Origin of the sequence: Psychrobacter sp. JCM 18903, from assembly GCF_000586475.1 — a bacterium.
In the GTDB taxonomy this organism is placed as follows: Bacteria; Pseudomonadota; Gammaproteobacteria; order Pseudomonadales; family Moraxellaceae; genus Psychrobacter.
The window spans coordinates 57672-152087 of the sequence record NZ_BAWJ01000009.1 but is presented as its reverse complement, the minus strand read 5'-3'; the positions used below and the strand labels follow the sequence as shown (position 1 = coordinate 152087).

Below are 94416 nucleotides of genomic sequence, written 5' to 3'. Positions count from 1 at the left end.
TGAATCTTTATCAATCAAAGATCGGTGAATAGCTGTTTGACGGCTCATGATGCATACAGAACCATCAAACCGTTGACGCTATGGCTTATCTACTAAAACTGTTTGATCACTTTACGACTGTATATATGTGCTCAGATCATGCATTTCAATGCTGCACACATAGGTTTAAGCATTATACGTATTTTTTAATCTAGTCAACATTACAATATATTATACATCGTCGCTGTTGCACTACTTTATCTTAGTGTAAATCATTAATAATATTGGAGCCTGCCGAACCTAGATACTTTTATCTTAGATACTTTTATCTTAGATACTTTTATCTTAGATGCTTTTATCTTAAATAATTTCATCTTAGATACTTTTATATAATTACTCATGTATTGATAACTTAATAAATTGACAGCACTAAAAGGCAACACCTCAGTGTCACCCTTAAATATTATTTGCTACACTGTAATTTATAATTTTCAATATTTTGTAATTTCGATATCGACACAAACTGTTTAAAGATGGCAAAGCAAACACAAGAGGTTTAAACAATAAATGGAGCTCATATTGAGAATTGAACTCAAGACCTCTCCCTTACCAAGGGAGTGCTCTACCGCTGAGCTATATGAGCATGTTTTTAATAACCACAAAAAACAACTTATGGATTTACTAAAAAAAATATCACGATACAGCAATACTAAAACTGACTGTCGTGATGATTTATTGATAATCTTTGCGATGTTGTATATATGGAGCGGGTGGCGGGAATCGAACCCGCGTCATTAGCTTGGAAGGCTAAGGTGTTACCATTATACCACACCCGCAATTACTCTTATTCAGGAAGACTCTAATCGAGAGTCATGAAGTATAAAGAGTATGCTTGGCGCTATGACAAACTTAAAAAAGTATGGTGGTGGGAGAAGGATTCGAACCTTCGAAGCTTTCGCGACAGATTTACAGTCTGTTGGGTTTGACCGCTCCCCAATCCCACCTTAGGTTGCTTTAAACAAAAATGACTTTAGTTTAAGACAGATTCATAAAAAGCTACTTTAAGAGAGATGGTGCCGACTGCCGGGATCGAACTGGCGACCTACTGATTACAAGTCAGTTGCTCTACCAACTGAGCTAAGTCGGCTTGTTCTCTTAAAGTGGTGGCTATTCTATCAAATTTTTTGAAAGACGCAAGCCCTTTTTTGCCTTTTTTATGATTATTTTAATAAAAACATATAAATAGTTGATTATGTTACTATTTTTTCAAATAAAAATAAGCTGTTTTTTGACGCTGACGGCATACTGTGTTTTTATGACTGGAGTACCTAGCGAATCCGTAAACCATTACACGCCATTTTTACCGCTTTGACCAACGCCAATGCTTTTTTGTTGGTCTCTTCCCACTCTGCTTCTGGAATAGAATCAGCAACAACCCCAGCACCCGCTTGGATATGTATCTTGCCGCGGCGCATCACGGCAGTACGAATAGCAATGGCGGTATCCATGTTGCCATGCCAGCCAGATAACCCACTGCGCCACCAAAGACGGTTCGACGGACTGGCTCTATCTCGTCAATGATTTGCATGGCGCGTATTTTGGGCGCACCTGATAGCGTACCAGCGGGGAACGTCGCACAAAAAACATCCAACGCATCCTTATTGGGCAATATCGTCCCTTCAACATTAGAAGCAATGTGCATCACTTGCGAATAACGCTCGACAAACATCTTTTCGGTGACTTTGACACTGCCATATTCACAAACGCGGCCAATATCATTACGACCCAAATCGATAAGCATCAAGTGCTCGGCGATCTCTTTTTTATCACTCAGCAGCTCTTTTTCAAGCGCTAAATCTTCCGCTTCATTTTTTCCGCGTCTACGAGTACCCGCCAATGGTCGTACCGTCACTTTGCCATTTTCGATACGTGATAATATCTCAGGGGATGCTCCAATAATGTCGAAACGCTTGTGATCATCAAGGGTGTAACCATGTACCAAGAATAAATACGGCGATGGGTTTAAAAACCGTAGGGCACGATAGACTGCTAATGAATCGCCAGTATAATCCGCCGTCAAACGCTGCGCAGGAACGACTTGCATGACATCACCTGCTAGAATGTAATCCTTTATTTTATTGACATCATGACAATATTTCTGTGCGCCTGTTTGTGAGGTAAATGTCGGCGTCGGCATTACGGGTGCGCTCAGATTTGGCATTTCTGCCAGTTTTTCCTCAATTTTTTCTAGCTCGCGGATGGCATTGCTATAGCCATCTTCAGTGTGACAATCAGCATAAACGATGATAGATAACGTATTTTCTAAACTGTCAAAAACAATCACGCTCATTGACAGCATCAGCCACATATCCGGCATTGTCATCGGATTGGGGGCATCTGATAAACCCACGCTTGGCTCGATAACCCTCACCATGTCATAGCCAAAGTAACCTACTAAGCCGCCGCTAAAGCTCGGTAGCGTTGCAATATCCTCGACTGTTGGCATCTTATATTGCGCCATTAGCTGACGGATATAGTCAAACGGGTCAGCGACTGCATCGACATCGGTATGGTCATTTTTTTTGACGGTCATATTACCATCGGCATACTGCAAAATGAGATCACTACCTAAACCAATCATCGAATATCGTGCCCAACGCTCCCCCGCCTACGACAGACTCAAATAAATATGCAGAGCCGTTTAAATCACGTACTTTAGAAAATACAGATACTGGTGTCTGTGCGTCCATTAGACGTTTTTTTATCAGTGGAGCATGACTAAAGCCACGGTCTTTAAAAGCTTGATATTCTTCAAAGTTCATCATAATAATGCTCTCTTAACAAAATATTGGCAAAAGATAAAACAGCAGACTGTTAAATAAAATATAGCGTCAACACTCTATTGAATGTTGACGCTATCAAAGTGACATATTCGTGAGGGTTGCTAGACTATTAGCCGATAGTAGCTAACAATTGGCTAATAATTATACCAAAGCTCGATTGGATTAGAGCATCTCAAACGCACTGGTCAGTACTTGGTTACGCACCGCCCATGTTAAATAACCACAATGCTAGCGCAATAATGATAATGGCAATAAACACCCAAATAAACCAACCACCGCTTGGTTTTTTCTCTGCCTGTCCTGCATTGGCTGAATTACTGATAGCCTGATCCATCGCATTATTACCTTCTGTCCCAAGATCACGAGATTGACCTAGATTGGCAGTGCCAGAAAACTGTGCGGTTGCCGCCTGCTTGGCTCGCAGAATGTCGGGATCTGCTTCTTCTTGTAGAGCAGTTTTAGTTGTTTTGTCATGCTCTGATTCAACTGCTGGCTTTTCATGTACAGCTGACTGCTCTACTAATGACGTATCATGAGCAGGTGCTGTCGGTGCCGCCTCTGTCGCTGTAACGGCTTCTGGCTGACTTACAGCAGGTTGTGCATCTGCTACAGTTGCAGCAGCGACTGGTGCCGCTTCAGTTGTGTTAGACACGGTATTATCTATAGCCGTTAAGACTTCATTGATGCCCGTTTGTTTCACAATCGCTCCTGAATCGCCTCCTGTAAGACTGGTTCAACTGTTTCCTTAACACTGGTCTCAGCTACCCCTACTGAGTCTGCTACTCTATCCGAGGCGGTATCAACAGGTACTGTCTTCATATCAGCTGTCACAGGCAGAATAGCTTCGATGCCCGTTTGCTTAACAATCGGCTCTTTTGCTACTGATTCATGAACAACAGGTTCACTCACCGTCGAGTCTTCGACAGCCTGCATTTCGGCAGTCGTTTCAGCAACCACTGTCTCAGTCTCAGCCACTGAATCCTCTACTGCTACGGGCGCTAATACATCAGTATCTGTAGTAGCAAGTGGCGCGTTTACCTGAAAGCTGAAACTGGCAAATCCAATGGTATCATCTACTTGTAAAAGGCTCGATGTATTACCTTCGATACGCTGCTCGTTGATAAATGTACCGTTCGATGAGTCTAAATCTTTGACATACAATCGACCATCTAAGATGCTTAACACCGCATGATTACGCGATACTTGCTTGCTACCAAGTACCACGTCATTGTCGCTGCCACGACCAACAGACAGGCTGTCATTAACCGTTAACGTGAGGTCACCAAGCGCTTCTGTTAAGGCATTAAGTTGCCAAGTCTCTGTGTCGACTGTCGCCTTCATACTATCTGTATTGTTCGTCATGCGGTAACTCCTTATTCTTTTATTAAATTTCAAATGGTTTTAGATAAATCATTGCCAATTTTTTAAGAGATTTTACGATTTTTTTAATATAAACCGTAATAAGTTATGCAATGACCATCCGAACTATTTAGGTATAAAGTGCGGCTTTATGACACCGTCGAGCTTACTGTACGGGATACTAAGTACTGGCATACCATAAGCATATGGGCCGATAGAATAATGCTGATAACGGATATCGATGCCTTTGTCCGTCAGTGTCACATTGTCACTTAAGGTAAATGGCCAGTTTTTCTCATAACTGCTGGCATCGTCGTCAACCGTTTTGACCCACGTTTTATAAGCATCATAAGCAAGCGCTTTAAAACGTGATTCCTTGCCTGATTGAAGCATATCCTCAAGCTTGATTTGTTTTTTGGTGCCAAGGTCAAATATTAAGTATTCGCTATAAGGCATGCCATGAGCGCCACCAGTAAAGACATAAGTATTGATTTCAAACAGTTCAAAATCACTGACATGACCTAAATACTCAGGCGTTACCATTAGGCTATAAGCCCATGAACTGCCCTCTGGCATATCTATAAACTGTGAGCTGGCAAAGTCATCAATGGCGGCTTTCACCATTGTCTGATTGACCTTCGTTTTGATAGGCGCAGATTCAGTCGGTTTACTATTGACGACTAAATTATTAATACGCGCATTGGCGATATCATTGATCCAACCGTGATTGGTCTTCAGATATTTGATGTCAATTTCTGGACAATTATCGCGCTCAACACACTGTGCTTGCACTTTTTTAGGCAGCTCATATTCTAGATAATCCGTGCTACTGATGAGATTACCTGCATTGGCAGGCATCGCGATGCTACCTAGCAGTAAACTGCCGGCAAGCAGTCTCAGCAGACGACTACGACTTGCTGTCATCGATAAATGCGGATTCATTGTTGACTGATTGATATCAATTTGATTCGCAGCGTTCATATATCCTCTTTTATAAACATAAGATGTTACTTGATATTCTACCGTAACAATGACGATGTATTGTAGGAACACTGTTTGTGTTTTTAGGGTTGTGCTGTCTCCTGCTAACGAATAGCTACCTACCCTCTCTCGTTTCATGCCTAAATCTAAGCTAATAAAAAAGACACGGCTGGCGTGTCTTAAAAGATAAACTAACTCGTGAAATGAGGGATTTTAATGCTCACGAGTATTACTAAAAGTGACTTCTGGATAGCGATCTTGCATCAGCTGCAAGTTGACCCGTGATGGGGCAAGATACGTTAAATAACCACCGCCATCTAGCGACAACTGGTCATGAGCTTTGCGTTTGAATTTCGCCAATGCCACTTCATCATCACAATGAATCCAGCGTACGGTGGCAATCGATACCGGCTCAAAGATACACTGTACTTTGTACTCTTCTTTGAGACGATGCGCGACCACTTCAAACTGTAGTACACCAACCGCACCCAAGATTAAATCGTTGTTAATCTGCGGCATAAAGACCTGTGTCGCGCCCTCTTCGCTTAGCTGCTGTAGCCCTTTTTGCAAGGCTTTTGATTTGAGCGGATCTTTTAGAATGACACGGCGGAACAATTCAGGCGCAAAATGTGGAATACCCGTAAAGTTCAGCTCTTCGCCTTCCGTAAAACTGTCACCGATAGAGATGGTGCCGTGATTATGCAAACCGATGATATCACCCGGATACGCTTCTTCTAACGCTTCGCGGTCCCCTGCCAAAAAGGTCAGCGCATCAGCAATGCGTACGTCTTTACCCAAACGTACATGCTTTAGCTTCATGCCTTTTTCATACTTGCCTGAACACACGCGTAAAAATGCAATGCGATCACGATGGCGTGGGTCCATATTGGCCTGAATCTTAAAGACAAAACCACTAAAATCCGTCTCTGTTGCCGCTACTTCACGCTCATTGGTCGGATGCGACTTGGGTGGCGGTGCATATTTGATCAAGGTATCAAGTACCATGTTTACGCCAAAGTTGCCCAATGCCGTACCGAACAATACTGGCGTCATCTCACCCGCTAAGAACGCCTCAACGCTAAATTCTTCTAACGCCATTTGTACCAGCTCAAGTGACTCTTCGAAAGCATCAAACATCAATTGACCCAAACGCTCACGGATATCTGGATAATCATAGCCCGCGCGGGTCTCAGAGACTGTCATCTTGCCGCCATTACCTTTTTCATAAAGGTAGGTCTTGTTTTCAGTCAGATGGTAGACACCAACGAAATCTTGTCCCATACCGATAGGCCAAGTCACTGGAATACATTTAATTTTTAACACTGCCTCAATCTCGCTAAGCAGCTCAAGCGGCTCACGAATTTGACGATCCAGCTTGTTGACAAATGAGATGATTGGCGTGTCGCGCATGCGGCAGACTTCCATCAGCTTGATGGTTCGCTCTTCGACCCCTTTAGCCCCATCGACCATCATCAGCGCGCTATCCACAGCGGTCAAGGTGCGATAGGTATCTTCACTAAAATCGGCGTGACCCGGTGTATCCAATAGATTGACCACATGGTCTTGATAAGGAAACTGCATGACAGAAGTGGTGATCGAGATACCACGCTCTTGCTCCATACTCATCCAATCTGATGTCGCATGTCGATCGGTCTTACGGCCTTTGACCTCGCCTACTACCTGAATTGCCTGACCCCATAACAGTAACTTTTCAGTCATGGTGGTCTTACCTGCATCGGGATGCGAGATAATGGCAAAAGTACGGCGTTTAGCCACTTCTTTGTTTAATTTCTTTGGATCTACGCTCATAATTTTTGGCTTCAACCTTAACTTCAAAAAGGCTGTCTTTTAGACAGTAATCTAACTAAATAGAATAAATAATGAGCGTATTGTAGCGGATTTAGCGTCAAGGTGCAGAATTAGCGCATAAAAAAACACTCCCTAGATAGTCAAATAGAGAGTGTTGGTCCGTTTTTTTAACATGATGCGTTTTTAAGATTAATAGTAGCGTTTGATTTGTGCGGCCAAGAAATCTCCTGCGACTTCATTGACTATCGTACAATCCACCACACCGCGAATACTGTTGGTATTCGGATTTACCACAACTTTGGCAACATAATTTGCTTCATAAATAGCATTTTTATCATTCGTGCCATCGTTATATTCGACACCATTGTACTGATAAGCAGGCTGATTTCGGTATTCAAAGAACGTCACTTGTGCCGCTTTTTGCTTATTGCCGATGCCTACACCAAACTCAGAGGTTCTGTAGCCTCTATCATCGCTAAAACGGTTTTCAGCTGCATCAATCCACTTATCGAGCGATGTATATCCCGTCTTGTTTTTGTCGTTAAAGGCTAAAAACGAGCGTTCGCTCTCGACTACTGGAATATAGCAAACAGAGCCTATCGGAAACTCTGCATTGGCTGGAATCTTAGGATAATTATTTAAGTCCGTGAGAATACCGCGACTGTTATTTATATTAGTACCCGCACTATAACTGTTTGCCTGCAAGCCTGATAGATTAAGCGTCTTATAATTGGTTTCATAGTCTAGCTTGTTATTACTGTTTTTTTCATAAATAGGACGTTTGACTGTGCGGCCATCAACCTCAATGTTTTTGTTTTCCAGTCGCCCTTCAAAGTTGTCTGCCAATACCGTTCTGTCCAAAGTATTCAAACCTTGATTACTATAATTATTAACGATATTTTTTATTTTGATTTCACGCTCACCAGTACGGTAGGTCTCATCGATGCGTGCAATGGCACTATCTTTCGCTTGCTTATCATAGCTATTGTCAAAGCTGGTCAGCGTAATCTTATTACTACCCGAACCATAAATACCATCATCCTCCCCACCGCAGCCAGCAAGGGTAAATGTTAGCAAAGAAAGTGCAATAGGTAACACCATTGATTTATTCATCGAATAAGACCTTTATTGGTTAGATTTTTTATCATCTATTTTGATAACTTTATTTTTTACAGCTATATTCCTATATTACATTAATACTTCTGTTACTTATAGCGATTAAGCTTTTCCTGCGATAGTTAAATGCAGCTAAAGATTCTATTAACAGTTCACTTACAAATCCACAGTATATACTTACGACTGACCTATATTGCTCATGCACTGGTTTGTTATGCTGAATCCCCTATCAAAATTTATTGCTAAAACATAAAAACTCACAACAAAGGATATGTTATGAAAACACTATATTCCACCAAAGCAACAGTTACTGGCGGCCGTACAGGTAATGCCAGTCTGCAAGACAGTGATTTGACGATTAATATGGTCGCACCCGGCTCTGATAAAGACGGTAATAATCCAGAGCAGTTATTTGCGATGGGCTATGCAGCTTGCTTTGATGGGGCACTTGCTGCGGTCAAAGGGGCAGAAAAAGCAAAGTTTGACTCTACCACTGAAGTATCCGTAGATTTAATGAAAGGTGAAGGCTTAAATTTTCAATTAGCCGTGAAAATTCATGTTACTGCTGAAAACACAGAGCTATCAGCGGATGAGTTCCAAAAGTTGGTCGAAAAAGCCAATAAAGTTTGCCCATATTCTAAAGCGACTCACGGTAATATCGATAGTGAAGTGACTTCAGAAGTAAAATAAAATTGTCAGAATAAATATATTGGTAAAGATAGAAGGACTCAGACTATTCTGGGTTCTTTTTTTATGAGCGTCTGTCAGCAGTATAAATATCATAACTATCGAGAAGTTCGGCAAGGTCTGATTTTATCGTTATAATGGAAGCATCGTTTTATCTGATATTTACTCTATCTGATACCTAATAATAAGTGACCTTTATGACTGACCATATGACCGAATCCTCCGCAGACAATAACCACAACTCGCATCAAGCGCTTGACCCTAAAGCCTTACCAAATTTTGATACCATGCCCAACGTAGCGACTATGGACACCAGTCACGTGGACAAAAATCAGCCACCTTTTATTTTGGTTGATGGCTCTTATTACCTGTTTCGCACTTATCACGCCTTGCCAAAAACCATGCAAAACTCGCAGGGGCTAATAACGAATGCCATCCGTGGCACGCTCAATGCGCTACTAAACTGATGCGTCGATATCATCCCACCCATATGGCGGTCTGTTTTGATACCAAGTCACCTACTTTTCGCCATCATATGTCTGCTGATTACAAGGCGGCTCGTCCGCCCATCGACATAGAGCTGGTGGAGCAAATTCCTTATATCCATCGTTTGGTGACCGCCTTAGGCATTCCACTGTTACGCATCGAAGGTGCAGAAGCGGATGACATTATCGGCACACTGGCGCACCGTGCGGTCGAGCAAGGTCATCATGTGGTTATCTCAACCGGCGATAAAGACATGATGCAACTGGTCAATGACTGCGTAATATTGGAAGACAGCTTCACGGGTAAAGTAACGGACACCCAAGCGGTCATCGAAAAATTCGGTATTAATCCAAACCAAATGATTGATTTTTTGACCTTGATGGGTGACGCCTCTGACGGTATTAAAGGCGTGCCGGGTATCGGTAAAAAGACGGCGAAAGACTTACTCGTTGAGTACGGTGATATCGACAATATGTTAAAGCACATCGGTTTTATTAAAGGACGCGGCGCTAAAGCTTGATTGAGCATGCAAAGGAAATTCCATTCAATGCCAAACTGGCCACTATCGTCACAGACTTAGATATCGGTCAAGACTGGAATGATTTGAAAATCGATACCAATCCTTGTGCTCATATAGATGAACTGCGCGAGCTATATAGCGAGCTTGAGTTTAGAAATGAGCTTGCTTCTCTTGACCACCCAAACCATCCAGCCAATGCTAATGGGAACGGCGTACAAAGTGTTGCAATTAGCCAAGCAGATGCTGAATCACAAGCGCAAATCGCTAAGTCGCTACAATCAAGCAGTATTGAGAATGTCCAAAACGGCAAACAGCATGATAGAGCGTGGCACACTGTGCTCGACGAACCAGCTTTTGAGAGTCTGGTTCAACTACTCGAGTCTGCACCGCACTTTGTCATTGATACCGAAACCACTAGCGTCCATTGGCGTCAAGCACAAATCGTCGGTTTGTCTTTTGCGGTACAAGCGCATGAAGCCTATTACATACCACTGACACATGCACTAGAGGGTGACGAGCTGATAGCTAAACAGCTCGACCGCGATAGCGTTTTAACACGTCTAAAACCTATTTTAGAAAACCCAAATATCGGTAAAATCGGTCAGCATTTAAAGTACGACGCCCATATTCTCAGCCATTATGATATCGATTTATTGGGTAATATTCATGCTCGTCCCAATAATTGGGCGATGGATACCATGCTTGCCAGCTATGTAATTAATGCCGCCATCACTCGTCATGGCATGGATGATTTGGCACGCCATTATCTACAAACCCAAACCATCAACTATGAAGATGTCGCTGGTAAAGGCGCTAAGCAAGTTACCTTTGATCAAGTCGCCATCGATATTGCTAGCGACTATGCTTGTGAAGATGCTGACATTACTTATCAGCTATTTGAGGTGTTCAGCGTTGAGCTGGCGAACGATGCCAATAATGCCAAATTACTACACGAGCTAGAAATACCAACCGCCGAAATACTTTGTCAAATGGAAGCAAGCGGCATTCTTATTAAGCGCCCATTTTTAAATGAGCTATCGAAACGCTTCGATGAAGAAATTATCGCGCTAGAAAAACGCGCTTATGAAGTGGCAGGAGAAGAGTTTAACCTCGGCTCACCGAAGCAGCTTGGTGAGATGCTATTTGAAAAACTCGGCGTTCCGGGTGGCAAAAAGACCAAATCAGGTCAATACTCTACTGGTGAAGCCGTACTGTCAAAAATCGATCATCCATTGGTCGATATTACCTTAGAATATCGTGGTCTATCTAAGCTCAAAAGCACTTATACCGATGCGCTTGATAGTGTCGCAGATAGCGAAACTGATCGCGTACATACCAGCTATCATCAAGCATTGACCAGTACTGGGCGTTTGTCTTCGACTGATCCCAATTTACAAAATATTCCGATTCGTACCGCGACTGGTCGCTTGATTCGTCAGGCCTTTATCGCCCCAGAAGGTCGCGTTATTTTGGCGGCGGATTATTCACAAATTGAATTGCGTCTCATGGCACATTTCTCAGGCGATAAAAACTTAACTGACGCCTTTAATGAAGGGTTAGATATTCACGCTGCGACTGCTGCTGAAGTACTTGGCAAGGATGTTTCCGACGTAACCTCGACCGAGCGCCGTAATGCCAAAGCCATTAATTTTGGTCTACTGTACGGCATGAGCGCCTTTGGACTTGCCAAGCAACTACAAATGAGCCGCAATGAGGCACAAGATTATATTGATATGTATTTTGATCGCTACCCGGGTGTCAAAAACTATATGATCAATACCCGTGCCAATGCTCACGAGCAAGGCTATGTCGAGACGATATTAGGTCGTAAGCTCTACACGCCTGATATCACTCACAGCAACCGCATGGTCAAACAAGGCGCTGAACGTGCTGCGATTAACGCACCACTACAAGGCTCAGCGGCTGATTTAATTAAGTTAGCTATGATTGCCGTCGATAAAGTACTGCCAAAAGCGCAAGCCAAAATGCTGCTACAAGTCCATGACGAACTGGTGTTTGAAGTGGATGCCGATAAAGTCGATGAAATTAGCCAACTCGTTACTGATGCCATGCAAGATGTACTGACAATCACTGCTGTAGAAAAGGCTGGAATGTAGAGTTTTCTGTGCCATTATTGGTTGAGACGGGTGCTGGCGAGAATTGGGATGAAGCGCATTAAGCGTTTTTGTATAATAAAACAGCTCAAGACCTAACGTTTTTATTTTATAGGATATGGCTGTTCTTTAGATTGCCCATATCATACCCAATCGATAGTATCTAATTCGTAGGAGCTGACGTTGATGACTAAGGATTCCGTTATCAAAAAATTATTGACCACACTCATCCTAGCTTTTAGCTTGTCTTTAAGTAATTACGCAATAGCATGCGGATTATTGCCAGGATATAAGTTGTCGGAAGGTGTAAGTTGGGGTGAGCTATGTGACTTTAATGAAGGTTTAGCAAGTGCTCAGAAAGATGGGAAATATGGTTTTATTGATAAACAAGCCAATATCATCGTTCCATTCAGTTATAACTTTACTGCTGAGTTTTCTGAAGGACTCGCCATCGTTAAAAAAATGAACATCATGGATACATCAACAAAAAAAACCAAGTCATTATTCCGATAATATATGATGATGTCAGACCTTTTTCTGAAGGTAAGGCGGCTGTTGAGTACGAGGGTAAATGGGGTGTTATTAATGATACTGGCGAACTTACTATTCCATATCAGTTTGACGAAATCAGGTATTTCTCAGAAGGACTAGCACCTGTAAGAAAGGATGAATTGTGGGGTTATATTGATAGCAGTGGAAAGACTGTTGTACCCTTAAACTATCTGAATGCTGATTCGTTTCATAATGGCTTGGCAGTCGTGGCAAAAGAGAATGGTTATGGCATGATAAATAAAGATAATAAAATAATCGTCCTACGGAGTATGACATGCCTATTTTCATTGATAATTATTACATAGATACTTTTAAGTTTTTGAAAGGCAATAATTTTTATTATTTTGATTCAAATGGTGATCACTTAGCTGTTAGCAGCTATCTTGACACGATGCCTGAAGTGATACTCGATAGACAAAGATAAATACAGTAACCGCTAAAGATAATAAGTACTTTTCATCTTAACTTTTATCATCTGGCAAGTTAAACGTCTGTGTCTGCTCGTTGAACTCTACAATAAAGCTATCTGTGCCTTTATCCAGACTAGAGGGTATTGGCTCGTAGTTGTTATCATAAAGACCGTGTTCGTAATCGACAGTGACTTTTAAGGGATAAAAGCCTTGAGTCATAACCCCACCTGTATTGATACTAACATCACTTTCAGCTTCACCATATGACGGTTTACTCATAAGCTCATACGAATAATCTAAATCCAATCTTGCCACTTCTTCGACTTTACCACTTGTCATAGCAGCGTACATACTCCAAGAACAATTGGTTTGACCACCTGCACCGGAGCCACAAAACTTACCTACCCAACCGTACCTATCAGCACCCACTTCTCTTAAATTAAAACCTATCAGCTGACTTCGACCTGCTCCACCATTTCTTATGTAAGGCTCGCTTGCAGAGACGACCCAAGAGTTGCCTAATTTATAAAGTATGAATAAACCGCCAAATCCTGGTGTCACTCGTGCACCATCTTCCACCGTATCACCAGAAACCAATACATATAAAGTATCTACTCCCTCGATGTTTTTAAATTCATAATGCTTAGGAGCAAGGCAATAGATTTCTGAGCCGTCATCATACAAGGTACAACCACGCAACTTATCATAGCTTGAACTGTAATAAACACTCATAATTTTTTCAACAGCTTGCCTGACATCAAGAGATATTTCAGCATGTGCTGAAGGCAAGACCATCAGAAACAAGCTTACAATGATTAAAACTTTCATATAATAGCGCCTCTATATGTATGTGCTTAACGACCTATGGCATAATACTTTTGTTTGTCCTTTTTAGCTACCCAAAGTAATTGAAGCTCTCCATGATTAAACCAGCAAATCTCAACACCATTACCCTTTACACACTTGCCAGCTTAAGTTTATGCACGCAAGCATGGGCGGATACTACGTCCACCACAGAGCCGAAAGTCGAACCGCTAAAATCTGACACGGCTTCGTTATCTCATGATACTAACTCTAATCGAGATGAAAACCTCAATCAATTTGGCTATCGACCTCAACCTACCGAAACATCTGCCGAGCAGTCTGCTCGATCAGTACAAGGAGCACAAAATTGGACGGACGAACGCCGCGAAGATGTCCAAGAGCAGCTGCATGAATGGGCACACAAAATGGACGGTTGGTTCGGCGAGCCGGATCCCAAAAAACCCGCCAAAGCCAGTTTACGAGTTGTACTAGATACCCGCTGGGTCAACGACCCACAATCAGGCAGTGACGTGAGCGTTGAACCTAGGATTCGCGGCCGCTTACGATTGCCAGTATTAGAAAAAAGATTAAGTCTGATTATCGGTGATGAGGATTTGGATGAAGATACTTTCTTAAAACAGAATGTGACGGGCGATACTTACCAAGCAAGTACCAGCAACCAAGACGGACTCGTCAACAGAAGAAAAACGCGAGAAGACAATGGTTCTATCGCCCTTCGTTGGTCACGTTTTAGTCATGAGGTTGAGCAGCAGTTAGGGGTCAAAACAGATATCGATGTCGGGGTTCGCTCGCTCGATGACTTATACGTAAAAGTAAGCGTCGATAAAGACTGGTATGACAGTAAAAAATGGACTGTCACTAGTGATAGTTACTATCGTTATGGACTCGATAGTGAGCACTATGCAAAAGGCGGGATAAATCTGCAATATGGGACAAATGCTGACCAGTTCATCAATAATCGCACCGCCATCCGTTATCGCAATCAAGACAATGAAGAAAGCACAGACTGGAGCAACGATCTCAGACAAGTACACTACTTGGGCAATGAAAAACAGTTGGCTTATGGTGTCTCTACTGGCGGTTACTTTGACCATGCTAAATCAACATTAAACAGCTATGGCCCTGCTATGAGCTACCGCCAACCTGTCTGGCGAGAGTGGCTTTATGTACAAACAGAGCTAAATTATTATAATGATAAAACAGCAAATAAGGACCACTATCCGTCGGCATTATTGCGGATAGAAGCGTTATTTTAACCCTGCCATCTATTGAATTGGTTATATCATCATGGGTATACATAGCCGATAGCAATGTGCACAACAAAGAGCATTTGTTTGCTTGTATTAACAATGACATATGACTCATTAGTTATATTAAATAACGTTATAGCAATGACATTGGCGTTATAATAGCAGTCTATTACGTTACCTTTAATTAAATAAGTTTCGGTCTAAAGTGAGCCTTTGTGCTCACTTTTTTTATTTTAAAAAATCAGGAGATTTTTATTTTGAGTTCAGATGGCATCATCGAAATTCCTGGCATTATTATTTTATTCGCCTGTCTGCTACGTTGCGTGCAGTATTTACTACAGAGATCTGCCACAAATACGTTTAAACAGATTCGAGCTTTTTGGTTGGCAGCGGTGCTGGTATTCTTTGCTGTGATACGCCGAGAGTTAAATTATCTACCAGACTTATTGGTTTCCACTGACTTTGTGTTGCTCAGCCATTCTTATGACTGGTGGGAAGACCTCGTCCTGACCATCGTTTATGTGCTGATCGTTGGTTTATTGGCTTATTCATGGCGTTATCTTTGGGCAATATTAAAAAAAGTACCCGTTTCTTTGTATTTTAGCGTCGCCGCCTTGGCATTATTAGAATATATGGCGAAAACGCCATTATGATTCCCGAAGCTTTTGGCGTCATCACAGAAGAGCTGTCAGAGACTGCTATTTATGGCATTGCTTGATTTATTTGTGGCGCTTAAACTTAGACGAGTACGACTGTCAAGCAGAAGGGACGAGCGAGCTGCATTGTCAAACGGCTTCACACTAACGCAGAGTGTCTCTGCTAACAGTGATAACTACTCGTTATATTAATCACCATGCGCTCTACATCAATAGTTATACTCTCTAGCAAAATACATTTAGACGAATTTGTTATACTACAGTCGGTTCAATTTAAAAATAGTACAAGGCAACCGAGTGTAGATGTATATTTAATACTTCAAGCGAGGCTAACGCAGTAATATTATTATAGTGGAATGGCTATAATAATAAGTCCGAGGGATAAGCATCATAATATACGACCTCGATTTACTCATGATTAATAACGATTAAGTCACTTATTATGAATATATTGATTACAGGCGCATCACGTGGTATCGGTTTGGCCACCGCCAAAAAGCTGGCGGAAAAAGGTCATCATATTGGGTTATTTGCGACCAATACTGCGACCCTTGAAAGCGCCATTAAAGACAAATCTTTTAAGAAAGCCGTCAAACAACAGCGTATTATTACAGGTCAGCTGGATGTCACCCAGCCTGACTCGTGGGACAATGCGATCAAGCAAATGATTGAACATTTCGGTGGTATTGATGCACTCATTAATAATGCTGGGGTGCTGGTCAGTGGCGCATTACCAACGACCGATCTAGATGAGCAATTGGCTTTAATTGACGTCAACTGTAAAGGTGTTTTGATTGGCTGTCATAAACTGGCGCCTTATCTGGCTGATAGCAAAGACGGCAAAATTATTAATGTGTCCTCTGCTTCTGCTATCTATGGTCAACCCGAAGTTGCGACTTATGCGCCAGTAAGTTTTTTGTGCGAGGTCTCACAGAAGGCCTTAATATTGAGTACGAAAAATTGGGTATCAAGGTGATCGATGTGATGCCGCTGTGGGTCAAATCTGACATGACTGCCGATATCGAAGTGACCAGTATGGATCGCTTGGGCATCCATCTAACGGTCAACGATGTCGCCAAAACATTGTGTAAATTGACGACCAGTCCCAATCGTAAGCTCAAAAGTACGCATTACTCTGTGGGCATGCCAGCAAAACTCTTTCAAGCAGTCTCGCAAGTCACGCCAGATTCTGTAATCCGCTGGGTCAATACCAAGGTTGGTGCTTAAAGGTTGGTGCTTAATAGCAACATCACCTATTCGTTATACTGTTTTTACCGATAACGCTTATTTAATATAAAGCCACATTTACGGCTGCTCAATATGAGTGGCCGTTTTGCTTGCCTCACGAATTTTTATGGCTTGCTCAACAGTTTTACCAGTAAAAATATTGTTTTTAATAATGGTATTTTTTATTGCCCCTGCCGCACTTTCTTCTCGAATCTCAGAACCAACGCTAATCGGTAAGTTCACATCAGCAGCGAATTGATTACCAGCTATTAGCGTGCCATCGTCCTCCACGATAATGCCCTGCTCGACTTGCTCAAATCGATTATCGATAATTTGATTGTCCTTAGCGCTGTCTAAATGATAGCTGGCAAATGGCGTTTGCTTCAGCAAATAAGCACCGCATTCAAAACCTTTGAGATTGCGCGACTGTCTTGACGCCACCCACACCCCGACTGGCTCGTCGTTAAAAGTATTGCCACGAATCATATTGTCACGGCTCGACTCGGTACGCTTAAAATGATTGCCCCGCGTACTGTCATCAGCATGCTCAAAGCAATTGCGATACAGCAAAATACTGCCTGCCCCATTATGGATAAATTGATTGTTTTCGATACGGTTATTGCTCGACGAATCCACGGCAATGGCCTCACGATTGGGCTTAAAGGTACGGAAGCCATTACCGACAAACACCGAATTTTTAATCACGTTATCGCGGCTACCAAATTCCAGATATAGCCCCACAGTGCCTGCATTTTGAATACGGACTTTATCAAAGCTCACGCCATGCACATGATCACCGACAAACATGCCACTATTGATACTGTTTTGACTACTCACATTAATCACACGAATATCGCTTGGTGCAAGCGCACGATTGGCAGCAGGGTCTATCAAGCCGCGCGCATAACGCTGGTTGGGCTGGCTATATTGGCGAATATGTAGCGCATGACCATAGCCATCCACATGACAATTGGCAACGGTAATATCTTCGATAGCGCTATCTGTTTTGGGCTTAATCATAATGGCGCTGGCCGTTGATGCATCATCAACGCGAGTACTGAGCAAAGCGCCCTGACAGTCAAAAGAGCTGTGTGAATCATTCAACTCAAAGCGTATCGACTTGGCTGTTAAATCACAGCTTGCACTGAGTACGCTGTGACCTTTTACCTTAACTATTTGCTTCGGTGTTAATTGTGCGCAGTCTATGGTTGTCGTGGCTTTTGGCAGCTTGGCATCGATAATTAACGGCTGTTTTAAATCAGCATTATCCAAGCTGCTATGGGCGCTGCTACCAGAAAAAGGTACACCTTCACAAGCCTTCAAACCTATTGTGGCACTGATTAAGGATATTGTGACGAACAACCTACTACTTGATACCATCATATATTTCCTATTTTTATGTCTATCTTGTACTTGTCTTACATTTTTTGAACATCCTGTGACACCTTGCTACTATTAGCAAGCGTCATAACACGTCACAATGTTTTTAATAAATAAAATCAGTCACATCCATTAATAATAACTATCGATAATAAGGAAGCCATAATGGACCATTCAAAAAGCCCATTACCAGAAGCAATGGATCACATTGAAGGTGATACGGACGTCAATAATAACAGCCAAGAAATTGATTTGGCTGACCCTATGTTGCATACCATTGATAATGATGATGTCATTGACAATAGCGCAGGATTCGACAACTCGCAAGCCGGAAGTGATGCAATTCAAGGGCTCACCCCTATCCATCATCAAAATATAGACGAATCGCGAATCGATGAAGTATTAGTGGACGATAATTTGGATGACAGCGATTATCCAGATATTGTCGATATCGCTGATAGAGACGCGGCGGAACGTAGTAATGATGACGATTTTTAACCACGCTCTTTCATGATAAAAAAGCTTTGGCACAATAAAAAAGCACGCCCGTTATATCGAGCGTGCTTTTTTTGTACTATAAAATATTGGTTACATTACTGACAACGGCTGGTCAGTCCAAACATCTCGGTAACTGGTGTAGTAGGTAATCATACCTATTGGAAGCAGTGCTAACATACCTAGCCCTAGTGTAAAAACTACCATCAATATCATTATTATAGGAGCAATTAACCAAAAAACGAAAAATGGTAAGATATTTTTTAAACACCCTTTAAAACTCATTTTCATTGCCTGAACAGCTCAATGTTGTGAAGCACAATTAAAGCAGGTGCAAACCAAATCGCCATCAATACAGGGAATAGCAGTAAAAAAACCAATAAAACCCCTATCACTGTTCCTATAACCGCAACATTACTTGACCCTTGAGCTAAAGACAAAGCCATACCACCGAATATAATCAGCATAGGTATCATTGCAACAATAACAGCCACTAAATACAATACGAATAAAATAACTAATGGCTTGAGATGCGTATAAAAGGCTGAAAAAAGATGGTCAAACCTCAGCTCGTTACCTACAGCTTGATCGGCACAACCTTTTATTATTCCACCAACAAACACAAAGGAAAGAAAAGGGAAAATGAAATTTATCACGGGTACGCTACTACCAATCATAGCAATGATTAAATAAACAACACCAATAGCTAACCATAATAAAAATTGATCTTTAAATATTGCAAATGCTTTGGTAATCCAACTTATACCCCACCCTGCTTGGCACATTCGAGGTTCTACCAATAACTGCGGTAATAGGCCGCCATACTCGTCAGTGGGCGGTAAGTTCGGTGGTTGACCGTTAGGTTTTTGTAGAGACACAGAAGGTTGTGAATAATTGGAGCTGCACATATTTATCCTCAAAAATAAAGTTAAGCAAACGTAAAATTAACAATGACAATAAAAGTTTATTTGGCATAGTTTTACATATCAGTCACCAAAAATCCCAACTTTATTCCATTTTAATAAAATTCACTAAAATCATTTAGTCAAAAAAATACCGAACATGATGTCCGGTATTTTTTATGATTTACAAATTCAATTAATCAAGCCCAACCATCTAGCGTTCCCGCCCAGCCTTTGACCAATGGCGCACTGAGCGCTTCGAGCAAATCAATGTGCGCCTCATCCAAGTTCAATGCGGGAATATAGTGATATTCTTGTCCACCCGCGTGAAGAAAGTTTTCACGATTTTCGATGGCAAGCTCCTCTAGCGTTTCCAGACAATCAGCAGAAAAAGCCGGACTAATGACTTGTACAGAGCGCACACCTGACTTGCCCCACTCTTCTAATACCACGTCGGTATAGGGCTTGACCCATTCTTGCTTGCCAAAGCGTGATTGAAACTGATAATCCATTCGTTATCCTTTAGACCAAGCGCGTGAGCCACTTGTGCAGCGGTACATTTACAACGCTTAGGATACGGATCACCTTTATCAGCATAAGGCTGCGGGATACCGTGGAAGCTAAACATCAGCTTGTCAGGCTTGCCATGCTCTGCTTGAAATCGGCGAATCGAATCAGCCAATGCTTGAATGTACAGCGGATGCGCAAAGTAATCTTTGACAATAGTATAGTTCGGCAAATTGCGCTGCTTGAGCGTCCACTTTGTCAATGCATCATAAACAGCACCACCAGAGGAAGCGGAATACTGTGGAAATAATGGCAAGATAACAAAGTGATCAACGCCTTCACCGCGCAAGGTATCCATCACATCAGGCAAACCAGGATTGCCATAGCTCATCGCCGGATGGACAGAAACCCGAAATGGCGCGGCACTATTTGCAAGCGTGGTTCCAATAGCTCCACTTGGCTCTTTAGTATCTTACGAATCGGTGAGTCGCCTTCCCAAATACTGGCATAGGCTTTTGCCACACGTTTAGGGCGGCTTGGCAATACAAACAAATTGAGAATAATCGCCCACAAGAATTTCGGAATCTCGATTACTCGTGGGTCAGACAAAAACTGTTTTAAGTAACGACGTACGGCAGGCGCTGTTGGCTCATCTGGCGTACCTAGGTTCACTAATAGGACGGCAATACGGGGAGCAGTTCAGGTTTCATAGCAGCACTATTTTATTATTAGGTTAATTAAAGAAGAATATGCGATAAAAGATTATTAAGTCATGATTGATTGAATGCTTTATTAGTGTAGCATTTTATCCATTAATAACGCATGGTAAAAGCACACTTATACAATTTGATACTTAGTTGCTATTTATTGCTAGTCATCAATCATCGACTCATTCCAACCCTTCTCTGCCTACTACCCATCGCCCCTAAAAACCATGCTTAAAAGACTATGCTCAAAAGACTTGCTCGACGGTTGTACTCCTACGCGCATCACCATACAATAGGCAAGCACATTGTAAGAAAAACATTTAGAAAACAGTGTCGGCAAAGCAGTATTGGCAACACTGCCTATCGACAGTTTGCCCTTTTTATTTTATTGATGATTGTTGTCTTGCGAGGTAGCTTTGAACGCACGCCCTAATAATACCAGTGACCAGTCCCCGACAGATACGCTTCATTCGGCGAGCCTAGTTAATCCCATGGACTCAGTCAGTTCAGTTGGAATTGTCACGCCTCAGATTTTTCATTTCGCTGAGCCGTTGACGTTAGAATGTAATCGTACTTTGCCATCGTTTGATTTAATCATCGAAACTTATGGCACGCTAAATAGCGACAAATCAAACGCGGTACTTATTTGCCATGCGCTATCAGGCAGTCATCACGCCGCCGGTTTCATAGCGATGATGATAAAAAGGCTGGCTGGTGGGACAATATGATTGGCCCTAATAAAGCGATCGACACCAATCGGTTTTATGTCGTATGTGTCAACAATATCGGCAGCTGTTTCGGCTCTACCGGTCCAACGACCATTAATCCTGACAGTATCGATTCAGACCAGAATAATGTAAACAAAAACAGTTTAGACAAAGACAGTTTAAACAAAAACAATCCAGCCAGTGAACCGCAAGTTTATGGCCCTGACTTTCCGCTCGTCACTATTAAGGACTGGGTAAAAACCCAAGCGATGCTGTCGGATCGTCTCGGTATTGACGTTTGGCATGCCATTGTTGGTGGCTCAATGGGTGGTATGCAGGCGCTGCAATGGTCAGTTGATTATCCAAATCGGTTAAAACGCTGCGTGGTCATTGCCAGCACGCCAAAGCTCTCAGCACAGAATATCGCCTTTAACGAAGTGGCGCGGCAGTCCATTTTATCCGACCCTGATTTTAAAGAGGGACGTTACTTACAAGCAGGCACCTACTCGTCGCGGGCTAATATTGGCTCGGATGGTTGGGCATATCACCTATTTGACCGATGATGCGATGAAGGCGAAATTTGGTCGTGATTTAAAGTCTGGCAAATTTATGTATGGCTACGATGTTGAGTTCCAAGTGGAGAGCTATTTACGCTATCAAGGCGAGCGCTTTAGCGAAAATTTCGATGCCAATACTTATTTGCTCATGACCAAAGCTTTAGATTATTTTGATCCAACACGTGATTATCCATCAGCCGTGGCAACAGATTCGACAGAATCCGCAGCGCAGCTTAAGGACTCGATTGCCACATCAGTGGAATCTAGTAAACAAAGCACGCAATCTGCGTTAGAAGATATGGTGGCAACGATAGATGAGAGTGAAGAGAATCGTCAGCTAGAGCTGTCTGCGCTCAAAGCCGCCTTTGCCCATACGCAATGCCAATACCTAGTGGTCTCATTTACCACGGATTGCGCTTTGCGCCGGAGCGCTCACAAGAGATTGTCGATGCGCTGATGGCGACTGGCAAACCAGTTAGCTACATCAATGTCGATGCGCCGCATGGTCATGATTCTTTCTTATTTGATATTCCCCGTTATATGGGTGCCGTCCGAGGATTTTTGACTGCGCCATTTATCACCGACAGCAAATCAAAACAGCCAGCACAAAGCACAAATCAAAGCAGCCAGCAAAAATCAGGAGCACGCTCATGAGAATGGATCATCAATTGGCTGAGCGCTGGATTGCGCCACACTCACATGTACTGGACTTGGGCTGCGGCAATGGTGAGCTACTCGCGCATTTACAACAAAATCGCGGCGTCACTGGCTACGGGCTTGAGATTGACGAAGAAAAAATCAATGATGGTATCGCTAAAGGCTTATCTATCATCGAGCAAGACCTGAATGATGGTCTGGCACGTTTCGCTGATAACAGTTTCGACACCGTCGTCATGGCACGGGCGCTGCAAGCGGTGAAATCGCCTGATGTGCTCTTACTTGATATGCTACGTGTTGCCCGCGAAGCCGTTATCACCTTCCCCAATTTGCCCATTGGCAAAACCGCATTCATTTAGGGCTTAAAGGGATGATGCCTGTATCAGAGGCATTGCCTTATGAATGGTATAACACCCCAAACATTCATCTGTGTACGTTTAAGGATTTTGAGCAGCTTTGTGCACAGCATGATATTCATATCGTCAACCGCTTTGCCGTCAGCGATTCTGAAAAAGGTCATACGCCACTTATGAAAGCATTGATACGCCAAGCACCCAACCTATTGGCAGACGTCGCTATCTATCGTGTCACCAAACAAAAACCTGAATAATAGATTTGTCTACTTGGGGCGTGCCTTCATTTTAAAAATATTGATGAAAATGAGATAAATTGCCGTCAAATAAGGAAAGTAGCGCAAATAATATCGAGATATTGCTAAGCTATTTGACGATGTCTGGCAAAATTTAGCCATTTTTAGCCATTTTTTAGCCATTTTTAGCCCATTTAGAGGATAATCGATTGAATTGAGGGCACGCCCTAACATTGATTGAAAGCGATAGCACGGCTCATAAATACAAATTTTAACCTTAATAGCTGGTTAATTTATTCTTACGCTTAAGTAACTCTATGATTTTATTGAGGACAATGAGGTATGAATACGCATTAAATCATGTAATTAGTATTTGAGTTTCGTAAGTTTGGGTGTTAAGCTAGCAAAATAGTGTCAATCGCACCCTGATTCTGACCGTTTATCGGTTCGATTAAAGGAATTTGCCACACTACATCGATTAATTATATTGCTAATGATTAGGTAAGTTGGTATCGCAAGATTTCACCTAATTGTTATCGCCGTCTAAATTCTTTTAGCGGTGCAACTTTTTTTTGCTTATTAACTGCCTAATTTTGGAGCTGCTATGAAATTATTAAAAGCTGCGTTGTTTACTGCCTTATTTTCTTGTGCAGGTCTAGCAAACGCTGAGTTAATATCAAACGTGCCACTTGATACGTCACGTTTTGAGCTAATGCCAGTTAGTGAACTGTCTAACCGCGCTGCCCAAGGTAACGATCACGCTCAGTTTTATTTAGCCAAGCGCTTACAGAAAGGCGAAGGCATTGCAAAGAATACCCAACAAGCTATTCAGTGGTATACCAAAGCGGCTCAGCAAGGCGTTGCCCCTGCTCAGTTGAATCTTGCCATCATGTACTTGCGCGGTGAAGGTGTGCAGCCTAATTTGCAACAAGCGAAAGTTTGGTTAGAAAAAGCGGCAATGCGCGGCGATAACCGTGCCAGCTATACGCTTGCATTGCTCGATGAAAAGCAAAAAAATCTCGTCGATGCTTATAAATGGTACGATTTGGCTGCCCGTGACGGTATGCTCGATGAAAAAGTACGTAACAAAGCGCGCGGTAAAATTGGCCAGTTGGCATTGAACTTATCAAGTTCAGACATCGCTAGCGCTCGTAGCAAAGCGGATACTTGGTTTCAGAGTAAGTAAACCTAGCAACATACAGTTTTATTTTAAAAATAAAAATCCAGCCTTTGAGCTGGATTTTTTGTTGTCTGTTTCGCTCACATTTTACTTTTTTTTATAGAGAATTACCCATACATTCTTTGACGGAGACTAATCATGAATTTAAAGGCTTATATTCTCAATGAGTAGATACTCGTATAGCCCCAAACCCAAAAAGTAAGATTAGCTTAGTCAAAATTGCTAAGCATAATATATGTAGTGTATGCTCAAGTTTCTCACATTACTCTAATTTTTGGAAATAGCATGAAAGCACTAGAGAGTAAAAAGATAATTTAATGCATTAGATATTATATAACCACTGTATAACCATGTATAATGTTTCAATGAGAAAATTTTATACTATTGCCGAAGCTTCCATTATTCTTGGAAAATGCAAACAAACTCTACGTAGATGGGATAATAAAGGTAAGTTAACTGCCTTTCGCGAACCCATAAGTAATTATCGAGTTTATAGAAAAAAGGATATCAACGCTATTTTACAGCCTACTTTGTTAACCGATCCAATAATTAACTTTGTCAAACCTCATAAAAAATATACTGTTCTTGAATTGTTTGCAGGTGCAGGTGGACTCGCCTTAGGACTTGAGCAGTCTGGCATTGAATGTGTAGCACTCAATGAAATAGATAAATGGGCTTGTCAAACGTTACGACACAACCGTCCTAACTGGAACGTACTAGAAGGTGATATTAAGTCGTTCGACTTTTCAGAATACAAAGGCCAAGTCGATATCGTGACAGGTGGTTTTCCTTGTCAGGCTTTTAGCTATGCAGGTAGAAAGCTTGGGCTTGAAGATACACGTGGTACATTATTTTATGATTTTGCACGAGCAGTTAATGAGGTTCGACCATTAATTTGTGTTGGGGAAAATGTCAGAGGTTTAATGTCGCATGAAAAGGGTAAAACTTTAGAAGGTATGATTTCCGTTCTTGATGAAATTGGATATCGAGTTGTTCCAGTGCAGGTATTAAAAGCTATTCACTATAATGTACCTCAAAAGCGAGAACGCTTATTTATTATTGGTATACGTAAAGACATTGATATAAATTATCAATACCCCAAACCATCAAATAGAGTTTATAATTTGAGAGATGCTCTAAAAAAAGGGATGCTATATCAAACAGACGTTCCGAAATCAGATGGTGCAAAATACCCCATACATAAAAAAGAAGTTCTTGACTTAGTACCACCTAAAGGCTATTGGCGGGATTTACCTCTCGATATTCAAAAGGAATATATGGGTAAAAGCTTTTATTTAGGTGGCGGTAAAACTGGAATGGCTAGACGGATAGGATGGGATGAGCCTAGCCTTACTCTGACTTGTAGCCCTGCTCAGAAACAAACTGAACGTTGTCATCCTGATGAAACTCGTCCGTTTACAGTGAGAGAGTACGCACGCATCCAAACCTTCCCCGATGATTGGAAATTTATTGGTTCAACCTCTCAACAATATAAACAAATTGGTAATGCCGTCCCTTGCAATCTAGGTAAGGAAGTCGGATACTCTTTAGTGAAATTTTTAAATGCTTATTATGAGAAATCAAACAGTGAGGATTCTTCAATTTCTTTTGCCAATGCTATATAGCCTTGTTTAAAGAAATCATGTGAGTACATATTAAGAATCATATTATCCAATTTCCCAACCAGCTTTTCGTAAAATCCAGAGTACCCTGTCAGTCTATGCCAAAACTCATTGCCAATAACAACAGGAAACTGCTTATCAATTTCCTTATAGTGTTGGCTTAATTGGCTTTCATCGCCGTATAAAACACCTAGTATCAAATCTGAGTTATTTAGATTTATGGCATTGGTTCTAGCTAGATTTGTTACTGTTGTAAATTTAGCTAGAAGTGGATTGACATCCTCTGAATTTATGGTGTTTGGTCCTGATTTTAATTGACACCATTTCTTCCGACCATCAACTTTATCTTCAAACTCAATATCCATGCCTTTTATTAATGAACCTTGGGCTAAATCCAATTCCACAAACATATTCTGAATACGAGTCCCGAAAGATGTGTTTATTGAAGTTCCTAAAACCCGTGGATAATATAAGGCTTTAGCTATACCAAGAGGTGTGAAATCATCTTCTAAAATCTTAGATAAGTACTTAACAAGAATTGGATTTATCTTATACGACTTTAGCTTTGAATGTGTTTTGATCACATTTATTCTATGATTGTCGAATATCTTTTCTTGAAAATATTTGGCTATTATATCCAATAGTTCTTGTTCACTTTTATTGTCCATAGTTTCCTACATGGTATTTCTAGTAAATTTGAAGCATCAATTATACACACACTTCAGTAGAGTACTAATTTATTAATACTTTACTGAAACTCAACAAACAACTTTCTTGATAATCTTTTTCTTTACTTAGGCGGATGTTGTCCTGCTTTGATAGGTCTAGAAAACAATGGCTATAAGTCTGCCAAGCCGTCTCTAGCTGAGTGCTATCAAGTTCGCGGACATACTTTTCGATGACGATAGATTGAAACAGAGACATACGAGCGCCTTAATAATGAAATAAATAGAACCAAACGATGAGCAAACGTCTACTATAGCAAGCTCTACTCATCGGATAAATGCCTAAAATTGATAATCACTCAGATAAGATTTCTTTAGTGAGTCGGCATTGCTTTAGCGATACCATTCGCTATTAAAGTATTCAAAACTTCCCTAAAATTTGCTACACTACGCCCGCATTAGCCAATTCCACAATCGTGCTAGTGTTATAGCATTACCAATTAATTTCAACCGTTAATTTTAAAAAGCACCTTAAACCCAATGCACTAGGTTTGCGACCTAGCCAGCAGGAGAAAAATATGAGTACCATTCAAGACCATAATACAGCTAGCAATATCCAAAACAGCACTGTCACCGACAACAAATCAGCCCCAGCCTACGATAGCGTCACCAATAACATCGTCGTTGCCGCTCTATATAAGTTCACGCGTTTTGCTGACTTTGAGCAATACCGCGAGCCAATTTTAAATAACATGCTCGATAATGATGTCAAAGGCACGTTATTGATTGCTAATGAAGGCATTAATGGTACGATTTCTGGCACACGCCAAGGTATTGATAACGTCCTTGAGTATCTGCGCAGTATCGAAGCGATTGGCAGCTTTACCTTTAAAGAATCTTATACCGATGCTCAGCCTTTTTATCGTACCAAAGTGAAGCTCAAAAAAGAAATCGTTACCATGGGCGTTGAAAATATCGACCCATTGCAATCAGTTGGACGCTATGTAAAACCAAGCGAATGGAATGCGTTAATCTCAGATCCTGACGTCATTCTTATCGACACCCGTAATGATTATGAAGTTAAAATCGGTACGTTCCAAAATGCCGTCAATCCAAATACCGAAACGTTCCGCGAGTTCCCAGAATACGTCGCAAAAGAGATGGATCCAGCCAAACATAAAAAAATCGCGATGTTCTGTACTGGTGGTATACGCTGTGAGAAGTCTACTGCTTATATGCGCGAGCAGGATTTGAAGAGGTGTATCATTTAGAGGGCGGCATCTTAAAATATCTAGAAGAAATTCCAGCCAGCGACTCTATGTGGCAAGGCGATTGCTTCGTTTTTGATAACCGCGTGTCGGTCAATCATAACTTAGAAAAAGGCAGCTATGAGCAATGCTTCGCCTGCCGTATGCCCATTACTGTCGATGACATGCAAAGCCTTGCTTACATCAAAGGCGAGTCTTGCCCGCATTGTATTGATAAAGCAACGGATGAGCAAAAAGCCAGATTTCGCGAACGTGAGCATCAAATGCAGCTGGCAAAGAAACGTGGCGAAGCGCATATTGGTAGTGATGTGATTGATGTGATTGAGAAACGCAAAGCCGCTAAAATCGAAGTACGTCGCCAAGCAGAGGAAGCCAATAAAGCTAACGCTGAATAAAGTTAAGATGGATAAAAGCAAAAAGGACGCCCCAATCAAACATTTGATTGGGGCGTCCTTTTTGCTTTATTAGTACTAACCTATGACTTATTGAGTACGTAATATGGCTTAGCTACCGCGGTAAGTGCTATAGCCGTATGGAGACAAAGTGATTGGCACATGGTAATGGTTATCGCCTTCGATATTGAAATTGACTTCAACATACGGATAGAAAGACTCTAGACCTTGATTTCGGAAATAAGGAGTCGTCTCAAAAATCAACTTATAAGTACCGTCATGCTCAACACCGTCTTGATTCGGTAAGAAGTTGCCGATACGACCATTATTATCAGTCTTTTGCGCATTAAGCAATTTCCAGCTACCAGTTTTCTCTTGCATCATCAGTTTTACATTGACGTTTGGTGCTGGTTTACCCGTGCTAATATCTAAAATATGACTAGATAATTGATATTTATCTTGATCACCAGCAGCATGGCTAGCCGTTGCAGTCATAGCTAATACGCTACCAAATGCAGCTGCCTTGAGTAAGTTGTTTTTCATGAATCATCCTATTCAGTCAATTGTATGTGTTAAATGAATTATCTTCTTCAGCAAGCTATTTACTATTTTTAAGTATGCCTGTCCGCAGAACATAACCGTGATTTACCTCGAAAACATAATTAATCATGTTGTTCATTAAAAATATATTCATCATTATAGGCTTAATGTACTGGTGTAGTTTAGATTGTTAATAAGACCCTATAATTAAGATAATGTTAACTTATATAAAAATGAGTATAGTGAATGTAAAACTTACATTCGCTATAATTTGTGTTACTCATAAATAGAAAGCATCAATGCCATGATTGAACGTCGCAATTGCTTGATTTAAGACAAAAAAATAGCAGACTATCTGAATGATGGTCTGCTATTTCTATGCTAAAAATTATTCCTACATGCAAATATTATTTAAAACAAAATACGCACGCGAATCGTCTCTTCTACGTCTTTTAACTGATCTAGCGCGGCAGTTGAATCATTATAATCAACATCCATGACCAAATAACCGACATCGCCTTCTGTCATTAGGCTCTGTGCTAAGATATTAATTCCTGCTTCTGCAAACAGACGGTTGATCTGAGACAGCACGCCTGGCACGTTTCTATGGATATGTAACAAACGATGCGAGTTTTCTTTGAATGGAATAGAAACTTCTGGGAAGTTCACGGCTGTCGCTGTGTCACCTTGGTCAGAGTATCTAACAAACTTATCAGCGACTTCAAGTCCGATATTGGCCTGTGCTTCTTGAGTTGAACCACCGATATGCGGCGTCAAGATGACGTTATCAAATTTACGCAGTGGTGATTCAAACTCTTCATCAGCTGATTTTGGCTCTTTCGGGAATACGTCGATCGCTGCGCCCAAGATTTTACCAGATTCAAGCACAGCGGCTAAATCATCAATCTCTACGCAAGTACCACGAGCGGCATTGATAAAGTAGCTGCCGTCTTTCATATGCGCGAACTGCTCAGCTTTCATCATGTAGCGGGTGCTTGGTACATCAGGCACATGCAATGTCACGATGTCAGCCGTTGATAGTAGCTCTTCTAAGCTACCTACTTGTACCGCATTACCTAGTGGCAATTTGGTCACAGCATCATGATAAATGACTTTCATACCAAAGCTTTCTGCCAAGACAGACAGTTGCGAACCGATAGAGCCATAACCGACGATACCGATAGTCTTACCACGTACTTCATGTGAATTGGTCGCAGACTTGCCCCAACCGCCACGATGTACGGTCGCGTTCTTTTCAGGAATGCCGCGATATAACATGATGGCTTCGGCCAATACCAATTCAGCTACCGAACGGGTATTTGAGTATGGCGCGTTAAAGACGGGGATACCCAAATCACGTGCAGCGTCTAAGTCTACTTGGTTGGTACCGATACAAAAGCAGCCAATACCGATGAGCTTGTGCGCGTGCTCAAGTACTTCACGTGTCAATTGCGTACGCGAACGGATACCGATAAAGTGAGCGTCTTTAATCTTTTCGATCAGCTCATCTTGATCTAATGCGTGACTGATATTCTCGATGTTATGATAACCAGCTCCTTCCAATACTTTTAAAGCATTGTCATGTAGACCTTCAAGCAATAAAAACCGGATTTTGTCTTTTTGTAGTGATAACGCCATATGAGAACTGTCCTATAATTGTCTTGTAAAATTATCTGAGGGATAATCTGTAGTCGAAGCCGTTTAAAGTAGGTACAAAGTAACCAAGCGCAAACCATACACTGAGTACATTAAATGAGGTTAACGTCGTAACCACTTACCAATGCTTTAACTATAGGGTGGGTGAAACGAAAACAGTCTGGATATCTTACACAAAATTGGGCGGCGATGTTAGCAGATTAGATGAATTATTGGTTATCAAGCCTGAAAACTTTTTATGCTATAGTAAATCACGCTGTTCGACGTTTATTAAACTATTTTTTACCATTTACCGCCATATAAGCACGCAACATGACATCTTTCTATCATTGCTTTACTGGCTCACTTATAATCATATAAATACGTACTATATAAACATACCTATGTGGCTATGTTTATATCCATTTAGCGATATAATAATCCCCTTTAGGCATAGCGCTTACGTTTATACCGAGATTTGACCATGACTTCTTTATCTAGCCAAAGCACCTCTGCAACCCATACAACAGCTGCTGTTCAAACTATTTTGAGCACTTTGATGGATGTTCATCAGTTTGACGCCATCCAAATCAAAACCGACCCTGAGAGCTTAGAGCATTGGGGCAAAGACTGGACTAAGCATTTTGCGCCTGCTGCTGCTGCCATCGTCTTTCCGAAGACTACTGAGCAAGTACAAGCGATTGTACTGCTTGCCAATGAGCACAATGTGGTACTAACGCCAAGTGGCGGTCGTACCGGTTTGTCAGCTGGTGCCGTCGCCGCCAATGGCGAGATTGTCGTCAGTATGGATAAAATGAACCGTATCGGACAGTTTTATCCAGCCGATCGAATAGTTGAAGTCGAAGCAGGCGTCATTACTCAGCAGTTGCAATCATTCGCAGAGTCTAAAGACTTGTACTACCCTGTCGACTTTGCCTCAGCTGGCTCAAGTCAAATCGGTGGCAATATTGGCACCAATGCAGGCGGTATCAAAGTCATACGCTATGGCATGACTCGTCAATGGATTATGGGGCTGACAGTGGTCACTGGTAAAGGCGATATCTTGCAGCTCAACCGCGGTATGGTCAAAAACGCCACTGGTTATGATTTGCGTCAATTGTTTATCGGTAGTGAAGGCACGCTTGGGCTTGTCACCCATGCGCAAATCAAGCTTGAGCGTCAGCCACAAGACTTAAATGTCATGGTACTGGGCATGGACAGCTTTAATGATGTCATGAATGTGTTGTCTGCCTTTCAAGCGAAGATTGATTTGACCGCGTTTGAGTTCTTTGATGATGTAGCGATTGATAAACTGATGGCACACGGTCAAGTACAAGAGCCATTTGAGTCGCGCACCAAGTTCTATACGCTATTAGAGTTCGAAGCGCCATACGAGCCTATCATGGATAAAGCCATGGCGATATTTGAGCATTGTATGGAACAAGGTTGGGTCGTCGATGGTGTCATGAGCCAAAGCTTGGCACAGGCTGAAGAGCTGTGGAAATTGCGCGAATACATCTCCGAGACCATTTCAGTATTTACCCCTTATAAGAACGATGTATCCGTACTGATAAGCTATGTCCCTGAGTTTATCACCGAGATTGATCACATCGTTAGCAGCAACTACCCTGACTTTGAAGTCTGCTGGTTCGGTCATATCGGTGATGGTAACTTGCATCTTAATATCTTAAAGCCTGAGAACATGAGCAAAGATGATTTCTTTGCCGAGTGTCAAATCGTCAACAAACACGTGTTTGAGACGGTGCAAAAATATGGCGGTTCAGTATCTGCCGAACATGGCGTCGGTATGACTAAAAAGCCTTATTTACAATATAGCCGCAGTGAGATTGAGATTGAGTACTTACGAGAGGTGAAAAAAGTCTTTGATCCGAATAATATTATGAACCGTGGCAAAATTTTTGATATGTAAGTGCTTATTTAATAATTAAAGTAATAAATAAGAGTACGAAAAAGACGCTAAACGTGATGGTTTAGCGTCTTTTTTTGGCTTATCAAAGCGATTATTTATAAAAATAACAACACTAGCGCTATCACTAATAACACACTTAAAAAACCTTGAACGATTAAAAATGCTTGGTGCGGGGCGGCGATATGACGAAACATATTGCCCAGTGCATTATAGGTAATACCAGCCGCTTTAATATGTGGCGGCGTATCAAAGGTTTTGATGATTTGTAAAAAATTCTCGGTACGATCAGGCGACCAATTATGCGGCGCAAATGGCAAATATGGCGATAACTGTGCGGCTTGCTTTTTGCTCGCTGGTGACCATAACCAACGCTCTAAAAATAATAAGCGCATACGCCAATCCGCAAAACGGCGATGTTCTATCGTCTGTAACAGCAATATTTCAGTATTCTTATGGCGCTTATCCGCAAATATGCGTTGCTTTAAGGCAAATACGTGCGCTTTCTCACCTTCGATGCATTGCAAAAAATGACCACTACCATAACATAGAGTACCTGTAATGCCATGCTGTTGATTATAGTTACGCGCATGACATTCTACTTCATCAAATATAGAGGCGCTTAAACGTGAGACAAGCGTCAAACTACTAACATACACCAATTGAACCAGCGCTGAGTCTTCTATCTCATCCCAGCTACTGACTCTATTGTTGTGACTTGAGGGCATAATAAAAAAATCCTAAAAAACCGATTAAATACGGCTAAACAAAACAAACACAACGACGCCCCAATGAAAAAAGACAGCGACTCACAAAAACGTAGCAAATAGTTACCACGTTAAACTGTCATTACTTGAGTAGCTTGTTATGATAACCAGCAAAACAAATAGACCAAAACGAAGCGCCCTAAGATATGCTATTTAAAAATAATGTTAAGCTAATAGAAGATCTATACTGACATCCTCAGGTTAGAAGCTGTACCAAACACTTGGCTTGTATTAACCCCAACGACTGTTTGTGAACATTATGAAAAATTTTATAGTTACTTCAATTCATAGCTAATTTAATTTACAGACACTTCAATTTAAATTTATAGCTACTTTAAAATGATATGAGGTTCAAAAAACACGTCAGTAACGCCAAAGCTGACAGAAGTCATAAGATAAATTATCTTCATAACTTATTGTAAATACAATGATAATTGATTGTAACGGTAATATTTTATGATTGGAATATTTTTATCACTTTTTTTTACACAAAAAAATTGCCAACTGAATTGTGGCAACGCATGCTATTTGATATCACTAAAATTGATATCACTAAAATTGATATCACTAAAATTAATAAAGATCCAAAACAGGAACATTATGAGCAAAATAGAAAAACTAGACGACTTTCATCTAACCATCGCTGAAATCAAGAAAAAAGACTATCCACAATTAAAAGCACTGATGGATCGTGTCTATGTCAACTTGGGCGGTGCATGGTCAAAGAACACTATTAATACCTTAATCGATGCCTTCCCTGAAGGTCAGATCGCTTTATTTGATCATGATCAATTGATTGGCATCGTGTTATCTATGCGTGTTGATTATGCCACGTTTTCTAACCCGCACACCTACGACGACTTGATTGGTCATAAAGAGATTATCAGAGACAACCCTGAAGGCGATGCTATTTACGGTTTAGATGCGCTGATCGACCCTGAATACCGTGGTTATCGCCTAGGACGTCGATTATACGATGCCCGTAAAGAGCTGTGTCGCCAGTTAAACTTCCGAGCTATTTTGGCTGGTGGTCGTATCCCGAACTATCATAACCATCAAGATCTCACACCTGGCGAATATATTGAAGCCGTCGCGGCTCGTGAAATTCATGATTCTGCATTGTCTTTCCAACTCTCAAATGGCTTTATCGTCAAGCGTATCTTAACGGCTTATTTGCCTGACGATAAACAATCTAAAGGTTTTGCTACTCTACTTGAGTGGGCAAATATTTATTATGAGCCACAAGATTATAAGCCAAACACTCGTAAGTCTGAGGTGCGTATTGGTGGCATCCAATGGCAAATGCGTGAAGTCGAGTCACCTGAAGAGCTGCTGCAGCAAGTCGAATTCTTTGTCGATATTATGGCTGATTACAACTCTGACTTTGCTTGTTTACCAGAGTTCTTTAACGCACCGCTGATGGGTCTGTGTGAATCGACGGATCAAAACGTCGCTATTCGATTTTTAGCCGGTTATACCGAATGGTTTAAAAATGAGATATCGCATTTAGCGGTCAGCTACAACGTCAACGTCATTACAGGCTCGATGCCGTACTTGGACGAGGACGATACGTTATATAATGTCAGCTACTTGTGCCGCCGCGATGGTACGGTCGAAGAGCAGCGCAAAATCCATATTACCCCGCATGAGCGTAGCGCTTGGGTCATCGAAGGCGGTGACGAGGTTAAGGTGTTTGATACCGATGCCGGTCGTATTGGTATTTTGGTCTGTTATGACGTTGAATTCCCTGAGCTTGCCCGCCTCATGGCACTTGATGACATGGACATCTTGTTCGTGCCTTTTTGGACAGACACGCAAAACGGCTATCTACGCGTGCGCCACTGCGCCCAAGCACGTGCAATTGAAAACGAATGCTATGTGATGATTTGTGGTTCGGTTGGTAACTTACCACAGGTTGAAAGTCTCGATATTCAATATGCGCAGTCCTCTATCTTCTCGCCATCAGATTTTGCTTTCCCGCATGATGCGATTATGGCAGAAACCACTGCCAACACTGAGATGGTATTCTTCTCAGATGTGAACTTAGACAAGCTTATTCATGTCCGTAACGAAGGCTCGGTACATAATCTGCTTGATCGCCGTGATGACTTGTATAGTTTGAAATGGAAAAGAAAATCTAAAGTATCAGCCAGTAAGCTAAGCGATGATGAGCGCCTCGAAAACTCTGGTAGTGTCCTGCTCGGTGATCCATTACAAAACCGTGCGCAAAAACCTTAATCAGTCATTTTAAAATACCAACACTGAACACGGTTTAATAAAGTTTATGAATAATACGGCTGACATTTCAGCCGTTTATTTTTATCTATCAACAACCACTTATCAAAGCCATTTATACAAAACCTATAGCAAAAAAGCAGCCATTATGACGACTGATACTGATACTGAAAAATCCATTAAAAAGCCAAAGAAAACACCCAAGCAAAAGGGGTTGTCTATCGCTAAAAATATCCTCATATATGGCTTGGTATTTGCTGTTATTTATACCGCTATTAATTGGTGGCGACAGCTATCATGCCAGCCAACCCGCAATTGCAACTGACCGATTATCAAGGGCAAGTCGTTGACTTAGCGGCGCTGAGCAATGAACAACCAACGCTGGTGTATTTTTGGGGCACGTGGTGTCCCATTTGTAGTATCACCTCGCCGACCATAGACAGACTTGCCGCCGCAAATGATTATCCGGTCGTTACGATTGCTATTAAATCAGGTACTGACCAAGAGCTGCACCGCTACCTTAATAAAAACAGCTATCGCTTTACGACGATAAATGATCAAGAAGGCAGCATCTTCGCTGATTGGCAAGGACAAGTGACACCTTCGTATGTCATATTAAAGAATGGCGAGATGACTCAAGGTTTGACGGGCATTCAACCCTTATGGTCGCTGAAATTGCGCTTATGGTTATCATCAGTTTTTTAACGCTTAGCCTGCTGTTTAGAGTCCAATTATTTAGAGCCCAATCGATAGACAATGGCACTTGCCATCCGTATGATTCAATAGGTGATGCATCACTCATATAAATGATTGGTTTTGGCTAAAATAAGGACAATACTGACCAGCTCTTTTTACCCTAGCCTTTTTGTCATATAATAGCTGGCAATCTCATTGCCTCTTTTTAGTTTATTGCTATCACGGTATTTTATTATCCATAAGCATATTTTATGTTGCATTCGTCTCGATAGCATTTATTATTGACGTAAGCATATTTATGACGTTGATGCACAGCGATATATTATAAGTGAGAAAGCGATCATCAACGGTTAAGCAGCCAGCTAAGCATTACCCTAAATGTCACATCTGACTTTACATCGATTTTTAATCCATTTTCTAAAAAGACACCTTCTATGACTGATAAAAGTACTGATACGCCAAGCCAAGATTATAAAGACACGCTAAACCTTGCCGATACGCCATTTGCGATGCGTGCCAACCTTGCCAAGCGTGAGCCAGATTGGCTTGCTGCTTGGGAAGCGGATGATGTGTACGGCAAAATTCGTCAGGCACGTGCTGGGGCGACCAAATACATTTTGCACGATGGCCCTCCTTACGCCAACGGTCAGATTCACTTGGGTCACGCGGTTAATAAAGTACTCAAAGACATTATCGTGAAGTCAAAAACGCTATCCGGCTTTGATGCGCCTTATGTCCCTGGTTGGGACTGTCATGGTCTGCCTATCGAGCAAAAGGTCGAAGCCAAAGTCGGCAAGGTTGGTCAAAAAGTCTCCGCCACTGAATTCCGTGGCCTGTGCCGCGAGTATGCGAGTACCCAGATTGAATTGCAAAAGGCGGATTTTAAACGTCTAGGCGTGTTTGGTGATTGGGACAATCCTTATCTAACGATGAACTTCCATCAAGAAGCCAACATCGTGCGCGCATTGGCCAAAATTTATGACAATGGTCATGTGACTCGCGGTATGAAGCCGGTCAACTGGTGCTTAGACTGTAGCTCTGCGCTGGCTGAGGCGGAAGTGGAATACCAAGATAAAGTGTCTGATGCTATCTATGTGAGCTTCGATGTTTTAGATACGGATAAGGTTGCCTCGTTGGCTGATGTAGCAGGCAATATCGCCGCTGTTATTTGGACGACGACCCCTTGGACGCTACCTGCTAACCAAGCCATCTCTGTACATCCTGAACACAACTATAGCGTGGTGGCGACTGAAAAAGGTAATTTGCTATTAGCCGCGGACTTGGTTGAAACAGCATTAACGGAACTCAAACTTAGCAATCAAGGCGTGCTAGCGACCGTATCTGGGCGCGAGCTTGAAGGCTTGCGTGCCCAGCATCCACTGATTGCAGACCGTCAAGTACCGCTTATCCTAGGAGATCACGTAACCACAGATAGTGGTACTGGCCTCGTCCATACAGCACCCGGTCACGGTCTTGACGATTATATCGTCGGTCTTAAATATAACTTACCCGTTGAAAACCCAGTCAGTGTACGGGCGTTTATCTGGACAGCGCAGCGGTATTTGCGGGCGAGCACATCTACAAAGCCAATCCAAAAATCATCGCCGCACTGCATGACAATGGACATCTAATCAGTCATACCAAGATTGAGCACAGCTATCCACATTGCTGGCGTCATAAGTCGCCGATTATTTTCCGCGCAACGCCGCAGTGGTTTATTAATATGGAAACCAAAGGTCTGCGTGAGCGTGCGCTTGCTGATATTCCAGCAGTAAGCTGGACACCAGCATGGGGACAAAACCGTATTGAAGCCATGATGACGGGTCGCCCAGACTGGTGTATCTCACGTCAGCGTACATGGGGCGTGCCGATTACTTTCTTTACCCATAAAGAAACAGGCGAGCTGCATCCAAACACGCTTGAGTTGATGGAAGTCGCTGCACAAAAAATCGATGCGGGCGGCGTAGAATCTTGGTTTGATGCCAGCTGTGAAGATTTCTTAGGGGCGGAAGCCGCGGACTATGACAAAGCAACCGACACCTTAGACGTTTGGTTTGACTCTGGCACGACGCATTTTGCCGTACTTGAACAACGCGATGAATTGACCAACCCAGCAGATATCTACCTAGAAGGCTCTGACCAACATCGTGTTGGTTCCAGACTTCATTATTGACTTCAGAAGCCATGTACGGCCGCCCACCATTTAAGCAAGTACTGACGCATGGTTTTGTGGTTGATGAAAACGGTCGCAAGATGAGTAAATCACTTGGCAATATCATCACGCCGCAGGAAGAGATCAACAAAACAGGCGCGGACATGCTGCGTTTGTGGATTGCATCAAGCGACTATCGTTATGAGATGAGCGCGGGTAAAGCATCATTTAAAGGGGCAATAGATCAATATCGCCGCATCCGTAATACCCTGCGTTTCTTACTTGCCAACACTGATGATTTTGATCCTGCGACCAACAGCGTCGATATCAATGAGCTGGTCAGCCTTGATAAATTCATCATTGAGCGCGCGCAAACCGTGCAAGCACAAATCATCAGTGCTTATGATGCCATGGATTTTCACCAAGTCACCCAGCACATCACTGCGTTCTGTTCGCAAGATTTGGGCAGTTTCTATTTAGATATTATCAAAGATCGTCAGTATACGACTCAGACTGATGGACAGCCGCGTCGCTCTGCGCAAACGGCGATTTACCATATCGTTCAGGCACTCATTCGCTGGATTACGCCGATTTTGTCATTCACGGCACAAGAAGCGTGGGAAGTATTGCATGGTGCTGACAGTTATGTGTTTACTGAAGAATGGTATAAATTTCCAGAATTTGAGCTAAGCGCGATCAGCAACGATGACTGGCAACGTATCATGTTGGCAAAGGATATGGTCAATAAACATATCGAGACCGCACGTGGTGAAAAAATCATCAACGCTAACTTGTCTGCCGATGTTAATCTGTATGCTGACGGTGCAATGCATGAAAGCTTGGCCAAGCTGGGTGAAGAGCTGCGCTTTGTACTAATCACTAGTAATGCAACTTTGAAACCAATGAGCGACGCTCCTGCCGATAAAACAAGCACAGATGAGCAAACTGACGGTAGCACGGATGAATCAGTAGACTTAGTGGTCAATGTGAGCGCCGCAGCTGGCACCAAGTGCGTACGCTGCTGGCATATCCGTGATGATATCGGTACCGATAGTGCACATCCAGAACTATGCGCGCGCTGCGTGACTAACGTCAGCGGTGATGGTGAGGTGCGCCACTATGCCTAACCATACGCCTAACTCAACAGAATCATCAGACAACAAGCCGCCATATGGTGAAGTCGATAAATCACCTGAGCCAGCTCATGCAACTACAGGCAGCTCAACGACACCGAAAAGTCGTCTGAATAAGACGCCAAAAATGATTGCGAATGGCCGTCGTGCGTTTACGTGGTATCTCCTATCGTTGGTCGTGCTAATTATCGATCAATGGACGAAGTGGCTGGCTGAAACTAAACTGACTTTTCATGAGCCAGTACCTGTGATTGAGCCTTTTCTGAATTGGACATTGGCATACAACTATGGCGCGGCATTTAGCTTTTTGGCAGATGCTGGTGGTTGGCAGAAGTGGTTTTTTTCGGGACTGGCATTGATAATGTCGCTATTTTTAATTGGCTACCTGATAAAAGCCCCGCGCCAAGCCAAGCTACTATCGACAGGTCTAGCGCTAGTGCTCGGCGGTGCGGTTGGCAATCTCATTGACCGCTTGCTACATGGTCACGTCATCGACTTCATCCATGTACACAACGCTGATGTCTGGCATTACCCTATCTTTAATATTGCGGATATGGGCATTAGTATCGGTGTAGCGTTGATTGTCATTGACATGCTATTTTTAGAAAAAAAGCGTGAAATGCCACGGTCGTAACCGTCTACAGCTAGAAATATTAATTCAATTTATAAATAAATAAAAAAGGTGGATTACTCAGTCGTAACCCACCTTTTTTATTCATCATTTTTTCTGATAAAGACTATTGGCATAGAGTATTGCGCCTATACGCCACTCTTAAAAGCTGAAAGTCATGATTGATTACCTCTTAGGAAATTTCTCACGCTTCGATAATTTTTTAAGATAATCTTGAACCTGCTCAGGCAACGCAACGCCCAGCATCTTCAACCATGAAAACAAATGCTGATAATAAATGTCTGCCAGCGTAAAGCTGTCCCCCGCTATATACTCCTGCTCATCTACCCAAGCATAAGCAATTGGTAGGGCTTTTTGGATACACTTCATGCAGTTGTTAGCGGTGCCCTCAGGCCAGTTTTCATAATTGTCTAATACCTTGATTTTGGTGAGTATCCATAGATAACTCTCAATCTCGATCATGCCAAATGAAATTACTTGGCGAAGTTTATAGTTTTTCTCAGCGAAGTTCTCATCTGCTGTGTTTGGTGTCAAAGGTTTGTCAGGGTGTAACTCATTGAGATATTCAATAATAGCCAACGACTCAGTAAAATGTTTGCCTTCATGTGTGATGGTAGGGATTTTACCAAAGGGGTTAACGGCTAAAAACTCAGGACTTCGCTGCTCCCCTTTTTTGCCATCTATTTCTTTGGTCTCATACTCTAAGCCCAGCTCCTGCAATGCCCAAATGACTGTTTCAGCGCGACTTGGATGGGTGTATTTGTATAAAGTAATCACTTGCGTTCGCCTTTTATTATTAATGAAATCCATTTAAGGTTTATCTTTCACAGTCGTGCTTGTTGCGTATAATTCATCATACTCGCACAAAATACCAATGCACGGCAACCAGCCACTCAAGATATAAAACTTTGATGTTTCATCAGCCGTTTATTTTAGACTTAAGCATTAAACATCAAAACTACACCGCTCACTATGATAAATAAACAAGTGCTTTTATACCAAAGAATCAAGTAATCCTTGCAAAAATTTCAAGCTTCCTCCTGTCAATATAAACAATAACCCCGCCATATTAATTACGACAGTTAAATAATACGCCACTCGAAATTCAGGCTTTTGCGACTTGTGGCGTAGATACGTCTGCGCAACCATCGCGCCCACCCAACCGCCCAGCGCACTTAGCAGATGCAAGGTTGATTCAGGTGTGCGCCAATCATTATTCTGAGCAGCGGCTTTGTCCTTGGCATACATCATATAAGTAATGAGACCCAATGCCACATACCAACCCACAACCAGCCAGCTGAGCTTGTTCATGGCAGCCAACAAGATTAATACGCCATAAAAGCCCACACCAAGGAACAAACGTTTTTTTTGTCCCGCTTCAAAGTCTGCTTGCATACTACGTTTGTGATTACGCTGACGGATTTTCTGATTTTTTTGCGCCATTTTTTGCTGCACAAAGCTCAGCTCTTGTACATCTTTTGCTTGCATACGCCCTTGGTTGTCTTGCCCAAACGTAAAAACAACGGGCTCACCGACCTCAGGGCGACGACGCGCTTTAAACTCATTGATATGAAAGAATATTGAATCACCATTCTGTGTTTCGATAAAACCAAAGCCTTTGTCGTCTTGCCACTTTTTAATGTGACCTTGTTGCTTATTTACCATAAAAACCCCTGCCTGCTCTTAGAATTGCCAAATATATTACACTATTTGCGTTACACTATTTACGCTTACATACTCTCCAAGATGGCTTATCATTTCTTATATTATTTGCCAAACCAATTCCTAATCCCGTAATAAATGGCTGTTGACTATGACCGACTCACAATTTATCAATCCCAATGAAGACACCCGTATCACTTTTGGCAGCCTTGTAAAGCTGCACTTTGAAGTATCACTAGAGAACGGTACGATGATTGATTCTACCTTTAGCCGTGATGCGCCTGTGACGCTCACCATTGGTGATGAAAGTTTGTTACCTGGCTTTGAGCAGGTATTAATGAACCTGCGTGCTGGTGATACGCGCTCTGCCCACCTTGAGCCGGAGCAGGCATTTGGCGATTGGAATCCTGACAACATCCAACATTTCAGCCGTACTCAGTTTGCGTTAATCGCTGATAATCCAGAAATCGGCATGATGGTAGAGTTCGAAGACAAAGGCAAAAACACGCTGCCGGGTACGATTAGTGCACTCGATGACGAGCAAGTCGAAGTGGATTTTAACCATCCCCTTGCCGGACAATCCCTGTTATTTAAAGTAAAAATCTTTAAGGTTACCCCGCCTGGTGTCACTGGTATAAAGCTCATGTAATCGCTTAAAAAACTGTCAGCTATAAAAATACATTTACAAAGGACATTCATATGCAATATCAAATGTTGCCACAACTCAATGAAAAAGTTTCTAAGATTTGTTTAGGCACGATGACATGGGGACAGCAAAATACCGAGACCCAAGCACATGAACAAATGGACATGGCGCTAAGCGAAGGGGTGAATTTTTGGGATACGGCGGAGATGTATCCATCGCCGCCGGATAAGGACAAGCAAGGCGATACTGAACGCTTTATGGGTACATGGTTTAATAAAACCAAACAGCGCGATAAAGTTATCCTTGCTAGCAAAATATCGCCGATGGATTTTTTGCGTGATGGGCAAACGCGTTTTAATGCCGAACATATTAGCAGCGCCATCGATGGCAATCTTCAGCGTTTGCAGACCGATTATATTGATATTTACCAGCTCCATTGGCCTGAACGCAAGCGAATTTTTTTAGTCAGCTTGGCTATACCGAAGAGATGGCAGCGCAACCATTAGATGATTTGACACCATTTCTAGAGACCATTCAAGCGTTAAATGATGAGATTAAAAAAGGGCGTATTCGCGCTTATGGACTATCGAACGACACCGCTTGGGGACTGATGCGCTACCTATGGGAGGCTGATAAAAATGGTTTGATCGCCCCTATCACGGTGCAAAATCCTTATAGTTTGCTAAATCGCTTATATGAAGTCGCTATGGCCGAGATTACGCACCGTGAGAATGTGGTCTACTGGCTTATTCACCGCTTGGCTTTGGTGTCTTATCTGGTAAATATCTCGATGGCAAACGTCCAGCGGGTGCGCGTCTGACGATGTATGATCGCTTTGCGCGCTATACCAATGAAGAAGCGCTATCAGCCACTGCTCAATACGCCAAAATAGCGGCAGATGCAGGTTTAGATATGGCACAGATGGCATTAGCTTTCGTTAACTCACGCTCATTTGTCACCAGTAACATTATTGGCGCTACTACGATCGAGCAGCTAAAATCCAACATCGATAGTATCCATTTAACCTTAAGCTCAGAAGTATTGGAAGCGATTGAAGCCGTGCATACACAGCATCCCAATCCATCACCCTAATTTTAGCTTGATGTGACACCATGGTCTGATGCAAACCAGACTTTGGCGCATTGAGGCTGTCGTATTTATAATCGACAAAAAAGGCACAAATCGCAGTTATGAACTGAGCGATTTGCGCCTTTTTTATTAGAGCGTGTTAAATATTCACAACTATTATGCTGTCACCGCTTAAACTTTAGCGACTTTCGTTAAGACTCGCGAATGTAATTCGGCCAGACCTTCTTGCATACGGGCTTGTAACAAGTCCGTCAATTCACTTTTGCTCAACTTTGGGATCTATTGGCTCAAGTGGCAATACGTAGGCGGTCACATCTTTCGTATCGAGTACCTTTTTTAGGCTCTCTTTCATCGTAAGCTTGCCATAGTAAGGCAACTCTTCACTTAACGTACCGTCTTTATTGACGTAAGCAATTACCAGCGGGCGTACGGGCACGTCAGCATCTATGGCAGCTTGTAGCAAAGTACCATGGATACGTTTGATTTTTTTGCCATCAGTGGTGGTCGCCTCAGGGAAGAATATGACCGAGAAACCTTTGGTCAAAAAACTGGCAATTTGGGCAGCGACCGACCCTGCATCACCGGAACCACGCTCAATAAATACCGTGCCTGCTGCATGAGCCAGCTTACCAAATACAGGCCATTCACCGATTTCGGCTTTGGATAAGAAAAAAGCAGGACTCAGTGTACCCACCACAGGGATATCCATCCATGACACATGATTGGATACCCATAATCCGTGGTGTTGCTCTACCCGCTCGACTGCCACAACCTTGACGCCAAAAGAGCCTGCCATTTTGCGGCAAAAGGCTTGAATATAGCGTGGCAATTTTTCGCGTGGTGGCTGCTTAAATGCGCCAATACGTTGGGCGGCGCGCAATCCACCAGCGATAGTGGTGGTCATGCCAGCAATTTGTTTGCCGCGCCCCAACTGTTGTCTGAGTGAGAAGCCTGACTTAGATTGGCTCATCTGTGTCCCTCGTGGTTAAAAACTTATGATTATATATCGTAAACAAGCGCCATGAGTATAACAAAATTTATTCAGTCAGTGACGATTTGTTCACTGAGTTGCTTTTTATTCAACCAGTTCTGCTGCGTTCACTGATTTGTCTATGGCTTTCATTTACGCTGTAACATAAAACCATCGTTAATTGTGCTATAACGCTTTAATATTAACTGATGAGACCACATATATATGGTCATATGAACGCTATATCGACGTTTACTGAATGGATAATAGCGATATATTTACTTTATTAAATAGGTGATACTCTTTGGATTATTTTGAAAGACACGAAGGTGGCGAGCGCGCCATTATAGTACATTTAGACATCCGTCAAATTCAAGATCCTGATGATTTAGGTGAATTTGAGCTGTTAGCAGACTCAGCAGGGGCTGATCGTTTGGCTTTAGTCACAGGCTCACGCCAAAGACCCGATGCCAGATACTTCGTTGGTAGCGGTAAAGCAGAAGAAATAGCAGAATTGGTACGCGAACATGATGCGGACATCGTCTTATTCAACCATAGCTTATCGCCATCACAAGAGCGTAATATTGAAGCCTTGGTTAAATGTCGCGTACTGGATCGTACGGGTTTGATATTGGATATTTTCGCGCAGCGTGCCCGTACTTATGAAGGTAAGCTACAAGTAGAGCTGGCGCAGCTCAACCATTTATCGACGCGTTTGGTACGAGGTTGGACGCATTTGGAGCGTCAAAAAGGCGGTATTGGTCTACGTGGTCCCGGCGAAACCCAGCTTGAAACCGATCGTCGATTGCTACAAGTGCGCGTGAATCAGCTTAAAAGCAGAATCGAGAAAGTCAGACAGACACGTGCGCAAGGTCGAGCCCGTCGCCAAAAATCAGATGTGCCGACGATTTCGCTTGTCGGTTATACCAACGCTGGTAAATCGACACTATTTAACCGCTTAGTCGACGAAAATATTTATGCAGCGGATAAATTATTTGCCACGCTAGATCCCACTTTACGCCGTTTAGACTGGCAGGGTGTTGGTCGTGTTGTTTTGGTCGATACGGTAGGTTTTGTCCGTCATCTGCCGCATGAGTTGGTCGAATCCTTTCATGCGACATTAGAAGAAACCTTGGAAGCAGATTTATTGCTACACGTCATCGATTCTTCTAGTGAAGATATGCATGAGCAAATTCAAGCGGTCAAAGACGTATTAGCGGAGATTGACAATGATGTACCAGTGCTCAATGTCTACAACAAAATTGATTTGACAGATGAGCCTGCACATATTGGTTATGCTAGCGAAGGACAACCCAATCGCGTCTATGTTTCTTCTAGAGAAAACCTAGGTATGGAAGCGTTGTCGTTAGCCGTCCAGCAGCTACTGACTGGCACACTCACCACCTTTGAGTTGACCTTACCTTATCATGCAGGTCAGTTAAAAAACGCCTTATATGAGCTGGGTGTTATTCAGGAAGAGAGCTACGATGACAGCGGGCATGAGTGTTTAACGATTCGCTTGCCAAGCGATACGCTAAGACAGCTACTAGGTCAGGCCAATTTAGAGCCTTTAGATGTATTGCCATTAGCACAAGCCACATTATTGATGCCAGTACTTGAAGACTTCGAAAAGCCTGACGAGGTTGAAGAGCCGACGATGACCGAGTCAGAAGAAAAAGCATTTGATGAGTTTGATGCGCTCAATTCTGAAGCCGCTAAGTCAGAGGAATTAGCAGTAGAAGCGGAAACTCCTGACTCAAAGATATAAATGACTGAATCTGTAAAATAGCTTTATAAAAGACAAAAGGATGATATCCATTGATATCATCCTTTTTTGGCACATAGCATTAAATTTTATAGGTTACCCGATCACGAAAACGCGCTACCATAGCCTATGTCTTTTAAAGTGAACACAAGGTAGCCTGGCGCAAATGATACATTCATTATAGTAAGCGAGCTTAACGCTGTTGCTATTTATAATCGCACTAACGATATGCTATAAGCTTTATTAGTTTGCCTACTCTCTATATAATCATCGGCTATAGGTTCAACCAACATTCATATCATTGATAGATAGAACACACTTATTAGAGTGCGGTTACCTATTTTGTTGCTCCTATCCTATCTATTTCTAAATCGGCCAGTATTTCTTATGAAATCTACTCATTCCGCCCATTTGCCGCTATGGCTTGCATTAATGCTGACACTCACGATGGTCATCGTGGTTCGTGAATCAGCCGTTATCATCTGTCAATTAGCAGGAATAGAAAAGGCTGCCAACATCGTTGGATTGGTCGCCATGTTCTTTATTTTGATGGCATGGCGATTACTTAAAGGGTTGCCCAGTTGGCTCACCCAAGCCAGTAATACTTTATTAGTGGATAGCGGTTTTGCTTTTTTGCCCGTGTCTGCAGGTGCAGGTTTACTGCTATTCGCTTTAGGTGATGAGCTTTGGGGCGTTATGCTGACGATGATTATTAGCACACTCATACCGCTTTGGGGACTTGCCATACTTGCCAACCGTTCGCTCAATCACGATGTTAGCATCGATAGCACCACCGTTGAAGAGCACAAAGGACAGCTATGAGCTGTATGAACAAGGAAATGCAATGACTTTTGATAACGTGTTTGTGGCAACCTTTGCGGCGATATTATTAACGCTAATCGCTCATGTGACTGCTCGTGTATTGGCACGTAAGCTCTCATGGCTGCCGATGGTGATTACGGCGTTGGCGCTTGTTCTCTTATTTTTGTTTATCCTACAATGGGATTACAACGATTATTACGATGTTGCCAAGCCTGTATTTGATCACTTATTGGGATATGTCACCGTACTGTTGGCAGTACCATTAGCAGCAATGAACTTTAAAGGTCTGCCAGTCAAAAAGCTTACTCTCATAGTTATCCTTGCAAGTGTGGTTGGTGCATTGCTACCGATGTCATTAGCTTATTTATTTTCATTAAGTCACGACACCATACTCGCTTTCGCAACGCGTTCAGTAACCACACCAATCGGTCTGAGTGTGGCAGATTTAATTAAAGCACCACTTGCCATGGCGAACTTAATTATTATTGTTTCAGGCTTATCGGTGGTACTTTGGCGCGCTTTTTATTTCGCAGTATCGATGATGACCGTGCCAAGGGCTTAGCACTTGGATTGGCAGCGCATGCTTTTGGTACCGTCGAAGCATGGCAAATTAGCCACACTGCTGGGCGTTATGCGGCATTTGGATTGGCAGTAAACGGGCTGGTCACCGCCGTTTGGGTGCCTATTTTTATCAGTGCACTTTCTATATAACCCTGTTCAAATCATTTCCCAGTGCTCCAAACAGCTTTTATTTCTCATGATTCATTCATTGCCACAGCCAGAATATTCACGTACCACATACGCCTAAAAATAATAAAGCCAATACTCAATCAACGTACTCAAAAACGGTAGTGTGTTGATTTTTTTACAAATTAAAAATGACTTTTATACTTTGTACTGATAATCGTATGCGTCGAAAAGTTATTATATGTTATAGTAAGCAACTATTATTTTTTGTATCCAATGCGAGTGGTTTCTAGTTAGACGTGGTTTTTGCTAGGGTGCTATATCGTTTACAGCGATAAAATCCTACCAGCACGATAACCGCTTAAATGCGCAGAACGACGCGCCTATAGGCAAAGCAATTTGCTATTACTCGATGAAAAGTGATAACCCTATGATAAATGTTACAACCTTAGTGACTCGCTGCTTGTCTCCTCTTCTATTAACTGTCATTACTAGCTCACTTGCCTTTTCTGTTACTGCTCACGCGGAGAGTATGTATATTAAAAAAAGTAACGACGGTCAGATACTACTTACCAATCGCAGTGAACCTAGTGGTAACTTTAATAAGTTTACTAAAACAGTCAAAGTTACCCATTATAAAAAATCCAAAATGTATGATGGCAGTGGCGATAGCTATGGTAGTAGCTCTGCCAGCAGTAGCGGAAGCCGCAACTCATACGACAGTTATATTCGCGCCTCAGCTCAGCGTCACGGCGTAGATCCTGGGCTCATAAAAGCAATGATGCATAGCGAATCCGCATTTAACCCGAATGCACGCTCACCTGTCGGTGCACAAGGTTTGATGCAGCTAATGCCTGCGACTGCGCGACGCTTCAAAGTTAGCAATCCTTGGAATCCTGCAGATAATATCGAAGGCTCTGCTAAATATATTGCATGGCTGATGAAGCGTTTTAATAACAACGTAGAATTTGCGGTTGCGGGCTACAATGCGGGTGAAGGTAACGTTGATAAATATAACGGCATCCCGCCTTTTAAGGAAACCCGTAACTATGTCAAAAATGTCATGAGCCGTTACCATAGCTTGTATAAAAACGACTCAGGGCTATCAGGCAGTACCATGAATGCTAGTAATCAAATCGCCAATCCAAGTCTCAGTAGCGGCTTACAAAACGTCAGCTATGGCACCAGCAGTAATAGCAATAGTGCCAGCTATGCCAACTCAGCGTATGACGCATTACGCTAGAATGAAAACTGCATGAACAGTAGAATCCAAACGTAAAAAAGCCCGTTAATATAATTAACGGGCTTTTTTTGTGCTAAGAGGCTTTATCTATTCATTCATAATCTATCTTGTCATATTTTTTGAGTTCGATACAAGATTAATAATAAAGCTGATCGGTGAGTACCAGACCAAAAAGCTTAGCACTCACCTTTCTTCTTAGCAAAATTTAAAAATTACTTGTTAGCCAGTGCTTGTGTTGCAGCAACTTCAGCAGCAAAGTCTTCTTGCTTTTTCTCGATGCCTTCACCAACTTCTAGACGTTTGAAAGCAAGTACTTTTACGCCTTCAGCTTTTAGTACATCACCAACTTCTTCTCGTTGTCCATAACGTATGGCTGACGTAATAAAGTCACTTCTTCTAGGTACTTACGTAGGCCACCTTCGATCATTTTTTCAACGATGTTATCAGGCTTGCCAGACTCACGAGCTTTTGCTTCGATGATGTCTTTTTCGCGTGCTAATAAATCAGCATCTACACTTTCGTCATCAACCGCAACTGGGTTAAACGCAGCGATATGCATGGCAAGGTTTTTGCCAGTCTCTGCATTGCCGCCTTCAAAAGATACCACAACCCCAATACGTAGACCATGACGGTATGAAGCAAGGTTGCTACCTTCCAATACTTCAACGCGGCGTACTTGGATGTTTTCGCCGATTTTTTGTACCAAAGATACACGAGCTTCTTCAATAGTCTGACCATTGCCATATGGCAATTCAGCGATAGCAGCTACGTCAGTCACATTGTTTTCTAATGCAATGTTCGCTACTGCTTCTGCAAATGCCGTAAAGTTTTCGTCTTTTGCAACGAAGTCAGTTTGGCAGTTTACTTCTAACAAGAATGCTTTGTTGTCGCCTTGAGCGATGATAATAGCGCCATCAGCTGCAATGTTACCCGCTTTTTTAGCTGCTTTGGCTTGACCAGATTTACGTAGGTTATCAATGGCAGTTTCTACATCGCCGTTTGACTCTTCTAACGCTTTTTTACATTCCATCATGCCAAGACCAGTACGGTCACGCAATTCTTTTACCATTTTGGCAGATACTTTTACTTCTGACATAAGAGTTACCTTTTATTATGTATGGGAGTGCTTAATTTCTATGAGATATATCTTTGCTATCTATTGGTACTATATCGCTCTTATAGTAATGAAAGCACTCATGGTTGATCGTGATAACAGACAACATTGTAATGACAGATATTGTGCATCACGAGTCTAACTATAAGCGATAATACTCGCTTATTAACGAGTGTTCCATCAACAATAAGGCATGACGAGTAAAACTACATCATGCCTATTGTGAGCTTATACGCTGTTAATAACTTTACATGGATGCAGATAGTGTGACTATCAAGCTATCCTTACAAAGTTAAACCTTTTGGGTCAGCCAATTATTCTGCTGGAGTCGCCGCTTCTTCTGCTTTGGCTTCAACTGGTGCTTCTTCAGTAGCAGGTGCTTCTTGCTCAGCTTTGCCGCCCGCTTGAGTCTGTGCGTATTCTTTACCAGCGATAATCGCATCAGCCATAGAAGTCACATACAAGGTCACAGCACGGATAGCATCATCGTTTGCTGGGATGATGTATCAACGTTATCTGGCTAGAGTTAGTATCAACGATACCGATAACTGGGATACCTAGATTTTTAGCTTCTTTGATAGCAATCGCTTCATGATCTACGTCTACAACGAAGATTGCATCAGGTAGGCCGCCCATATCTTTAATACCGCCTAGTGAACGCTCAAGTTTTTCCATATCGCGAGTACGCTCTAACGCTTCGCGCTTAGTAAGCTTGGCGAAAGTACCGTCTTCTGCTTGTTTTTCTAGCTCTTTTAGACGGTTGATTGACTGGCGAAGTGTTTTCCAGTTGGTCAACATACCACCTAACCAGCGATGGTCAACGTATGGCATGCCAGCGCGTGCTGCTTGCTCAGCGATGATACCGCTTGCTGCGCGTTTAGTACCTACGAACAATACTTTGTTTTTCTTAGCAGCTAAGCCGTTAACGTAAGTCAATGCTTCGTTAAACGCTTTTACTGTGTGCTCAAGGTTAATGATGTGAATCTTGTTACGGGCACCAAAGATGTATGGTCCCATTTTTGGATTCCAAAACGTGTTTGGTGACCAAAGTGAGCGCCGGCTTGTAGTAAGTCGCGCATTTCGATTTTGGTTGGATTCTTTGTAGACATGTGAAATTCCTATTGGTTGGGTTATGCCTCCACATCACAAAAACTGCCTATCTAGCGACACGCATCTGCTAACGGTTAATGCTTATTGTGGCAGCACTAACTTTTTTGCAAATTAATCAAGTCGCCAAACACCCAGCAATTTTTTGCCATGATGTGTGTGTCATTGGTTGATGGGTTGGTCTAAAAAATTGAGCTATCATTTGAACGTAAAAATACGATGTGATAAAAAATAGCTGGGCTGTATTTTATCACATAATGCTTAGCGACTGCTAGCGCTATTATGCTGTTTAAGTGGATGATAACGCATAAAAAAACGACGCATTAACGTCGTTCTTTATACTGAATAAATGAGCAGCTGTAGATTAAGCGATACAGATACCAATGACCGCTTTATACCCACGCCACGTAAATGGTGTGACGTAACTTTGACGATCTTTTGGCAAATAAGACACGCTTGGTGCGCTCTCAACAATATGCGGCGGCGAGATAATAAACTCTGAGCCAAACTCAGTACGAGCATTACCAGAGATAGTGTTGGCCATCTCACCGAGCAGATCCTTCATCATCGTGATCGATGAGTCAGGCTCGCCCATCACTTTTATGACTTCTCGTAACATCACGCTTGGTGCACTCACATACACACAGCCTTCAAGAGGCCCTGATATCTCGATAACGCCGCTATAATCATAACCAACAGCACTCTTGTTATGATTTAAATAAGGGGTATCAATGGATACTTCCGAGCCATCAATTTGTGCAAAAAATGCATTGATTGAGCTCAGAAACACACCCAATTTTTCTACTTTAACCATAATATATTAATATCCATCTTTATGACGCGGTGGCAGCAACGTTAATCCTGCAAACAGACCACAATCTCGCCTATCTGCGAGTTCCAAGTGATGGGAATGATAAAAGAACGCTCATCATTCGGCAACACAATACTTTGTGGAGAGCCTTTAAATACAAACGGCACAGAAATATGGAACTCTGAGCCAAACTCTTTACGCGCGTTACCAGCGATGGTATTGGCCACTTCACCAGCCAAATCGATATAATTCTCATCGCTTTTATCCGTTTCACCCATGCTATCCAGTATAGCGGACAATAACTGACGGGTTGCGGAAAAATACACCACGCCTTTTTGTCCACCCGATATACCGATCACACCTGTATAATCATGGACTTTTGGCTGTTTATTCTCTAACAGATATGGGGTGTCAGCGACAAGCTCCTCGCCCCCAAACTGATTAAAATAGTTACTAATAATACTTAAAAAAATCTGTAGCTTTTGTTCTTTCATAATGACATCTACTTAAGTCGTTGAATGGTTTAGTCTTGCATTAGCTCATACAAAGACTCTACAAGCTCATCTTCTGAAAAAGGCTTGCACAAAAATCCGCTGGCACCCAACGACAATGCTTCAATGCCAGTGGCTTTATCAGACAGTGCTGACACCACTAAAATTCGTACCTCAGGGTCAATCGCAATGATTTTCTCAATGCATTCAAGTCCGTCCATTTGTGGCATGGTCAAGTCCATAGTGATTACATCAGGACGATGGACATTGAACTTTTCAATGGCTTGGACGCCACTGGTTGCCGTCGCAACCAGCATAAACTGCCCTGAATCGTACGCGCGTTGAATACGATTTCTAATAATATTTGAATCATCAACAATCATTAACTTATGCATAACTGATCTATTACCTTTAATGAAGTGCTTGTCATCCTTGACAATATACCTGCTGTTTCTAATTAAGCTTTTGGTAAAGTAATAACAAACCGTGTCATCTGACCAAATTCGCTGTTTACGTTAAGCTTGCCATCATAATCTTTTACTTTTGCTTTAATGATATCGAGACCGACACCGCGTCCGCCATCTTCATCCGCATGTTCTTTGGTAGAGAAACCCGAAGAAAACAGTTGTTTGAGCAGCTCGCTTTGACTGAGCTGACTGGCTTCTTCTGTACTAAAACGACCGTCACTGCTTAACTTGGCACGAATGCTGTCATAATCAATACCTTGACCATCATCTTGCACCATCAGCATGAAATCTGAGCCGTTGTCTTTTAGTTCTAAATCAATCGTCCCAACCGCAGTCTTACCAATCGAATGACGAACACTTGGCGCTTCAATGCCATGAACCACGGCATTACGTAGTAGCTGAATGCTAATCTCTTTAATCGGCTTTACCAGATGCGCTGGTATGTCCGCTTGCATCAGTGTATTACTCTTTAGCTCTACTTGCTTACCTTGTCTTGCGGCAATATCTTTTGCAAATGCTTTATAAAAAGACAGATGATCATCAGTTGCGTCATTATCTAGGTCAATATCCTGACCAATATCAGTATTCATGCTACTGATTGAAGGATTTGATATCTGACTGTCAGTCGCCACCGTTTTTGACATACTGTTTTGAGCAATATTATCATCTAACCCATTTGCAGTTGGTGCAGTCGCTGGTGCTGAACGGTTAATACGCTCGCCCAAGGTTGCGATGGTATTTGATAGGCTTAATAAGTCATCCAAATGTACGGCCAATGGCAAGAAATCGTTACCAGATAATTGACCTTGGTTTTGCAATGCGTGCAGTTTGTCTTCCGCATCTGAGGCAATCTTGGTAAAACTATGCAGTTTTAGCGCAGAAGCTTCACCTTTTAAGCTATGCATTTCGCGGTAAATGGCTTTTAGTTTGCCTCAAGCTCGTATTGTGAGCTACCAGGATTTTTCAAGATATTGTTCATTTTCTCAATGTGCATCTGCGTATTATCAATAAACTCATTAATAATTTTAGGATTTACATTCAAGATAGTGGTGAGCATCTCAATCTGCATGTCGTTTTGCGAACGCTCTTTTTCTAGACGCTGCTCTAAATATACGGCATCTGATACATCGTTGACGTTGACCAAAATACGGGCAATGTCTTTGTTGTCATAAACACGTGAGAACTTGAAGTCTAAGAAGCGATTATTCTGTGCTTTATCACCAGCGTTGTTGTGTAGCATAACTTTGTGCAGTGGATTGAGAGAATCTACCAATTTTTCTTTAACGCGTGGATTGTAAAGCTGCTCAATAAATTGCTGTGTGGTTTTCAGATCTTTATCAGAAATACGCCCACGTAAAACGTTAGTAAAGTTCTCTCCTGACAATCTGTCCTCACCGATAATATCATTCAGTGCGCGAGAATGCTGCTGACCAATATTCAAGTCTTTATCAAGCAAGAATAGACCCGTATTTACCGTTTCCATAATCTCTTGCGTCTCGCGACGAGCAGCGAACGCTTCAGCATCGGTTTCACGTAAACGACGTACAAAGAAGAATACAAAGATTAGAAAGTAGGTAAAGATGGCGGCAACACCAAGTACCTGAATAAGACGAATGGTCGTCGCTTGGCGTTCGGCACTATTGAAAACATCTTTGGTCAAATTGTCTAACGAATCGTTAATCAATAGACTTGATGTCTTGGCTTGCTCAACGGCTTGGGTCAGATCATCTTCAGAGGAAACCATAATATTATCAGCATCTTTGAGATATGCTTGAATCTTAGGCTCTAACGCTTTCCACTGCTCATTAGCCGCGGTAATGTTTACTTGTGCGTTACTGTCAATCTTTGGCAGATCATAAGTTTTGCCATCAACGTCAGTGATCGTTGCACCTTGCTCAATAGCAGCAATAGAGCTGGTAATCAACGCCGTATTTTCCTCCAAACGCTCCAAAACGCGCTGAATATGTGGAGAGTTCGTATCTTCGCCATAGCTATTATCTAAGTCAAATAAATCTTTAATTACCGCCTGCGCGCTATTAGCGACTTGGTTGGTTTGGTCAATTAACGCAGTATTTCTTTCTAATAAGTTTGAGGTATAGAACGTAAAGGCTAACAAGGCACCGATGAGCGATAAAAATAGTGCAATTGAAATGATCAGACCTTGATAGCGCTTATTGTCAACATTGGGAGTGGTTGCCATCTTCAGAATTCCTTAGTTCAATTGCGTAGTATTAGTATCAGAATTGCTCTTATCAGCAGATGCAGGTACAGCCTCACCTAACCAGCGCTCTTCAATTTCCTTAAATGTCCCTTTTTCTTTCAATTTAGCAATACCCTCATTAACCGTATTAATCAACTGAGTATTTTCTTTTGCCATTAATACGACTTGTTGCGCTGAAGGTGCGTCTGCCGCTTCATAAGGTACAATCTTCACTTTATGTTCTGGATAACCTTTTATGATGTACTGCAGCACTGGCATGTCATATAAGAAAACATCAGTCTTACCTTGTACTAAGTCCTGATAAGCCAAAAATGCAGTAGATCTTGAAACCAACTCAACCGAGCTACCCATCTGTTTCAGAGTATCTTCTTCTTTAGAACCTGCCAACGTACCAGTTTTAGACCCTTTATATCGTTTAAGCCTTTGATATCAAACTTACCTTCCAAGTACATGATGGTAGCTGGGTTAAAAAAGTAAGGCGTTGATAGACCGTATCTTACTGCGCGATCATCTTTATAAGAGATACCAGAAATAGCTAAATCACGTTTTCCTGACTCCACACTATCGAACATATCTTGCCAAGTTTCTTTATAAAACTCGACCTTAAAGCCTTGCTCCTCGCCGATAGCTCTAATGGAATCAACGTCCGTGCCCTGCATATTGCCATAGTCATCTTGAAACGAGAAAGGTGGTAAATCACCCGTCATAGCGACCTTTAATGTTGGTGCCGTATCAGGCAAATTACTGACAAAATTATCTTTGTTTTCTGTTACTGGCGTACCAGTCGAATTGGCATTTTCTTGAGTGGAAGAGTTACCGCAGCCAAACAGGCCAACACTCAATACAATTGGTAACACTCGATATAACTGCATCATAATTTACCCTTAAAGCTTCACGTGGTTGTACATATTAATTAATGACAATCTAGCAAGGTTAGGTAATATCTTCACAATACTTACTTACAGAAAGTTACGTTTGATAATACTTGCCTAACTTTATGATTGCAATAATTATGTTTAGTTATTACGTACAATTTGTTATATATGGCAAATAAAGGATATTAAGGGCATACATAAGTCTATCTATATGACTGAAAACTTGTAATATGTCCTTGTTTTATGCGCAGTCTTATGCAAAAAATAAAATAAAAAGTACAAAAAAAGCATCCCTACATAATTAATGTAAGAATGCCTTTTAAGATTCTAGTGCAAAAAACTATAAAGCTTCTGGCTTACTCCGCATCGTCCAGATTTAAATTACGATCTATCTGCCAAATTAAAAAACAGCCAAGACTCATTAACGCGAACATCGCAATACCAATTTTGAGTACGGGATTAACTGGAAATAGGTTTAATAATAATCCACCAAAGATACCGACTGAAAACATGAGCGAGCCTTGTAGCGCACTTGCCATGCCCGCTCGGCGTTTTTGAAAGGCCAGCGCAATAGCAGAAGCATTTGGCTGAGTAAGACCTAAGCCTGCGATACAGAAGAAAATACAAGCCAGCACCAGTGGAAGCCAAGCATCAGTACCCAAAAATAGACCTATTACAAATAGCACGCCTGCAGAAATAACCTGCATCATCGCACCAAAGCGCAAAATACTCAAAATACGAAAGCGATTGGTGAGCCACTGATTCAGCTGAGTCAAACCCACAAAACCAGCAGCATTCATCCCAAATAACCAAGCAAAGTGGGTGGCGGATACCCCATAGGTATCCATAATCAGCTCAGAGGCTGAACTGATATAAACAAACATCGCCCCCATCAGCAGGCCGCCACCAATCGCTGGATAATTGAACGTCGGGTCTTTTAATAAGTCCCAGTACTGACTCAGTACTTCTCTTGCAGGACGTACATTACGATTTTCTTCCGTCAACGTTTCAAAGAAGAAAAACTTTGTGAGCAATAAATTCAACGTGCCAAAAGCAGCCAAAAACCAAAAAATAGAGTGCCAGCTAAAAAACTGTAGAAATAGCGCACCAAGCGATGGGGCTAATATCGGCGCTAAACCCATCACCAAAATCATAATAGAAAAGGCTTTTGCGGTTTGCTTAGCAGTCAATCGATCGCGAATCGCGGCACGAGTGACCACCGCGCCGACACAGGCACCAAGCGCTTGCATCGTCCGTCCAACAAACAATACATACTCGTTATTAGTAGTCGCACAAACAATGGAGGCGATGACATATAGTGTCATACCGATATATAAAGGCTTAACACGACCGACACGATCACTAAATGGACCATAAAATAGCTGGCCAAATACCAAGCCTAAAAAATAGGCAGGAACAGAATTGGCCATAAAGGCTGTAGATACGCCAAAGTCATCTGCCATAGATGGTAATGCAGGCAGATACATATCAATAGACAATGGCCCCACTGCACGATAAGTCCAAGCATCATAATCCATGCAACAGGCAAATCAGCAGAGCGTACGCGCTCAGAAGCAACGGGTCGATTGGGTAGAGAGGATTTTGGAGCAGACATATTCAGACCATTTTATATAGAGTGTATTGAATTTTTATAAAGGTTCAATACACTCTAGTGATTGTTATTGTATTATTCAGGCTTCCATTGTCTTTAATATTTAGTCTTTACTCAATACTGAAAACAAGGGTCATTGCTACCATTAGTGCACATTTGCATACAGCGGCGCAAGTGGATAGTGATATATCGTACTATCCCCTCACATTTCAATAGAGGTATGACGTGAATAAAACAAACAATCACAACTAAAAATAATCACAATAATTTGTCAAAATAGGTCTGAGCGTTAGCGTAGCGGCATAATTAGTAAAAGATATTTAGCGGAACTGGCGCTTGCCAAATGCCGTACTGGCTTGCTTGGCTTTTCTTAAAGCAAGCTTGCGATTACGACCGAGCATCATTTTAAGCTGCCATACTTTTTCTTTATATAAAGTAGTGGCTGGCTGCTGGAACATAGCATTGACCACACGCTTACTCGCCAACACCGCATCAGGAGAGCGCTCTGCAAATTCGGCAGCGAGCTTTTGCGCCTGCTCAAGTGGCGCTTCATTGCAATGGCTGACAAGACCCAATGCTTTGCCCTCACTGGCAGTTACGATACGCGCACTCATGGCAAGCTCTTTTAGCACATCTTCACGTACCACGCCAAACGCCGATTGCGTCAAACCCATGTCTGGTACAAGCCCCCACTTAGCTTCCATAATAGACAGTTTGCAATCTGGATGACTGATACGCACATCGCAAGCCAGCGCTAGCTGAAGACCTGCACCAATACAATAGCCTTCTAGTACGGCAATGACCGGTACAGGCACATCGCGCCATACCAGACAAACACGCTGGAACGAGCTCTGCCATGGCTTTACCAGCTCCCAAACGGCGAACGCTTGATTTTTTGGATGATTCAAATCACCTAAGTCTATGCCTGCACAAAACGTGCCTTCAGCACCGTTTAGAATCACCGCACGTATCGTTTTGTCTTTACCAATGCGTTCTGCGACGGCAATCAATTCTTTCACCACTTTAAAGCTCATGGCATTTTTTTTGTGTGGGCGATTCAAGGTTACCGTGAGTATATTGTCGGTCATACTAACTTGTAAGGTTTCATATTGGTAAGTGGCAATCGCGTTCATAACAATCCTTATTCATGAATAAAATAGAAATGGCATCTAAATATGATGCCGATACGTCTAAAGCTGATGACAACAATATTAACAGCCTTGTTACGACGCTACCTCATCAATAACTGACTGCAACGATTCGATTCATCGTTAATGTCATAAAACCATCATTTCTAAATCATTTTCCACGTCATATCATTTTCACTCAAACGATGATAATTGAGCTGAGGATAGGCTGATAAATCCAGCGCCTGCAAATTATTTAACGCTGTTATTAATGCGGCATAATATGGCTCAAGCATGGCAAACTGCGCAGGGGTGATGTGTTGGACATTCAACAAGCATTTATCTTCTAAGTCTTGACTGGCCTGACGTAATTGCGGCACACCAGTATAACGACTGCCGCCTAAGATGCGATGAGCAATTTGCGCTAGCATACTGCGATCACGGGCGTCCCACGCTTGCGTCAGCGCCTGCTTTTCATCATTAATAGTATCAAGCATCATAATGATAAGCTTGGCTGCCAAGTCGGGCTTATTCGCTGAGCGGGTCAACGCGTCTTGCCAATCTAAAATAGCAAAGCCATCACCTTCGTTAGCCCCCAAAGAGTGATGGCTTAAATGGTGGTGACTGCTGTCCCAACCCTTCGTTTCTTGCGCATATGTGTGGGAATCTGTAGGCATTGCCACTCCATCGCGAGCACTATTTATCGGTGTTTCCGATGGCTTTAATAGTGGCGACTGTCCTTGTTTATGTAAGCGCAAATTCTCATAGCGTGGCTGGGTGTCGCGCGGTGTTTCGCGTCTATAATCCTCGCGTGGTTGGCTGTCTCGCAAGTAATTATCACGAATTTTCTTCAATGATAAAGGACGCGTTATTTTTGGCTGATTGATTGTGTTAGAACCGCTATGACGGTTATTTTCATCCCCTTTCACCATAGGATAAGCAATGGTTGTAGAGTCTGATGGCCACGTTGAATACGTTTCAGTCTCCCTATTCTGTAAATCAGTAGAGTGTGAATTCTCTTTTGATAAATCGATGACCTGCACATCAGTATTGTGCACATCCGTACTGTGCAGATTGGTATCAGGCAACGCTGTTAACTGCGGCATTGTCGTTGTACGTCCAAGCCATTTTTGCAGCACTTGTAACAACTGAGGCTGGCTAATGGGCTTACCCACATAGTCATTAATGCCACTAGCGATCAGTTTGTCTCGCTCATCAGCCAAACCATGTGCAGTCAACGCAATGATTGGAATGCGGCTATCATCATTTTCAATATTGCGAATTTGTCTTGCGGCTTCATGCCCTGACATACGCGGCATTTGGATGTCCATGAATATTAGATCAATATGACCTTTATCCTGAGTAGCAACTTTATCGTCGGTATTCACCTCTTCATAAAGCGTACTATTTGATTTTTTATTCACCTCATCGCGCGTTTCAGCTTTAGAGATTTGCGTTTTATTCGACAGGCTTTGCTTATCATTTTTCGTAGTTTTGATGTTTTTGGTTTGTTGTTTACTGATAATTTCTATGGCGTCAAAACCACTACTCGCTGTGATGACTTGGATGCCAAGCTCACTAAGTAATGCATCGAGCACCAACAAATTGGGAAGATGATCGTCGACTGCCAGTACCGTTACCCCTGTCCAGCGCGGTTCTTGCACGCTTTTTTTGGTACTGCGATTTTGGGTGTCGAGCATGGCATAAAGCTGTCTTTTGTCTAAAGGCTCATACAAAATATTGGCATGATAACGATTTAATAATGCTTGATCGGCAGCAACTTGATAGCCAAATACCGCAAGCTTACCTTGGTAATGCAGACGAATTTGTTTGAGTAATGCCATCATATCGTCTTGGGTATCATCATCGACGATGACCCAATCCCAATAATTACCATGCTCTTTTAATGACTCAAGTACGCCTGGTAAGGAGTTGGCTTGGGTCAACTTAATCGGCAGATATTGCAAGCTGGCTTTGAGCACTTGGATAGAGGCGGTATGATTGATCCATACCAATACATTAAACTCATCGGTCTCACTCGCCAATGGAGCCAAGACTGGTAGCTCAATCGTCTGTCCTGTAGCCGCTTCCAATACATCGACATGTGCTGGCATCCGAAACCAAAACGTCGCGCCCTGATTGGCAATATTCTCTTGAGCATTATCATGAAAACCAATATCACCGCCCATCAGCCGCGTTAATTGCTTGGAGATGACGAGCCCCAACCTGTGCCGCCATACTGACGAGTAATTGAAGGGTCGCCTTGGCTAAAGCTTTGGAACAGCATCTTTTGATCGGCTAAAGAGATGCCCTTACCGCTGTCTTGCACACTGATCATGAGATAATTATCACGATGATCATCTAAGCTGACGCGCACTACCACATCACCACTATCGGTAAATTTAATCGCATTGCCGACGATATTGGTCAATACTTGCTTGAGACGCAGGGCATCGCCATTGATACGCATCGGCACATCATTATAAAACAGCACCGCCATGCGCAGACCTTTTTCTGCGGATACAGGTGAAAGCATATCGACCACGTCATAAATGGTGTCATAAAGGTCAAACTCATGACGGTCAAGTACCAGCTTGCCTGCTTCAATCTTAGAGAAATCCAAAACATCGTTAACCAAGGCAAGCAAGTGTGCTGATGACTTACGTATGGTTTGCACGTACAAATCTTGTTCAGGGTTCAATTCGCCATGCCTTGCCAGCAAATTGATAAAGCCATCGATACTGTTTAATGGCGTGCGCAGCTCGTGGCTAATATTGGCCAAAAACGCCGATTTTGCTTGGCTGGTTGAAATTGCCGCATCACGTGCATTACGAATAGAGATGTTTTGCATTTCCATCTCATCAAACGCAAGGCGCAAATCATCCTCGGTTTGCTCAGCATGGTCTTTTAATTCCTGAAAGCTTCGATGCAAGCGGCGCAAAGTTTTGACCAAGTCTTGCTGCAATAAGTTCAGCTCACCATCTGACTCAACGGGAATAGGCTGATACAAATTGTCGACATGGGTACGCTGCAACTGCAAACGTAGCTCATAAATTGGTGCTATCCAGCGCTTTGAATAAATATTTAAACTCAGCAATAAAATCAAAATAGTGAACAAGCCAGTAATCACTAACGCCATGGCGATACGGTAGCGGGCGATGTAGAGTGGTTCATTGTCCATATCGACGAGCAGCCACAGTTTTTGTCCTTCAAACTCCCCTAATACACTGCCATAAGCAGTTCCAATAGGCGTTGATTGCTGTGATAAAAAATTCTTTTTTGTGTCTATTGCAGGCCATGCTTCGTTCAGCCATAACCGACTGCAGCGAGCACTTGATTGCTTTCATTGATGATCGCAATACGCTGTACATGTTGCTCGGACTGCATACGACCCAGCTTATCTTGAATTTCCTCAAGCTTCGTGATTGTCGTTTGAGTGGCATCATTTGCTCTGACTTCGCCATCCGCATTGGGTTCGCCGTCTGCTTGCTGGCGCTCTTGCGCTAACAGCTCAGGGATTAGCTCTGCAATCGCTGGGGTATAACGAATCAGCACCGCCTCCGCCAATACTTCTTGTTCGGAATTGCTGGCACGCATGGTCTCATAAAAGACCAAAATACCGCCCACCGCTGCCAAGATACAAATGTAGGAACACCAATATAATCAACTGGCCATACGCACTGCTAGTATCAAAACGTTTTTTGTATGCCATGCTAGCTTTACTCTCTACAGAAAATTGCACTATGAATCAATAGCGGCGGTAAGCGGTGTTAGCCAATCATGATTTTTTTAGGGGTTGTGCTCATTGCAAAGCTATCGTCATTTCAAAAATGATAACTGCCTACCCATGATAAATTTAGTGATTCTTGTTCTTGCCGCACCTATATATTGCCATAACTATAACGCATTTCATCGTTCATGGTGAGTGGCTATGGCGCAAAGGCATTTTAACTGTCCAGCCCTTTTTAAACACCACTCATTTACCAAAATCTCTTGATGCCTTCAGCGTAGCCAAAAACAAAATGATATAATGACGCAACTTTTCATTTATTGCTATTTGGTCAAAGCGGTAGAAATGTCATTAATGATCAAATCACTCGCTTCACTCAATAGCGGCCATATCAAGACATTTATTCAAAAATCAAAATGACAATTAAAAAATAAACGGTAATTAAAATCAATTTTAAAAATTCACAAGGATACTTTATGTCCGCAACGGCTATCTCCAACCCTAATTTCATTACTCAAGTCACCAAGCTTGCCGATTGCGTCGGTCAGACGCCATTGGTTAAATTACAGCGCTTACCTGAGCAAGAGCAGCTGACCAATGGTGCTGCGTTACTGGCCAAGCTTGAAGGTAACAATCCAGCGGGCTCTGTTAAAGATCGTCCTGCGTTTAATATGATTTATCAAGCAGAACAGCGCGGTGATATCAAAGCGGGCGACATGCTGATTGAAGCTACGAGTGGCAACACTGGCATTGCTTTAGCCATGGTCGCCGCGATGCGTGGCTATCCAATAACGCTACTGATGCCAACCAATTCAACTCAAGAGCGCAAAGACGCATGATTGCGTATGGTGCGACGTTAATCGAGGTGGATGAAGGCATGGAAGCCGCACGCGATTTGGCGCTGCAAATGCAAGCAGATGGCAAAGGCATCGTATTGGATCAGTTTAATAACTCTGATAACAGTCAAGCCCATTACCTGACCACAGGGCCTGAACTGTGGGCGCAAACGGCAGGAAAAATCACTCATTTTATTAGCTCAATGGGCACCACTGGTACTATTACCGGTGTATCTCAATACCTCAAAGAACAAAATTCAGATATCAAAATCATCGGACTACAGCCTGATGAAGAAGCTTCGATTGCTGGTATTCGCCGCTGGCCCGCAGCTTACATGCCGGGTATCTTTAACGCAGATTTGGTTGATGAAATCATGGATGTGGATCAGCGTATCGCAGAAGTTTATATGCGCAACTGGCGAAAACCGAAGGTATTTTCGCGGGCGTTTCATCAGGTGCTGCAGCATGGGCTGCCGTACAAGTCGCTAAAGAAAACCCTGATGCCGTCATCGCCTTTATTGTCTGTGATCGCGGCGATCGTTATTTGTCGACGGGTTTATACAATATTGATGACAACAATATTGACGCCAGCAATGTCGATAATAATATAGAAGTTAATTAACGCACAGACAACGCTGCTCAGTTTAGTTGATTCAATCAGGATTTCTTATGTCACAAGCTCTACCATCCGACCCTATATTGGTCTTTGATATCGAAACTGTCGCTGATACCGATGCGGCGCGCCGTATCTATCCGCAATTGGCAGAGTTGAATGATGCAGATGCGTTGAGCGCACTCACAGCGCTTCGAATACAAGAAGCTGGGCATGATTTTATGCGCTTGCCACTGCAGCGTATCGTCTGTATCTCAGCGTTATACATCAAAGACGGCAAGTTTTCGTTGTTCTCATTGACCGCTGATAAATTTAGTGAAAAAGACATCCTTGCCAAATTTTTTCGGGCATTTAGTGACCTTGAAAAACTGCCTCAGCTTATTAGTTGGAATGGCTCAGGTTTTGATATTCCTGTACTGATATATCGGGCTATGCAATACGATTTATCAGCGCCATGGTTATTTGAAGAAGGCGAGCGCATCAAAAACATGCGCTTTGATAATTACGTCAATCGCTTCCACACGCGTCACCTTGATTTGATGGACAGATTTAGCCAGTACGGTGCCAGCCGCCGCGAAGCCATGGATATTGTCGCAAGTTTATATGGTCTGCCGGGTAAAACAGCTGTCGACGGTAGTATGGTTGGTGAGCTTGTCAGCACTAATGACTGGCAAACGCTGTCTATTTATTGCGAGTCTGACGTCATGAATACATGGCTAATCTATTTGCGCTGGTTGCGTTTAACTGGACAATTATCCTCACAAGATTTTGACGCTTGGCAGCAGCAGAGCTATGACTATTTAGTAAAATATACCCAAGCGGATGGTCATGCCCGCCATCAAGACTTCATCGCTGATTGGTCATCTGCGCCCACATCATAACAAATGAAGTTATATGAAGGCGCGTTATAAGACATCGCGTTTATCCTCATTTTTTTAGTTATTTATCATTTATTATTAAGGCAGGTTTATGCAACCCACCGATTCAAAAACGTCTACAACCTCTGATGTTACGCCACCAACGAGCGAGACCCAAACGATTACTATTCCGCCTAATAAGAAAAAATCTAAACCCTCATCAAAGACACGCCGCCGTCTAAAGGATGCAGAACCTCTGCCTTTCACCATTGATGGTTTGTCGCATGATGGTCGCGGCGTTGCCGTTTATGGTAATGGTTTTGGTATAGACGATGGCCATATCGAAGACAAACATGGCAAAAAAATCTTTGTAAGCTTTGCATTGCCGGGTGAAAGTGCCTTGGTCAAAATAACCAATAGCCGTGCCAGCTTTGAAGAAGGCGAGGCTGTCAGTATTACTGCCAACCCAAATTCTGAACGTGCCGTACCGCCCTGCCCACATTTTGGCGTCTGCGGCGGCTGTAATTTGCAACACTGGCAGCCAGACGGTCAAATCAACTTTAAGCAATCTGTATTGGCTGAAATGCTGATACACCAAGCCAATGTCACGCCTGATAACTGGCTTGCTCCAGTGGTTGGTGATCGTCTTGGTTATCGTACCAAAGCACGATTGGGTGTGCGTTATGTCACCAAAAAAGAAACCGCGCTTGTCGGCTTTCGTGAGCGCTCAAGTAACTTTTTGGCAGAATTAAATGAGTGTCATATTTTAGATCCAAGAATTGGTTTTGAGATTGAAAACTTAAAAACACTGATTAGTACGCTAGAGAGCCGTAACAAGATTGCTCAGCTTGAGTTGGCCATGGGTGAGGAGATGCCTGAGCTGCCAGATGGCAATCAGCCCGTTGCCCTTATCGTACGCAACTTGGAGCCGTTATCAGACGCTGATATAGAAAAGCTAAAAGTGTTTTTTGCCGCACGCAACTGGCAGCTATATTTGCAGTCTAAAGGTGCGGACAGTATCCAGCGTATTGCATTGACTGAAGATGATGACATGAGCCAGCAATTTGGTCGTTTGTATTACCAATTGCCAGAATACGATTTGACTTTCGAGTTTATCCCGACAGATTTTACCCAAGTGAACCTGTCCGTCAATCGTCAAATGACCAAGCTTGCCTGCGATTTGTTAGACTTAAAAGCAGGTGAACGCGTACTTGATTTATTCAGTGGTCTAGGCAACTTTAGCTTGCCACTTGCTCGCCTCGTTGGTGAGACAGGTTCTGTGGTTGGTGTTGAAGGTAGCGAAGCGATGACCGCACGTGCAGCCGATAACGCACGTCGTAATGGCATCAATAATACAGAATTTTATAGCCAAGATTTGACGCAAGACTGTACTGATAAACCTTGGGCGAATCAGGGCTTTGATGCGCTATTAATCGATCCGCCGCGGTCTGGTGCTTGGGAAATTATGCAGTACTTGCCGAAATTTAACGCTGAGAGAATCGTTTATGTCTCTTGCAACCCTGCAACCCTCGCCCGTGATACAAAAGCATTATTAGAGCAAGGCTATCGTCTGACTCATGCTGGTGTGATGGACATGTTCTGTCATACCGGTCATGTTGAGTCTATCGCTCGTTTTGAAAAAGTAGCGGTGTAATTCAATTTACGGTTAAGTGAGCGGTTCAGAGCGTTAAATAACCATGCTAAAGGTCACTGACATTGATTCAAAATTTGAGTCAAGCGGTGGCAAAAAAATGATGGTTATTTATCCTGATTAACCGCAGACATTACATAGCCTCGCTTGATTTGTCTCTTTAAAGTGAGATAATAGTAAACAATATTCCTAGGCTGGTTTTTTCAATCCTTGTGAACGTTTGCACTCATAGCTTTATATATTTTACGCGCATTTTATGACTGCTAAAAAACAGATTTTTTAGCAGTTATATTGGTTTATAGCTGATACTTTATGAATCGTAAGTTCAACGTGTGTGCATAGTAGATGAGGTTATAATCAATTCAAAATAGCTAAGAGGAGTCGGCTATGGTAAAAATTCGTGAAGGATTACCGCTGGTGGATGGACAGACCACCCAAGCCGATAGTGCAGCACTTGCCGCTCAACTGGTCGCGAGCCAACGCTCGCACCAGTCTGCCAATAGCTATGCCCAAATCCCCCTCGATATCAAATACCAGCTGTCCACTCATAAGCTACACACCACTTTTGATCGCTCAGCACTACATGCCTTTCATAGTCATGATCCAAAGCTTGAAAACGAATATTCTGATAACCCGCTTTTAGATAAAAATAATGCTCTGTCAGATAAAGAGCTCGAAGCGATTGATTTAGATCAAGTCAATATTGATGTTCCCACTTGGTTAGACAACGTCGCCAAACGTATCGGACAAGAGTCTGTACCTCACTTGAGTGCTGCTTGTGAATTTATTCGCAGTCATATGAATACTAGCGAGTCTGAGCGTTCAGGCGCTTATGTCACTGGTATTGGCATGACAGACATATTGACCTATCTCTACCAAGACGAAGACGCTCTTGTGGCTGCAATGCTCTATCGTAGTGCGCGAAAATCAATCATAAGCCTCGCTGATATCGAGAAAAAATTCGGTGCAGACATATCGACCCTAGTCAAAGACACCTTGGCAATGGGTAAGCTGTCTGAGATTATTGAAAGCAATAAGCGTCTAGAAGATCACTTCGTAAACAATCAGCGCGACCAGCTATCTAATATTTATAGCATGCTAATTTCCGTCACCAATGATGTACGCGTCGTGCTTATCAAATTGGCTGAGCGTACTTTTGCCATGCGCGAATTGACCTTTTCTAATGAAGAGCGACAGAATCGGGTGGCGCGTGAAGTCATGACTATTTATGCTCCACTAGCTCACCGCTTGGGCATCGCGCAACTTAAATGGGAGCTGGAAGACTTAGCCTTTCGCTACCTTGCGCCTGAACGCTATAAAGAGATTGCCAAACTGCTCTCCGAAAAACGCAGCGAACGCGAGTCCTATATTCAGCGTGTACAAGATAAGCTTAATGAAGCACTAGCAGAGGCTAATATCGAAGGTGAGGTCTCTGGACGAGTCAAGCATATCTACTCTATCTACCGAAAAATGAAGCTCAAAGGCTTATCGTTTGATCAGCTTTATGACATTCGCGCGCTGCGAGTATTGGTCACCAACCCATCAGACTGTTACCACGTGCTTGGATTGGTACATGGCTTGTGGCGATATATTCCTGAACAATTCGATGACTATATTACCAACCCCAAGTCCAATGGTTATCGCTCACTACATACGGCAGTCATTGCTGAAAACAAGTCACTGGAAGTACAAATTCGTACTCACGAAATGCACTTCGAAGCTGAGCTTGGTATGTGTGCTCATGTTAACTACAAAGAAGGTCTAAAGAATAAAAAAGACAATTATCTTAATCAAAGAATCAGCTCGCTGCGTCAGCTGTTATCGATCAATAATGAAACCCGTAACCAACCGCGCTCATCTTTACTAACTGGTGAAGAAATAGAGGGTATGGAGTTTGACGAAGAAGAGCAACTCGTTGACTTTGACGAGCTCGAACGCATCTATATCTTTAGCCGTGATGGTGACATTACTGAACTGCCAAAAGGGGCGACCGTTCTTGATTTTGCTTATTATGTACATACACAAGTCGGTAATCGTGCCCAAGCTGCGCGAGTCAATCAGCGCTATGTACCATTAACCTATCAACTCAAAACGGGTGAACAAGTTGAAATTATCACCAAAGCATCACGTGAGCCCAACCGTGATTGGCTAGTTGCTTCACTTGGATACATTCATACCAACCGTGCACGTTCAAAATTGCGTCAATGGTTCAATAAGCAAGACCGTGATAAGAACATTGAAATTGGTCGTCAAATGCTCAGTAAAGAGCTTGAACGACTATCGGTACATCCCAATAGCATCGATTTAAACGACTATATTCAGCATTTCCATGTCAATACGACTGATGATATTATCGTTGGATTGGTCACAGGCGACATTGGTCTCAACCAACTCACCAGCCATATCTCTCGTCAGCTACACCTAGAACCTGAAAGACCGCCAGAAAATTTTGCGCCAAGTATAGATGCTAGAGAGGCAGGAAAAATCGATGCTTATAAAATTCGTATCGATGGGCTGGATAATATAGAAATTAATCTAGCAGGCTGTTGCCACCCTGTGCATGGCGAGCCAATTGCTGGTTACATTACCTTATCACGAGGTGTCAGTGTCCATAATCGTGGTTGCCCTGAATATTCACGCTTGATTGAACGCGATCCTGAGCGCGAAATAGAGGCTTCGTGGCGGGTACAAGCTGGTCGTTATCAACCCGTTGATATTCACGTAGAAGCCTATGATAGACGCGGACTGTTGCGTGACTTGACGCAAATTATTGATAAAGAAAATGTCAATATTCGTCAAGTTGAGACGCTTAGTAATGATGATAACATTGCCTTTTTAAAATTTCATATTGAGGTTTCAGGATTGGCACACCTATCTAAGCTTTTAGCGAAACTAGAGCAACAGCATGGTATCTTGCATGCTCGCCGCGCCGTCGCTTAGATATAACTCACAAAGTACGTCCACTGAATCATAAGGTTATTATAAAAAAATCATGCCTGAACTGCCTGAAGTAGAAACAACCAAAACCAGCCTTGCACCGCTATTAGGGCAACGCATCATCGATATAAAAGTTTTCCAGCCAAAGCTGCGCTGGGCGATGCCAGATGATTTAGACAGCTTGATTGATTACACGCTAGATAGCGTTGAGCGCCGCGCAAAATATTTAATTCTTAACTTTTTACCTTTATTACCCAATGATGATAGCGCTGCAGCTCAAACTGCTACGTTAGTACCGCGTCAACTTTTGGTTCATTTAGGCATGTCGGGCAGCCTGCAACAGCAGAGCTACGGTACTGAAAAGCGCAAGCATGATCATCTCATCATTGTTTTTAAGGGCGTTAATAATACAAAATCCCAACTACATTATTATGACCCAAGACGTTTTGGGTCAGTGTTATGGCACAAGGATTATAGTGCTAAGCTATTAGATCATTTAGGTCCTGAACCATTATCAGATGAATTTACTGCAGACTATTTGTATCAGTTGATTCAACGGTCAAACTTGCTTGATCACAGTGCTGATACCGTAGCAATTGGCAACGCCAAATCAAAAAAGCAGCCCATTGCTCGCGCTATAAAATCAGTCATCATGGAACAACAGGTCGTCGTGGGTGTCGGTAATATCTATGCGACTGAAAGCCTATATTTATCAGCTATTCATCCAGCCACCCCCGCTCACCAACTGTCCCATGCTCAGATGATTATTTTGGTCGATCATATTAAAGTTATTTTACAAAAGGCGATAGCACTTGGTGGCTCGACACTGCGAGACTTCACCGTAGCAGATGGCCAAACCGGTTACTTCCAGCAGACATTAAATGTCTATGGTAGACAAGGGGAAACTTGTCCGCATTGTGATGCCGTACTTGAGAATATCAAAATTAATGGTCGCGCCAGTGTATTCTGTCCCAACTGTCAGCCAATCCTTTAAATATTATCTGAAACTATCACTATCTGTTTCGCCTTAAATACCAGAATAACTTAGGTATCAAGTCATAGAATATGGCAGCACAATACTCTTGACTGAGTGTCCTATTATTTTGCACTAATATCATTATATCGCGCGCCATTTTTGTTGCTTATTGACACACATCTTGCTTTAATAGTATGAGCACTTACATAAATAGTGCATAATGTTTATACATCTGTAATATATTTAGCTTACTTATCGTTGCGCATTATTTATATAGGGAAATTGTCTCTGTGTGGAAATAGCAGCAGCTAATAATCATACCAATTATGAATTTTAGGACATCGTTATGACTGTTAAAGCCAAAAACCAACGCACAGTTAAGCAAAAAGCCTTTACTATAGCCGCAAGCTTAAGTTTAATGGCTGCTACTATGCAGCCTGCCTTGGCAGCCATAGAAATTGATGAGACAGACTTTGGGCCTTCTTATGAGACAATGGTGGTTGATACTGTAGTGGGTAAACCTCTACAACTGGTCAGTGCCGTTGCTGGTACTGCCGCCTACCTAGTTAGTCTACCCTTCTCGCTTATCGGTGGTAATGCGGATAAGGCGCAGCAGAAACTTTTTGTTGAACCTTGGGATGCGATGGGACGTTGCTTAGGTTGTACTGTGGCTGAAGACAACTATTACAAATCACAAGTGACTAATGATAATGTTGTCCGTATTGTCGTTGACCAACCATCTGAGATTTTGATTAATACCAACGATTATGTCGTAGTTACGCCATAGTCTTTATATTAACAGCTGGTTAAATGATATAACTGCGCTAAAGACAATGCATTTATAAATTATCCATCAAAAAGGCTAACGTCGTGTTAGCCTTTTTTGTATTTTTAATCAAATCATCATATTTTATTTTGAAACAGTGGTATTACTTAACTTAGCACTAATTTCACGAAGCAATTGCACCTCTTCTGAAGGTTGTTTTACCAGCTCTTGCACTTCTTCTTTACGACGCATTTTGTTAACCATTCTAACCATCATAAAAATAATAAATGCTAAAATTAAGAAATTAATCAGTACAGTAATGAAACTGCCATAGCTAATACAGGAACGCCAGCTGCTTTGAGAGCATCATAGGTCATGGCAACACCTTCAGGCGCATCACCCAACACTAAGAACATGTTTTTGAAGTTGATTTCGCCACCTGCTATGAAAGCCACTATTGGCATAATAATGTCTTCAACTAAGGACGTTGTGATAGTAGCAAATGCTCCACCGATAATGACACCGACCGCTAAGTCCATCACATTACCTTTTAAAGCGAATTCTTTAAACTCAGAAACCATACTCATTATTTTCTCCTCAAAATACTAATCTATAATCGAATAAGTATCTCAACAGTCGACCCAATCTTGAGCCTTAAGAGTAATAGTGAGAAACACTACTACTGTCGGTTATTCTGTCTATATTCTATGGAAATTACAACAAAAAAAAGCAGCATAAAATGAACCATATTTAGTTCACTCTATACTGCTAATTTTTTAGTTATCTTGATGCCCATTATTAAATAACAACAGCATCAAATGCTTCTATAAAATATCAGTCCAATAAATTACTCAGTAATTCATGGCTCAATATTAAGCACCTTTTTTACCACGGCCGTGACGCTTACGCTCACTTTCAGTCAAATAACGCTTACGTAGACGAATCGCCTTAGGTGTTACTTCAACCAATTCATCATCTTGAATGAATTCAAGCGCTTGCTCAAGTGTGAACTTGACTGCTGGAGTCAACGTCAATGCTTCATCAGTACCACTCGCACGAACGTTGGTTAACTGCTTAGCAGTCGTTGGGTTAACAGCCATATCATCGTTACGTGAGTTAAGACCAACGATCATACCTTCGTAAACTTCAAGCTGTGGCTCAGCAAACAATTTACCACGTTTTTGCAGGTTAAATAGCGCGAAACCTAAGCAAACACCCTTCGCCATAGAAACTAAGACACCATTCGAGCGACCACCAACATCACCGATCTTTTGTGGACCGTAATGTGAGAAGCTTGACGTCATGATACCTGTACCTGAAGTCAAGGTTAAGAATTCAGAACGGAAACCAATCAAACCACGGGCAGGCATCGTCGCTTCGATACGCATACGACCTTTACCATCAAGTTCCATATTGGTCATCTCGCCTTTACGCAAGCCAACCTGCTCCATGATAGAACCTTGATGCTCATCTTCAATATCAAAAACAACGTTTTCATACGGCTCTTGTAATTTACCATCAACTTCTTTAACGATAACTTCTGGGCCTGAAACACCCATCTCAAAACCTTCACGGCGCATGTTTTCAATCAATACAGACAGATGAAGTTCACCGCGACCTGATACTTTGAATTTATCAGGAGATTCTGTATCTTCTACACGTAATGCTACGTTATGAATCAATTCACGCTCAAGACGCTCACGGATATTACGCGAGGTCACAAACTTGCCATCACGACCAGCAAAAGGTGAGTTATTTACTTGGAAGTTCATAGAAACGGTAGGTTCATCAACCGTTAATGCTGGTAATGCCTCGACAGCACTAGGATCACAAATCGTATCTGAGATATTAAGCGAATCAATACCAGTAATACAAACGATGTCACCAGCTTGTGCATCTTCAACATCAATACGATCAAGACCATGATAACCCATAATTTTCAAAATACGGCCATTACGGGTATTGCCATTTTTGTCGATTACAGTCACTTGAGTATTGGTTTTAACTTTACCACGCTGAATACGACCAATGCCGATAACGCCAACAAAACTGTTGTAATCAAGGCTTGAGATTTGCATACGGAACGGTGCGTCAGCATCAACTTGAGGAGGCTGAACCACATCAACAATTGTTTTGAAAAGCGGTGTCATGTCATCAGCCAAATCGTCAGCTTCCAAACCTGCAATACCATTCAATGCTGAGGCATAAACAACTGGGAAATCAAGCTGTTCATCAGTTGCACCCAAGTTATCAAAAAGATCAAAGATTTGATCCATTACCCAGTCAGGGCGTGAGCAGGACGGTCAATTTTATTGATGACAACGATAGGTTTTAGACCTTGCTCGAACGCTTTTTGCGTCACAAAACGGGTCTGTGGCATTGGGCCATCAACCGCATCAACGACTAGAAGCACGCAGTCAACCATAGACATTACACGCTCAACTTCACCACCAAAGTCGGCGTGACCTGGGGTGTCAACAATGTTGATACGATATTCAGTATCATCAGTCTTATCTGTCCAGCGGATGGCTGTATTTTTAGCCAAAATGGTAATACCACGTTCTTGCTCAATATCGCCTGAATCCATTGCACGTTCAGCAATGTTTGCACGGTCGCCAAAAGTACCAGACTGATGTAATAACTTATCAACCAAAGTTGTTTTACCGTGGTCAACGTGGGCAATAATTGCAATGTTACGCAGGTGTTTGATATCGTTCGCCATATAAAATGCTCGTTTCGTCTTAAAAAAATGCAGTAGCAATAAGCGCCGCTGGATAAACTTTTATCATCAACCAGATAGATATTGAGTACTTACTTTTAGAAGACTGCACAATAGATGCGGTTAATCAAATAATTTCAATATAATCAAGTATCTACACTGATAAATTCATCATACAGATAGCTATGCTAATGTACATTCTGTCAATTTACAGAATGTTTGGGCAGCTAGTATAACATTATTGCTCCACAAATTTATGTAATAACTTGCTTTTCTCAATCCATAAATAAAAAGCCACCCATTAGGTGACTTTTTTTGTAACTATATATTTAGTAAAAAAATCGGTCCAATACTATTTACTGAACAACCATATCTTTAGTTTGTTCAACAGTCATTGTTTTGTCACCAGTGATGATGGCATAAACACGACGGTTCATAGCACGACCTTCTTCAGTGTCGTTTGGAGCGATTGGTTGGTCATAACCATAGCCAACTGTTGATATACGGTTTGGAGCAATACCGAATTCGTTAGTTAACATAGATTTAACAGCAACGGCACGGGCTTCAGATAAACGTTGGTTATAACGTGCTGAAGGACCAGTTTTAGAAGCATGACCTTCGATACGTGCTGTAGAGTTAGGATACTCGCGCATCTTCTCTGCTACTTTAGCGATTTCAGGTTGATACTGAGATTTGATAGTTGATTTATCGTTATCAAAGAATACACGTAGTTCCATTTTCAGCTCATCAGTAATATCTACTGGTACTGGGCAACCGCGCTCATCTACTACGACATTCATAGGAGTGCCTGGGCATGCATCGATGCTATCAGGTACGCCATCGCCATCAGAATCAAGATCAGATTCAACTACGACTACTGGAGTAGTATCGATAACTGGCTCTTGCATTGGTGGTACTGCTACTGTAGCGCTAAATGGCCACCAAGTACAACTTCTAGACCGGCCAAAGCCATGCCTTCCCACCAGTTATTATCAAAGTTATGAATCGCACGAGCTTCACCACGTAGGCTTAAAGCATCGTTGATACGATACATAGCACCTAGACCTAGGTTACCAATGGTATCTTTAGACTCTGCAACTTCAGTACCAGCTGATACAGGTTGACCTGCTGTAGTACCTTGCGCATTACCCGTCGCAACATATTGCTCTTGGTTCTCTACTTTAATCTTAGATTGACCAGCACCAACCAATACATATGGTTTGAATGCGCTATCAGTATAACCAGTAAATTCTTCAGTACCGATTAAGAAGTTACCAGAAAGCATGGTTTGTTCTACGTCAAAACGGTTAACACCAGCGTCTGCTGATCTTTCTGAAGCTTCGCCGTTTGCATTTGATACACCATACTCTACTTGGAACTGAGTAGAAGGAGTTAGCTCAATACCTAGTGCAGCACCAGTATATAGACTGCTTTCTTTAGCTACGCCACCGTTTAGATTTCCGTTACGACCATCAATTGGTTGTGATGGATTCTGACCATTCATATAAAGGTCTTTACCAGTCTTAAGGACTTCGCGTTGCTCGTCATGAGCTTCGCCAGTGTAATGATAACCTAGTAACAATGGCTAATAGTTACGCCAGCATTAGCTGCTAAAGGTGCAGCTGCTACAGCAACCAGAGCTAGAGCAATTTTATTCAATTTCATGGACTTCCTCCAAAGGATAATTTGAGTGATGCATTAAGCAAAACCGCTTCTCAAGATGCTCTAAAATAGACATCTTTTACGAATTTTAAGTGACAAAGCAAAACCAATTAAGGAGTAGCTTAGCGATTATCAATTCAGTTTACAACTTTTTTTCGTTAACGAGCTACACATTATTACACGATAATGTCGTAACTAAAACACAATAACCAGCTTAAGTTACCTAGAACTAACACACCTTACGCTTTTTATCTTTTGTATGTCAGTTCACAATAGATAGTAAACCTAACAGTATCTATTGTCTGGGCGTATTTTAGTACAGTTAGTATTTTTTCTCTATTATTAAAACCAGTCATTCACTAATTGAAACATTTTTTGACAGTAGACATATATTCTGTTTATATTATAGCACTCAACATTATTTCAAACATCATAAATTTGATCATTACTCCAAAACTTCGCGCGCATATTGGCTCGATTTTATGCAATGATTGGATTGAATAACATTTAAAGAAGCGAGACTGTTTTATTGAACTAAACTACTTATTATAGGTAACAAGCCTCATGGCATTGCTGCATAAAACATTATCAAGTTATAAAAAGCTCTCAGCATTTATATTATGGGTTTTTACTTCAAATAAGCACAGGCTAGCTCAGAGCCGATTGATTCTTTATGTGTATCACAGATATATAGTATCTCTCTATAAAAGAGCACCTAATACAAACACTAGAACAGACCCAAGCACTGTTAATAGACATAACAAGGGTTTTACGCTGGTTGAACTTATCGTCACTGTATGTGTATTAGTAATTATAGTGATGATCGTAGCTCCAGTCATACGAACACAATTAGCACGTATGGAAGCCAAACGGATTCAAAGTCAGTTAGAGAATTCTCTTGCCTTAGCCAAGGCTGAGAGTTACATCAGAAGACAGAATGTCATTGTTTGCTTATCTGATACTGGAGGGCGCTGCCATAGAGACAGCGATAAGACGCTTTTGTTATTCATAGATAAAAATGACAATAATCACTTTGATGCTCAGGTAGATTCATTAGTCGTTCAGCAGTCTTTAAATCCTAAATACAGTAAGCTAAGTTTACGAGTTGGAAGTCGACGCCACTACACCAAATTTTGGGGTGATAGTGGCAAACCACGAGGACATTTTGGCCATATAAAATACTGTCCCATCGTTGCTTATAATGAAGCAATGTATCTAATATCATTTAACCAAGGAGGTATTGTTAAACAAAAACTTAATGAAGATCATCCCACTGAATGTGACGAATAAGAAATTACTAATGGCATAAGTTACCACTCACATAAATTAGCAATGATATTTTTTAATAGCTTTGTAGATCTGTATATATTGCTTCTTTCACATAATCACTGCCTGTTCGAGTCCTACAAATACAGCGCCTGCAATGAATGCACGACCAATATTCAACTCATAAATACCCTTAATTTGTGCGATAGCACTCACATTATCACGTGTCAGACCATAACCTGCGTTAATTAAGAGGTTATTATCACTGCGTCAAACAGTAGCAACAGCTTGCTTAATTCGTTTCAGCTCAGCATTTTGCATGTCCATATCGGCTACCAAGCTTGCCTCAGCATAAGCGCCTGTATATAACTCAATACCATCTGCTCCCGCCTTCTCGCATCAAAGAGCTTCGGCTAAAGGGCTTGGATAACTAACCCCACGCGCTTGACGTAAAGTTGCTATGTGATCAATGTTTACACTTAATAAAAGTTTTTGGAAGGGGTTGTTAGATGAAGTTAATGAAGCAGTGGTCATAAGAATTTTTTTTGATAACGAAAACCAATTGACTGAACAACGGTACAAGAATATGAAACTTTAGACAGTCTCAGTAGCAATCCGAGTGGTTACAGCACTTTGAGAGTAGCACTATTATTTATTGGTAACGCTGTTGCTGCTGCCATAATAGACGGCTTTGCAATGGTTGATAATCCAGTAAATGGTCAATAAGCTGTCGATGGATTTTTGACCAATTATTTAAGGTTTTGTCAGTAATACCTAACTGCGTCATCGCAATGATATCAGTACCTTTGAAAAAATATTGCTCAATAGTATTGTCTAAATGCTCAGTCTGTATATCATTCTGCAAGACAGGCACTAAACCAACATCAGGTAGAAAACGATAAGAATCGTCAGGCTGAATGATGTTTTCAATACTATCCTGCGTCAATATTAAGCTAAAACCCAACTCATTGAATAAATGCTGCTCAAATTGACGCAAGCACAACCGTAATTCGTTGGCGCTCAAAGGTCGCCTAAGCTGAGACAGACTGTCCTGATAATGTAGCCACAATACTGGCATTGGATCTTCAGTCGACAACAACCGCCATAGTATTTCGTTTAAATACAACGCCGCATATTGATGTTGACCTGTGATATTTTCGTAGGGCAATGCTTCTACAACAGTGGCAATGCCATCATCTTTTGCTATGCCTGTTTGAGTTGTGTGTTGCGATGCAATATTGATCTGACTAAACGTTTTTAAATCGCGTTTACCACTGGCAAAGAGCTGCAATGGCATGAACAATGGCGCGCCTTTTTTTCCAATACCATGGATCACGCCATGTTGCTGAGAAAACAGATAATATAAGGCGCGCTTTTCTTGATAAGGACGCTGATGCAATAAATAACCGACTAACGCTTCGTTACGCATTTTTTATCACCTCAGCATCAAAACTATAGAAAAGTGATTCAAGCGCTATTCTTCAATCAATATCCTAAGCTAGTCAATGCACGTTCGTCATCAGACCAGCCACGTTTCACTTTCACCCACAGTGTCAGCATAATCTTTTTATCAAACAGCTGCTCCATATCTTTACGAGCATCCATACCCACTTGCTTAATACGCTGACCTTTATCACCAATCACAATGGCCTTTTGACCACTACGTTCAACATAAATAGTTGCATCGATGAAAGTACAAGCCTTACGTGGACGCCCTGTTTTTGGATCAGTGTGCGCAGGCTCATCTTTGAACCCATCAATCTGTACAGTTAAGTCATATGGCACTTCGTCACCAGCGCTACGCATGATTTTTTCGCGGATAATTTCACTGGCCAAAAATCGTTCTGAGCGGTCAGTAATTTGCTCGGTATCATAGATAGGAGCAGCAATAGGAAGATGCGAAGCAATCACTTCTTGTAGACGATCTAGGTTTTGGTTTTTTAAGGCAGATACTGGTACGATATCGGCAAAATCAAAACTGTCATTAAACGTCTCAATCAGCGGCAACACGCTGCCTTTATCTTTTAAGGTATCAGATTTATTAATAACCAATACCACATTTAAATTTGTGTCGCCAAGCTTTTGTAGAACTAACAAATCATCATCACGCCATTGATCTGAATCAACAACGAATAATACCAAATCAACATCTACTAATGCAGATACCGCAGCTTTATTCATACGCTCATTAATAGCACGTACTTCATTGCGATGAATACCCGGCGTGTCAACGAATACTGCCTGCATCTCATGATTTGACAAAATACCGTGGATACGGTGACGAGTCGTTTGCGGCTTACGTGATGTAATAGACAGCTTTTGACCCAATAAGTGATTCATCAAAGTCGATTTACCAACGTTTGGACGTCCAACGATCGCGACATAACCCGCTTTAAAATCATCAGCAATACCTGCATGACTACTAGGGGCAAAGAATTCTTCAATTGCCATATCGTTGTCTACAGTAATATCTTCTGCTTGATTGATGCCATCGTTAGTAGTATCGATATTATCTTGGTTTTGATTCAACTCTGTGTTTTCGGTCATATTTTTGGCATTATCTTCATCATTGGATGGCAAGTCAGTACGATTGCTCATAGGTTAATCCTATAGAATTTATACCCAGTCAAATGGTGGTTAATGATGTATTGGCTGTATCAGCACTAAAAAAGCAAAACAATCATCGGCTGGGAAATATTTAAGGTTTTGAAATGTGTGACGTTTACGCTAATTCAAATAAACGATTTTTAAAACGTCACTTAACATATACTGTCAAAAAAGTGGTATGTGCGATCCATAGGTTAATCCTAGTTAGGATCGCTTTTTAGCTGAGCTCGGCAGTTTATGCAACTGGTTAATCATTAGTTCTGCTGCTTTTTGTTCAGCGATACGGCGGCTCTCACCAGATTCAGTAATATCAACACAGTTATTGATATTAACATGGCAACGTACAACAAAAATTTGATGCGGCGCGTTACCACGTGTCTCCATCAGCTCATAATGTGGCAGATCAAACTGCTTAGATTGTAGCCACTCTTGCAATCGACTCTTGGCATCTTTTAACGCTTTTTGGTCATTAACGTTGTCAATCAAATCACCATACCATGAGAGAACACAATCGCGAGTAATATCCAAATCTTGGCTGTCTAAATAAATAGCACCAATCAAAGACTCCACAGCATCAGCCAATATAGAAGCGCGATTGCGCCCACCACCTTTACGCTCACCTATCCCTAATATCAGATGATTAGAGAGCTCTAAGTTTTGCGCAATAATAACCAATGATTCTTGACGTACCAAGGTGGCACGCATACGAGTCAAGCGACCCTCATTTTGGCTAGGATAGCGATGATATAAAGCCTCACCCACAATCATTCCTAACAGAGCGTCTCCTAAAAACTCTAAACGCTCATAATTTTTTTTGCTATCAAATGAGCGGTGTGTCAACGCAAGTTGGGGAGACTCAAGTCCTTAAACACATAGCCTAACTTGCGTGTTAATACGGCTAACTGCTGAATAAATTCTGAGCTAACAATCAGCGTGTCGACAGACGTGCTATTTTGTTGAGGAGTAGGAATCGCTTGGGAATGCTGCAAAGTTGGTTTCATGCGTGGCTTGTGGTTATCCCTTCTGTTTTACTGATTTGGTTAGTAATAGTATGGATTAATGAATATTATAAAGACATTCAGATATTAAAAAGTTTAAGAGTGATCTAACACTCTTTTTAGTTACTCTGCTGTTGTCATATCGATATCACCTTCAAAGCGATTGACAATATCTACATTACCAAAGAAATTGTTAGTGACTGCATATTCTTTACGAATAGCCAATTGTCCCGTCTTTTTATCAATAAAAGTAAATACGTCTTCCGCCTGAGTATCATAATCAGCATTAATAGATAGCTGTCTATTGACACGCTCGACAAACTGCTTGGCCGTCTCATTATTATTATTTGCCTCCTTAAGCTGTGCGCTTAAGGTCTTGGTCAATTGATAATCACCGATCTGAGCAGGTACGATAGCAACCATCAATTTGGCAGCAACTCCTAACACAAGAATAATTAAAACGATACTCGTTACGCTAGCACCACGCTGTGTGGCGATTCCAGATAATTGCTGCACTATGATATCCCTCTACTGGTAAACAACTATTTTTTAGGAGCTACCGAAATACTAGGTAGCCGTTTATTAGATAGCAACAATATTAGCATAAAACTATTATCGATAAATCAACCAATAGAGCGTCTCATAATCTTAATTACATAATCTTAATCAATAGTACCATTGCGTTCAAACGTTGGTAAATTAAGTCCGGGTGGCTTATGCATCCAGATATAAACCGCTTTACCCGCTAAATTCTCATCAGGAACAAATCCCCAAAACCGACCATCAGCACTACGATCGCGGTTATCGCCCATCACAAAATACTGACCTTCTGGAACGCTAATACGCCATTTGGTACCTGCTGAGCTAACCACTTCTGGCGATTGCTGCTGCAAAAATGGTGCATATTGAGAGCTATTCATACCATTTAAGTAACGAACAAGATGCTTGTTTTCACCTTGTGTTTCCTGAAAGTATTGCGCCTCACCTTCTTCTTGCTGACCCATCGCTGCCGCACTGTCTTCGGTCAGTACTTGCCCTGGACCAATTTGTCCTGGTAAATAAAGCTGTGAGGTCAACTCAGGTTTGCCGCAAAATCGACAGGCTTAGTGTCAACTGGGACATCGTTGATAGAAAGTGTCCCTTGATCATAACTAACAGTATCACCAGGCAAACCAATAACACGCTTGATATAATAAATACTTGGGTTTTCAGGATAGCGGAATACCGCCACATCACCATGTTCAGGCGCGCCCGTATCCAGCACTTTATTATACGTCAGCGGTAGGCGCACCCCGTAGGCATACTTATTAACCGCAATAAAATCGCCCGTATATAATGTCGGCACCATAGAAGATGAGGGAATATTAAAAGGCTCAATCAAAAACGAGCGTACTATTAACACCACTGCCAATACGGGGAAAAAATCATAAGCCCAGCGTACCAAGAGACTTTCTTGACCACGCCCGCGAGTTTTACGCTGTTTCAGGGTCAGCTTATCTAATAGCCAAATAATACCCAAACCAATGGTTAATGGTACTAAAATTAAATTAAAATCAAAATCCATACTCAATTGCCTATTAACGAGCGACTTATCTGGCTATCTATACTATCAACTTCGCCACTAATTACACCAACAACACTATCGTTGACCCGCAATTAGTAATGACTTACTCAACCTGCAATACCGCTAAGAAGGCTTCTTGTGGAATCTCCACATTACCGACTTGCTTCATACGTTTTTTACCCGCTTTTTGCTTAGACAATAGCTTTTTCTTACGCGACACATCACCGCCATAACACTTAGCTAAGACGTCTTTACGCATGGCTTTCACCGTACTACGCCCAATAATTTGGCTACCAATCGCGGCCTGAATTGCCACATCAAACATCTGACGCGGAATCAACTCTTTCATCTTAGTCACCAACGCATTTCCACGATAGCGTGATTGGGTTTCATGCACAATCATGGCCAGCGCATCGACTTTTTCGCCATTGATTAATACATCTACTTTAACCAATTTATCGACTTGATAACGCTCAAAATTATAGTCAAGTGAGGCAAAACCGCGCGAAACTGATTTTAGACGGTCAAAGAAGTCCATGACTACTTCGCCCATTGGAATATCAAAGATCAGCTGCACTTGACGACCCATAAAACGCATATCAACTTGTACGCCACGACGCTCAATACAAAGCGTCATCACATTACCAAGATAATCTTGCGGTACTAAAATCTGACAACGGGCAATCGGCTCACGGAACTCTTCGATATTATTGGGTTCAGGCAATCTTGATGGATTATCAACGTAGATAATACTGCCATCTTTTTTTACAATCTCATAGATAACTGACGGCGCAGTGGTAATCAAGTCCAAGTCATATTCGCGCTCTAAACGCTCTTGGATAATCTCCATGTGCAGCATGCCAAGGAAACCACAACGGAAACCAAAACCTAGCGCATCGGAGGTATCAGGCTCAAAGAACAATGAGGCATCGTTGATTTGCAGCTTTTGCAGCGCTTCACGGAATTTTTCAAAATCTGTAGATTCAACAGGGAACATACCGGCATAGACTTGCGGAGTAATCTGTTTAAAACCTGGAATACGCTCAACGTCTGGCGTTTTAGAATGAGTAATCGTATCACCCACTGGCGCGCCAGCGATATCTTTGATACCAGCAATAATAAAACCGACTTCACCCGCTTCCAAGATACCCGTATCTACAGGCTTAGGCGTAAAGACACCAATCGAACCAACTAAATGCGCTTCTTTGGTTGATTTGATATAAAGTTTATCACCTTTTCGGATAGTGCCTTCACGTACCCGAACCAATGACACAACGCCCAGATAATTATCAAACCAAGAGTCAATAATCAATGCTTGTAGGGGTGCCTCACGATCACCAGTCGGTGCAGGGATAAACTCAACCAATGCCTCAAGTAGTTTATCGACGCCCAAACCCGACTTAGCAGAAACTCGTGGCGCATCAACTGCATCAATACCGATGATGTCTTCAATCTCTTGAATGACACGCTCAGGCTCGACTTGTGGCAAATCAATTTTATTTAGTACCGCCATGACTTCTAGACCCTGATCAACGGCAGTATAGCAGTTGGCCACGGACTGAGCTTCCACCCCTTGCGCGGCATCAACGACCAATAGCGCCCCTTCACAAGCGGCTAGTGAACGCGACACCTCGTATGAGAAGTCAACGTGTCCTGGAGTATCGATAAAGTTGAGCTGATAGCGCTCACCATTAGGATGATCGTAGAATAAGGTTACCGACTGCGCTTTAATGGTGATACCGCGCTCACGCTCAATATCCATGGAGTCAAGTACTTGCGCCTGCATCTCGCGATCTTGCAAGGCACCGCACATTTGAATAAAACGATCAGCAAGCGTCGACTTGCCATGATCAATGTGGGCAATGATTGAAAAGTTACGAATATTTGCTAATGCAGTCACAAAGCGCCTACTAAATTAAGGGTGATAGAATAATAAAATTAAGAAATAAATACTGTCAGGCGCAACCGCTAAAATAGCTGTCCATCGTTGAAGAGAAAATAATTAGAATCAGCTTATTTGCCAATATTATTATCTCCAATCAACCGCTCAGGACGTCAACTCTTATGCGCAGGCATGAAAGAGTATTCTAGCAGTTTTCTACCATAAAGTAAGGCGATTTTATTAGCAGAGGGATGATTTACAAGTGAAGTTACGAGCGGATAACTGTACAGATAGAAAGCGAGCGGCTTGATAGCACCTTATTCACTTCGACAAGACTCATGCTAACTGAATATGAACAATCAATAATCTACTGAGGGGTATTGGTTTTAGACAGATCGCTCTCTATGGGTTCACATCCTGCGCTATGCAGATATTTATGCATCCATGGTGACTTACCATAAAAAGCCCCGTTGATCTGAGTTTGCTCTATCAAGTATTCACGAAATCTAAGATAAAACTCATTATCTGGGTGGTTAGGTTGTTGCCAAAAATCATTAAGTGGTTTTTGATCTATCAGTTTCGGCGTATCATAAATCGCACGACCCATGATCTTGGTAGGTTTTTTGTGATATACCGATTGCAAACCTGTCGTGCTATTAATGGTCACCATCCCAATACTGTGTTTCATCAAGGTTGGCAGGTGCATGTCGCAACCATAAAATACACGATCCGCCACTTGATAGCGTCTAGCCAAGCTAGATACCAGCTCGCGATAATCTCGATGACCACGATCTAACGGATGATGCTTAAATACTAGTAATTGCTGCTTATCAGCATACTCTGCAAAGCTGGCAATAGACTCATCAATAAACTGCACCACATCACGATAGTCACTATGATGGGTAATCTGCGAGTCATTATGCACTTGTAAACTAATCAAAAAATAATTATTACTTTGTTCTTTGGTCAGCTTATTTTGCAATCGCTTATCAGGTAAATACCCTCGCAATTTACGCCATGGTGCTTTGAGCCAAGCGATTGCTTCTTGCCACGCCGTCATACCGCGATAGTGCGAATAGTGCGGATAGCGACTTTTGTATATCCAAACGATAATATAGTAGACAATCGCAGCGATACTCAAACGATAAAAACGATTGTGAGTATACAGTGGTTTATCATTGGCTTTTTTGAGCGCTTTAATATCTGCCGTATTTAAGCGCGAATAGCCATTAATGCCATATTCTTGCAATGTAATGTAATCGGGACGCAAATAGCCTTCCTCAAATACAAAGAAAGAGGTGCCCAACTGCTCACTGATACAAGCAGCTTGGGTATGATGCGGACGACAATCACCAAAACAGACAATCGCATCAATGCTATTTTCTTCAATGAAACCTGCAACCAAGAAGAGAACTGCGCTAACGTATCGGTATATTCATAGGTATTATCATGATGATAAAAAAATGCATCACCTGCATTAAAGTTAATCTTACTAACCTTAATATTTTGAGTTTGCAGAAATGTCGAAAAACGGTTGAAGAATCCGCCCATCTTTCCTTGTAACAGCAGGACGTGTCGATGAGTAAGCAAGTGAGACATCGAAGCTGCCATAGTATTGAATTACCATTAATGAGAAGATGAAGAATAAAATCGAGAGTATTTATTAAATAACTTGAATATTAAGCCGTGTAAATACACACTAATCATCACTGATTATACCGAAAAAGCCCCTACTTGTCGCAATGGATTTGCGTCACAAGTTTAGAATAAACTAACGAGATAATTTACGCAGGCGCTGCTGCCATTGATGACGCTGCTGCATAAAACGAGTCGTCGCTTGGTGTTGAAAATTGTCAGGTAGCGTGGATAAAACTGAAGTCGCATGGTTAATCGAGCTATTTATAGGGTTAGATATTTGCGCTTGAGACGCTGTATTATGAATATCTTTAAGCAAAGGAGCGCTTTTAGGAGGGTATAAATAGTCAATCACTTGCTCTACTTGTGCAAGCCCGTAGCCATTAGGTAAACGATATAAGGGATAGCGAATAAGCGCACAATATAACAATTGCTCAAGCGTTAATGTAGTGTCGCGTTTTCGTCTCTCTAAATAGTCAGCTTTCGGTGACAACTGGGCATCAATATCTGCCGTTAAACCCCAACCAGCATAAAACGGTAAGCCGTAGCAAGTAACGTCTAAACCACGCAGCAACGCCTCAAAGCCAGTCAATGAGCTAATCGTATGTACTTCATCGACACATTCTAAGCAATCAGGCATCGCGGTATCATATGCGACGGCACTGACCTGTTGTAAAAACTCTGCGCTAACCTTACCAGCTTAGCCCTGCTTCAACGTCAGGATGCGGCTTATAAATAAGATAAGCATTAGGGTTGTCTTGGCATACACGCTCAATCAAGCCGCTGTTGGTTTTGATCGTCGAGCCACAGTACTGCACCGATAAATCATCTTCGACTTGACCGATGATAAGCAGACGGCGCTTACCAGATACCCTAGCCTCATGCATCCACGAAGTATGCTGGTTATTAGCACTGTCGACCTCAGCCCCAACATTGTATTTACTCACCCGCTGATTCAGCAATTTATCTTGCAGCTGTTGTACACGGACACTTTGCTGTGGGTTCAGTGCTTGACAACGACGTAGCTGTGTCTCTAAGTCTGAAGGCTGGGTCGCATCATAATAAATACCTTGCTTATCTATGACGACTGACAACGGTGCTAACAACGTCGCGCCCAAACCATTTGAGCGGATAAATCCATCTTCCATACAGTATATAGACGGTATGGACAAATGCGGCTGCTTCTCAAGCTTACGCTGTAATTTATTTTGTACTTGTTGCCGCTTAGCCAAACCCCACACTAGTAGAGGCTGCTGATAATCAACACGAAAATGATCAGGATGCAATAAATTCTTGAGACGTGGCTTGGGTTTGATAAATAATGTCGTACGCGGTAGATTCATAAAAGCTTTTACAAATGGTAATTTCCAGCGACTAAATTCATATATCGTGAGATCACCTTCAAGGCGCGCTTGCCAATATCGATTAGTCACTAGCCATTCTATCGCTGTATCAATATCACAGGCTTGCTTGATGGCCGGATCTACATAACGACTATAATCTATATAGGCGCTATAAAATAACGTTTCTAACGTCGCAGATGTTTTTTTAGCAAATGATGTAGGAAACAATGCAGGATTTGAGTGTCCCCTAGACTCTAGCTGTTTGCTGACAAGTTTTTGACGACGTTTCTCGACCGCTTTAAGCAGATTTTTGGGTGCGCCGCTGTCATCAGTTAGACCCCAGCCACTATACCAGTTGACCCCGAAGCAATGTACTGTTTTACCTAACATCAACCCTTCAAAGCCCATATGGGAGCTGACCGTATAAACATGGTCAACTTGCTCTAATAGCTCGATAGGATTGAGCGCTTGAGTTAATAACCGAACCTGCTTAGGTAGTTTTAAACGAGTCAGGTATCCCGATTTTGACGCAGGATGTGCCTTTATCCAAATATGGGCATGAGGATGATTACGACACGCAGATGTTAACATCTTCTTAAACTGACGTTTATCCGCGCCCGCACCGGTGATAGAAGCATCACCAACCACTTGGTCAATCAATAAAACATGCGATTTCAATGGATCTGCTGTTGTATTAACGCCGTCTTCATTTATCAATTTATTCAAGGATGGACAATCGATCACTACGTTATATTTACTGAGCTGCTCATTACAAATACTTGCCATCAATTGCCGCGCGCGCGCGTCATCTATTTCGTAACTATTGGGCGTAGCAGTATTTTTAGTACGCTCAATAATCAGCCGCTCAAGGCGTGAGTCATGCGTCGCATCAAAATAAATACCAAGGTCATCAACGACGACACTCAGCCATGACGGCTGCTAATACCAGAATCTAATGAGCGCAAAAAGCCATCTTCGACACTTAATGTCTCAAGCTTTTGCCGCTTAGCCACTTTATTAGCTCGTTGATAACTTTTTTTACGACCCCAACCGATAAAGGCATCGGGTTGCTTAAAAGAGAGAAAGGAACTGGACAAATGAGTTATCTGATTTTTTATCATGTTTGGTAATGGCAATGCAGACAGTAAATGCGTTTTACTTACATTGATACGTTGCGGTATACCTGACCACGGATACCAGCGCTGAATATCTGCCTGCAATACCTGAGACAAAAGTACATTGTTTTGACGCATACCCTTACCAATGACCGCCAAATGCTGTGGCAATTGGTATGCGGATGATGGCAAAAGCAAGGCATTATCAGAGTGAGAGGTCACTGCCACATTGACATCATCTGCCGCGATTTTTGCCATTTTTAACACCCTTATTCATTACTTTTGCATCTATCTATGCAAATGACTTGTTCTCTTGTTATACAACTTTTCAATAATGGTTATAAATCGAGAACCACTTTAGCAGCGATGGCTAATTGATAAACAATTTGCGATAAGCCACGCGCAATTTCTACGCGCTTGGTTTTGACTTTTGGTAATACCATATCTCATCGCCTTGCTGGATACGATAAGCGGTATTGACCACCTCACTGGCGCCATTTTGATGAATAATCAAGATTTCTTTAACATCAGCATTGTCAGAGAAACCGCCTGAATTGGCAACATAATCACCAACGGTATAATCTGGATTAAAGGTCAGCGCGCCTTGTGCTCGTACTTGACCATTAACGGTAATGACAGACGTTTGCGCAGGTATCTCAATGATATCACCTTGCTGCAGAATAATATCCTGCCACGAATTCGGGACGACAACAATTTGACCCGTCGTTTTAACATTACGCGCTTTGGCAACAAACTGCTTAACCAACGCTGCATCGTCTTGACGCAGTGCTGCTTCTTCACGAGTGGTCGACTGCGTGGCAAGCGTCAGCTCTTCTAGACGATCGAGCGACTCATTAATCATGCGTTTTTGTTGCTCAGCAACAGACTCACGATAAATGGTCAAATGAGTCAGTTTAGCGAGTGGGCTTGGCTGTAGTTGCGGCACGATATCCTTTAAGCGAGCACCATATGGCACAACCATGGCACCATTACCCGTATGCGCACCTTTTACTTGCACCGCGATTGTGCCCGCATAACGATCGGAGGTAACTACCATCTGATCACCATTATAAACAGGCACGTTTTGAGCTTCTGCCAACGAGTAATATTCCGCCGTCTGTGCACGTCCTGCACTGCGAGTGATACTAACGTTGGTCGCATTTGCTGCGGGATTGGCCACTTGCAATACATCACCAATGGTCAAATCATTCACATCAAATTCAAAGGTATATTCGTTTTGGACTTGACCGCCCACTTCAAAGGTTTTTTTCTGCGGCGCGACCGTAATCACATCGCCGTCACGAAAAGAGAATGCTTGTAATTTACCCGCTAGTAAAAAATCATACAGGTTGACTTGCTGTAGCATTTGCCCATTACGTTTGATTTGAATATCAATATAACTACCACGTGTTGGGTCAACGCCACCTGCTCTATCCAAATAAGACAATACCGAGTCTGCTGCTAAACCGCCGTAATAGCCTGGTTGCTTGACGAAACCTGTTACAAATACCTTCACTGGCTGTGCTTGCTCTAATGAAGCATAAACGCAACGTTCGAGCGATAAATACGACTGACAGCACTTTTTACCACATTTTGCAGACTGCCATTTTGCACACCTGAGACACGTACTGGACCGATATTTGGCAAGAAAATATTGCCTTGTGGGTCGACGGTCATGGTAGCCGCATATTGATAAGCGCCCCACATCCGTACTGGACGTTATCACCTGGGTTGATCACGTAACTGTCATTAAAGGTAGAGCCAGAAGTGGTCGAAAATGCTCCTCGGAAGAGCTGCTCACCAAACATCATGTCTTGCGTATTGATGTCTTGATAGGGCGCGTGGTATTGATGACTGACTGACTTGGCAAGCTTGAGGCATTAACCGCTTCTTGCGCGGTCGCCTGTCCTGATACACCACCTGCAAATGCCTGTGTTGAGACATTGATGTTATTGCGGTTTTGGTCTTGACTCATGCTGTTATTGCTGGTGCCAAAGCTAGATCCTGAGATTTGATCAGCATAACTGCCTGCTGCTAGTGCTGATACACTGCTGGCTGCCATGGCCAAACTTAACACTTTTATCACGGTCACAATAGGACGTGGTTTCATATTCATGAGTGGTATTCCTTTGCTGATCTATCGATCATTACTGATATCTGGTGTGTTAAAACTAGCTACGATGATCACGTACAACCGCCATCACTAGGCGCACAAATCCATAAAGCATCAAAAGTAATGCTAGCGACGTCCAAATAATATATGCACGGCGTGGATAAGTTGCTTCTTCAGCTTGATACGGTGTTGAGATGACAATCAAATTTTTCATCTTTTTAAAGGCTTCTAAACGTGCCTTTTCAAGTGAAGATAACGACAATTTATAGAGCTCAGTAGCGAAATCAACATCTGCTTTGATAGTCTCAAACTGTACCGCTTGACGGTTCAACTTGGTGGTATTCGGTGATGTCAGCTTGGTTTGCTCTTGGTTGATTTGCTCTTCGACTGCTTTAATCTGGCTTCTTAATGACACTACTTGCGGTGCATCTGGATTTAGATAGCTGAGTAATTGACGCTCTTCGGTACGTAATGAGCTTAATTGCGCTTGCAAACTACCAATCAGCTGATTCACAATTTGAGCATTGGACTGTGGATCGTAAATCTCATTTTCGTTTTGATATTTCAATAACTGTTCTTTGGCATCATTTAGGCGATCTTGTGATTCATCTAACTGTGTCTCAGCAAATACCAGCTGATCACGAGCCACCTCTTGTGAAATACGGTTGACGAACTGCTCAGACTCATTGAGGATCGTTTTATTCAGCTCAAAAGCATACTTTGGATCAAAGGCTTCTGTCGATACTGACAGCACATAGCTTTGCTCGTCCAGATTAATGTGTACACGCTTTTTGAAGTACTCAAGTAACTCTTCTTGTGTGGCATCAGGCTCAATCTCATTAAGCGGATCTGAGCCATCGACATGATACGCTTCGCGGAACTTGAACTTATTATCAAGGCGCTTCACCATATCATTGGATAGAATATACTCGGTCAGATAAGTCGCATCTTCTTTACTGGTACTGTTCACACCCAGCAAGGCCGACAGTCCACCGCCAGAAGGCACACTGGTATCACTGACTTGTTTGACCACCACATCAGCCGTCGAAATAAACCGCGGATGAGCAATGGTCATGACATAAAATATCACCAACACCCAAGGGAGGACCACCAAGCCAATAAACAGCGAGAAGTCAATTATCTTATTTTTTCGCTTTGTGGACATGCTCTTCATATACCTCAATCGCTTCTGTTGTGTCTTCAAAGACGTGTGCTGTTTGATCCATTAGCACAATACCAATATCACAATTACGCTTAATATCACCGATGTTATGCGATACGATCAAAAACCCTGCTTGTTCACGGCGCGCGGCCAATATCTCTTCACTACGCTTACGAAAAGCCGCATCACCCACAGCGCCTGCTTCATCAAGCATATAATAATCAAAATCGAAGGCCAAGCTTAAGCCAAACGTTAAGCGTGCTTTCATCCCTGATGAATAACTTTTTACCGGCATATCGAAATAGTTTCCGATATCTGCGAACTCTTCGACAAAACGAATTTTTTCGTCAATATAGGGACCGCTTGAATAAAGACGGCAAACAAAGCGGACGTTTTGACGACCCGTCAAACTACCTTGGAAACCGCCGGCTACCCCTACTGGCCAAGAAATCGTCGAGTCGGTAATAATCTCTCCGTGATCAGGCTTATCTAGTCCGCAAATAATACGCAGCAGAGTTGATTTACCTGCCCCATTACGACCGAGTAAACCCACACTTTTTTTATCACCAATGGTCAGATTCAAATCTTTAAATAGATAATGCCGACCCTGCTTGGTCATAAAGGACTTAGAAACATTTTTAATCTCAATCATTCATTTACCTGTCACTACTTTGAACGGATAAGGTCTTTTTCGACCGCTTTATACATCAATAAACCTAAGAAATTGACTGCGACCATCCATTTTAAAAAATACGTTATGTCAATATGATACGCAGGATAAGTAGGAGATAGTGCATTTCTCATTAGTTCAATATTATGGACAAATGGAATATATAATAAATAACTCAAATATGGTTCAGGAATAATATGAATAGAATACATAATTCCAGATACAAAATATAAAATAGTAAAAATCAAACCAATAATTTTGCTGATTTCACCCCCATAATAGCCAACAACCATCATTATCATAGCTAATCCAAAGCCAAATAAGAATAAAGTTAACCAGCAAAACAAAACCACATTCAAATGTGCAAGACTGATAGGAATACCAATAAAAGCAAGTATGACTAACAGCAGTACAAAGGTAAAAAAATAAATCACTAGTTCTAAAAATGAGCGGGCAATAATGACGTCAATGTGACGTACTGATCGATACATTAAAAGCCTTGATTGGCCTCAACTGCTCCTAACGATCGTGTTGCTATGGTACTCATCATACGAAAAGGCACTAGGCCTGCCACCAGAAATAACATGTAGTCCATTCCTGGCAGCACACGGGTCATAATAGCGCCAAATATTATCAAATAAATAGCAACTTGAAACATTATCTCTAATGGCGCCCACAGATAGCCAAGCGATAACCACCAAAGCGCGTTTGCAGCTCACGCATCAGCAAAGCATGAAATGCGGCACCCATGACTTTTAGACCACTGCGATGCTTAATAGGACGATAAGGAGGTAGTTGTACAGACATGGCGTTACAGGACTTTACCGAAAACAGCCCTATGATAAGTAAGCGGGACATAAGTTACAACAATTAATCTGTACCTAAACAGATAAAGCTATGATTTAGCAAGAAATCAGTAGGTAATTATTATGTTTTATGGTGCCCATTGAGCCATTCACCATATTCTTAAATAATTTATTTCAGGCAAAAAAAAACCAATCAAATAATGATTGGCATTTTTAATATTACAGGTCTTGCTAAAAATGGTGGCGATGAAGAGACTTGAACTCTTGACCTCACGATTATGAGTCATGCGCTCTAACCAGCTGAGCTACATCGCCATTTTAGGATGCACATTTTACCCAAGCTGTTGACTGTCGTCAACCCCTATAAGGCATTTTTTGCAGAAAATATGAAATTTATTCAAATTAGCTGCATTTTTATCACGAACAATAAAAAAGGTTTGGTAAACCGATAAGCCGGGTTCTGTCGTGGACAATCATTCCTCTAGGCGCACAATCGCTCGTACGCTCAAGCAACCTACCCGCATCGAACGCGGGCCGCGCCATGCCGATGCCTATTTGGTCTTGCTACGCGTGGAGTTTACCATGCCGTGAACTGTTGCCAGCCACGCGGTGCGCTCTTACCGCACCCTTTCACCCTTACCGATGACATGAATATCTTGCGATACTCATATAAGCCAAAGGCGGTCTACTCTCTGCTGCACTGGTCGTCAAGTTACCCTGCCCAGCCGTTAGCTGGCACGCTGCCCTATGTAGCCCGGACTTTCCTCCCCTGCGCATCTGTTGCCAGTGTGCAGCGGCGATTGCCTAGTCTACCAAGCGCGCTAGTATAGCAAACATATCGACTAATTGGGAATGAGTTTTCTATTTATTTGCAGACTTGAGATAAAAGCCTATTTTGCGATAGAAAAGAAACCACACTCATAAAGCTTTTAGACGAAATCGACTGGTAAAGACAATGAATAGCTTTTTGATAACGCCTCATAATTGGCTTGATGACTGCCATCTATATACGGTATCTGTAACCAATGCGCTTTGGGGTAATTTGCAGCTAAATAATTTTGTAAAAAATCCATGGTAGTATTTGCAATCTCAGCATCCGTCTGAGCAGCATTATCATGAATATGATTATAAATAACACTATGAACTTCTAGACCGCGAAATTTTATCGCCTCCAAACTAAGCAAGGTATGGTTGATGCTACCAAGCCGACCAGAAGTGACCAAAACAATCGGATAGCCTTGAGCTGCAATATAATCTAAGGTTAATAATTGCTCAGTTATTGGCACGAGCAATCCACCAGCACCTTCTAAGAGCACCACATCGTAGCTTTGTTGCAATTGCTGCGTCGCTTTAGTAATCAATTCAGGATTAAGAGTTTGCCCTGCAAGCTTGGCAGATAAATGCGGTGACGCAGGCTTCTCATAACGATATGGACAAGTGGTGAAATTGAGGTCGCAAGGTTGCAACGGAAGGCTCATCAGCTGACGATGGATAATAATATCATCAGCAATTCCTATCTCGCCACTATCTAGATTTATTGCGACACCAGTTTGCACCAGCTTTTGGGTAATGACATTGACGCCTTGATGCATCAGCGCTTTGGCAATCATACCCGTCGTATAAGTTTTGCCGATGTCGTAT

At 42.1% G+C, this 94416-nt stretch carries 61 protein-coding genes, 5 tRNA genes, 1 other RNA gene and 24 pseudogenes (1 of these 91 cut by a window edge); 31 read left to right on the top strand and 60 right to left on the bottom strand.

Features of this window, described 5'->3' with window-relative positions:
* Window positions 1-547 precede the first annotated feature (547 nt).
* The 10 genes and pseudogenes from TT12_RS08290 to TT12_RS08245 all read right to left on the bottom strand — a co-directional run bounded on the left by TT12_RS08290 (window position 548) and on the right by TT12_RS08245 (window position 8084).
* Window positions 548-622 (bottom strand) — tRNA-Thr (locus tag TT12_RS08290).
* A 119-nt stretch (window positions 623-741) separates the two neighbouring features.
* Window positions 742-815: transfer RNA gene (locus TT12_RS08285), tRNA-Gly, on the bottom strand.
* A gap of 84 nt (window positions 816-899) precedes the next feature.
* Window positions 900-983 (bottom strand) — tRNA-Tyr (locus TT12_RS08280).
* A 67-nt stretch (window positions 984-1050) separates the two neighbouring features.
* Window positions 1051-1126 (bottom strand) — tRNA-Thr (locus TT12_RS08275).
* 181 nt (window positions 1127-1307) lie between these two features.
* Window positions 1308-2804 (bottom strand): annotated as a pseudogene (locus tag TT12_RS08270) (anthranilate synthase component I family protein).
* Between the two features lie 214 nt (window positions 2805-3018).
* Window positions 3019-3522 carry a hypothetical protein gene (locus TT12_RS08265; protein WP_207804030.1) on the bottom strand — a complete coding sequence of 168 codons (504 nt, stop codon included), beginning with the start codon at window positions 3520-3522 and terminating at the stop codon, window positions 3019-3021.
* Window positions 3519-4184, bottom strand: a complete 666-nt coding sequence (locus TT12_RS15510; RefSeq protein WP_207804029.1) for an FHA domain-containing protein — start codon at window positions 4182-4184, stop codon at window positions 3519-3521. The genes TT12_RS08265 and TT12_RS15510 overlap by 4 nt, the downstream gene beginning before the upstream one ends.
* 123 nt (window positions 4185-4307) lie before the next feature.
* Entirely contained in the window at window positions 4308-5162 is an 855-nt protein-coding gene (locus tag TT12_RS08255) for an RsiV family protein (RefSeq protein ID WP_045453789.1), read from the bottom strand.
* 213 nt (window positions 5163-5375) lie between these two features.
* Complete coding sequence (locus TT12_RS08250) at window positions 5376-6971, bottom strand: peptide chain release factor 3 (protein WP_045453786.1); 1596 nt, start codon at window positions 6969-6971, stop codon at window positions 5376-5378.
* Window positions 6972-7160: 189 nt separating this feature from the next.
* On the bottom strand, window positions 7161-8084 hold the full coding sequence (locus TT12_RS08245) for a hypothetical protein (RefSeq protein ID WP_045453783.1): 924 nt from the start codon (window positions 8082-8084) through the stop codon (window positions 7161-7163).
* 279 nt (window positions 8085-8363) lie between these two features.
* On the opposite strand from TT12_RS08245, the gene TT12_RS08240 reads away from it, so the two are divergent.
* The 4 genes and pseudogenes from TT12_RS08240 (at window position 8364) to TT12_RS19100 (ending at window position 12751) form a co-directional block, all read left to right on the top strand.
* Entirely contained in the window at window positions 8364-8777 is a 414-nt protein-coding gene (locus TT12_RS08240; protein WP_045453779.1) for an organic hydroperoxide resistance protein, read from the top strand.
* A 206-nt stretch (window positions 8778-8983) separates the two neighbouring features.
* A pseudogene (polA, locus tag TT12_RS08225) lies at window positions 8984-11959 on the top strand (DNA polymerase I).
* Window positions 11960-12080: 121 nt separating this feature from the next.
* Window positions 12081-12407 (top strand): WG repeat-containing protein, encoded by a 327-nt coding sequence (locus tag TT12_RS08220; protein WP_045453762.1) that lies wholly within the window; start codon window positions 12081-12083, stop codon window positions 12405-12407.
* Complete coding sequence (locus TT12_RS19100; RefSeq protein WP_207804032.1) at window positions 12374-12751, top strand: WG repeat-containing protein; 378 nt, start codon at window positions 12374-12376, stop codon at window positions 12749-12751. Before TT12_RS08220 ends, TT12_RS19100 begins: the two co-directional genes overlap by 34 nt.
* A 156-nt stretch (window positions 12752-12907) precedes the next feature.
* Here the strand turns inward: TT12_RS19100 and TT12_RS08215 are convergent, their stop codons facing one another.
* A complete protein-coding gene (locus tag TT12_RS08215) occupies window positions 12908-13684 on the bottom strand; it encodes a hypothetical protein (protein ID WP_045453758.1) in 777 nt (258 codons plus the stop codon).
* A 92-nt stretch (window positions 13685-13776) separates the two neighbouring features.
* Between TT12_RS08215 and TT12_RS08210 the strand changes: the two genes are divergently transcribed.
* The 3 genes and pseudogenes from TT12_RS08210 to TT12_RS08200 all read left to right on the top strand — a co-directional run bounded on the left by TT12_RS08210 (window position 13777) and on the right by TT12_RS08200 (window position 16814).
* Window positions 13777-14937, top strand: coding sequence for a hypothetical protein (locus TT12_RS08210; protein WP_201605446.1), 1161 nt, complete (start codon window positions 13777-13779; stop codon window positions 14935-14937).
* Between the two features lie 251 nt (window positions 14938-15188).
* The gene (locus TT12_RS08205; RefSeq protein ID WP_243443508.1) at window positions 15189-15584 is read left to right on the top strand and encodes a hypothetical protein; all 396 of its coding nucleotides are present in this window, start codon (window positions 15189-15191) and stop codon (window positions 15582-15584) included.
* Window positions 15585-16029: 445 nt separating this feature from the next.
* Window positions 16030-16814 (top strand): annotated as a pseudogene (locus TT12_RS08200) (SDR family NAD(P)-dependent oxidoreductase).
* A gap of 78 nt (window positions 16815-16892) precedes the next feature.
* On the opposite strand, the gene TT12_RS15500 reads toward TT12_RS08200, so the two are convergent.
* A complete protein-coding gene (locus TT12_RS15500; RefSeq protein ID WP_201605441.1) occupies window positions 16893-18197 on the bottom strand; it encodes a right-handed parallel beta-helix repeat-containing protein in 1305 nt (434 codons plus the stop codon).
* Window positions 18198-18359: 162 nt separating this feature from the next.
* Here TT12_RS15500 and TT12_RS08190 point away from each other — a divergent pair, with 162 nt between their 5' ends.
* Window positions 18360-18692 carry a hypothetical protein gene (locus TT12_RS08190; protein WP_045453754.1) on the top strand — a complete coding sequence of 111 codons (333 nt, stop codon included), beginning with the start codon at window positions 18360-18362 and terminating at the stop codon, window positions 18690-18692.
* 284 nt (window positions 18693-18976) lie between these two features.
* Here the strand turns inward: TT12_RS08190 and TT12_RS08180 are convergent, their stop codons facing one another.
* Both TT12_RS08180 and hemH read right to left on the bottom strand, forming a co-directional pair.
* On the bottom strand, window positions 18977-19597 hold the full coding sequence (locus tag TT12_RS08180) for a BPSS1780 family membrane protein (RefSeq protein WP_045453748.1): 621 nt from the start codon (window positions 19595-19597) through the stop codon (window positions 18977-18979).
* A 194-nt stretch (window positions 19598-19791) separates the two neighbouring features.
* Window positions 19792-20808: pseudogene (gene hemH, locus TT12_RS08175) on the bottom strand (ferrochelatase).
* Between the two features lie 488 nt (window positions 20809-21296).
* On the opposite strand from hemH, the pseudogene metX reads away from it, so the two are divergent.
* The 4 genes and pseudogenes from metX (at window position 21297) to dcm (ending at window position 26120) form a co-directional block, all read left to right on the top strand.
* Window positions 21297-22723, top strand: a pseudogene (gene metX, locus TT12_RS08170) (homoserine O-acetyltransferase MetX).
* Window positions 22720-23336 (top strand): annotated as a pseudogene (gene metW, locus TT12_RS08165) (methionine biosynthesis protein MetW). Before metX ends, metW begins: the two co-directional pseudogenes overlap by 4 nt.
* 583 nt (window positions 23337-23919) lie before the next feature.
* Window positions 23920-24501: a tetratricopeptide repeat protein gene (locus TT12_RS08160; protein ID WP_045443681.1), complete on the top strand. Its 582-nt coding sequence runs from the start codon at window positions 23920-23922 to the stop codon at window positions 24499-24501.
* A gap of 344 nt (window positions 24502-24845) precedes the next feature.
* Complete coding sequence (gene dcm, locus TT12_RS08155) at window positions 24846-26120, top strand: DNA (cytosine-5-)-methyltransferase (protein ID WP_201605438.1); 1275 nt, start codon at window positions 24846-24848, stop codon at window positions 26118-26120.
* Here dcm and TT12_RS08150 read toward each other — a convergent pair.
* Both TT12_RS08150 and TT12_RS08145 read right to left on the bottom strand, forming a co-directional pair.
* Window positions 26066-26785, bottom strand: coding sequence for a PmeII family type II restriction endonuclease (locus TT12_RS08150; protein WP_045453744.1), 720 nt, complete (start codon window positions 26783-26785; stop codon window positions 26066-26068). The two genes, dcm and TT12_RS08150, sit on opposite strands and share 55 nt — an antisense overlap.
* Before the next feature lie 64 nt (window positions 26786-26849).
* Window positions 26850-27041: a hypothetical protein gene (locus TT12_RS08145; RefSeq protein ID WP_045453740.1), complete on the bottom strand. Its 192-nt coding sequence runs from the start codon at window positions 27039-27041 to the stop codon at window positions 26850-26852.
* 319 nt (window positions 27042-27360) lie between these two features.
* Between TT12_RS08145 and trhO the strand changes: the two are divergent.
* Window positions 27361-28445, top strand: a pseudogene (gene trhO / locus TT12_RS08140) (oxygen-dependent tRNA uridine(34) hydroxylase TrhO).
* A 108-nt stretch (window positions 28446-28553) separates the two neighbouring features.
* On the opposite strand, the gene uraH reads toward trhO, so the two are convergent.
* Window positions 28554-28985 carry a hydroxyisourate hydrolase gene (gene uraH / locus TT12_RS08135; protein WP_201539760.1) on the bottom strand — a complete coding sequence of 144 codons (432 nt, stop codon included), beginning with the start codon at window positions 28983-28985 and terminating at the stop codon, window positions 28554-28556.
* 408 nt (window positions 28986-29393) lie between these two features.
* A complete protein-coding gene (gene serA / locus TT12_RS08130) occupies window positions 29394-30620 on the bottom strand; it encodes a phosphoglycerate dehydrogenase (protein ID WP_045453737.1) in 1227 nt (408 codons plus the stop codon).
* Window positions 30621-31176: 556 nt separating this feature from the next.
* Between serA and TT12_RS08125 the strand changes: the two genes are divergently transcribed.
* Window positions 31177-32547: a D-2-hydroxyglutarate dehydrogenase gene (locus TT12_RS08125; RefSeq protein WP_227678929.1), complete on the top strand. Its 1371-nt coding sequence runs from the start codon at window positions 31177-31179 to the stop codon at window positions 32545-32547.
* Between the two features lie 95 nt (window positions 32548-32642).
* Here the strand turns inward: TT12_RS08125 and TT12_RS08120 are convergent, their stop codons facing one another.
* Window positions 32643-33272, bottom strand: coding sequence for a BLUF domain-containing protein (locus tag TT12_RS08120; RefSeq protein ID WP_045453731.1), 630 nt, complete (start codon window positions 33270-33272; stop codon window positions 32643-32645).
* A 639-nt stretch (window positions 33273-33911) separates the two neighbouring features.
* On the opposite strand from TT12_RS08120, the gene TT12_RS08115 reads away from it, so the two are divergent.
* The 4 genes and pseudogenes from TT12_RS08115 to lspA all read left to right on the top strand — a co-directional run bounded on the left by TT12_RS08115 (window position 33912) and on the right by lspA (window position 40161).
* Window positions 33912-35549, top strand: a complete 1638-nt coding sequence (locus TT12_RS08115) for a carbon-nitrogen hydrolase family protein (RefSeq protein ID WP_045453728.1) — start codon at window positions 33912-33914, stop codon at window positions 35547-35549.
* Between the two features lie 145 nt (window positions 35550-35694).
* Window positions 35695-36251 (top strand): annotated as a pseudogene (locus TT12_RS08110) (protein disulfide oxidoreductase).
* Between the two features lie 425 nt (window positions 36252-36676).
* Window positions 36677-39521: pseudogene (ileS, locus tag TT12_RS08105) on the top strand (isoleucine--tRNA ligase).
* Window positions 39514-40161: a signal peptidase II gene (gene lspA / locus TT12_RS08100; protein WP_083475780.1), complete on the top strand. Its 648-nt coding sequence runs from the start codon at window positions 39514-39516 to the stop codon at window positions 40159-40161. Before ileS ends, lspA begins: the two are co-directional and overlap by 8 nt.
* Window positions 40162-40323: 162 nt before the next feature.
* Here lspA and TT12_RS08095 read toward each other — a convergent pair whose 3' ends face one another.
* Together TT12_RS08095 and TT12_RS08090 are read right to left on the bottom strand one after the other, a co-directional pair.
* A complete protein-coding gene (locus tag TT12_RS08095; RefSeq protein WP_045453726.1) occupies window positions 40324-40935 on the bottom strand; it encodes a glutathione S-transferase family protein in 612 nt (203 codons plus the stop codon).
* A 216-nt stretch (window positions 40936-41151) separates the two neighbouring features.
* Complete coding sequence (locus tag TT12_RS08090; protein WP_045453724.1) at window positions 41152-41823, bottom strand: DUF1294 domain-containing protein; 672 nt, start codon at window positions 41821-41823, stop codon at window positions 41152-41154.
* A gap of 148 nt (window positions 41824-41971) precedes the next feature.
* Between TT12_RS08090 and TT12_RS08085 the strand changes: the two genes are divergently transcribed.
* Together TT12_RS08085 and TT12_RS08080 are read left to right on the top strand one after the other, a co-directional pair.
* A complete protein-coding gene (locus TT12_RS08085; protein ID WP_045453721.1) occupies window positions 41972-42469 on the top strand; it encodes an FKBP-type peptidyl-prolyl cis-trans isomerase in 498 nt (165 codons plus the stop codon).
* Between the two features lie 50 nt (window positions 42470-42519).
* Window positions 42520-43558, top strand: a pseudogene (locus TT12_RS08080) (aldo/keto reductase).
* A gap of 168 nt (window positions 43559-43726) precedes the next feature.
* On the opposite strand, the pseudogene TT12_RS08075 reads toward TT12_RS08080, so the two are convergent.
* Window positions 43727-44525: pseudogene (locus tag TT12_RS08075) on the bottom strand (lysophospholipid acyltransferase family protein).
* A gap of 304 nt (window positions 44526-44829) precedes the next feature.
* Between TT12_RS08075 and hflX the strand changes: the two are divergent.
* The 4 genes and pseudogenes from hflX (at window position 44830) to TT12_RS08055 (ending at window position 49042) form a co-directional block, all read left to right on the top strand.
* Entirely contained in the window at window positions 44830-46293 is a 1464-nt protein-coding gene (gene hflX, locus TT12_RS08070; protein WP_045453716.1) for a ribosome rescue GTPase HflX, read from the top strand.
* 384 nt (window positions 46294-46677) lie between these two features.
* Window positions 46678-47112, top strand: coding sequence for a hypothetical protein (locus tag TT12_RS08065; protein ID WP_045453713.1), 435 nt, complete (start codon window positions 46678-46680; stop codon window positions 47110-47112).
* Window positions 47063-47823: pseudogene (locus TT12_RS08060) on the top strand (LrgB family protein). Before TT12_RS08065 ends, TT12_RS08060 begins: the two are co-directional and overlap by 50 nt.
* Before the next feature lie 406 nt (window positions 47824-48229).
* Entirely contained in the window at window positions 48230-49042 is an 813-nt protein-coding gene (locus tag TT12_RS08055; RefSeq protein WP_045453808.1) for a lytic transglycosylase domain-containing protein, read from the top strand.
* A gap of 212 nt (window positions 49043-49254) precedes the next feature.
* On the opposite strand, the pseudogene tsf reads toward TT12_RS08055, so the two are convergent.
* From tsf to TT12_RS17085, 14 genes and pseudogenes are all read right to left on the bottom strand, one after another.
* Window positions 49255-50138, bottom strand: a pseudogene (tsf, locus tag TT12_RS08050) (translation elongation factor Ts).
* A gap of 332 nt (window positions 50139-50470) precedes the next feature.
* Window positions 50471-51265, bottom strand: a pseudogene (rpsB, locus tag TT12_RS08045) (30S ribosomal protein S2).
* A 362-nt stretch (window positions 51266-51627) separates the two neighbouring features.
* Window positions 51628-52077, bottom strand: a complete 450-nt coding sequence (locus tag TT12_RS08040; protein ID WP_045443639.1) for a chemotaxis protein CheX — start codon at window positions 52075-52077, stop codon at window positions 51628-51630.
* A gap of 41 nt (window positions 52078-52118) precedes the next feature.
* Entirely contained in the window at window positions 52119-52568 is a 450-nt protein-coding gene (locus tag TT12_RS08035; RefSeq protein WP_045443636.1) for a chemotaxis protein CheX, read from the bottom strand.
* Between the two features lie 29 nt (window positions 52569-52597).
* The gene (locus TT12_RS08030; protein ID WP_045453708.1) at window positions 52598-52960 is read right to left on the bottom strand and encodes a response regulator; all 363 of its coding nucleotides are present in this window, start codon (window positions 52958-52960) and stop codon (window positions 52598-52600) included.
* Window positions 52961-53022: 62 nt separating this feature from the next.
* Entirely contained in the window at window positions 53023-53937 is a 915-nt protein-coding gene (locus TT12_RS17105) for an ATP-binding protein (protein WP_243443505.1), read from the bottom strand.
* Between the two features lie 17 nt (window positions 53938-53954).
* Complete coding sequence (locus TT12_RS17100; RefSeq protein WP_243443504.1) at window positions 53955-55232, bottom strand: protein-tyrosine phosphatase family protein; 1278 nt, start codon at window positions 55230-55232, stop codon at window positions 53955-53957.
* 12 nt (window positions 55233-55244) lie between these two features.
* A complete protein-coding gene (locus TT12_RS19380; RefSeq protein ID WP_502685176.1) occupies window positions 55245-55604 on the bottom strand; it encodes a transporter substrate-binding domain-containing protein in 360 nt (119 codons plus the stop codon).
* 5 nt (window positions 55605-55609) lie between these two features.
* Window positions 55610-56128 (bottom strand): transporter substrate-binding domain-containing protein, encoded by a 519-nt coding sequence (locus TT12_RS19375; protein ID WP_502685175.1) that lies wholly within the window; start codon window positions 56126-56128, stop codon window positions 55610-55612.
* Window positions 56129-56484: 356 nt separating this feature from the next.
* A pseudogene (locus TT12_RS08015) lies at window positions 56485-57743 on the bottom strand (multidrug effflux MFS transporter).
* Window positions 57744-58060: 317 nt separating this feature from the next.
* Window positions 58061-58873, bottom strand: coding sequence for a crotonase/enoyl-CoA hydratase family protein (locus TT12_RS08010; RefSeq protein WP_045453705.1), 813 nt, complete (start codon window positions 58871-58873; stop codon window positions 58061-58063).
* Between the two features lie 161 nt (window positions 58874-59034).
* Window positions 59035-61092 (bottom strand): response regulator, encoded by a 2058-nt coding sequence (locus TT12_RS17095; RefSeq protein WP_243443503.1) that lies wholly within the window; start codon window positions 61090-61092, stop codon window positions 59035-59037.
* Window positions 61065-62048, bottom strand: a complete 984-nt coding sequence (locus TT12_RS17090; RefSeq protein ID WP_243443502.1) for a histidine kinase dimerization/phospho-acceptor domain-containing protein — start codon at window positions 62046-62048, stop codon at window positions 61065-61067. Before TT12_RS17090 ends, TT12_RS17095 begins: the two co-directional genes overlap by 28 nt.
* A 125-nt stretch (window positions 62049-62173) precedes the next feature.
* Entirely contained in the window at window positions 62174-62482 is a 309-nt protein-coding gene (locus TT12_RS17085) for a hypothetical protein (RefSeq protein WP_243443501.1), read from the bottom strand.
* Between the two features lie 591 nt (window positions 62483-63073).
* Here TT12_RS17085 and cysM point away from each other — a divergent pair.
* The 6 genes and pseudogenes from cysM (at window position 63074) to TT12_RS07975 (ending at window position 71254) form a co-directional block, all read left to right on the top strand.
* A pseudogene (cysM, locus tag TT12_RS08000) lies at window positions 63074-64055 on the top strand (cysteine synthase CysM).
* A gap of 47 nt (window positions 64056-64102) precedes the next feature.
* The gene (locus TT12_RS07995; RefSeq protein WP_045453702.1) at window positions 64103-64927 is read left to right on the top strand and encodes a 3'-5' exonuclease; all 825 of its coding nucleotides are present in this window, start codon (window positions 64103-64105) and stop codon (window positions 64925-64927) included.
* An 88-nt stretch (window positions 64928-65015) separates the two neighbouring features.
* A complete protein-coding gene (gene rlmD / locus TT12_RS07990; protein ID WP_045453700.1) occupies window positions 65016-66557 on the top strand; it encodes a 23S rRNA (uracil(1939)-C(5))-methyltransferase RlmD in 1542 nt (513 codons plus the stop codon).
* 384 nt (window positions 66558-66941) lie between these two features.
* On the top strand, window positions 66942-69494 hold the full coding sequence (locus TT12_RS07985) for a RelA/SpoT family protein (protein ID WP_045453697.1): 2553 nt from the start codon (window positions 66942-66944) through the stop codon (window positions 69492-69494).
* Window positions 69495-69546: 52 nt separating this feature from the next.
* A complete protein-coding gene (mutM, locus tag TT12_RS07980) occupies window positions 69547-70485 on the top strand; it encodes a bifunctional DNA-formamidopyrimidine glycosylase/DNA-(apurinic or apyrimidinic site) lyase (protein ID WP_045453695.1) in 939 nt (312 codons plus the stop codon).
* A 328-nt stretch (window positions 70486-70813) separates the two neighbouring features.
* A complete protein-coding gene (locus TT12_RS07975; RefSeq protein ID WP_045453692.1) occupies window positions 70814-71254 on the top strand; it encodes a hypothetical protein in 441 nt (146 codons plus the stop codon).
* A 123-nt stretch (window positions 71255-71377) separates the two neighbouring features.
* On the opposite strand, the pseudogene mscL reads toward TT12_RS07975, so the two are convergent.
* The 3 pseudogenes from mscL to TT12_RS07960 all read right to left on the bottom strand — a co-directional run bounded on the left by mscL (window position 71378) and on the right by TT12_RS07960 (window position 75617).
* A pseudogene (mscL, locus tag TT12_RS07970) lies at window positions 71378-71820 on the bottom strand (large conductance mechanosensitive channel protein MscL).
* A 285-nt stretch (window positions 71821-72105) separates the two neighbouring features.
* Window positions 72106-73955, bottom strand: a pseudogene (typA, locus tag TT12_RS07965) (translational GTPase TypA).
* A gap of 353 nt (window positions 73956-74308) precedes the next feature.
* A pseudogene (locus TT12_RS07960) lies at window positions 74309-75617 on the bottom strand (OmpA family protein).
* A gap of 561 nt (window positions 75618-76178) precedes the next feature.
* On the opposite strand from TT12_RS07960, the gene TT12_RS07955 reads away from it, so the two are divergent.
* A complete protein-coding gene (locus TT12_RS07955; RefSeq protein WP_201501983.1) occupies window positions 76179-76904 on the top strand; it encodes a GspH/FimT family pseudopilin in 726 nt (241 codons plus the stop codon).
* An 87-nt stretch (window positions 76905-76991) separates the two neighbouring features.
* Here the strand turns inward: TT12_RS07955 and TT12_RS15490 are convergent.
* The 21 genes and pseudogenes from TT12_RS15490 to bioD form a co-directional block, all read right to left on the bottom strand.
* A pseudogene (locus TT12_RS15490) lies at window positions 76992-77414 on the bottom strand (pyridoxine 5'-phosphate synthase).
* A gap of 118 nt (window positions 77415-77532) precedes the next feature.
* Window positions 77533-78309, bottom strand: coding sequence for a DNA repair protein RecO (gene recO / locus TT12_RS07950; RefSeq protein ID WP_045453689.1), 777 nt, complete (start codon window positions 78307-78309; stop codon window positions 77533-77535).
* Between the two features lie 56 nt (window positions 78310-78365).
* Window positions 78366-79331, bottom strand: a complete 966-nt coding sequence (era, locus tag TT12_RS07945; protein WP_045443844.1) for a GTPase Era — start codon at window positions 79329-79331, stop codon at window positions 78366-78368.
* A gap of 360 nt (window positions 79332-79691) precedes the next feature.
* Window positions 79692-80488: pseudogene (rnc, locus tag TT12_RS07940) on the bottom strand (ribonuclease III).
* 120 nt (window positions 80489-80608) lie between these two features.
* Complete coding sequence (locus tag TT12_RS07935) at window positions 80609-81001, bottom strand: DUF4845 domain-containing protein (protein WP_227678196.1); 393 nt, start codon at window positions 80999-81001, stop codon at window positions 80609-80611.
* Window positions 81002-81147: 146 nt separating this feature from the next.
* A pseudogene (lepB, locus tag TT12_RS07930) lies at window positions 81148-82049 on the bottom strand (signal peptidase I).
* 103 nt (window positions 82050-82152) lie between these two features.
* On the bottom strand, window positions 82153-83949 hold the full coding sequence (gene lepA / locus TT12_RS07925; RefSeq protein WP_045453683.1) for a translation elongation factor 4: 1797 nt from the start codon (window positions 83947-83949) through the stop codon (window positions 82153-82155).
* Window positions 83950-84298: 349 nt separating this feature from the next.
* Window positions 84299-85336, bottom strand: a complete 1038-nt coding sequence (locus TT12_RS07920) for a capsular biosynthesis protein (protein ID WP_243443500.1) — start codon at window positions 85334-85336, stop codon at window positions 84299-84301.
* A gap of 366 nt (window positions 85337-85702) precedes the next feature.
* Window positions 85703-86227, bottom strand: a pseudogene (locus tag TT12_RS18375) (capsular polysaccharide export protein, LipB/KpsS family); the annotation flags it as partial.
* 31 nt (window positions 86228-86258) lie between these two features.
* Entirely contained in the window at window positions 86259-87836 is a 1578-nt protein-coding gene (locus TT12_RS07910; RefSeq protein WP_279378846.1) for a capsular polysaccharide export protein, LipB/KpsS family, read from the bottom strand.
* Window positions 87833-88282 carry a capsular polysaccharide export protein, LipB/KpsS family gene (locus TT12_RS07905; protein ID WP_045453673.1) on the bottom strand — a complete coding sequence of 150 codons (450 nt, stop codon included), beginning with the start codon at window positions 88280-88282 and terminating at the stop codon, window positions 87833-87835. The genes TT12_RS07910 and TT12_RS07905 overlap by 4 nt, the downstream gene beginning before the upstream one ends.
* Window positions 88283-88433: 151 nt before the next feature.
* A complete protein-coding gene (locus TT12_RS17080; RefSeq protein WP_243443499.1) occupies window positions 88434-89540 on the bottom strand; it encodes a polysaccharide biosynthesis/export family protein in 1107 nt (368 codons plus the stop codon).
* 14 nt (window positions 89541-89554) lie between these two features.
* Window positions 89555-89701 carry a polysaccharide biosynthesis/export family protein gene (locus tag TT12_RS17075; protein WP_243443498.1) on the bottom strand — a complete coding sequence of 49 codons (147 nt, stop codon included), beginning with the start codon at window positions 89699-89701 and terminating at the stop codon, window positions 89555-89557.
* A gap of 130 nt (window positions 89702-89831) precedes the next feature.
* A complete protein-coding gene (locus TT12_RS17070) occupies window positions 89832-90140 on the bottom strand; it encodes a hypothetical protein (protein WP_045453668.1) in 309 nt (102 codons plus the stop codon).
* 55 nt (window positions 90141-90195) lie between these two features.
* On the bottom strand, window positions 90196-91302 hold the full coding sequence (locus tag TT12_RS07890) for a KpsE/RkpR family capsule polysaccharide export protein (protein ID WP_226950228.1): 1107 nt from the start codon (window positions 91300-91302) through the stop codon (window positions 90196-90198).
* Complete coding sequence (locus TT12_RS07885; protein WP_045453663.1) at window positions 91280-91951, bottom strand: ABC transporter ATP-binding protein; 672 nt, start codon at window positions 91949-91951, stop codon at window positions 91280-91282. The genes TT12_RS07890 and TT12_RS07885 overlap by 23 nt, the downstream gene beginning before the upstream one ends.
* Window positions 91952-91965: 14 nt before the next feature.
* Window positions 91966-92460: an ABC transporter permease gene (locus TT12_RS17065; protein ID WP_243443497.1), complete on the bottom strand. Its 495-nt coding sequence runs from the start codon at window positions 92458-92460 to the stop codon at window positions 91966-91968.
* A 172-nt stretch (window positions 92461-92632) separates the two neighbouring features.
* Entirely contained in the window at window positions 92633-92827 is a 195-nt protein-coding gene (locus TT12_RS17060; protein WP_243443496.1) for a hypothetical protein, read from the bottom strand.
* Window positions 92828-93013: 186 nt separating this feature from the next.
* Window positions 93014-93090, bottom strand: a tRNA-Met gene (locus TT12_RS07875).
* 118 nt (window positions 93091-93208) lie between these two features.
* Window positions 93209-93591, bottom strand: an RNA gene (rnpB, locus tag TT12_RS08295) — RNase P RNA component class A.
* A 113-nt stretch (window positions 93592-93704) separates the two neighbouring features.
* Window positions 93705-94416 (bottom strand): annotated as a pseudogene (bioD, locus tag TT12_RS07870) (dethiobiotin synthase) (it continues 28 nt past the right edge of the window).

Excerpts from the sequence above, each read along its gene's own strand:
- TT12_RS17075 (WP_243443498.1), bottom strand. The coding sequence starts at position 89,701 with ATGACCGTCGACCCACAAGGCAATATTTTCTTGCCAAATATCGGTCCA.
- recO (WP_045453689.1), bottom strand. The coding sequence starts at position 78,309 with ATGCGTAACGAAGCGTTAGTCGGTTATTTATTGCATCAGCGTCCTTAT.
- TT12_RS08145 (WP_045453740.1), bottom strand. The coding sequence starts at position 27,041 with ATGTCTCTGTTTCAATCTATCGTCATCGAAAAGTATGTCCGCGAACTT.
- TT12_RS08150 (WP_045453744.1), bottom strand. The coding sequence starts at position 26,785 with ATGGACAATAAAAGTGAACAAGAACTATTGGATATAATAGCCAAATAT.
- TT12_RS17105 (WP_243443505.1), bottom strand. The coding sequence starts at position 53,937 with ATGCATAGCTTAAAAGGTGAAGCTTCTGCGCTAAAACTGCATAGTTTT.
- TT12_RS08250 (WP_045453786.1), bottom strand. The coding sequence starts at position 6,971 with ATGAGCGTAGATCCAAAGAAATTAAACAAAGAAGTGGCTAAACGCCGT.
- TT12_RS07985 (WP_045453697.1), top strand. The coding sequence starts at position 66,942 with ATGGTAAAAATTCGTGAAGGATTACCGCTGGTGGATGGACAGACCACC.
- TT12_RS08220 (WP_045453762.1), top strand. The coding sequence starts at position 12,081 with ATGACTAAGGATTCCGTTATCAAAAAATTATTGACCACACTCATCCTA.
- TT12_RS08160 (WP_045443681.1), top strand. The coding sequence starts at position 23,920 with ATGAAATTATTAAAAGCTGCGTTGTTTACTGCCTTATTTTCTTGTGCA.
- TT12_RS07955 (WP_201501983.1), top strand. The coding sequence starts at position 76,179 with ATGGCATTGCTGCATAAAACATTATCAAGTTATAAAAAGCTCTCAGCA.
- TT12_RS08010 (WP_045453705.1), bottom strand. The coding sequence starts at position 58,873 with ATGAACGCGATTGCCACTTACCAATATGAAACCTTACAAGTTAGTATG.
- TT12_RS19375 (WP_502685175.1), bottom strand. The coding sequence starts at position 56,128 with ATGATGCAGTTATATCGAGTGTTACCAATTGTATTGAGTGTTGGCCTG.
- TT12_RS08040 (WP_045443639.1), bottom strand. The coding sequence starts at position 52,077 with ATGGTTAAAGTAGAAAAATTGGGTGTGTTTCTGAGCTCAATCAATGCA.
- TT12_RS07995 (WP_045453702.1), top strand. The coding sequence starts at position 64,103 with ATGTCACAAGCTCTACCATCCGACCCTATATTGGTCTTTGATATCGAA.
- TT12_RS08215 (WP_045453758.1), bottom strand. The coding sequence starts at position 13,684 with ATGAAAGTTTTAATCATTGTAAGCTTGTTTCTGATGGTCTTGCCTTCA.
- TT12_RS08055 (WP_045453808.1), top strand. The coding sequence starts at position 48,230 with ATGATAAATGTTACAACCTTAGTGACTCGCTGCTTGTCTCCTCTTCTA.
- TT12_RS08125 (WP_227678929.1), top strand. The coding sequence starts at position 31,177 with ATGGATGTTCATCAGTTTGACGCCATCCAAATCAAAACCGACCCTGAG.
- mutM (WP_045453695.1), top strand. The coding sequence starts at position 69,547 with ATGCCTGAACTGCCTGAAGTAGAAACAACCAAAACCAGCCTTGCACCG.
- TT12_RS08210 (WP_201605446.1), top strand. The coding sequence starts at position 13,777 with ATGATTAAACCAGCAAATCTCAACACCATTACCCTTTACACACTTGCC.
- TT12_RS08255 (WP_045453789.1), bottom strand. The coding sequence starts at position 5,162 with ATGAACGCTGCGAATCAAATTGATATCAATCAGTCAACAATGAATCCG.
- TT12_RS08115 (WP_045453728.1), top strand. The coding sequence starts at position 33,912 with ATGAGCAAAATAGAAAAACTAGACGACTTTCATCTAACCATCGCTGAA.
- TT12_RS19380 (WP_502685176.1), bottom strand. The coding sequence starts at position 55,604 with ATGGGTAGCTCGGTTGAGTTGGTTTCAAGATCTACTGCATTTTTGGCT.
- TT12_RS08120 (WP_045453731.1), bottom strand. The coding sequence starts at position 33,272 with ATGCCCTCAAGTCACAACAATAGAGTCAGTAGCTGGGATGAGATAGAA.
- TT12_RS07905 (WP_045453673.1), bottom strand. The coding sequence starts at position 88,282 with ATGGCAAAAATCGCGGCAGATGATGTCAATGTGGCAGTGACCTCTCAC.
- TT12_RS08065 (WP_045453713.1), top strand. The coding sequence starts at position 46,678 with ATGAAATCTACTCATTCCGCCCATTTGCCGCTATGGCTTGCATTAATG.
- TT12_RS17100 (WP_243443504.1), bottom strand. The coding sequence starts at position 55,232 with ATGGCAACCACTCCCAATGTTGACAATAAGCGCTATCAAGGTCTGATC.
- TT12_RS15510 (WP_207804029.1), bottom strand. The coding sequence starts at position 4,184 with ATGACGAACAATACAGATAGTATGAAGGCGACAGTCGACACAGAGACT.
- TT12_RS08035 (WP_045443636.1), bottom strand. The coding sequence starts at position 52,568 with ATGAAAGAACAAAAGCTACAGATTTTTTTAAGTATTATTAGTAACTAT.
- TT12_RS15500 (WP_201605441.1), bottom strand. The coding sequence starts at position 18,197 with ATGATGGTATCAAGTAGTAGGTTGTTCGTCACAATATCCTTAATCAGT.
- TT12_RS08240 (WP_045453779.1), top strand. The coding sequence starts at position 8,364 with ATGAAAACACTATATTCCACCAAAGCAACAGTTACTGGCGGCCGTACA.
- TT12_RS07885 (WP_045453663.1), bottom strand. The coding sequence starts at position 91,951 with ATGATTGAGATTAAAAATGTTTCTAAGTCCTTTATGACCAAGCAGGGT.
- TT12_RS17065 (WP_243443497.1), bottom strand. The coding sequence starts at position 92,460 with ATGTATCGATCAGTACGTCACATTGACGTCATTATTGCCCGCTCATTT.
- lspA (WP_083475780.1), top strand. The coding sequence starts at position 39,514 with ATGCCTAACCATACGCCTAACTCAACAGAATCATCAGACAACAAGCCG.
- serA (WP_045453737.1), bottom strand. The coding sequence starts at position 30,620 with ATGGCGTTATCACTACAAAAAGACAAAATCCGGTTTTTATTGCTTGAA.
- TT12_RS08180 (WP_045453748.1), bottom strand. The coding sequence starts at position 19,597 with ATGTGCAGCTCCAATTATTCACAACCTTCTGTGTCTCTACAAAAACCT.
- TT12_RS08090 (WP_045453724.1), bottom strand. The coding sequence starts at position 41,823 with ATGGTAAATAAGCAACAAGGTCACATTAAAAAGTGGCAAGACGACAAA.
- TT12_RS17090 (WP_243443502.1), bottom strand. The coding sequence starts at position 62,048 with ATGGACAATGAACCACTCTACATCGCCCGCTACCGTATCGCCATGGCG.
- TT12_RS08190 (WP_045453754.1), top strand. The coding sequence starts at position 18,360 with ATGGACCATTCAAAAAGCCCATTACCAGAAGCAATGGATCACATTGAA.
- dcm (WP_201605438.1), top strand. The coding sequence starts at position 24,846 with ATGTATAATGTTTCAATGAGAAAATTTTATACTATTGCCGAAGCTTCC.
- TT12_RS07975 (WP_045453692.1), top strand. The coding sequence starts at position 70,814 with ATGACTGTTAAAGCCAAAAACCAACGCACAGTTAAGCAAAAAGCCTTT.
- TT12_RS07890 (WP_226950228.1), bottom strand. The coding sequence starts at position 91,302 with ATGTCCACAAAGCGAAAAAATAAGATAATTGACTTCTCGCTGTTTATT.
- era (WP_045443844.1), bottom strand. The coding sequence starts at position 79,331 with ATGGCAATTGAAGAATTCTTTGCCCCTAGTAGTCATGCAGGTATTGCT.
- TT12_RS08085 (WP_045453721.1), top strand. The coding sequence starts at position 41,972 with ATGACCGACTCACAATTTATCAATCCCAATGAAGACACCCGTATCACT.
- TT12_RS08245 (WP_045453783.1), bottom strand. The coding sequence starts at position 8,084 with ATGAATAAATCAATGGTGTTACCTATTGCACTTTCTTTGCTAACATTT.
- TT12_RS17070 (WP_045453668.1), bottom strand. The coding sequence starts at position 90,140 with ATGAATATGAAACCACGTCCTATTGTGACCGTGATAAAAGTGTTAAGT.
- TT12_RS17060 (WP_243443496.1), bottom strand. The coding sequence starts at position 92,827 with ATGTCCCGCTTACTTATCATAGGGCTGTTTTCGGTAAAGTCCTGTAAC.
- TT12_RS08030 (WP_045453708.1), bottom strand. The coding sequence starts at position 52,960 with ATGCATAAGTTAATGATTGTTGATGATTCAAATATTATTAGAAATCGT.
- uraH (WP_201539760.1), bottom strand. The coding sequence starts at position 28,985 with ATGAAAAACAACTTACTCAAGGCAGCTGCATTTGGTAGCGTATTAGCT.
- rlmD (WP_045453700.1), top strand. The coding sequence starts at position 65,016 with ATGCAACCCACCGATTCAAAAACGTCTACAACCTCTGATGTTACGCCA.